The organism is Chryseobacterium sp. CY350 (assembly GCF_027945075.1).
Lineage (GTDB): Bacteria > Bacteroidota > Bacteroidia > Flavobacteriales > Weeksellaceae > Chryseobacterium.
In genome coordinates, this window is record NZ_CP116034.1 from 3,171,930 (window position 1) to 3,287,272 (window position 115,343).

The following is a 115,343-nucleotide window of genomic DNA, read 5'->3' on the forward strand; positions in this document are numbered from 1 at the left end:
CCTTTGCAGTTCAGAGAATTTCTTTTGCTGGATAATCGTGTAAATTGAATAAACATACACAAGCAAAATAATGATGAGCGCAAACGTGAGCAGATACCAGAAACGCAGTGAGCTGATCAGGTAAGTGGTTTTATCAGGAAAACGTATGGAAAAATAATAAGTCAGATTTTTATGTTTAGGAAACTGAATCACCTTCTCACTAGGTTCTTCCTGATGGCTGCTCATGTATTTTCCGTAAACCATCTGATCGCTATGGCAATTGTACAAAGCATAAACATAATCTGTATTAATTTGAAATCTCGTAAATTCTGTTTTTAGGTAATGCTCAAGAACTGCGGGATGAAATTCGTTATTGATATTGACAACGTAATAATCATTCGCGACAATCTGTACAGGATTTTCTGTAAAAGAGGTTTTGCCTTCAGACATTTTGTCGACAACCTCCATCAACGCAATATTTACTTTTTGGTTAAACTTTCTATCCTCAAGATTATAAGCCTGTTTGGTCCACAAAAGCTGAGCGATCAATATCCCGATAATTGCGACAAGGCCAAGCGTGATGATGATATTGAGTTTTTTTATTTCCATTTTCAAAAGCAATATTATCTAAAAATATCTATTTTCTCCTGATTATTAACAACTCATTAACAAATGTTTGGTAGCGGTTAACAAATTCTTTACTCAATCATCTTACCTTTGAAGTATCAAAAAGAAAACGATGGTTTCTTTAAAATTTATTAAACATTCAAAATTATATTCATGAAAAATTTGAAAATTACAGCATTATTGGCAGTTATGGCATTTTCACCATTTTATGCTAATGTATTCCCAATCGAAGGAACTTCTCTAGTAAAAGCAGTTGCAGAAGCGATCAAGTGGAAATCAGAATCAATCGACGTTGGAAACATTCCTCAGGGAAAACCAAAAGCAATTAGATTTGAATTTAAAAATACATCTACAAAGCCAATCATTATAGAAAACGTAGCTCCATCATGTGGTTGTACTGCAGCGAAGTATTCTGATAAACCAATTCAACCAGGCAAAATGGGCTTTGTTGAAGCTAGCTACAATGCAGCAAATGCAGGTGCGTTTGTAAAAACTGTAAACGTTACTACAAGTGATAGCAAAACGCCTAAAACTCTTTCTTTCAAAGGAACAGTGGTAGCGTCATAATTTAAGCCTAAAATAAATAAAGAACAGTCAGTATTAATTTATTGGCTGTTTTTTTTGGTTTGAATGATAGAATAGTATTTGTAACATTATATATCATGAAAATTTAGACTTTATCCATTAAATATTTGTTATTTTTAGGAAAAATAAACATATGAATCAATATACTCAGCCCATGTTGCGGGAAGATGCCCTGAAAGATAAAGTTGCCATCGTAACCGGTGGCGGAAGCGGTCTTGGGAAAGCAATGACCAAATATTTTCTTCAGCTAGGTGCGAAAGTAGTAATAACTTCAAGAAATCTGGAGAAATTACAGGGAACAGCCAAAGAACTGGAAGAAGAAACAGGCGGAAAAGTTCTTTGCGTTGCATGTGACGTGAGAAATTGGGATGAAGTTGAAGCGATGAAGGAAGCCGCTTTGAAAGAATTCGGAAGAATTGATATTTTACTGAATAATGCAGCAGGAAATTTCATTTCGCCAACAGAAAGATTGACGCATTCTGCTTTTGATTCTATTTTAGATATCGTTTTAAAGGGAACGAAAAACTGTACACTTTCTATCGGAAAACACTGGATCGATTCTAAAACTCCCGGAACAGTTTTAAATATCGTGACAACCTATGCCTGGACGGGTTCTGCATATGTCGTTCCATCAGCTTGCGCAAAAGCAGGAGTTTTGGCAATGACTAGATCTTTGGCTGTTGAATGGGGAAAATATAATATCCGTTTTAACGCTATTGCGCCGGGACCTTTTCCTACAAAGGGTGCTTGGGATAGATTGCTGCCGGGTGATATGAAAGATCAGTTTGATTTAGCTAAAAAAAATCCGTTGAAAAGAGTAGGAGAACATCAGGAACTGGCAAATCTTGCCGCTTATTTAGTTTCCGATTTTTCATCTTTTGTAAATGGTGAAGTGGTTACTATTGATGGGGGAGAGTGGCTGCAGGGAGCAGGTGAGTTTAATATGCTCGAAGATATTCCGCAGGAAATGTGGGATGCTTTAGAAACGATGATTAAAGCAAAGAAATCAAATTAATTAAATTAATTAAAATTTGAGTCCCGATTTGTAACAATTTCGGGATTTTTTTTACCTATCAAAAAACAACAAAATATTTTTTTCAATGAATCTAAAATTTTCGGCCATTATTTCCAGCGTTGCAGTAATGCTTTTTGCAAATTCTGTTAAAGCACAGGAATCTCCAAAATATGATTACGTAGAGGCTTTTAAACCATTTTTTTATTCGCAAACCGGTACAGAGACAAGATCAGCAAGCGGTCAGCCGGGACACGCATACTGGCAAAACTCGGCAGATTATAATCTGAATGTAAGTCTGAACGATGTGAAAAATGAAATCACAGGCACAGCCGAAATTACCTATACCAACAACAGTCCCGATAAAATGAATTTTCTATGGTTGCAGCTGGATCAGAATTTGTTTCAGAAAGATTCTCGTGGTAATGCTTTGGTGCCACTTTCGGGAAGCAGAAACGGCGCAAAAGGAGAAACTTTTGATGGCGGATACAAAATTAAATCTGTACAATACGAAGGTAAAGATGTAAAATATACCGTCACAGACACCAGAATGCAGATTGATCTTCCACAGGAATTAAAAGCGAAAGGCGGAGTTGCAAAAATTAAAATTGAATATTCTTTTCTTTCTCCACAATACGGTTCAGACAGAATGGGAGTTCAGGATACCAAGAACGGAAAGGTTTTTACGATTGCACAATGGTATCCTAGAATGTGTGTTTACGACGATGTTTTGGGATGGAACACAATGCCTTACTTAGGTGCGTCTGAATTTTATCTTGAATATGGAAATATTACAGCAAATATTACCGTTCCTGCCAATCATTACGTTGTGGCCTCGGGAGAACTTTTAAATGAAAAAGAAGTCTATTCAAAAGAAGAAAATAACAGATGGTCACAGGCAAGAAATTCAGACAAAACAGTTATGATCAGACAAGAATCTGAGATCAAAAAAAATAATGCTTCAGGAACAAAAACATGGAAATTTAAAATCAATCAAACAAGAGATTTTGCCTGGGCATCTTCTTCTGCATTTATTTTAGATGCAGCAAAAATCAACCTTCCTAGCGGTAAAAAATCTCTAGCAATCTCTGCTTATCCGGCTGAAAGTGCAGGAAGCGGTGCTTGGGGAAGATCTACAGAATATACAAAAGCCGCCATCGAGCATTATTCGGGAAAATGGTACGAATATACTTATCCGGCAGCGACCAATGTGGCCGGAAACGAAGGCGGAATGGAATATCCGGGAATCGTTTTCTGTCATATGGATTCTAAAGGTGAATCTCTTTGGGGCGTTACCGATCATGAATTCGGACACAACTGGTTTCCAATGATTGTGGGTTCCAACGAAAGGCTTTTTGCGTGGATGGATGAAGGATTTAATACTTTCATCAATGATTTGTCTACACAAGCTTTCAACAAGGGCGAATACTACAATAAACAAAATGTTGCTCAGGCAGGAAGTTATATATTGAATAACAATTTTGAGCCAATAATGGTGGGACCAGATAATATGAAGGAAAACAGCATCGGACTCTTAGCTTATTATAAACCGGGAATGGGAATGCAGATTCTGAGAGAATCTATTCTGGGATCGGAAAAATTTGACAAGGCTTTCAGAACGTACGTTGAGCGTTGGGCATTCAAACATCCTACCCCATGGGATTTTTTCCATACGATGGAAAATGTTTCAGGAGAAGAGCTCAATTGGTTCTGGAGAGGCTGGTTTATCAACAAATGGAAAATTGATCAGGCTGTAAAAAGTGTAAAATACATCAATGGAGATGTCACAAAAGGCGCGCAAATCACAATTGAAAATTTAGGACAATTGCCGATGCCGGCAACCGTTCAGATTAAATTTAAAGATAATACCGAACAAATTGTAAAACTGCCTGTAGAAATCTGGAAAAGAAATACAGAATGGACTTTCAAATTAGATTCTACAAAAGAAGTCGCTGAGGTAAAACTAGATCCCAAATCTGAAATTCCTGATGTCAATTCTGTAAATAATTCATGGTCTTCCGCAGATGCAAAACCAATGGAGAAGATCAAAATAAAAGATTTTACAGGAACTTACAGAAATAAAGAAATTAATTTAAAATTTACTTTTATAGAAAAGAATAATCAACTGTATAGCCAAGGTGAAGGTCAGCCAGAATTTGCGTTAGAATATATTGGTGACAGAACTTTCACTTACGATCAGCCTAAGCTTTCAATTACTTTTAGTCAGGATAAAAAAACAATGACTTTCAAGCAAGGCGAAAGAGAATTTAAATTTATAAAAGAATAAATAAGTTCTTTCCAGCATTTTTAAAGTTAATCATTAAATTATAAAAGCAGATTTTCCGTCTTGGAAAGTCTGCTTTTTATTTAGGGTGATTTCACCTTTTGTTTTCAGTTTATTTCCTGTAAAGTTTTCATAATTAGAGATATAGATTTGTAATAGAAATTTTTATTAACCTAAAAAACAATCAAATGGAAACATTAAAATCGGTGTTGGAATCTAACCACACCAAAAAAACAAAAAGTGAACTGATCGATCTTTTATCAGGAGTAGAAAAAGTGCTTACTCCAAGTGTTTATGATAAAATTTCCGGAGTGGAAATGGCTGAACTCAAAAATCTTTCGCTTAAAGATCTTCTTTCAATTGTTGAACAGTTTAAAAACAGTTACGACGAAAAATGGGAAAAATCTCTTCTCAATGCATCATCAGAAGTTCTTAAAATGATCTCTCTGAAAATGGCAGCAGATGAAGAAATTTTTAAAACATCAGACGCAGCAAATGCAGATTTCGCAGCAGAATTGGGAAGTATAGATTTTGCAACCATCATCGGCGGACCTTTGGATGCGTGTGTAAAAGCCCAGTCGAACGCTTCAATTGCAACAGTAAGTTTTATCAACGAAGTTGGTTTCGAACTTTCTGATCCTAATGATCCTGCAAGTGCGAAAAAACTGAGAATGGCAGATTTTAAATACAAAAAAAATGCGCCAAATCCCGATTACATCAGTAAAACCGAAACTCCGGATGAAGAGCCGATGATTCCTACAGACGTAGAACTTTCTGTTCCTTTTATTGCTTTGCTGAATGTTCCAAGCTTTAGAATTGAATCTTGTGAAGTTGATTTTAATGTTAAATTAAATTCTACTTACACCAAAAATGTAAGTAACGAATTTGGTTTAAAAGTTGGCGCTTCCGGAGGATGGGGTCCTGTAAAATTGAGTGTCGATGTTTCTTACAAACGATCTTCAAGCACCGGAATCAAAGTTGAAAAAGAATATTCTTTGGGAGTAAAAGTAAGAGCAACCAACGACGAAATGCCTGCGGGCTTAGAAAAAGTTTTAGGAATTTTGGCTCAGTAATTTCTAAATTTTACGATCATGATTAAATTATCAGATTACCTGGATTATCTCAACAACGAGATAATTCAGGCTCGTAAAAAAGCTGACGAAAATGCTGTTGCGATTGCAAAAGAATATGCAAAACATCCTTATCTGAAATTTTTTACAGCACCGAGATATGCTATGCCAAGCGTAAAAATGGATATTCCTCTGAAAATTACCGATATAGATTCTGATTCTAAATATAATTTTAAACTTAATGAAGATCAGCTGATTGGAGAATTGAATGATAGAATTCGTTTGGTTAACAGAGAAAAAAAACTCAATATTTCTGAGATTACAAAGAAGCAGATTCAGAATGATGATTTTAAAAATTTGTTTAAAAAATTGGAATCTAATGATCAGAAATTTGGGAAAATTCCCTCAACTGAAGTCATCAAAATTGATCTGAAAACAAAAATACAAACTTTAAATACGGGAATTTTCAGACCACAAGACGGAAGTACAGACGAAGAAGTGAACGAGTTGAAAGATATTTTCTCAAACGTTTTGCTGAATAAATACACGCTCGTCAATTCTAAGCTCAACAACATTTACATTGATCCAAACACAAACTCTGCAGAAGATAAAGACAAACTTTTTATCAATCTGCAGGTCACAATGGAAGCCGAAGGAATCAAAGTGCTTTCCTACAAAGATAAAGACGGAAACGAGGTCGAACAAATCACTTTTGAGTGATGCAGGAACTTATACATCATAGCACACAGACTCTGGAGTTTCATTTGGATAAACTCAATGAAGTTCAGGAGTTTTATCTGTCTAAATCTTTTGATTTTGATGCTCATTTTGATGCTTTTCTTCATAATCTTTTAGATTATTTTAAAGCTAAAGGAAACACAACATATGAATCTGAAGTTTTAAAAATAATGAGCATGATTTCTACCGTCAAACGTGGTTTTAATCCTGTGAAAATGGAAAAAGTGAACGTGGGGAAAAGAGATCTTATTTACGGATTTTCTTTTAACGGAATTGAAAGTATTCATGGGTTTTTAACTGACTTACTTTCAAAAGAACAAAGAAAACTGGATGAATCGGAAGAATTGCTTTCCGGGTTGATGATTTCAATGTATCAGAACGGAATTTTAGATGATGCGAAAATAAATGAACTTAATTCAATCGCAAAAATTGAATTATTCTGGAATCAGTTACTTCCGCAGAACACGACAATTGCGGGGATCAATAAAAAACTGAGACTTACTCTTTTGTCAGAAGATATTTATCTGATTCTTGAAAAAATATTAGCTAAACTTTCATAAAACTAAATAGCCATGGAAAAAGGAAGATACATCGTCCTGCTTAGGAATCAGGAGAAAAAATCACTCAAAAAAGTAGAAAATGAACTTCAGGTGAGCATCACATCCTCAGAATTTCTTTCCAAAGAAAATAGATCTTTTGAGGTGATAAATAATGATAGCGGAGTTTTATATAAAAACCTTGGAGTGGTCGTTGTAGAAAATATGGATGAAGATCAGCTTAAAAAAGCAGTGAAAGATGATTCAAATCCCATTATTTATTTTGAAAAAGAACGTGAGTTTTTTCCAGCCGATGAAATGAAAATTATTAATGAATTGAAAAAACAATCTGCGGAAATTTCAGATAAAATTAGCGAGCTAGAGCAATATCTCAATAATAAGCCGATTCCTCAGAAGAATTTTGTTGAAATGGAATGGGGATTAAAAGCCGTAGGAATTGAAAAATCCTTGTACACCGGAAAAGGAATTGATGTCTGCATTCTCGACACAGGATTAGATTTGTCACATCCGGATTTTGCATCAAGAGAAATTGAAGGGAAATCTTTCATCGAAGGCGAAGATTGGGACAAAGATCCGAATGGTCACGGAACGCATTGTGCAGGTATTTCAGCAGGAAATTTAAGATCAGATACAGGAAAACGGTATGGAATTGCCAAAGACTGCAATCTGAAAATCGCAAAAGTGCTTTCCAACAAAGGATCAGGAACCACAAGCAGCGTTGTAGATGCAATCGACTGGGCAATTTCTAAAAAATTCAAAGTGTTATCGCTTTCACTTGCCGCACCCGTTCAGTTCAATGAAAAACCTTCCGTGCTTTTTGAAACTGTAGGAATGAGAGCATTAGAAAATAATTGTCTCATCATCGCAGCGGCAGGAAATGACAGCAGCAGACCTTCTATTCCGAAACCTGTTTCTGCACCTGCAAATTCTGTTTCAATCTTGGCAGTTGCAGCGATTGACGGGCAAATGAGAGTGGCGAAATTTTCAAACGGAGGATTAAATCCATCAACCGGAGGCAGTATTAATGTTTGTGCTCCCGGAGTTGATATTATGAGCAGCTATCCTAAAAGCATAAAAAACAAAAACTATTATTTTGGTTTGAGCGGAACCAGTATGGCGACTCCACACGTTTCCGGACTTGCAGCTTTATATATGGAGCAGTTTCCCGATAAGACCGCAAAAGAAATCTGGGAAATGATTGAGACGAATGCAAAACCTATTGAAGGTTTGAAATACAGAGATATAGGAAGTGGCTTAATTCAAATAATTTAAAAATGAAAATCTACCTGGCTGTTCTGAAAAAAGATATTGATTTAGAAGAATTTAAACGAAATCTTAAAGAGAAAAAAATTAAATTTCTTGATCATTATAAAAGTGTAGCAATTGTAAAACTGCAAAGCGAAAAGAAAATTTCAGAACAAGATTTTGAAAAATTTTGCGAAAGCATTGAAGAAGAAAAAGATAATTTAACAATATAATCATCACAATAAAGCTTTTCTGTAACAGAGAAGTTTTATTTTTGTTTTTTAATTTTAAATGAAATAAAATGAATTTCAGATTTTCAATCGTATTGCTGATGTTTTTCGCCTTAGGTTTTTCTCAGGATCTTAAAGTGATGAGTTTTAACATCAGACTGAATGTTGATTCGGATAAAGAAAATGCCTGGCCAAAGAGAAGACAGGATGTTGCAGATTTGTTGATGTATTACCACCCGGATTTTTTTGGTGTTCAGGAAGCGCTTCCCGAGCAGATGAAAGATATTAAAATGGGTTTAAAGAATTACGATTACGTTGGGGTCGGAAGAGATGACGGAAAAGAAAAAGGTGAATTTTCAGCGATATTTTATGATACTAGAAAACTTCAGATTGTAAAATCGGGAACTTTCTGGCTTTCTGAAACTCCTGAAAAACCATCAAAAGGTTGGGATGCAGCGTTGAACAGAATTTGCACCTATGCGATTTTTAAAGATAAAGATTTAAATAAAGAATTTCTGGCCATGAATATTCATTTTGACCATATCGGAAATTTGGCAAGAGTAAAATCGTCAGAACTCATTTTGAAAAAAGCAAAAGAGCTGAATCCGAAAAATTTACCCTTTGTTTTGACGGGAGATTTTAATTTAACCGAAAATACAGAACCTGTGAAAATTCTTTCTCAAAATCTTGAAGATACTTTTTACAACGCTGAAAAGAAACATTATGGTCCGGTGGGAACGTTCACTGCATTTAACGTCAATGAAGTTCCAAAAGACAGAATCGATTTTATTTTTACGAAAGGTTTTAAAATAAAATCTCACAGACACATCAATGACAGACGAGAAAATCTGCTTTATCCATCAGACCACTTTCCCGTTTTGGTTGATTTGCAGTTTTAAAAAAATTTAATTTAAAAATATAATGTAAGCTTTGTTCGATCGAATGAAGCTTATTTTTTTACAAAATTTATCTTTCAGGAAAATTGATTTCAAAGCCAATGCCTCTTACTGACAGAATTTTTATGGTAGGGTCATTGTTCAGGTATTTTCTGAGTTTGCTGATGAAAACATCGAGACTTCTTCCGGTAAAATAATCGTTAGTTTCCCATAATTTATCGAGAATGTCATCACGCTTAATCATCTGATTGTTATGTTGTAAAAGATAAATTAATAGATCTTTTTCACGGATGGTTAAACGGATATTTCCCGTAGGATGAATGAGTAGCAGCTTGTCTGAATCTAAAATATATTCTCCGATTTTCTGCTGAGGATCGGGAGAATGAAATGCAGTTCTTTTCAGAATATTTTTAATTCTTAAAATCAGTTCTTCAGGATCACAAGGCTTTGCCAAATAATCATCTGCACCAATTTTCAGACCTTTCAGACGGTCGATTTTTTGATTTTTAGCGGTTAGAAAAAGGAGTGGAAACTGTGGTTTCTGTTTTAAAATGATTTTTGCCAACGAAAAGCCATCCATTTTGGGCATCATAATGTCTAAAATCCCAATGTGATATTGGAAATCTGAAGATAATACAGTCACAACATCTTCTGGATTCTGAAACCAGACAACTTCAAAATCTTCTAATTCCAAATATTGTTTTAGAATCATCCCAAAGTCTGAATCATCTTCTACCAAAAGAATTTTAGTGTTCATAAGGCAATTTGATTTTAAATTGTGTTCCGACTTTTATTTCGCTTTTTACATCTATTTTTCCTTGATATTTTGAAACGATTTTCTGCACAAAATAAAGTCCTAATCCCAAACCTTTTGTGTTGTAAATGTTGTTGGATTGTATTCTGTAAAATTTTTCGAAAATACTTTTCAGTTCATTTTTTGCAATTCCTTCACCGTTATCAGAAATGTTTATTTCTAAATGTTTTTCTTGCTCAGTGATATGGATTTCGATTTCAGAAGCTCCATATTTTATACTGTTTTCGCAGAGGTTTTTGATAATGGTTTCCATTAAATTTTTATCAAAAGGCAGCTCTTTTTTAATGTCATTTTGAAATTTAAATTTATTCTCAGGATACGTAAAGGCTAAATCCTGAATAAAGAAATCCCAATCTTCTGGTTGTATAAAAATTGTTTCCGCTGTATTTTCATCTTTGTGAAGTTGAAGCAGTAGATTTTCCAGACGGATAATTTGTCGGTCAATTAAAGGTAATGTTTCTGTATTTAGATTCTTTTTCAGAGTTTTTGAGGCGATTTTTAAAGTAGCAATCGGGGTTTTGAACTCATGCGAAATGTTATCAACGATGGTGTGTAGAACTTCAATCTGTTTTTGTTGTTTGATGAGGTTTTTAATCGTGAAAATATATAAAATCAGGACACTTGCAAGCAAAGCGATACAACATAAAATTAACAGAGTCAATTCTCTAAAAACAACTGTTTTTATATTTAAAATTTCATATCCTGTTGTGCTTTTTACGGAGAAACTGTCATTTCTGGTCAGTGTTTTATTATCGGTATCTGTCGACTTTGAAGTGGTTTCCCAGGTTCCGGTATTTAAAATTCCGGCTTTCTTTACCTTTTTTTCAGTTTCATAGATAATGATGGGCTTCGTGATGAGATTTGTTCTGGTAGGATTAAAAATAATCGACGAATATTCAATTTTTACCGCAACTTCATACCCTTCATCTTTAAAGTGATCATCTACATATTGGCTGAATTCTTTTTCGGTAGCGATTCTGTTTTTATCGAAAAGATTCAGAAATTCATCGTGGGTAATTTCTTTGTTTTTAAATTTAATTAAAATTGCTTGCACTGCATCATCGTGAACTTTTCTCATTGCGCCTTTGTCTTCTAAGCGATCGGTGTAATCTGTCAGTCTTTTATGTACAGTCCGGTAGATTTCACGCTCTTTTACCTGATAAGTTTTGTACATAAAATACCCTTGAATCCCCAAAAGAAGCAGGAATAAAGTAGCAAACAGAGCGATAAGATTTTTGCTTTTTGAAATCATTAAAACAAAGATATAGCATTCATCTTTTCCCCAATAGACATTAACCCTTCGTTAACCTTCCATTAACCTAAATTCTCTTGAGCATTGCAGACTTTTGTACGAGAAGAAAAAAGAGTTTTCTGACTGTTAAAATCTAAATAAAACCTTATGTATAAATTCCTCATTTTATTATTCTTTCCAGCTCTTTTGTTTTCGCAAAAAAGTAAAATCGAAGGCACGATTACCAACATTCATAAAGAAAAATTGCCATTGGTTTCTGTAGAAGTGTACAATTCTCAAAATATTTTATTGAAAACAGTAACCACCAATGAAAACGGAAATTTTGTATTGGAAGGCATCACCGAAAACAATGTGAAACTGATCATCAAAGATTTGGAATATGCTCAGTTAGAAAAAAATCTGAACCTGAACGAACAAAAAGAAAGTTTACAGATTATCCTCAAAAAAGATATTCAGGAAATTCAGGAAGTGGTGATGACCAAACAGAAACCTTTGGTGAAAAGAAAAATAGACCGTTTAGAGTTTAACGTAGAAAACAGCAATATTTCGTCACTTAATGCTTGGGAGATTCTTAAAAAAACTCCCGGAGTTACATCGGGAAATGATGTGTTGGCAATCAAAGGAAGTCAGAGTATCGTTGTAACCATTAATGATAAAAGAGTCATGCTCACGGGCGACGAACTGAAAAATTTATTGGAAAATACTCAGGGTGATGAAGTGAAGTCTGTAGAAGTTATCACCAATCCGCCCGCAAAATATGAAGCTTCGGGAAGTGCAGTTCTCAACATCGTCATGAAAAAAAATAAAATTGAAGGATATCGTGGTGTTTTGAGCTCAAAATATATTCAAAGTCAATATGCAAAGGGCGTGGCTGGAATTTCTCAGTATTATAAAAAGAATAAACTTTCGGTGATGGGAAGTTATTATTTCGGAAGCGGAACCTATTATCGTGAAGGTACAGATTATGTAAATTATGCTGAAGATCAGACCCGATGGATCAGTATAATGAACAGGAAAGATAAGAACGAGAGCCAGAATACTGTCAATTTTAATCTGGAATATGAAATTGACGGTTTGACGAATGTGAGTTTAAATTATTCAGGATTTTTTAGTCCCAAATCGTTTGGAACTTACAACGTGCCGACTTTAATTTATAATAAACAAAATGAAGTGGAATCCAATTACACAACCATTAATGATCATCATTCCAGAAGTATTAATAATTCAGTAAGCTTTCAGGCAGACAGAAAATTAAATGCAAAAAGCAAGTTGACCTGGACTAATTATTTTGCTGGAAACAATGCACAGAAATATCAGGATGTCTTAACCTATCTTGATTTTATAAATCAATCTCCCACAGAAAATAATTTTGTAACCAATAATAAAAGTGATGTCAAACTTTACTCCACACAGGCAGATTATCAGTGGAAGAATGAAAAGTGGGAAGTTGAATCTGGCGGAAAATACAGCTTTGTGAAAACCAACAGCCGACTCGATTTTTCAGATAACGAAAAATTACAGTACAGATCCGATAAAAGCAATGTTTTCGATTACAAAGAACACAATTTTGCACTCTATACTTCATTGGCATACAATCCAGGAAAATGGAACTTCAAAGCAGGATTACGGGCAGAAAAAACTGACTTGGAAGGATTGGTTTCAGAGCCGTTTGAAGTGAATAAAAACAATTACTGGAAATTATTTCCTACACTGTATGCACAATACACGACGACAAATAGTCATCAGTTCGGATTGTCTTACGGAAAACGCATCAGCAGACCTTCTTATTCATGGCTCAATCCTGCTAAATCTTATTACAATTTGTTCTCTTATTTTCAGGGTGATCCGAAATTGAAAGCCACCATCATTCATAACCTCAATTTTACCTACACGTGGAAAGAATGGAATCTAGATTTCTATTACAGAAAAGAGATTTTCCCATCAATGGAAATCTCGTATCAGGAGCCAAGTACCAATAATTTGATTTATAATTTTACCAATATCGAGAAAGGACAGGCGTTTGGTTTAAGTGTATATAAAAATTTTCAAATCAAACCTTGGTGGAGTCTGAGTTTATCTGAAAACCTTGAACACAACGAAAATTATTTTATCGGAATTGATGACGTTTTGTATAAAAACAAAGTGTGGAACTGGGTTTCTGATATTTCCACAAGTTTTACTTTAGACAAAAACAGCGACTGGAAATTAGAATTGGGTCATCGTTACAACTCGCCATCTATTCAGGGTACATTTAGAATTTCTAGTTCGTCTACTGCCTATTTGGTTATGAATAAAAAGTTTTTCGACAAAAAGCTTGAGGCGAGTCTTGTTTTCAATGATATCTTCAGAACATCAGGTGAAAAGGTGAGCACCAAATATGCGAATCAGGATAACTATTTTATCGACTATCGGGATACACAAAGTGTTTCTGTTTCTGTGAAATTTAATTTTGGAAATCAATCCGTGAAAAATGCTAAGGCGATTAAAAAAGCCGATGAACAGGCAAGAATGTAAATTTTCACTAATTCAATCTGTGCATTTGAGAACTATTTGATTTATTTAAATTGCCTGTTTAAACTTCAAAAGTTTTTATTACATTTTCCCTATTTTTGACATTCATTATTTAAAAAATTAACATGAATAGATTTCTTTTGGGATTGGTCACTATGGCTTTATCTGTACATATTTCCGCCCAGGAATTGTACATGCCGAGAAATATTAAAAAAGCTTACGAAAACGGAACTCGTGATATTTCCGGAGCGCCCGGAAAAAACTACTGGCAGAACAAAGGAATTTATGATGTTGAGGTAAAAGTAGATGCTAAAACGAAGATTGTTTCGGGAAAAGAAACGATTATTTACAGCAACAATAGTCCGAATGATTTAGATGAATTGGCGATACGATTTGTCAATAATCTTCATAAACCAGAATCTCCAAGGTCAGGTACTGTTTCTAAAGATTTTTTGTCATCAGGTTTAAGAATTAGATCTTTCATTGTTGATGATTTAAAATATAACATTAACAGCGAAAGTTGGGGAACGGTAGAAAAAGTAAAATTAAATAAGGTTTTAAAATCGAAATCAAAAGCTGAGGTGAAAATCGAGTGGGAATATCCTCTGTCTGTACAAAGTGGAAGAGAAGGGCAGATCGATCCCGAAACTTTTTACGTAGCTTATTCTTTCCCAAGAATTTCTGTATATGATGATTATAATGGTTGGGATATGCTTCCGCACTCTGACCGACAGGAGTTTTATAATGATTTTAATGACTATTCTTTCGCAATTTCTGCTCCGAAAAATTATGTGGTTTGGTCGACAGGTGAATTTCTGAATCCTGAAGAAGTTTTGCAGACGGAATATTTGAATAGATTTAAATCTTCTTTAAAAAGTGATAAAGTCATTCATATTGCTAACGAAGCAGAAATGAAATCCGGCAAAGTCACCAAAAATAATCAGTGGAATATCTGGAAATTTAAAGCCAACAACATTACAGATTTCTGTTTTGCTTTGAGCAATCATTACGTTTGGGACGGTTCAAGTATTCAGCTTAAGACTAAACGATCAAGTGTTCAAGCCGCTTACAAATCCGGAGCAAAAGATTTTGAACATTATGTAGAATGGATGCGCTACAATCTCGATTGGTTTTCAAAAAACTGGCCGGGAGTGGAATATCCTTTTCCGACAATGACGGCAATTCAGGGTTACGCCGATATGGAATATCCGATGATGATCAATGATACAAGTATTCCCGATGATTTGCAGGATGCAAGATTGACAGCAGATCACGAAATAGCGCACACTTATTTTCCTTTTTACATGGGAATCAACGAAACGCGATATGCTTTTATGGATGAAGGCTGGGCAACAACTTTGGAATATTTAATCGGAATTGATGAAAACGGTGAAGAAGCTGCCAAAAAATTCTATCAGAATTTCAGAGTTAAAAGATGGATCAATGATCCTTCTACCGAGCAGGATCAGCCAATCATTACAATGAGTACGCAGGTAAGCGGAGCAGGGTACGGCAATAATTCTTACGTGAAATCATCTCTGTCTTATTTAGCTTTAAAAGATTATCTGGGTGATGATTTGTTTAAAAAAGCTTTACATCATTATATGGATAACTGGAATGGCAAACATCCTATTCCATGGGATTATTTTTATTCGATGAATACAGGATCCGGAAAAAATCTCAATTGGTTTTTTAATAATTGGTTCTACACCAATAATTATATTGATTTAAAAATCACAAACGCAAGTCAGCAAAAAGATAAATTGATGCTGAATGTTGATAATGTGGGAGGCTTTGCAGTTCCTTTTGATGTAGTTATGACTTATGAAGATCAATCAGTTGAAAAAACTCATTTTACTCCGAAAATCTGGGAAAATGATCAGAAAAAAGCGGTGATTTCTGTTTCAATAAAAAAGAAAGTGAAATCTGTTCTTTTAGATGGTGGACTATTTATGGATTACACTCCAGATGATAATTTTAAAAATTTATAACAGAAAAATTCTTGTACAGAGGCGGAATTTCTATAATTAATGATAGATTTGCAGCGATTAATTAATTACTGATTAATAATAAAAATTCTTAATGAAAAAACAGATTATTGCATTATTTTGCATAGCAGCAATTGGTGTTTCGTGTGATAAGAAAGGCGACACACAGGGAGATAGCAAATATACAGATGACCAGAAAGCTTCTTACTATATAGGTCTTAGTATTGCACAAAATATGAAACAGGAAGGTTTCAAAGTAGATGCAGATCTTTTGGCTCAGGCTATCAAAGAAGAAATGGAAGGGAAAAAGAAGCTGATGCCTGCTGAAGAGATGAATACTTTTATGCAAGAATTCATGCAGAAACAGAATGAGAAAAAACAAGCTGCTGCAGGAATACAGGCAAACGAAAATAAGAAAAAAGGTCAGGATTTTTTGGCAAAGAATAAAAGTAATCCTAAAGTGAAAACTACAGCATCTGGTTTGCAATATGAAATTTTGCAGGAAGGTAATGGTGCAGCCAAACCAAAAGCCTCAGATGTCGTACAGGTAAAATATACCGGAAAGTTGCTTGACGGAACTGTTTTTGACTCTACCGATAAAAATGGTGGGCAGCCAATGGATATCAATCTTGGTGCTGTGATCAAAGGCTGGACTGAAGGGATTCAGCTTATGAGCAAAGGGGCAAAATACAGATTTTATATTCCTTCAGATCTTGCGTATGGAGACAACGGCGCTGGTGCCGCAATTCCGGCAGGCTCTACGATTATTTTTGATGTAGAACTTGTTAATATTAAGTAAGTTAATTAAACTTCAACAATATAAAAAAGGAAGCCGCAAAGCTTCCTTTTTTTTATATTTAAATCTTTACAAAATGAAGAGGAAAATAATCCTAAGATTCTGCAAAACCGTTTTTTAAAGCAAATACAGCAAGTCCTACTCTGGTTTTCAGTCCCAGTTTTTCGCAAAGCTGATCTCGGTAACTTTCTACCGTTCTTGGGCTGCAACACATTTTCTCGGCAATTTCTTTGTAACTCAGTTCGGTTACTGTATAAGTAAGAAATTCTTTTTCCCTGTCGGAAATACGAACAGCTTTTTCGGCACCCGGATCACTGTTGATGTTAGAAAAAATGATTTTCGAAGCCCATTCAGGATAGAAAAATCCGTCATCCTTTAATCTGATCAGTGCATTCTCAAGATCTCTGGGATGTGTATTTTTTAAGAGATAGCCTTTAGCTCCGTTTTTTATCATTTTGATGACACTGTTGTCGTCTCCCTGCATACTCAATGCCATCACTTTTATCGCGGGATGATTGTTTTTCAACCATAATACACTTTCAAAGCCATCCATGATCGGCATGCTGATATCCATCAGAATAATATCAGGAATTTCGTGATTGCTGTTGAATTTGTCTATTAAATCTTGTCCGTTTTCTGCTACGTAAATGACCTGGAAATGTTCAAAATTATCAATAATTCCTTCTAGAGCTTTTGCGATAAGAAGATGATCATCAACGATTACTATAGTTTTTTTCATGCCTTATTTTTAAATGAAATATGGAGTTGTGTTCCGGTATTTTTTGCGCTCGTAAAACTGTATTCTCCTCCGATGATCTTTGCGCGGTTTTTCATATTGGTAAGCCCGATGCCGTTACTGAGTGTTTTTGATGTATCGAAACCTATTCCGTCATCTTTTATAGACAGTTCCCAAACATTTTCTTCTGAAGCATTTAGTTTAATGAAAATGTTTTTGCACTGAGAATGCTTGATGCTGTTTTGAATAAATTCCTGAGTAATTCTCAAAAGCACATTTTTGTGAACAAAATCCAGCTCCAGAGGATCGCCTGTATGTTCAAAGTGTATTTCGCATTTTTTTAATGCATTAATGTTGTTCACTTCTTCTTCAATTAAAGTAGTGATTTCTTTCTGGCTTATATTGTCGTCTGTAAGCGTTTTTGAAAGACTTCGTAAATCCTGCAGCGACTGATTAATGATTTGCGAAACCTGATCTATTCTTTCATTTACTTCCGGAACCTTATTTTCATAAAGTAACTGTTGAGTATAAAGGCTTACCAGCGTGAGTTTTTGGCCGATGTTATCATGAAGCTCACGCCCAATCTGCTGCATTGTAGCCTGCTGAATTTCTAACTGAGTGGTAAGAAGTTCTCTCTGATGAATTTCATTTTTAATTTGAATTTCAATTAAATATTCAGATTTTTTTTGTTTGTATTTTCGAATATAGATGATCACGGCCGCCACGAACATGAAAAAAAATATATTGAATAAAAAAATAGTTAAGAATAATTCTGTTTTCCCCATATAAATGAACTTGCAAATAGTAAATACATAATGATAGCAGAAATCCTGAAATAATTAATATAAAGATCCCAAATTTCTTTATGCCCGTAATACAATTGAAGATAAAACGTCCACAACGGAAGCGTTCCTATATAGAACAAAGTTACACCAAGATTAATATAAAACATTCGGTTTTTGGTGAAATTGAGAATATTATCAGAGTTAATCTGCTTGTAATATTCCATCGTTACCAAGATCATCAACAGTAAACTTCCAAAGGTGTAATTGAATGAAAAAATATATTTGTTCTTCAAAAAATAAAGTTCATTCGGTATAAATGATAATATAAATATCGCCATAAAACCGAAAAATAATTTTTTGCTTTTAAGTGATTGATAGCCATAAAGCCAGTAAAAAAAGATAAATTCTAATGGAATTACAAAATAATTAAAAAATAAGTGCTTTGGAATACGTGTGTAAGGTATAAACATTCCGAGTACTTCGCAGCAGAAAATAATAACAAGATACATCGCAAAAAACCTGTACAGGCTATTCTTGACTTTTAAATAAAATATAATTGCTGTGAGTGCTGCAAGTCCTTCAGAACAGGTCATCGCAATTTCTAGAAAACGTGTGAAATCCATATGCAATTTAATAAGACTCAACAGTACCGTTCCCCGGATGAACCAATATTCCGTGGTTTTGTGCTAAAGCGTTTCTTCCCAATCCGGCAGTTATTGCTAATGCAGTTTGTGTATGTGATCCGGAATCTGATTCAAAAGGGTTAAAATCATAATTGAGCATTTCTCCACCTTCAGATTCTTCTTTTTTTGTAGGAACCATCACCAGTGTGTGTCTCATTGCATAATCAGCAGGAACAGGATCTGTGGGAGATTCGGGATATGCAGCATAATACAAACGGATTCCCAGATCCTTATCTGGGCAGGTGGGATCATTGAGGCGAGCCTGGAGCTCAATCTGTTCGATAAATTTCTTCACGGTTTCAAGGTCAAACCAGATTGAGTGAGCGTCATCAATTCCGAGATTTTCATTGATATAATTTAGCTGATTGTTGCGATAATTATCCACCAATTCCTGAATAATATCAGTAGACATTCTCCACGGATTGGCAAATCGGTTTGCCTGTCCGTTTTCGTTGTTCGGGTCGGTTTTCATGGTTAGTTTCTGTTTAATTAGTTTTTACAAATTACCGAAAAAAAATTGTATTACAATCCGTGTTTTTACGATATAAACAACGTGCTTTTTACGGATTATTTTAAAAAAATAGCCCCAAATTTAATTTGAGGCTATTCCTATTAAAATAATATATATGAAAAAAAACTACTTATATTTCGGCAGGTCTGAAAACCAAACCTGTTTCTTCAAAATAATCCAGCGTAATTCTGTCGCCGTCATTTACGGTTCCTGCGAGGATTTCTTTTGATAATTTATTTAAAACTTCCTGCTGAATGACTCTTTTCAAAGGTCTTGCTCCGAAAACCGGATCGTAACCTTTGTTGGTCAGATAATTCAAAGCATCCTGCGTCGCGGTCATAATGATATTTCTTTTCAGCAACAGATCATTAAAACCTCTCAACTGGTACTGAACGATTTTTCCGATTTCTTTTTTTCTTAAAGGCTGGAACAAAACCGTTTCATCAATCCTGTTTAGGAATTCCGGACGTAAGGTTTGTTTTAATAAATCAAAAACTTCAATTTTAGTTTTAGCAACAATTTCATCCTGATTTTCATCGGTAATATTCTCAAAATTCTCCTGAATTAAATGCGAACCTAAATTCGAAGTCATAATGATAATTGAGTTTTTGAAATTCACCACACGACCTTTATTATCCGTCAAACGACCATCATCCAAAACCTGTAGCAACGTGTTGAAAACATCTGGATGCGCTTTTTCAATTTCATCCAAAAGCACCACTGAATAAGGTCTTCTTCTCACTGCTTCCGTCAATTGTCCACCTTCATCATACCCAACATATCCGGGAGGCGCACCAACCAATCTTGAAACAGAATGACGTTCTTGGTACTCACTCATATCAATTCTCGTCATATTGTTTTCATCATCGAATAAAAACTCCGCCAATGCTTTTGCAAGCTCAGTTTTTCCGACACCGGTTGTTCCTAAAAATAAGAAACTTCCAATTGGTTTTTTTTCATCGCTTAACCCTGCACGATTTCTTCTAATTGCATCTGCAACCGCTTCAATCGCCTCTTCCTGACCCACCACTCTGTGATGAAGTTCGGTTTCTAAGTGCAGTAATTTTTCTCTTTCAGATTGGAGCAATTTTGTAACAGGAATTCCCGTCCATTTTCCGATTACCTCGGAGATGTTATCTGCGGTTACTTCTTCTTTAATCAACTCATTTTGATGGTTTTGCATCTCCAGTTCGAGTTTCTGCAGAGCATCTTCTTTTTCTTTGATTTTACCATACTGAATTTCAGCAACTTTGGCGTAATCTCCGGCTCTTGAAGCTCTTTCGGCTTCGAGTTTCAAAGATTCAATATCTTTTTTAATGGACGTTAAATCCTCAGATTTTTGTTTTTCTTTCAGCCATTTAGCGTTAATTTCATTTCTTTGTTCAGAAATTTTTGAAATGTCTTCCTTTAAATGGTCGATTTTGGTCTGGTTGCCTTCTCTTGAAATGGCTGCCAACTCAATTTCCATCTGCATGAGTTTTCTGTCGAGAACATCCAGCTCTTCTGGTTTCGAATTGATTTCCATTCTCAGTTTAGCCGAAGCTTCGTCAATCAAATCAATCGCTTTATCTGGCAAGAATCGATCCGAAATATATCGTTGAGACATTTCTACCGCAGCAATAATCGCTTCGTCTTTGATTCTTACTTTGTGATGTGCTTCGTATTTATCCTTTATTCCACGAAGAATTGAGATTGCAGATTCAGTATCCGGTTCTTCCACCATCACTTTTTGGAAACGTCTTTCTAAAGCTTTATCTTTTTCGAAATATTTTTGATATTCATTTAAGGTTGTCGCACCGATGGCTCTCAGTTCTCCTCTTGCCAAAGCAGGTTTTAGAATATTTGCGGCATCCATTGCGCCTTCGCCTCCTCCGGCTCCCACCAAAGTGTGGATTTCGTCGATGAAAAGAATAATTTGTCCATCTGATTTTGTCACTTCATTAATGACTGATTTCAAACGCTCTTCAAACTCACCTTTGTATTTTGCTCCGGCAATTAAAGCACCCATATCTAAAGAATACAACGTTTTATCCTGTAGATTTTCAGGAATATCGCCGCTGATAATTCTGTGCGCAATTCCTTCTGCGATCGCAGTTTTACCAACTCCCGGTTCACCAATCAGAATCGGATTGTTTTTGGTTCTTCTCGAAAGAATCTGTAAAACTCTTCTGATTTCTTCATCACGACCAATTACGGGATCAAGTTTTCCTTCTGCTGCTAATTCATTGAAATTTTTAGCGTATTTTTTTAAAGATTGATAGGTTTCTTCGGAGCTTGCAGAATTTGCAGTACTTCCTTTTCTTAATTCTTTAATTCCGCCTTCCAGAAGACTTTTGGTCACACCCATATCTTTCAAAGTTTTCGAAACTTCAGAATTGGTTTCTAAAAGTGAAAGCCATAAATGTTCGATGGTCACAAATTCATCACCCATTTTTTTAGCAATGTTCGGAGCATCAAGCAAAACTTTGTTTGCAGATTGGGAAAGATAAATATTGCCTCCCTGAACTTTCGGAAGTCGCTCTAAATTTTCACGGTTGCGTTCTCTTACTAAATTTGCATCTGCTTCAGCTTTTTTTAGTAAAAAAGGCGATATATTTTCATCTGTCTGAAAAATTCCTTCCAGAAGATGTTGAGGTTCTATTTGCTGATTGCCAAATTCCATTGCCACTTGCTGAGCGGCCTGGATGGCTTCCTGCGATTTCACAGTATATTGGTTTAAGTTCATATTGTGTATATTTTGATTCTAATTTTGTAATTGTTGTTGTAAGATTTTAAACATCAGATTTCAGACCATAAGAGTCAAAAAGTGCTAATTTTTAAAAGTAGATGTTCTAATTTCTGATGTCCTCAATCTTATCTAATCATTTAATTCTGTTAGTTGATCACAAAAAGTATTCTATTATTAAATTTATAAATTTTTAGGACAAATTTTCCGAATGTTGTATTTCTGATCTTTTAATTACAGCCAAATTTTCCGATAAGTGGGATTTATTTAAATTTATTAGATACATTATGACCTGCTAATAATTGTCAATCACTCGGAGTGAGATTTAAATCAGAATAATTACTTTTGCACTCACATCATGGAGCTTAAAGACAAACAAAAAAAAATATTAGACGTAGCCGTAGAACTTTTTAAAGAAAAAGGTTACATGGGTAGTTCGGTAAGAGATTTGGCAACAAAGCTCAACATAAAAGCAGCTTCTTTATATGCGCACATCCGTTCGAAAGAAGAAATTCTTGAATGGATCTGTTTCGGAATTGCCCAGGAATTCTTCGCCCAATTGCAGGATATTAAAAATACAGATCTTCCGCCGAAAGAGAAATTAAATTTATTTATAGATAAACATTTATCTGTTGTTTTGGAAAACCGTGATGTTACTCATATTTATTCAAACGAGTGGAAACATTTGGACGGCCGACTTCCAGAATTTATCGACATGAGGAAAAACTATCAGTTGGAGGTTGAGAAACTGCTGATCGAGATTTATGATGCGGAAAACTGGGAATTGAAATCACCGACCTTTACCACAAGATTTATTCTTCATACACTAAACAATTCTTATTTCTGGTTCAAAAGAAATATTGAATCTTCTGTTGATATCAAAGAAGAAATCAGGGATAAGATTCTTTTCGGACTTTTGGGAAATCAGAAAAGCCAATCCATATCCTAATCTCCATATTATTTAGAATTAGTTAAAATCTGACAAAAGTCAGGGTAAATTTTGTCAGATGGAAAATTCTTTTTACTTTTACCTAACAAATGTTAGTTAGTGTATGGATTTTGCAGTTGAATATCTAAAACTTGATCAATTAAGATCGCTTCAGTCTGAAAGGCTGAAGGATTTGGTGGTGTATCTCGAAGAAAAATCAGATTTTTATAAAAGAAAATTTGATGAATCAGGCATTTCAAATCATGAGATCAGGACAATTGAAGATATTTCAAAACTGCCAATTACTTACAAACAGGATTTAAGAGATAATTATCCGTTCGGATTATTTACGGTTCCGAAAAATGAACTGCAGAGAATTCACTGTTCAAGTGGGACGACGGGAAAACCAACGGTTGTTGGCTATACAAAGGAAGATGTTGATTTATTCAGTGAAGTAGTTGCAAGATCACTAAGCGCAGCCGGAGCAAAACCCGGAATGCAACTACACAACGCTTACGGCTACGGAATTTTTACCGGCGGACTTGGACTTCATTACGGAGCAGAAAAACTAGGGATGAGTGTTCTTCCGATTTCGGGAGGAATGACAACGAGGCAGGTTGATTTAATTATTGATTTTAAACCTGAAGTAATTTGTTGTTCACCGTCTTATGCTTTAACAATCGCTGATGAATTTGCGAAAAGAGGAATCTCGGCAGACGAAATCAGTTTAAAATATGCCGTTTTAGGTTCAGAACCTTGGACGGAATTGATAAGACATCATATTGAAGAAAGACTCGGTGTTCATGCAACCAATATTTATGGTTTAAGTGAAATAATCGGTCCCGGAGTATCGATGGAAGATTTTGAGGAAAAAGGAGGCTCTTACATTTGGGAAGATCATTTTTATCCTGAAATTTTAGATCCGATTACTAAAGAACCGCTTCCTTATGGTGAAGAAGGAGTTTTGGTGATTACGACTTTAACGAAAAAAGCAATGCCGCTTTTACGTTACTGGACAAATGATATTACAAGTCTCTACTACGACGAAAATGCCAAAAGAAACATGGTCAAAATGAAACCAATTTTGGGCAGAGCCGATGATATGCTGATTGTGAGAGGAGTGAATGTTTATCCAAGTCAGATTGAGGAAGCTTTTTCTCATGTGAAAGGCGTAGTTCCGAATTATTATCTGACACCAATCGAGAAAGAACAAATGTGTATTGGATTAGATATTGATCTTGAAATTGATGATGAATTGGTAGCCGAAGAAAATTTAAATATAAATTCAGATGAATATCTTATTTTCGCAGGAAATTTTGGGAAAAGCATCGAAAACGAAATAAAAAAGAGAGTGGGAATCACCACAAAAGTGAAAATTCACGCTCAGGACAGCTTACCAAAATGCGAAGGTGGAAAAATTAACAGAATATTAAAGACAAAATGAATTCATTTTATAAATTAAAAACCGTAAAAGTTCAGAAAGATACCAATGATGCAGTGAATGTAGCATTGGAAATCCCCTGTGAGCTGAAAGATAAATTCAGATTCAAACAGGGACAGTATCTGAATTTTAAACTGATGGTTAACGGCAATGAGGAGCGCCGTTCTTATTCTATCTGCAACGCGCCTAGCGAAAAAAGCAACACGCTTGAAGTTTTGGTAAAGCTTTTGGAAGGCGGAAGAGTTTCCGGTTATTTTAATGAGCATCTGCACATGGATGAGGTTTTGGAAGTGATGCCTCCGATGGGAGGATTCAATACTTCTTATCATCCGACCAATACAAAGACCTACGTTGGATTGGCTGCAGGAAGTGGAATAAGCCCTATTCTTTCTAATCTTAAAGAAAGTCTTTATCAGGAACCGAATTCAAACGCTTATCTTTTCTACAGCAACAGAAGCATGAATCATGTGATGAAGAAGGCTGAAATTGATCAGCTGGTAGAGCAGTTCAACGGAAGGCTGAAAGTGGTTTATCTGGTAAGCCGTGAAAAACACGCTGACCCGATTTTTGAAGGAAGAATTTCTCCGGAAAAATTAAATCATTTATTTGAAAGATATTCAGACATCGACGTTAAGGAAGCTACTTATTTTATTTGTGGGCCTTCGGATATGATCAAAGGGATTTCTGATTATTTGAAAAAAGAGAAGAAAGTTCCTGCGATTCAGGTTTTGTTTGAGTATTTCTCAGCTCCGGATGAAGAAGATTCTGCGGAAATGAGCGATGAATTCAAGGCAATTGCCAATATTGAAAGTATGGTAACGGTGATTATCGATGATGATGAATATTCGTTCCATTTGAATTCAAAAAAAGAGAGTATCTTAGATAAAGCATTGAAAGACAATCTTCCAGTGCCTTTTGCCTGCAAAGGAGGAGTTTGCTGTACGTGTAAAGCGGAAGTTCTCGAAGGAGAAGTCTTTATGGAGAAAAATTTCGCGCTTACCGAAGACGAAGTAGCAAGAGGTTTTGTTCTGACTTGCCAGTGTCATCCGACAACGAATGTGGTGATGCTAAATTATGATGTTTAAATTGTATTAACGATTTAATGTAAAACGTATTCATGGATACATCAATACTTTTTACATTTTATAAAAAGACAAATTATGGACTTAGAAAAATTCGTACAATACGTACACGACGAAAATAAAGTAGAACCAAAAGATGTAATGCCCGATGATTACAGAAAATTATTGGTTCGCCAGATTTCACAGCACGCACATTCTGAGATTGTCGGAATGTTGCCGGAAGCAAACTGGATCTCAAGAGCACCTTCTTTGAGAAGAAAAATGGCTCTTTTAGCTAAAGTTCAGGACGAAGCAGGTCATGGTTTATACCTTTATTCTGCAACCGAAACTTTAGGAAACGGAACCATCAGAGCAGACAGAGACGCGACTTATGAAGATATGTTGGAAGGAAAAGCGAAATACTCAAGTATTTTCAATTATCCAACTTTGAGTTGGGCGGATATCGGTGCCATCGGTTGGTTGGTTGATGGAGCTGCGATCATGAATCAGGTCATGTTGATGGGGAATTCTTATGGTCCTTATTCAAGAGCTATGGTGAAAATTTGTAAAGAAGAATCTTTCCACCAAAGACAGGGTTACGAGATTTTGATGGCACTTTGTCGTGGAACAAAACAACAGAAAGAAATGGCTCAGGCTTCACTAAACCGTTTCTGGTGGCCAGCTTTAATGATGTTTGGTCCTAATGACGACAGCTCACCAAATTCAAAAATCTCTATGAATTACAGAGTGAAAAGAGAAAGCAACGACAGTCTTCGTCAGCGATTTATCGACGTTACGGTTTCTCAAGCTGAATTTTTAGGTTTAACTGTTCCTGATAAAGACCTGAAATGGAATGAAGAAAGACAACATTACGATTTCGGGGAACTTCCTTGGGGTGAATTCATGGAAATCTTAAAAGGAAACGGACCTTGTAACAAGAAAAGATTGCAGACAAAAGTAAAAGCACAGCAGGAAAACCTTTGGGTAAAAGAGGCGGCGAAGGCTTTTGCAGAAAAACAACAAAAAGAAGTTATATAATTTGAAAATGTGCTAATTTGAGAATTTGAAAATGAACTTAGCGGTTTTATTTATAATCAAATTTTCAATTACGACACTTAATCAATTTTCAAATGAACGAATTTTCAAATTTTCAAATTAATTATGGCAAATTTAGATATGTGGGAAGTGTTTATTCAGACTAAACCGGGATTATCTCACAAACACGTTGGAATTGTACAGGCACCAACAGCAGAAATGGCTTTGCAGAACGCAAGAGACGTTTATACAAGAAGAAAAGAAGGAACTTCTGTTTGGGTTGTTCCAAGTAAATATATTGTGACTTCAGAAGGAATTGATAAAGAGGCATTCTTTGATCCGGCTGATGATAAATTGTACCGTCACCCGACGTTCTACGACATTCCAAACGATGTAAAAAATATGTAAAACAGCGATTGGCTGTTAGCTGCTGGCAATTGGCCAAAAGTTAGACGCCAAAAGCCAAAAGCTAAAATAATGAATCCATTATATAATTATTTATTAAAACTAGCAGATGACAGTTTCATTATGGGACAGCGTTTGTCTGCGTGGTGCGGTGAAGGTCCTTACTTAGAGGAAGATATTGCATTGACAAATATTGCTTTGGATGAGCTTGGTCAGGCCAACAACTTTTACGTTTACGCTTCGAGAGTTGCTGATAACGGAAAAAGTGAAGATGATTTGGCTTTCCTGAGATACGAGCATGAATATTTAAATGCCCACTGGACAGAACTTCCCAATGAAGATTATGCTCAGACCATTTTGAAAGTATATGTTTTCGCAGTGTATCAGAAATTGATGTACGAGGCATTATCAAATTCAGCAGATGAAGAACTTTCTGCTCTTGCTCAAAAATCTTTGAAAGAAGTGAGATACCATTACACTCACGCTGCTTCCTGGATGAAAATTTTCGGACAGGGAACAGAAGAAAGCAAATTGCGTCTGGAAAGAGCAGTTGAAAATATCTGGGAATACACCAAAGGTTTATTTGCAAAAATAGAAGGCGAAGATGATTTGATAGCTTTAAATATCGCTCCGAATACAGATGCTTTTTATGAAGATTTTGTATCAATTACAACAAAAGATTTTGCGGATTTCGGTTTGGAATATCCTACAAATCCTTTCATGCAGCCAAAATCAAGAACAGGTTATCATACAGAATATTTCGGATTTATGCTTTGTGAATTGCAGTATATGCAGAGAGCTTATCCGGGTTGTACTTGGTAGAGATAGAAACCTGTTAGGTTTAGAAATTATGTAGCATTTTTTATTTGTATGAAGAAATTTATATTCTTTTCATTATTTAGTTTAATGATTATCTCTTGTCAGAAAAAGGAGATAAAAGCTAAAGTGATTAATAATAGCGGAGATATTGACGAAATGTTTCAATTGAAAAAATATAAAAATCAGAAGAAGAAAAAAATCAATGATTCCATAACTCATATTACTGCTCAACAAGACTATTTTATATTGAGTGGAGATTTTGACACAAAGAACAATGCCAAAATGGGAATCTGGAGTTTAACGAACAAAACTAATTCCAAAGAAATACAAATTGACTATATAGTTTTGGGTAAGAATAAAGTTTTTGAAAATCAAATTACCTTTAAAGAACATGGAAAAATAGACTCTTCTAACAGTAAATTTTATTTGGTGGAAAATAAAACTCTACAGGGATTATTGTACAAGTTTTATTCTCCTAAAATGGAAAATGAAATTTCGAAGGAAGCTGAAGTTGTTTATACAATTTACAGAAATAGAAAAGAAATCAAAACTGATTCTATTGTTTATAAAAATGTAAAGGAAGGGAAATATCGTGCAGGTATCAAATACGATTTTAAAAAAGGAGATCATGTTGCAGGGTATTTTAGTGAAATTGTTAGTGCAAAAGATACAAAAATTAAGGATAGTCTAATATTGGGCAACAATTCAATATATTTTATAGAAAAGTTTGAATAATTTATTAAACATATTAAGTCAAGTTCCCGATCCGGAAATTCCGGTAATCAATATCGTGGAATTGGGTATTGTAAGAGAGGCAAAAGTGACGAGCGAGAATTCTTGTGAAGTGACAATTACGCCGACTTATTCTGCCTGTCCCGCTATGTTTACCATTGAGGAAGACATCATAAAAATCATGAAAGAAAACGGTTGGAATGCAAAAGTAGTCACCAAAATGTTTCCGATCTGGACAACAGATTGGATAACGGATGAAGCGAGGGAAAAACTCCGTGTTTACGGAATTTCACCTCCCGAAAAAGGAGCCGACGAACATCACATCGGAAAACCAAAAAAATGTCCTCGTTGCGGTTCGATGCATTCAAAGCAGATCAGTAGATTCGGGTCTACTTTGTGTAAGGCTTCTTACCAATGTTTAGACTGTTTAGAGCCATTTGATTATTTTAAATGCCACTAAATTAATGTAACAATTTAGCAATGTAAGAATGTAACAATTTTGAATGCAGTAAATATTGTTATACCAGTAAACTGATACAATGCTACATTTTTATGCGTAAATTTACATTAATCATAAAAATTAAAACTATGTATACACAACTCGATATTGAATCGCATTTTGGCGGAAAATTAAAAATCGCTTACCTCAATCAACCTGATACGATGAATGCTTTAACCAAGCCATCTCTGTCAGACTTGAAAGATTTTATTAAAGAATGCAGCGATGATCCTACCTTAAGATGTGTGGCGATTTCAGGAAGAGGAAGAGCTTTTTGTTCTGGTCAGAACTTAGATGATGCTTTTGTTCAGGGTAACGACCATCACGACGATGACATTATCAGGAGAATTGTAACCGATTATTACAATCCTTTGGTGCTTGAAATTACCCGTTGCAAAAAACCTGTGGTTGCTTTGGTAAACGGTCCTGCAGTTGGAGCTGGTGCAATGTTGGCGTTGATTTGTGACTTTGTTTTAGCGAATGACAAAGCTTATTTTGCTCAGGCATTCTCCAATATCGGATTGATTCCTGATACTGGTGGAACTTATTTCTTGCCTAAATTATTGGGAAGACAATTAGCGAATTATTTAGCATTTACAGGCAAAAAATTATCGGCTGAAGAATCAAAATCTTACGGTCTGGTTGCTGAAGTGTTTAGTGAAGATGAATTTAATTCAAAATCAATGGAAATTTTAGAAAAAGTTTCAAATATGCCGACAGTTGGTTTAAAATTAACAAAAAAAGCCTTCGCCGCTTCTTATGGTAATTCATTGAAAGAACAGTTAGAGTTGGAAGGCAATTTACAGCAGGAAGCCGCTGACACAGAAGATTTTAAAGAAGGTGTGCAAGCCTTTTTACAAAAAAGAAAACCTGAATATAAAGGAAAATAAAATTATAGAAATTAGAAGCTAGAGGTTAGAAATTAGTAATACAGAGAGTCTAACTTCTAATTTCTAACTTCTAATATCTGAATAAATGAAGAATATAGGAATTATCGGTGCCGGAACTATGGGAATTGGCATCGCACAAGTAGCCGCAACCAACGGATGTAAAGTTTGGGTCTATGACGCCAATGCAAAACAAGTAGAAACGGCAACCGTAGGTTTGGAAAAAACATTGACCAGATTGGTTGATAAGCAGAAAATTTCTTCAGAAAAAATGGTTGAAATTTTATCTAATATTTCCATTGCTACAGAACTGAAGGACTTCGAAGATTGCGAATTAATCATTGAAGCGATCATCGAAAATAAAGAAATCAAGACCAAAGTTTTCACAGAATTGGAAAATCATGTTTCTGAAAGCTGTGTTATCGCTTCCAATACATCATCCATTTCAATGACTTCTCTTGGTGCAGAATTACAAAAACCGGAGCGTTTCATCGGAATTCACTTTTTCAATCCGGCTCCTTTGATGCCTTTAGTGGAAATTATTCCATCTTTAATTACAGAAAAATTTTTAGCCGAAAAAATGTACAACCTCATGAAAGATTGGGGTAAAGTTCCTGTGATTGCTAAAGATATTCCTGGATTTATTGTTAACAGAATTGCTCGTCCTTATTACGGTGAAGGATTGAGAATTGTTGAAGAAAACATTGCCACTATAGAACAGGTTGATGAAGCGATGAAAACAATCGGAAACTTCAAAATGGGACCTTTTGAATTAATGGATTTAATTGGTGTTGATGTGAATTTTTCGGTAACTAAAACTGTTTACAACGAATATTTCTACGATCCGAAATACAAACCATCTCTTCTTCAGCAAAGAATGTCTGAAGCTAAACTTCATGGCAGAAAAACAGGAAAAGGGTTTTACAATTATGCTGAAGGCACTTTAAAACCAGAACCTGTAAAAGATGATGCTCTTTATCAGCAAATATTTTTAAGAATTATTTCAATGTTGATCAACGAAGCGGTTGAAGCAAAAAGACTAGGTGTTGCCAACGACGAAGATATCGAATTAGCAATGCAGAAAGGTGTAAATTATCCAAAAGGATTATTGGCTTGGGGAAAAGAAATAGGATATGATAAAATCTCTGAAATCCTACAAAATCTTTACGAAGAATATCAGGAGGAGAGATACAGGCAAAGTCCATTATTACGTAAATTAAAAAATTTATGAATCCAAGACAGGTTGCAGAATATATGTTCGATCAGGATTATTTTTCCCAATGGATGAATATCAAAATGATCGAAGTCAAAGAAAATTATTGTTTACTGGAGATGCCCATCAAAAAGGAAATGATCAATGGGTTGAAAACGGTTCACGGAGGCGTTACGTTTGCTTTTGCAGATTCTGCATTGGCGTTTTCGTCCAACAATTCCGGAGATGCGGCAGTTGCATTAAACTGTATCATTAATTTCACCAAAGCCGGTAAAGAAGGTGACACTTTCAGAGCAGTAAGCGTTTTAGTAAATGACACCAGAAAAACTGCTGTTTTCGATATTAAAATTACCAATCAAAACAACGACTTGATTGCAAAATTCGTCGGAACAGTCTATAAAATCGGAAAGAAAGTAACAGAATTATAAATAAGCAGTAAGCTTCAGGCAATAGGCAATAAGCTTTTTTCAAAGCTGGCAAAGCCTACTGCTTAAAGCCTAAAGCCTAAAGCAAATAAAAATGAACAACGTATACATCATAGATTACATCAGAACTCCCATTTCAAAATTAGGCGGAGGTTTATCAGAAGTTCGTGCTGATGATTTGGCAGCAATCGTTTTAAAAGAAATCGTTGCAAGAAACCCTGAAGTTCCAGTTGAAGAAATTGAAGACGTTATTTTCGGATGCGCAAATCAGGCAGGTGAAGACAACAGAAACGTTGCAAGAATGGGACTTTTATTGGCTGGACTTCCTTACAAAATCGGAGGTGAAACCGTAAACCGATTGTGCGCTTCAGGAATGTCGGCGGTAGCTAATGCTTTCCGTTCGATTGCTTCAGGAGAAGGTGAAATTTACATTGCCGGTGGAGTAGAGCACATGACACGTTCACCTTATGTAATGTCAAAACCAAGCACAGCTTTCGGGAGAGACAGCCAGATGTTTGATACGACTTTCGGATGGAGATTTGTAAATCCCAAAATGAAAGAAATGTACGGCGTTGATGCGATGGGAGACACTGCTGAAAATTTAGCGGAAATGCATAACATTAGCCGTGAAGATCAGGATAAATTTGCACTTTGGTCTCAGCAAAAAGCTACAAAAGCTCAGGAAAGCGGAAGATTGGCCGAAGAAATCGTAGAAGTTGAAATTCCACAAAGAAAAGGCGAACCGAAAGTTTTCGATAAAGACGAATTCATCAAGCCAACTTCTTCAATGGAAGGATTGGGGAAATTGCGTCCGGCTTTCAAAAAAGAAGGTGGAACAGTTACCGCAGGAAACGCTTCAGGAATGAACGACGGCGCAGCAGCTCTTATTTTAGCAAGTGAAGAAGCGATTAAAAAATATGGTTTAAAACCTAAAGCAAAGATTTTAGGATCTTCCGTTGCCGGTGTTGAACCAAGAATTATGGGAATCGGGCCGGTTGAAGCAACTCAGAAACTATTAAAAAGATTAAATCTGTCATTAGAAGATATGGATGTAATCGAACTGAACGAAGCTTTTGCCGCTCAATCTTTAGCAGTAACAAGAAGTTTAGGATTACAAGATGACGATTCAAGATTGAATCCCAACGGAGGAGCTATCGCAATCGGTCATCCACTTGGAGTTTCAGGAGCAAGAATCATCGGTTCAGCAGCTATAGAACTTCAAAAACAGAATAAAAAATATGCGTTGTGTACGCTTTGTATCGGTGTAGGACAAGGTTATGCAATGGTAATTGAAAAAGTGTAACTTTTTTAAAAATGTAACAGTATAACAATGAACCAATATAACAGTCTACCGATTTAACAATATTTGTGCGCTTTGTCATGCTGAGCCTGTCGAAGCATCTAATTGGTACATTGGCAAATTGATACATTGTTAAATTAAATTTTGAATTAAAAATTTATGAATATCTTCTCATATCACGGAATTCGTCCTATCATAAAAACTTCTGCTTATGTTCACCCACAAGCGGTGATTATTGGAAATGTGGAAATTGGCGAAGAAGTTTATATCGGACCAAACGCAGTTATTCGTGGCGACTGGGGTAAAATCATCATCAAAGACGGTGCAAATGTTCAGGAAAACTGTACGCTTCACGTTTTTCCTGGCATTGAAACCATTTTGGAAGAATCTGCGCACATCGGTCACGGTGCGATTATTCATTCCGGACATATCGGTAGAAACTGTTTGGTTGGAATGAATGCTGTTGTAATGGACAAAGCCGTAATCGGTGATGAATGCATCATCGGAGCACTGGCTTTTGTTCCTGCGAATTTCAGATGTGATGCAAGAAAATTAATTGTTGGAAGTCCTGCAAAAATCATTCGTGATGTTTCTGATGAAATGATCAAATGGAAAACGGAAGGAACAAAACTTTATCAGGAATTAGCGAGAGAAGGGAAAGATGCGATTTTACCTTGCGAGCCGTTTACAGAATATGTTCAGCAAATTCCAACGAAGGTTGTGGATTACAGTATTTGGGATGATGTGAAATAATTCTACTTAAATTTAATATGATTAAAAAGATATTCATTTTCGCCACCATTTTATTTACATATCAGTTCATGGTTTTTGCCCAAAATGGAAATGTAAAACCTTTGAATATTGGGGAGATAAGAACATTCAAATCTAAAATTTTAAATGAAGACAGAACGTTGAATATTTATCTTCCGCAGAATTTCGACAAAATAAAATCTTACCCGGTGATCTATCTTTTGGATGGAAGCTTGAATGAAGATTTTATTCACGTTACAGGATTGGTTCAATTCTTTAATCAAATGTATTCAATGCCGGAAACAATCGTTGTTGGAATTGCCAATGTTGACAGAAAAAAAGACTTTACTTTTCATACAGATTTAAAAGATTTACAGAAGGATTATCCAACAACCGGACATTCAGATAAATTCATCAGTTTTCTTGAAAAAGAATTAAAACCGTATATCGAAAGTCAGTTTAAAACGACCGATACGTATATCTTTGGTCAATCTCTTGGTGGACTTTTAGCAACAGAAATTTTGTTGAAGAAGCCTGAAATGTTTGATAATTATTTTATCATCAGCCCGAGTTTATGGTGGGACGATGAAAGTCTTTTAAAAAAGGCAAATCAGTTGTTATCTAAATCATCTGATACGAAGAAATTTGTTTACATTTCTGTCGGAAAAGATGAACATAAAGTGATGGTTAAAGATGCAGAAGATTTTTATGAAATTCTTAAAAAATCAAATAAGAAAAACTGGACGGTAGAATATAAAATGATGGATTTAGACAATCACGCAACGATTCTCCACCGAAGTTTGTATGAGGGTTTGGTTAAATTGTTCCCATATCAGGAACCGAAATAAGAGATTCACTCAAAATAATATTTGTAATATGAAAGTTAGTTTCTGCATATTTTTTTTAATGGGTTTGCTTTTGAGCAGCTGTAAATCTACATCTGTTTTTAAGGATATTTCCTTCACAAAAAACCATGTGGGAAACGAAATTAAATTGAATATTTTTACCCCAAAAAAGACTGATAAAAACTATCCTGTTCTAATGTTTGTACACGGTGGAAACTGGAATACAGGAAATAAAAAAACTTATAATCTGATGGGTAAAAACTTTGCCCGAAAAAACATCATTGCGGTTATTCCGGATTATACTTTGAGTCCGAATGCTGATGTTGATCAGATGACAAAAGAAGTAGCAGCAGCAATAAAATTTACCAAAGAAAATGTTCAGAAATATCATGGAAATCCGCAAAAGATTTTTGTATCGGGACATTCCGCTGGCGGTCAGTTAGCGGCTTCTGCAGTGATGAATCCAAAATTTCAGATTTCTGAAAATACAGTATCTGGGATTATTTTAATTGATGCTGCAGGAATTGACATGAAGAATTATTTAGAACAAAATCCTCCGACATCAGAAAGCAATTATGATGTGACGTGGAGTCAAGATCCACAAAAATGGAAAGAGGCTTCTCCGATTTATTTTATTAACGAAAAGACACCACCTTTTTTAATTTATGTGGGTGAAAAAACCTATCCATCGATTAAAGTCGCCAATGAAAATTTTTTGGAAGCGCTTCATCCTTTTCAACCCATAGTAAAACCGATATTTTTAAATAAAAAGCATGTTCCAATGGTGGTACAATATTTTTTTCCCTGGAGTAAAAGATTTGATGAAACTTTGGAATTTATTAAGAATGTAAAATAACATTTTTTAATTGGAGATGAGTAATTACCTAAAGAAGTATTGGATTTTAATTTTAATTGTAATAATTGGAATCAATTTTTTGGGATTTTATTTTGTCAAAGAATCAATTGAGATTTCAGATGCTTTAGAACATGCAGAGTCAGCTGAAATAATAGAAAATCTTAAAAGAAAAGATTTTTTCTACACATCATTTATCAGAATCGTATTGATTTTAGATGGTCTGTTGATTCTTTTTTTACCATATCTAATTATTAAAAGTATTAAAAAATTTAATTTAAGTAAAAAGTAAAAAACAATATGCAAAAACTAAAAAACTATATTCACGGCGAATGGATTGAAGGTACTGGAAACGGAATTCCTTTGTATAATGCTGTAACAGGAGAGCAGGTTGCCGTTTCGGATACGGAAGGTTTGAATTTCGAGCAGGCTCTTGACTACGGAAGAACAGTCGGTTATAAAAATCTTTCATCCATGACGTTTTACGATCGTGGTGAAATGTTGAAAAAAGTTGCGTTGTATCTTTTAGAAAGAAAGAAAAAATATTACGAATTATCCTATAAAACCGGAGCCACCCACACCGATTCCTGGGTAGATATTGAAGGTGGTTTTGGTACATTCTTTACCTATTCGGGATTAGCAAAAAGAATGCTTCCGAATACTCCGTTTTGGGTAGATGGTGACACTCAGAAAATTTCTGCAAACGGAACTTTTTTAGGAACTCATATTTTAACGCCAAGTGAGGGCGTTTCTGTACAAATTAATGCTTATAATTTTCCGGTTTGGGGAATGCTTGAAAAACTTTCGACTTCTTTGTTGGCGGGAGTTCCAAGTATTGTAAAGCCTTCGCCTTACGGTTCTTATTTAACGAATGCCGTTTTTCAGGATATGATTGAAAGTGGCGTTCTTCCGGAAGGTGCGCTTCAATTGGTTTGTGGCGAACCGGGAAATATTCTGGATTACGTTCAGGATGGAGATTCTGTTCTCTTCACAGGTTCTGCAACGACTGGGAAAAAATTAAAATCTTTACCTTCAGTTTCAGGAAATTCTGTTCGTTTCAATATGGAAGCAGATTCTTTGAATTGTTCGATACTTGGCTTGGATGCAAAACCGGGAACTCCTGAATTTGATTTGTTCATCAAAGAAGTCCGCAATGAAATGACCACTAAAGCCGGACAAAAATGTACGGCGATCAGAAGAATTTTGGTTCCGGAAAACTTAATTGGCGATGTTCAAAATGCTTTATCTAAAGCTTTAGACCAGACAAAAATTGGAAGTCCGCTAAGCAGAGAAACAAGAATGGGTTCTTTGGTCGGAAGACAGCAATATGACGAAGTTTTAAGAAAAGTAGATATTCTGAAAACAGAAAATGAACTGATTTACGACGGCAAACATGAATTGGTAGATGCTGATTACGAAAATGGTGCATTTATGTCTCCGAAATTATTCTTAAATGATTCTCCTTTCACTAAAAATATCTCTCATGACGTTGAAGCTTTCGGTCCGGTTTCTACTTTGATGCCTTACAAAGATGCGGATGAAGCGGCTGCTTTGGCAAAAAGAGGAAAAGGAAGCCTTGTCGGCTCAATTATTTCTCACGACGAGAAATTTGTAGCTGAAACTTCGTGGAAGATGGCTTCTCAGCACGGGAGAATTTTCGTATTAAACAGACATAATGCCAAAGAAAGCACAGGTCACGGTTCGCCACTTCCGACTTTGATGCACGGTGGCCCCGGAAGAGCAGGAGGCGGTGAGGAAATGGGCGGACTGAATGGTCTTCATTTCTTCCTGCAGAAAACAGCAATTCAGGGTTCGCCGGATATTTTGACGGCAATTACAAAAGTTTATCAGCAAGGCGCTGAGAAAAAATATTCAGACAAACATCCTTTCCAGAAATATTTCGAAGAAGTTGAGGTCGGAGATTCTCTAGAAACAGCAGGTAGAACGGTAACTGATGCCGATATCGTGAATTTCTCTAATGTTTCATGGGATCACTTTTACGCACACACAGACGCAACAAGTTTGACGGGAACAATCTTTGATAAAACTGTTGCTCACGGATATTTTATCCTTTCTGCAGCTGCCGGATTATTCGTATCAGGAAAAAAAGGACCAGTTATCGCCAATTACGGTTTAGAAAACTGTTCGTTTTTCAAGCCTGTTTACGCAGGAGATACAATTACGGTTTATTTGACTGCAAAAGAAAAGATCAACAGAGGAGTAAAAGGAAGAAATATTCCTTCAGGAGTTGTAAAATGGTTGGTTGAGGTGATTAACCAGAGAGACGAGGTAGTTTGTGTGGCAACGATTCTTACGTTGGTTGCAAAACAGTCTTCTTTTATTGATTTTAAAGTTCAGAATATTCAGAAAAAGTTAAATGGCTTAACTGAAAATACAAAACCTGTTTTCGGAAATTTCACTCCGCAGTTAATGGTTGAGCATTTGGAAGAAGTTTTAAGAAACGGTTTAGGAAATTTAAAACCTGAAGATTTTGATGACATTCCAGCTGACAAACTCGAAAAACTTCAGGATTGGCTGTATACAGACAAGAAAATCCGTCCTGGAGCACAGTATCCTTTATTGAAAGAAGGTGAAGTTCCTCAGAATAAAAATAAAAATCTGGAGGCGGCTAAAAATCAGTTAGTTGAAACTTTAAAGGAGTTTATTGTTTATTATAAAGAAAATCCTTTTAAGGAACATTACCACCCTAGATTCGGACATTTGAATAAAGAGATGATGGAACTTTTCCAGAGAAAACATTTTACGCATCATTTTGAGCAGTTTGGATTGATTTAAATTCAAAATAAATCATCAATTATACATCCCTTTTAGCTTTTGCTGAAAGGGATTTTTTATAATATTAAACATGAAATTTTTAAGTTACCATTTCCAGTTTATTTGTGAATATCAAGCTTTTTTCAGATGAAAATTTTAAAAAGATGTGTTCCGGATATTCAAATTATAAACCACTAGAAAAATAATTTAATAAATATCTGTATTATTTTGAACTGAGATTCTGTCTTTCATAATTAAATTATGGTATTTATTTTTAAAATAATTCACACATCTTTAAACAATTTGGTGTGATTTAATCAAATAAATTATTGATATTTGAGGAAGTTTTAGAGGACTTATTTTTAACAATAAAATATTATGGAAACAGAATTTTTCAAGGATTTCGACTTTAAGGGTTTTTGGAGTGAGTGCAGCTATTCTGCCAGAGATTATATTGGTGCTTTTCCGGATGAGGAGATGATTGTTTCTGTAGAAAAGGAACTTGGCTATAAACTACCGGGTTCTTACATTCAGATGATGAAATTGCAGAATGGAGGTCTGGCAAATAAGTCTGTATTTCCGACTTCTGAGGCTAATTCATGGGCAGATGATCATGTGGCAATCAACGGAATAATGGGTATCGGAAGGGAAAGAATATATTCTCTCTGCGGAGAACAAGGCAGTCAGTTTATGATTGACGAGTGGGGCTATCCGGCGATTGGAATTTATTTTGCAGACTGTCCTTCTGCGGGACACGATATGGTTCTTCTTGATTACTCGAACTGCGGCAGAGAAGGCGAGCCGGAGGTTGTGCATATTGATCAGGAAAACGATTTTAAAAAAACTTTTCTTGCAAAAGATTTTGAAACTTTTATCAGAGGTCTGAGAGAAGAGGAAGAATTTGATGTAGAATAATATGCATCACCATAATTTTGCGGATAAAGTTGTTGAGTTTAATACCAACCTGCATTATTCAGGAACTTTGCCCTCTGATTTCGAAGTCTTAAATCCCTACCTGAATAATCCAGAAACGCTCTCGGTAATGCAGCAGTTTTATCGGAAATATTACAGCGATTACGATCAGCGGAAATTTATCATCGGTATCAATCCGAGTCGTCACGGAGCTGGAATTACAGGTGTCCCGTTTACCGATACGAAAAGGCTGGAAAACGTTTGCGGCATCAAAATGATGTCTGCACGTACTCACGAAATTTCATCTGTTTTTATTTACGATATGATCGCTGCTTATGGCGGTGCTGAGAAATTTTATAAAGAATTTTACATCAACTCTCCATTTCCTTTAGCAATTGTCAGGAAGTCGAAAGGCAGCTGGATCAATGCCAATTATTATGATGATAAGGCGCTTTTTAGCGATGTGAAAAATTTCATGATCAATTCTTTACAAAAACATATCAGTTTGGGTCTAGATATTTCTGAAGTTTTTGTTCTCGGTAAAAAGAATGCAGATTTTATGTCTAAATTAAATTCGGAGGCAAAATTGTTTGCGAAAATGACGGTTTTGGAACATCCTAGATATATTCAGCAATACAAATCAAAGGAAAAAGATCTTTATATCGACAAGTATATTTTAGCTTTAAAAAAAATGAATTATTTAAATGATGATAGGTAATTTTAATTGACGTATTTGTTTTAGAAAAAAATCTTCAGGAGTAATTTGGGTCGATAAAAAATAAAAACCTTCGAGTGATTTCAAAGGTTTAATCATTCATGTAATAGAATCATCATCTGAAAACTATATCATCAAGTTTTCATGGGCGATAGTTTTTGGCAGATTTATAATTTCTTATCGATTTTTTTCTGCCTTACATGATTAGATAGTCCTCTCATCACTTAGTTTTTACCTAATCATGTCACAAAGAAACAAATTCTTTTGTGATAATTTTTCAGTAGAAATACCAATTTTAGAGATTCAGTAATTATACGCAATCTTGCAGTTTTATAATTTAAAAGGAAGATCGTAGATTCCGTTTACCACAGCATAAATCACCATTCCGACCGTATTTTTTGCGCCGATTTTATCTAAAATTCTCTGTCGGTGACTTTCAATTGTTCTGGGACTCAACGATAATTTTTCTGCGATTTCGTTATTTGTAAGTTCTTTGCAGATCAGTCGCACCACTTCTTTTTCTCTTTCAGAAAGCTCATCATTTTCATTAAATAAACCTTTGTTTTTTTGCGAGTCATTAAGGTACGATAAAAGTAATCTGTGGTCTTCAGCGGTGAAATACACTCCGTTTTTATGAACCCGCGTAATCGCTTCGATAAAGGTTTTTTTATCTGAATTTTTCGGCAAAAATGCAGAAACCCCAAGCTTTACCATGTAGCCCAGAACACTGCTTTTGTAGTGAGAAGAAAGAATGATGATCTTGAGTTCCGGATATGTTTCTCGAAGAATCTCTACAAGCTCAAAACCGTCCATCGGGTGCATTTGGATGTCGACCAGACAAATGTGCGGAAACTCTTGTGGCGAGATGCTTCTAAGGCTGTCGAGAAAATCATCACCATTATTTGATGTGATGGTAACGGAAATGCTCTGTTCCGTAGAAAGAAGCATTTTTACTCCTTCCACGATCAGCTGTTCGTCGTCTATTATGGCGATATTGGTGATCATATAGTTGCTTTTTGCTGAATTTTAATGATAAGCTGTGTCCTTTTTCCGATTATATTTTTCCATTTGTACACTGCGTCCAGAGATTGCAGTCGGGATTCGATATTTTTAATGCCCATTCCTCTTTTCGTTTCATCATATATAAAGCTGTTTCCGTTATCCATAATGATTATTGCAAGACTGTCTCTATTATCTTTTATGTAAATTGTAATCTCGGTTGCTGATGAATGTTTAATCACATTTGTTGTAAATTCCTGAATAATCCTGTAGATCTGAACCTCAGTAAATATATCTTTTTTATGATATTCTGAATTGACGTTCAAATTGATTTTTATTTTTTGAGAAAGGTTTGTGATCAATTCTTCAATGTATAAAATGAGCCCGAGCTTTTCGAGATTTACAGGATAGAGAGAATGCGAAATGCTTCTCGCAGCGTCAATTAATTCCGAGATTTGCTTAGATATTACTTTTTCCGTCGCTTCTTTATTGTTGATGTCAATATTATGAATCCACAGGGAGAGAATATTGAGACGGTTACCAATGTCATCGTGCACCAGGATTGCCATTCTTTTTCGCTCATCTTCCTGAATCAGGGTTCCTTCCATCGCAAGGTTTTTCTGATGAAGAATTTCCAGATCGTGCTGCCTGTTTTTTTCACTGATGATTCTCTCTGTGAAAAGCTTGTAAGCCAGCAATATAAAAACCATGATAATTATTAGAGCAATAATTAACACGATAAAAATGATGATATTTAGGTTTACTTCTTTAATCGTAGAAATGTATAAATAAATGATGAATAGAGAACGCAGGTCAATATATTGTTGATTCCCCACACCAGATAAGCGTGTGAGATGAGCATATTACCGAGCTTATTGTGAAGAATAAAGATGAAAGCCGAAACTGCATAATACAGAAATATAAAAGCATCAGCCAAAAGAAAGCGATTATCTGATTCTGTTTTTCTAATTTCATGAAGCAAAGCAAGCCCCGCAAACCCGAATATAATGATATTGGAGATCACTTTTACGTAGTCATGATTGAGATCATTTAAGAAAAGCTGAGCAACAAGATACACCAGACCTAAAACAGGTATTAAATAAAGCCATATTTTCTGGAAATTGAGTTTTTTAAGATATAAAAACGTGAGAATAAAAAACACTCCGCCAATGTAGAAAGGGTAAATGTGATCAGTAGCCGTAGCATGCAAAAAATCTACTGAAACTGTCACCGCGCCTTCTATGAGAAATGTGTAAATAAGATAGTACGTATACCATCTCTCAGTATCGCGTAATTTTTTAAATTTTACGATACCACAAATCATCGCTACAAACAGAAAAAAGTAGCTGAGATATATTGTTGTGAAGAAAAAAAGTTCCATAAAATGCTAGCTGATAATTGATAATCAGGATAATAAATAATTTGCAATATTTTTAAAATTAATAATTTGTGATATGACTATAAAAATATGCAAATGTTTTCCATTAAACAAAATAGTAATCATTGATTTTTGATAAATTATTATCATTTTATTAAAATTTAAGCTAAGATATTTACGAATAAAATATTATTATGATTTTAGTCATATCCTACAAGTGTTTTCATTAATTGATCAGATTAAATTACTTTTGTAATCAATAATTCCAAACTATAAACTTAGATTATGACTGACTTTGTAACATCAGAAATTAAAAGCAATATCGCCGAGATCACTTTCGGAACTCAAAAAAGTAATGCCCTTCCTGGTAGCATCCTCGAAAAGCTGGCTCAAACAATTTTGGAAGAAGGAGCAAAAACCGAAGTAAAAGCAATTCTTGTGAAAAGTGAAGGGCAAAAAGCCTTTTGTGCAGGCGCAAGTTTCGATGAGTTGCTGGCGATCGAAGAGCTGGAAGCTTCTACAAAGTTTTTCGGTGGTTTTGCTAAAGTTTTGAACGCGATGAGAAACTGCGGTAAAATTGTAGTCGTAAGAGTACAGGGAAAAACTACAGGAGGAGGAGTAGGATTAGCCTGTGGAGCAGATTATTGTTTTGCAACAAAAGATTCTGCGTTGGCACTTACAGAGGTAAACCTGGGAATTGGGCCATTCGTGATCGGGCCATATGTGGAAAGAAAAATAGGTAAATCTCAGTTTTCGGCAATGGCAATTGATGCAGATTTCAGATCCGCAGAATGGGCAGAACAGCATAATATTTACCATTCCGTATCTGAAAACATTGCTGAGATGGATTCTAAACTAGAAAAATTTTTAAATACATTAGCAGCGAGAAGCGAAGATGCTTTATCTCTAATCAAGAAAGTTTCATGGGAAGGCACCGAGCATTTTAACGAATTGATGCCTGCGAGAATTCACATGAGCGCGAGTCTTATTCTTGAAGATTCTGCCAAAAAAAATATCGAAGCAATCAAAGAAAGATTGAGAGAAAAATAAGAAAGGGAAAAAACACCTCGTAAAAAGGGTGTTTTCCCTCTAAAATCTTGCTTTCAGTCAAAGTAGTTTTGTATCAAATAATTTATAAAACTCTTTATTATGAAAGCAAGATTTTTTTTATGTCTTATGACAGCCGCAGCTTTGGTGTTTAGCTGCAAAAGTGACGATGAGGAAATTGTACCTCATCCGGAAGCGTTTACCTACAGTGCCGTAACAGGTATGAGTACCGGAAATTCTTCTGTTGCCGGAACTGCAGCACCGGCGGGATACAGCTGGAGCGAAGTGAAAGCGCCGCAAAGTACATGGGGACTCAACGGAACAATGGGAGACCGCATGCTGACTGATGATTTTCAGGTGCCTTCCGGTGAAAAATGGAATGTGCAGAATTTGTACTTCTATTCTTACCAAACGGGTTTTTCCGGAACTACATTTCCGGTGAGCGAATTTTACTTTGAAATTTACTCGTCTGATCCTTCGGTCGCAGGAGCCGTAAAAATATACGGTGATACAACAACCAACCGATATATCTCTTCTGAAGAGACCAAGTGGTACAGAATTCTACAGGGACAAACGGATAATACCAGCAGAAAAATTTATAAAATGAAGATAAATTCGCCGGATCTAAATCTAGCTTCAGGAAACTATTGGATAAAATGGGGATCGAAAACATCTTCAGGAAGTCATTTTTACCCTCAGTTTCCTCATGATGCATCCAAGGTAAACAACGCACAACAGTTTGTAGTTGCAAGTTCTACATGGGTAAATTTAGATGATGGCGGGCAGCGCGTAAGTTTTCCCTTTGAGATCTCAGGAACCAAACTTCCCAATTAAACAAACCTAAACCAAATCACAAAGCCGTTCTGAAATTCAGAATGGTTTTTTTTTGCAAATCAAAAATTTAAAGCAGATTTCATTTTTATTTAAATACAAATTCGACAAATTGCTGGTGGTTTTATGTTTTAAACTTGGTTTGAAATTTTATATTTAATATCTTGTTTACTTAAAAATCTAGAAGTATACCATCATTTATTCGAGGCTGAAAATTCTTAAAGTTTTGAATATGATGTTTATTTAAACTGTTACCATGGGATCTTACGAAATATTTATTTTGCTGATTTGTCTTTCAGCGGCATTTGCATTCATCAATCAGAAATTTCTAAAACTTCCTTTTGTGATTGGGTTGTTTTTTCTTTCTACGATATTGTCTTTAGTGGTTCTTTCTTCTCAATTGTGGATCGATATTGATGTTCAGAAGATTGAAAGTTTTCTTGAAAATTCTAAAATTGACAAGTTGATCATAGATGTCTTTCTGGGATTTTTGCTTTTTGCGGGTGCCTTGCATACCAATTGGGGCGATCTCAGGACTCAGATAAAATCGATCACAAGTTTTGCATTGGGTGGAGTAATTATGTCAACGGGTATTATTGCCTGTCTGTTTTATTTTGTTGCGGGTTTCTTAGGAATCGAAATAGATTTCGTGTATTGTCTTTTGTTCGGAGCACTGATTTCTCCCACAGATCCTATCGCAGTACTCGGAATTTTGAAGAAAGCAGGTGTTCCTAAAAAGACAGAATCTGTAATCGTAGGAGAGAGTTTATTCAATGACGGTGTGGGTGTTGTTCTTTTTATTGCCTTGCTGGATACTTTGCGCGTAGGCAGTTTCAGCTTTGGTGATTTTGGTATACTGTTTATTCAGGAAGCTGTGGGCGGAGTGATCTTGGGATTGGTTTATGGCTATATTCTTCATTTACTTTTGAAAGCAGTAGATCATTATGAAACAGAAATCTTAATTACTTTAGCATTTGTAATGGGAGGATATTATCTCGCCAACTACTTTCACATTTCTGGTGCGCTTTCTATGGTTGTGATGGGACTGATGGTTGGTAATTTCCGTACCAGTGTTTCTATGAGCGATACGACACAGGAATATGTGAATAAATTCTGGGAACTGGTAGATGTAGTTCTCAATGCTTTATTATTTATCGTTATTGCTTTTGTGTTGATAGAAGTTGATTTTAAAACCGAATATGTAATTCTTGGCTTGCTGTCGGTGATCATTGTACTTTTCACGCGGTCATTTTTGGTATATCTGCCTTTAAGTATCTTCCCTAAATTTTCAATCTCAATAAGAACGATGCACGAATAATATCATGGGGCGGCTTGCGGGGCGGACTTTCTTTAGCTTTAGTTTTATCTCTACCGGTTAGTCCCGTAAAAGATGTTTTGCTCGTGGCTACTTATTTCACCGTTCTTTTCAGCATTCTGAATCAGGGTTTGACGATTGGAAAAGTTGCACAATGGGGCAAAAAGACTAAATCGTAAGATTTCGAAAAAAAAACTTTGATTTGTAAAAATAAATTATAACTTTGTAATTCAAAGTTCTTTTTATGGATTCAAAAAACTATCACGAAGACTTATCACATATCCGTTCAATGATGGAGCGGTCTTCACGTTTTATTTCGCTAAGCGGTTTGTCGGGTGTTGTTGCTGGTTTGGCTGCGATTCTCGGAGCAGTTTACGTTTACTTTGTTTTTCAGAGAGAAGGAATTGATTATTTTGACGGCGACAGAAATATATTCGGAAAAAAGTTGGTGCGCGAACTAGTCCTTACCGGATCTGTAATTTTAGCAATAGCATTACTGAGTGGTTATTTTTTTACAGCCAGTAAAAGTAAAAAGAAAGGCCTGAAAATTTGGGATGCAACAACCAAAAGACTTTTAGTCACGTTTGCGGTTCCGTTAGTAACAGGTGGGTTCTTTTGTCTTATCCTTTTATATCAACATCTATTCGTGTTGGTAGCTCCCTCAACTTTGATTTTTTACGGATTAGCCTTAGTAAGCGCAGAAAGATATACTTTAACAGATATTAAATATTTAGGATATTGTCAGATTGTTTTAGGGTTGCTTTCCCTTTTGTTTTTGGGATGGGGACTGGTTGCCTGGACAATCGGTTTTGGGATTTTGCATATTGTTTATGGGTTGATAATGCATATTAAATATAAGTAGTAATAATTAAAAACTGATTAACTGTATAACAAATCAACTGTAATGATTAACATTTCAAAACTCAACAAAGAATTCGAAAGCCGTGTAAGATTGGGCATCATGTCTGTTCTTATGGTCAACGATTGGGTTGATTTTTCTGAAATGAAAAACCTTTTGGATATTACAGACGGAAACATGGCAAGTCACAGCAATGCCTTAGAAAAAGCCAATTATATAGAAGTGAAAAAAGAATTTGTCGGGAAAAAACCGAAAACTTCATATCGGGTTACGCAATCGGGTAGGATCGCTTTTACAGAACATCTGGACGCATTAGAAAAATTAATCGGAAGATAAAAACTATATTTTTTTGGATATTAACTTTGAAACGCAAAGTACTTTAATAAATTAAATTTAAAATTATGATGACACAAAAACAAAAAACAACGTTTATTTATGCTACGCCTGCTGTAGTTCTCAGTATTCTCTTTATTATAGACGGTATTTCGAAAGATTTTTATTGGTCTTCCCGTGATTTCGGCATTGCCGCGTTTCTCTTATTCGGGACAGCTATTCTTATTGATGTAATCAGAAGAATCGTCAAAGGTACAATGTACAAAATCCTGGCATTTTCAGTAATAATGCTCTTGCTGATCCTTGTTTGGGCAGAATTGGCAGTTGGTATATTCGGAACTTCTATCGCTGGAAACTAACATAATTTTTTATAAATCATGACCAGAAAGCATTTCCTCAAAAGACTTTTTCAGCTTTCAGTAATAGGATCTTTTCCGTTATTGTACTCATGGCAAATTGAGCCATTTTGGGTAGAATTCGTACAACGGAAACTTCCTGTCAAAAATCTGCCTAAAGATTTAGAAGGAAAAATTCTGATGCAGATTTCAGATCTTCATGTCGGCGATCGCTTCGACTGGAAATTTTTAATTGAATCATTCGGAAAAGCTCAGCAATACCATCCGGATTTTGTGGTTTACACCGGAGATTTTGTGAATGACGGAACTCCCGATGATCACGAAAGTTTAAGAAAAGTGATGCAAAAAGCAGTCTACGGTAAGTTGGGCACTTTTGGGATTCTTGGAAATCACGACTACGGAAAAAACTGGAAAGATTTGGGCTCTTCAGAAACGATCTGCGAAATTCTCGAAAATTGCGGCGTGTCGATGCTCAAAAATGAACAGGAAGAATCGCATGGTTTAAATATCATCGGCTTCGATGATCTTTGGTCGCCCAATTTTGATCCTCTGAAAATTATGAAAGATTACGATTCTTCAAAAGCCAATATTGTGCTTTGTCATAATCCCGACGTTTGCGATAAAGATGTCTGGAACGGCTATCAAGGCTGGATTCTCAGTGGACATACGCATGGCGGACAATGCAGAATTCCCGGAGTGATTACACCAATTCTTCCGGTGGAGAACAGAAAATATATTTCGGGAGAGATTGATCTCGAAGATGGAAGAATGCTTTACATCAACCGCGCCATCGGTCATTCTTTTCAGGTGAGATTTATGGTGCGCCCGGAAATTACAATTTTCACTTTAACACAAGCTTAATTATTAAATGATGAATGAAAAAGAAATTATAAATACAGGAAAAACCTTTTTTTGGCTCTCGTTTTTTCTCGGAAACGTCTGTCTTTTTGGATATTTATTAAGTAAAAACGATCAATTTGCATTCGGTGGTTTTCTTGTCTTGATTTTTGGAACATTAATTAATTTTTTGATCGTCTTAGGTTTACTGATTTATGGTTCTATGTATAAATCTAAACTTAAAATTTTGTATCAGAGCATCCTTAATTATGAGTATCAATATACCTTTTGCTATTCTTTATTATTTTATTGGAGCTTCTCTTCTAAACTTTTAAAATTCACTAAAATAACTCAGTTATGAAAAAAATACGTGTTCAATTTCTCCTTTTTGTTTACGACAAAACTCAAAAACTTTACAGAAAATACTTTAAAAAGAAGAAAAGACAGTGGCAGTTTAATGAAAAACAGTTGCTGGAATTTCAAGAAGATTCTTTAGGAAGAAAACTGGGTGAATTTTACAAACGCCACGGTTTTACAATGATTCCCAAAATGGAAAATCATGACGTACATCATCTAATTACTGGTTGCGGAACCAACTTTGAAGACGAAATCGCAATGCAGTTTCTCCTTCTCGGAAACGGAAAAATAAACGCTCACCTGCTCGCAGCGGTAGGTTTAGGAATTGTAATTCTGCCGGAATATTTCAAAATGTATATCAATGCCTACAAAAAAGGTCAAAAAATGCGGACATTCCATCATATCAATTTCGAAGAACTTCTCTGGCAGAATTTCGATCATGTAAAAGATTTCATCAGACAAAAAGAAACGCCGGTGATTTTTTAATGTCAACCTTATACTGAACCTTAACCTCAACTTTAAAACTCATGAAAACACATCACTATATATTTCTTACAACCGCTTTGTTCGTTATTTTATTTTATAACGAAAATGTGGGTCTCAATCTCGGTATCTTAGGAATTGCGTATTCTTTTCTTACGCTTTCTAAAACACCTGAAAGAAACAGAACTAAAATTTTTCTTACTCTTTTGGTGACGAGTGTACTTTCCAGTATTGCTTTTGCGTGGTACGGAGATTTTCCTTCCTTTTTAGCGGTTGTAATTTCACTGTTGCTCCTTTCTTACCGTTCACGAAACAGGAGAATGAAAGTCCTTTTACTGATTCCTGTTTTTGTCGTCAATTGCTTTACGTTTATCTGCAGGTTTTTCAGTTTTGATTCGTGGCTTCCGAAAACAAATACTTCCGGACTTTGGCAAAAAACTTTAGCATTTATATTGATTCCTTTCATTTTGATCTCTATTTTCTTCGGAATTTATTCAGCCGGAAGTGATCATTTTGCAAGTGTTTTTAGTGATTATGAATTGGATATTAATTTCTGGCAATTGCTGTGCATCACCATCTTAGGCTTTTTCATTGCTTTTAATTTCTGGAATTATTCTGTAGAAAAACTTATTTACAAACAGAATCATATTCTCAGAAATCAGTTTAATGAACAGGATAAAATTCAGAAATCTACCTATTCTTTTTTAGATTTAAATTCTGAAAGAATGAGTGGCGTTGTTTCTTTCTTTTGTTTAAATATTTTGCTGATATTTTTCATTTTTACTTTTAATTATGAACAGTTTTACGAAAAGGTAAAAACGCCGAACCAACTTTCAGAAGAAACGCATGAACGTGTTGTTGCCGTCATCATGTCAATTGTAATGGCTATTTTGGTAATTATGTTTTATTTTAAATCAAATTTCAACTTCGATCCGAAAGCTGGTTTAATGAAAATTTTAGTAAAAATCTGGATCGTTCTCAATGCGATTTTAGTTATTTCTGCCATGCTAAAAAATACCGAATATATTGTCAGTTATGGTTTTACATACAAACGTTTGGGTGTTTATGCATTTTTATTTTTGTCTTTAGTTGGCCTCGCAATGACTTTCATCAAAATACAAATGAAAAAGAGAAATGCCTTTCTTTTTAACGCGATGATCTGGTATTTTTATGGAACAATTTTAGCATGCAGTTATATCAATTGGGGCGGAATCATCACTGCACAGAATATGAAAAGAAGTGATTTTAATGTTGATTATCACACTACTTTTATAAGTTATAATGAAAAAGATCTGCTCAAATTTGCTAAAGAGAAAAGAAACCTACAGTTGAAAAAAGAGATTTTAGAAAGAATAAGAATTGAAAAATCCGAAACTTTTTTATCCAAAATTATTTACTACGAGACTGTTCGGGACTAATTTGAATCGCAATAATTAAATTGATATTAATGTGATTTTTAATTTTTAAAATATTTGAAATTATGAAAAAAGTACTGTTGTTACTGATGCCGTTAATGATTTTATCATGTAAAAAAGAATCATCTGTTGCTGAAAATACAAATCAGGATTCTGTTGTAGCAATCGAAAAAGTGGTTCAGGATTCTGCATTTGATTCCGTTGATCAATCTCAAAAAGATTCTGTCATCAATAATGCTGCGATTACCAAAGAAGTTTTGCGTACGGGTGTTGCTAGAGAAGAAAAAGACAGGGTGATCGTGAGATTAGCTGATGGCGAGCGACTTCCTTTTACAATTGGCGAAGAATTTACCGATAAACATGATAAGCTGATTCTTAAGATTTCTAATTACAATAAACCGAAAATTACTGCAAAAATAGCCACCAAGCAACAGGATTTTAATATCAGATTCAATCAGATTCAACTTCCTGATGGTAAAATGGATGGGCCGTTCATGAGAGAAATTACATATGACGTACCGAAACCGGGCGAAATATGGCTGATCATTGGTAAGAACAATATGGCAGATGGAAAAACTACAGGTAGCTTTTCTGTAACAGTAGAATAATTTTGGTATAGTTTGTGCAAATTAAACTTCTAAATTTTAATTTAATTATTATGAAAAATATATTTTCAGCAGCGATTTTGGCTTCTGCGGCTTTAGTAAGTTGCGGTACCGTACAATCGGTTATTCAGAATACGTTCCCATATACAGCAAATGTTTTGGTTTCTACCGGAGTTCCGGCGAATAAAGAAGTTTCGTCTACCGCTACAGCAACCAACGTCCAAACTTGGTTTGGGGGAAATAATAATGCACAGATTAAAGATGTAAGAATTTCTGATGCTAAAATTTCAGTTGTTTCGCCTGCAGGAGGAAATTTGAGTGCTTTGAAATCTGTGAAAGTTTATATTTCGTCCAAAGGAACAAGCGAAAGACTGGTAGCTTCAAGACCTGATATTTCGTCAAATTCTTCAAGTTTAAATTTAGATTTAAACAGTGATAACGGATATTTAGATGAAGTTGTAAAAAGTACAGGAGTAACAGTAAGAACAGTTTATGAACTGAAAAATCAAACGACTTCTGATATGAATCTAAAAGTTGCTTTAAATTTCAGCAGTGTACCTGTAAGATAGAATACAGTTTTAAGTTAAATAAAAATGCTTTCTCAATATTTGCGAGAAAGCATTTTTTTATTTAATCAACATTATTTTATCTTATAAATAGAAAGTTCAGCTGAAGCATCAGTTAAAACTCCTCCAGCTAAACCTCCGGTAACAACGCCAAACCGTACTCTGTCTCCGGCAGTAAATTGATAAATATGGCTGATCTGGCCTTCTGTTAATGCTAAGTTGGCAAGGGTAAGTCCACCCACTAAAGGAAGTCCGGGTAAAGCTAATATACTGATGCCTCCAAAATATCTGTAGTCTATAGTCGTTGCAGTTGTGATAGCTGCGCCTGCGGCAGTTTTTGTGATAATGAGACCTGGTCGGTTTGCTGCTAATGTTTCCAGTCTCAACCCTTGACCTGTTCTATAACTGTAATTTACCTGATAAATACCACTTGTAGGCACTGTATAATATGAATCTGACGCGGTGGTAGTAATTTGGGTTGAGGTAATATCTACGTTAGCGTTGGGCAAAGATTCTGCTGTTGGTAATGCTATGGTCTGCACTGAACTTCCTAGTAAATTGATTCCTATATTTAAAAGAGAAAGACTACCTCGTACTCTTGTAGCATAAGCTCCATCACCTGTCGTTGACTGATTTATTGCGCCTTCAGGAAGTATATTCCATGTGCCAGTTCCTGTTCCATTGTTAGCGGTAGCATCGTAAACGAAAAGCCCTTTTGTAATTACACCAGTAGTTTTTGGTCCGGTGATTGTTGCAGGCGATGTGACGTAAACTATTGCACCATTTTGTGCCGGTCCGTAAGCTGGCTCTTTCAATCTGAGTGAATCGCCAGAAATTCTGGGAGGGATAATTCCGTCAGGAAAGGCTAGTTCAGTTCTTTTTTGAACGTGTAATGTCGATTTTGGGTTATTTGTGTTGATACCCACTTGCGCCTTACTGCTATATCCAAAAAGAAAAAGGATAAGCAAAATGTAACATTTTTTCATAGTAGTTAGGTTAGTTTCGGTTCCCTAATTTAACTAATAAAATGCGTATTAAACAACAATAATGTATTATATATGTCAATAATACTGCAATATCGTGATTATGATTAATTAGTCCTAATCGTAACTTTTGGTAACTAATCATATGTATGTGAAATAAATGTCCCTTTTCGAAATGATCAAAATGAGACATAAAAGGAAAAAATCACCAAAAAGTGGTTTGGGTTTAAATTTTTGTAATAGAATCCATAAGAATGGTGACAGGGCCGTCGTTTAATAAGGAAACTTTCATATCAGCCCCGAAAATTCCACTTTCTGTTTTTAATCCGAATTTTTTAATTTCTTCTTTAAAATATTCAAACAAAGGAATCGCTTTCTCGGGTTTTGCAGCCTTTATGAAAGAGGGGCGGTTCCCTTTTTTATAATCTGCAATCAGTGTAAATTGGCTGATACAAAGTATTTCCCCCGAAATATCTTGCACTGAAAGATTGAGTTTGTCGTTTTCGTCACCAAATATTCTGAGATTTAAAATTTTATGAATCAGCCAATCGGCGTCAGGTTGCTCGTCTTGCTCATCAATTCCAATCAAAAGTAAAAGTCCCTTGTTGATCTCTCCCACAACGATGCCGTTAACTTTCACACTTGCCTCAGAAACTCTCTGTATGACTGCTCTCATTTAGTTATAAATATTTAAATTGTTTGTCGCTGCATCATAATTCCAAAAATATGTTTTCGGAGGAACTGATGACACTGCGGTAGGCTGACCGGTGATTAAAATCCAGGTAGCATTATCTTTGGGACAAACAATACTTATATTATCTTTAATTTCTAAAGTTGTATTGCTTTCTGGGCAAAGATGAGGTGCGTTTCTGTCATAAACTTTAAAAGATACGGGGCTATCTTGAACTCTCACAACTATTAAACCCCGTGTTCCGGATTGTTGTTCGTCTATATAAACAGGCTGTCCTACGTAGTTTAAATTGTTATAAGCAGCAAGATTTAGATTGAGGTTCACGCTGATGGGAGAGTTTGGAAAACAGCTTACCGTATCTTCTCGGGTATTGCAAGAGTTTATACTTAAAAAACTGAAAGTCAATAAGATGGAAAATGATATGATTGAGAAAGTTTTTTTCATTTGAATATAAATTTTTATATATTTGTAAAACAATAACGATTAACACGCAAAAACATTGTCCGACAAATGTCGGATTATTTTTTTATACTAAAACAAAATTTTAAAATTATGGCGAGCTATGTAACTAAGGAAGGATTAGAGAAAATGAAAGCCGAGCTTGAGCAATTGGAAAAGATTGAAAGACCGAAGATTACTCAACAGATTGCAGAAGCAAGAGATAAAGGAGATTTGTCTGAAAATGCAGAATATGATGCAGCCAAAGAAGCACAGGGAATGTTGGAAATGAGAATTTCTAAACTGAAAGATATTGTTACGACTTCTAAAGTAATTGATGAAACTCAACTTGATACCTCAAAAGTGTCGATCTTAACGACAGTGAGATTGATGAATAATGATACCAAAAAAGAGCAGATTTTTAAACTGGTTCCGGACAATGAAAGTGATCTGAAATCGGGTAAAATATCTGTAAATACGCCGATTGCAAAAGGTTTATTAGGAAAAGTGATCGGTGAAAAAGCTGAGATCATCCTGCCAAACGGAAATAAACTTTCGTTCGATGTTTTGGAGATCACGCTTGATTAATATTTAAACAGATTAAATTAGACCTTAGAATGAGTTCAATATTTACAAAAATTATCAACGGCGAAATTCCCGCTTATAAAATTGCAGAAAATGACGATTTTGTTGCTTTTTTAGATGCAATGCCTTTGGTGAAAGGTCATACTCTGGTTGTTCCGAAAAAGGAAATCGATCTTATCTTTGATTTGGATAGCGAAGGATACAAAAATCTTTGGGGATTTACTCAGGATGTGGCAAAAAAAATAAAAAGTGCGGTTCCTTGCGTCAGAGTGGGAATTGCAGTTGTAGGACTTGAGGTTCCTCATGCACACATTCACCTGATACCATTAAATAAGGTAGAAGATATGAACTTTAAAAACGAACGACTCAATTTATCTGTAGAAGAGTATACAGAAATTCAAAATTCAATAATTAATTCTTAACAAAACAAGAAAGTCGTAAAAGAGAAATTTTTTACGATTTTCTGTAATATATTCAAACTAAAATGAATGCAAACCAATGTTCTTTCTGTGGCAAGAAAAGAAGTGAAGTGCAAATGCTGGTTTCCGGGCAAAACGGATTTATATGCGAAAACTGTATTGAGCAAGCTCATTCAATCGTAAAAGACAGCGCGTCTCCTGCAGGATATTCTCCCGCAGAAAGTATCGACGACTTAAAAAAACCAAAACAGATAAAAGAATTTCTTGATCTGTATGTAATAGGACAAGATCAGGCTAAAAAGCAACTTTCTATCGCGGTATATAATCATTACAAAAGGTTGTTGCACGCAAAGGAAGAAAACCGCGAAGTAGAGCTGGAAAAATCTAACATCATCATGATCGGTGAAACCGGTACAGGAAAAACTTTACTGGCAAAAACGATCGCTAAAGAGTTGAATGTTCCTTTCTGTATTGTAGATGCTACTATTTTGACAGAAGCAGGTTATGTAGGTGAAGATGTGGAGAGTATATTGTCTAGACTGCTTATGGTGGCAGATTATGATGTCGAAAAAGCAGAAAAAGGAATCGTTTTTATTGATGAGATTGATAAAATTGCTAGAAAATCTGATAACCCAAGTATTACAAGAGATGTTTCCGGAGAAGGTGTGCAACAAGGTTTGCTGAAGCTTTTGGAAGGAAGTATCGTGAATGTTCCGCCTCAGGGAGGAAGAAAACATCCTGACCAGAAGTATATTCAGGTGAATACACAAAACATTTTGTTTATTGCCGGTGGAGCTTTTGATGGTATCAAAGAGATCATTGAAAGAAGAATGAATAAGCAGGCGATTGGTTTCAGCTCTGAAAAAATTAATAAAGTAGGAGAAGATGACTATGTGTTAACAAATATTAATGCAATCGATCTTCGTACGTTTGGATTGATTCCTGAGCTTCTCGGAAGGTTTCCTATTATCACCTATTTGGAGAAACTAACCAAAGAAACGATGGTAAGAATTATGACAGAACCAAAGAATTCGATCACCAACCAATTTGTTGAACTTTTCAAAATGGATGGGACAAAACTCGTGTTTACAGAAAGTGCTGTAGAGAAGATTGTAGATGAAACTATGGAGAAAGGATTGGGCGCCAGAGGTCTTCGAGGAACTACAGAGAAAGTTCTGGAAGACTATATGTTCTCAATCGGAGAAGATGAGGAAATCATACTAAAAGAAGAGAATATTTTGATAGCTAAGTAAATTTAGTATTTTTTTTGAAAAAAAGTCATATCTTTGCAGGTGAAGATTGTATTAACACAAAAAAAATATTATACAATGAAAAAAAATTTATTTATCATAGGACTGTTATCCCTAACGGTCTCTATTAATGCACAAACTATTTTACTACATTTAGATGCCACAGCTAAAATGTATGTTAGTAAAGGCACCCTCGTCTATAATGGTGGAGGACTTCAGACAAAAGGATCTGGAGCAAACCTTCCTAATATAGAAAATCATGGCAATTTTATGATTGTAAGCAATACGTCGTCAGATGTATTTAGAAACTTAGACGATTCTGGTGCTGAAAATGTCGCCGGAATTTCTGGTACTTTTGTTAATAAACTTAATGAAGAAACTGCTTATGCTTCTGTTAATCCCGACTGGGATCCTGGTACGCCAGGAGTAGCTCCCATCCCTGTATATACTTATGGTCAGCTCTTTATTGACGGTATTTCACAAGGGAATATCAGAGGTGTTGTCAATCAGGAGTTTAGACAGCCCTCACACGGCTCTTATCAACAAATGGGATTTCCTTTTTATGATAAAACAATTTCTACTTTAAGTGGAGCTGCCGGATTAGGCAAAACATTTAGTAATACTAGATATTCAGGTAACGAGATTCTTTATTGGAACAATACTAGTGTTGTTTCAGCTAATTTACCAAATGGTTTAAATACCAAACTAGGTGTTGATTTAAGTCCATTCTCATATTTTATTGTGGGAGGTAGTGGTTTAAATGTCAGTACCCAAACTAGAACATTGGTAGGAAGGCCTGTTGCTACAACCGCTGCATCTTTACCAGTTACTCTCGGTGGAGCTGGAGCCAATCTTAATTTTGGAACAAATGGTTTTGGGCTTAATCAGTATAACGAATACTATAACACCTATCTGCAAGATTCATTTGACACTTCAGCTGGCGTTTGGTTAGGTAATTTTGGTAAAAATATTTACCAATTTGGAAATCCATATATGACAAATTTGGATCTATCGCAGATAGCTACAGCAGAAGCAAATGGCGACGGCAACAATTTGAGCAATATATATGGAATTAGGCTTGAAGTACAAGGAGTTCAGTATAATTCATCAGGAGGTGGATCTACTACTTTTAAATCTGTTACTTTTGCAAGCGGAGTTCCTACTGGAGATGTTACTTATGCTATGGTTCGACCTATGGGAACATTTGTTGTAAAATTGAAATCTGATTTAGCAGTACCTGAATCTCTTAATTTTGCAACTTTAAGAAGATTTAATTATCATAGAAGATTGGCAGGAACGGCTTATGGAGTTACTGCTGCTAAAAACACACCTTCAGGAACAGTTAAACAATTAGGAGTGATCGGATTAGATGCTAATGGAAATGAAGTTGATAGGACTTACTATGTAGTTTCTCCAAATACTATTTCCGGACATACTTCAAACCCAACGATACAAGTGACTGCTTCCAACTCTTTTGGAACGTATGAAGAAAATGCTGTTAATGGTGGATATGATCCTAATTATTTTTCTTATTGGTTATATATTAACGAAGCAAATGAAACTAACTTCAAGGGTAAAAATATAAAATTAGTAAATTATAATCCTAATATAGTTTCATTCAAATTTGAAATACGAGAAAATGCAGAAGAGATAGCTGCCGGTGCGCATCTTCTTTCTTCAGGAGAAGGTTTCTATTATAAAAAAGGAACTGAAACTTCTGTTTCTCCCGCATTGCAAGGTTCTACAGTTGCAAGTCAGGCAGGAACAAATAGTGGAATTGAATATGATCTATATTACGGTATGCCTACTAATGTAACATTGGGAGCTAATGAGATAAAAAGATCAAGTAGAACATTGGTGGTTTATAATCCGGAAACAAATGGCTATTTTGTAAGATTTGATCCTTCTTGGAAAACGGCAACAGTTGAAGTTTATGATCTTAGCGGTAAGTTAATATTATCTAAAAAAGAAGTTAATGCTTCTAGAGATTATGTACTTGATTTAGCAAAAGATCTAAAAATTGGTTACTTAGTAACTATTGTTTCTGATAAGGGAGAAAAAGTTACTTCAAAAATTGTAAAATAAACACATTATGGAAAAAATTAACAGAATAATAGTACTTTTTTTAGTTCTATTCTCAACTTTTGTAATAGCTCAGACCCCCAGTTGCCCAACTTGTGGAACAGGAGGTACCACTCCAGGTAAACAATCTGTTCCCATAGATATGTATGTCTACATATTAGCGACCGCAGCTATTTTAATGATTGCTTATTTCGCTAAAAAATATAAGACGCAAAAAATATAAAATTTAATTAAAATATTTTAAACTCTCTGATTAATCAGAGAGTTTTTTTATTTTTACATTATGAAAAAAATATTCGTATTATCAGGAATATTGGGCGCTTTTACATTGCAGGCTCAATTTTCAGTTACCATACAATCTACAGGAGATTTTAAAGACTCTGAAGCTATATTGTACACTCTTAATGGTTCAAAAGATATTATTGTAACGAAGGAACAAAGCAAAAATAATTCCTGGACATTTAAGTATCCCAAGAGCTATTCCGGAATGATGAAGGTATATTTTCCAAATACTAATAATACGGTAAGCTTTATATCCGAGAATAAAAATGTAAATTTCAAAGTTGAAACTCAAAATAATAAGATCAAGAATGTAATCTATTTGGATGAAGCTAACGAACTGATGAATAGCAATCAGGAATATGCTCAGAAGAAAGAGCTTATTCTTCCTGCTCTGACTCAAATCAAGGAATATTACAAGGATAACACAGATTTCGGAAAGGCTCTAATTTCCGAGATGAGTAAACTGTCCGGTACAAATACGGTCGATCAGGCGAAGCATCCTTTTGTATACTATTACAATACAAACTATGCTAAATTTTTATCAGCAGATGGAACAAAGAAGGTGAGCCAGGACGAAATTGTTGACTTTTTTGACAAATCTAATGATATGCTGGAGTCTTCATCATTAATAAGACCTATTTTGGTTGCCTATCTCAATAACGGCGGCAATACCAATGTTAATGCGTCTGTTGATAAACTTTTAGATAGATTGAAGGTCGAAACACCGCGTGGTCAAACAGTTTTATCAGAATTAATTGATATTTTTGATGTCTATGAAATGACTGATTCTAAAAATAAGTATTTAACTCTGGCAAAAAACCTTAAGTGTACAATCACAGATCGCCTGGCTACGACATTGAAGGCTAATGCAAACGTTGAAATTGGCGCAACTTTTCCGAACCATAAGTTTACCGCTGCTGTGAATACAACGGCAAAATCTATTGCTGATGTAAAGGCAGATAAAAAAGTAATTGTATTCTGGTCTTCTACGTGCTCTCATTGTGAATCTGAACTTCCGCAGCTTCTGGCAAAATATAATGAACTGAAGTCTAAAAATATTCAGGTCATAGGGCTTTCATTAGACTCTGATAAAGATGCATATTCAAAAAAAATAATAGCTTTCCCATGGATCAATGATTCAGAATTAAAGGGTTGGAACAGTTCTTATTCGGATACATACAACATCCACGCGACCCCGAGCTATTTTATTTTGGATGATAACAATAAGATTATCAGTAAACCAGATCATGTAGGTGATGTTTTAACAGATTTAAATATAAAATAATTTTGGAGGATGTCAAATATTTTATATATTTGCACCACCAAAACGGCGAGGTAGCTCAGTTGGTTAGAGCGCAGGATTCATAACCCTGAGGTCACGGGTTCAATTCCCGTCTTCGCTACAAAAACCCTATTTTTTATAGGGTTTTTTCTTTTTAGATAGATTTCTAATTTATAACACGTATTTACGTACACTATCTTTTAAATTCTTTTTAGAGATGCACAATTGACATTTCTCCTCTTATCCATCCTAATGCAATATTTATCAACTGATAGAATTTGTAAGACTTCTCTTTTTCAAAATTATGTTACACAATAAGCATCGTTAGATAACTTTTGCTATTAAGATATGGCTCAAAACTTTATTAGTACTGATGATTCTACCTCAAGATTTTTAAAAAAAAAATTTTGTGAATGCTATAGTCCAAAATATCTTATTTTTCTTTGTAAAAAATAAATTCAATAATATGCTGGATTATCTAGTAGTTCTTAAAGAATAAAAACGATCGTTAGGTAAATCAGTAATGATATGTACAGGATAATATAAAAGAGTAAATCTTCTCTCAGAGATTAATGTAATTCGTTAAAATCTCAAATCATAAAGTTTTCTTAAATTATAGAAAAATAGCAATGCTTCATTTTGAAATTAGAAATATTGTTGTATTTTTACAAAGCCTTGAATGAGGGAACAAGTCAAGGTAATAAATTTTTTTTCATCATTTGTGTTTTTAGAATCGTATCGCATGATACGATTCTTTTTTTTCTATTTTTCGTAATGCACAAGCAAATCGATAAAATATGAGTATGTAACTGAACCTTCCTGTTGATTACTTTTCAAGAATACGTTGTTAGTAAAGCCAAAAAAATCATTGAGCAATCCCTGGTGTTTAAAATTGAAATCCTTTTCAAAATTTCTGTCTCTTTTCATGCCGTCAGAATAATTCTTAATCATATCTTCTACAAACTTTTCATCTTCATAGACAATAGAGTTCAAAAGACTTTTTAAAGTAAAATATTCAGTGCTGTATCGCAACTCATTGTTCGATGAATTGACCCCGATCAAATATCCCACGAAATTAGCTTCCTGTTCGCGTGCAAAACCTAACTGATGAGAACTTTCATGCGCCAAAGTAAATGGCAAGTATGACGAAGGTAAATCTGAATTATATTGAGCTTCGGCACTGAATGGATTGTAGTATCCTAAAATACCTGTAAAACTCATTACATTTTTGAACATACTTGGTTTAAATGAGCTGATCTTATTTCCTTTTTTAGCAGAAATGAAATTCGGTAGCCAAGTTTGTTGATGTAGGATTTCTTTCTGAATTATTTTAAGCTCTGATATTACAAAAACACCATTTTCATCTTCTTTCACGAGCAATCTGGTTTGCTTACATTTTTCTAAATATTTTATAGCTAAATTTTTTCTTTTTTCTAAAGTGATTTTAGTATCAGGAAGTTTTGAAATAATCGGTTTTTGAAAGTAAAGCATTCCCCAAAAAATCTGGTAAGTAAAATAAAAGATATTCAGGAAAATTAATATTTTAAGAAGTGATTCATTTCTACTCTTTTTTTTAAAACATTTAATTATAAAATAGGAAAGAAAAATTCCGAAAAAAATATATAAAATGTCTCCAACTGAAAAAGGAATCCAGGAAAATAAAAGCTCATGTATTTCTTTCTGAATCTCGAAGAAGCTTTCGAAAACAGAAATCATGAAATTCAACTTTGAAAATATAAAGAACAAAAGAATTTGGACAACTAAAATAGCTGCCCAAAATCTCTTTTTATGATATGTTTTTAATTGATTAATGTGCACCCTCAGATTCTAAAACGTCAACATTAATTCCCTGATTACTCAAAGCTTTTCTTGCCATATAAGCAAAGACAGTTATATAAGCAAAACACAATACCGGAATAATATACGAACTGTGAATTCCGATAATATCTGATAATTTTCCTTGTAATGGTGGAATAATTCCTCCTCCTAAGATCATCATAACCAAAAATGCAGATCCCTGAGCGGTATATTTTCCTAAACCTGTAATCGCCAAAGTAAAAATTGACGGCCACATTATACTACAAGCCAAACCTCCGGAAAGGAATGCGTAGATAGCGATGTTTCCTGTAGTAAGTAGTCCGATAACCATTGCAGTTACTCCAAATAACCCAAAGATGATCAAAGTTAAAGCTGGTTTATTTTTACTAATCAAAAACAAAATCACCTGAATAACGATACAAATTGCATAATAAAATAGATGCGACATATCTTTTTGAGCAATCATGTTAATTCCGATGATAACAAAAAATGCTACAAAAGGAACAATGATTGTTGCGATCATCTGCTGTTGTTTATTTAAATTGAAAACGCTGATGGCACCCGTCCATCTGCCAATCATTAAACTTCCCCAATACATTGAAATATACGGGGCAAGATCTGACGATTGATGACCTCCAAATTCCGGCAAGCTTAAGAGTTCTCCTAAATTACTTCCAATGGCAACCTCGACTCCCACGTAAGCTAAGATGGCAAGCATTCCCAAAACAAGTTGCGGATATTTCATCGCTCCCCATCCTTCAGGATTTTTCTTAGAGCTTGTATTTGCATAGACAAGACATAGAATTACAGCGAGCAAAGCTCCTCCTAAGTAGTACATTCTTTCTTTCTCTAAAGGATGTTTTACTTCCTGTAACTCTACTTTTTTACTGTCAATATTTTTTTGAATAGATTCTATTGTAGCAACATCAGTTTCAGTTTTTTTACTGTTGTCTAACACTGTGATTTCACTATTGATAACCTCGATTTTCTTCGCAGCATCAGAATTGTAACTTGCAAACACAGGTACAAAACAAAGAATAACCAAAATGGTCATAGCAATAAGGTTTTTTCTTGCTTTTCCTGCTTTTTCCATGGGTTCTGTTAAGATGCCGTCTGGTAGTTTCTTAGAAAAAAAGAATATTGCGGCAGCTATTAAGAATAATGCACCTACCGCAGTGTACAGTAGAATTACTTTATCTAAAGCTAAATGTTTAATCTGATCATCATCGACTGTAGCCGTTGTTCCGAAAAGTGCAAGCCCTACGATAATAGGACCGATGGAAGTACCAAAAGAATTGACACCACCTGCAAGATTTTGTCTGCTGGTTCCTGTTTTTGGATCACCTAATAGAACAGCAAAAGGGTTCGCGGCAGTCTGTTGAATAGAAAAACCTAAGGCTACTACAAATAAACCAATCAGCATTCCGTAATAAACATTACTTTTTACCGCAATGATCATGATGGCGGCACCAATAGCCGAAAGCAGAAGTCCGTAGACAATGCTGCGCTTATATCCCCATTTTCCTATAATATCAATACCTTTAATAGTACTTGAAATGAAGAGAAATAAGGCCCCGAGAAAATAAGCGGTATAAAATGCAAAATCGATCAGCTGCGACTGAAACTGGTCGAGAGAAAAATAGTTTTTGCAAAACGGAATAAAAATGCTGTTTCCTGCTGCAATAAACCCCCAAAAAAAGAACACCAGAATAAGGGTGTATAGTGCAGGGTAATTAGTTGGTTGATTTGTGTTAGACATATTTGTTTTTAAAAATTCTTAACAACAAATATAATTTTTTTCTTTGATTAACTGAGTTCTGTTAATGTTTTTTTTATTGTCTCAAAAGAGGATGATTTCAGATCTTTTGGGGAAACTGTGGGTTCGAGGATATCATTGAAGTAAACTTTCACTTTTCCGGGGTATCCTTTGGAGTTGTCAAAAGGAAACATTTCTTTTAAACCTATAAAAGTGAAAACTGCAATCGGCGAATGATGTTTTGACGAAAGAGTAAATGCACCGTCTTTAAAAGGATCAAGAACTACAGATGTATCATCAGGAACGCCACCTTCGGGAAAGATAACGATGCTGTTTCCTTCTTCCATTTTTTCTGCACATCTTCGGTAAACATCTGCCCGGCTTCGTGGGCTACTTCGATCTACCATTACACATATTCTTTTATATATGGTTCCGAAAATCGGAATTTTCACCAACTCAATTTTACCGACGTAGCAAAGCGGATGGTTGGGGAACAAAATACAAGGAAGCATAATATCCATAATAGATGTATGGTTTGATATGACAACGTACTGTGTGTTTTTATCGATTTTCTTATCGGTAAGATTGATGAGTTCGTATCTCATACCCATGCCGTAGAAAACTCCGTAGCACCAGATTCTTATAAAAATGTAAGCGTATTTATAAGTTTTTTTGTTTAATGAAAATAAATAAACAGGTAAACCCAATAATATTGTCAGCAGAAATGCCAAAACAACCAACCAAAATCTCCAGAGGTAATTTAAAATCTTTATCACAAATCAACCGTTAAATATTACTTTTTTCTTTACTGAATAGTTAAGAATGGAAACCAGAAGAATTGCCGCAATTTTACTGATCATTTCCGGGCTCAAGGTATAAAAAATTAAATCAATATTATCTTTAAATATAAAGCTGTAAAAGATCTGGAAGAAAAAAAGACTCAATAATGTAGAAACAAATGAAACACCCATGAAATAAATAAACTCTCTTTTTTTTGAGTGTTTTCCTCTTTCGAATACAAACCAGATGCTCAGGAAATAATTAGATAAAATTCCGCAGCTTGTAGAGAAAATATTACTTAAAGGATAGTGAATACCGTGAAAGTTCTGCTCCTTTGAAAATATCTGCGGCAGATGGGTGCTGAAAATTTTAAAACTTCCAATTTCTACAATGGCACTGAGCCCGCCGGCAATGATAAAAAACAAGACTTGTTTGTGCCGAAGCAATAGTTCTCTCATGTATTTTAGTAATGTGCAAATTTATAACTATATGTTAAACAGTGAAAAAAGTTGTTAAATTTTTTTTTCGTTTCAAAATAATTTCTAAATTTAATTTTCAGAAGAAACAAAATCAACCTGATACTAAATTCATTTTCAACTCATTTCTGTTGATGGCTTTTCTATCTTGTAGCAAGTGATTGAGACTGTTGGCTCAAACTTTACACATTAAAAAAATCAAACATTTGTATGAAATCTCAAAACAAATACAGGAAATTTCAGCTTCAGCAACAAAATATTGAAGCTTTAGAAAAAGAAAATACTCGATTTAAAAGAGTGTTCTCAGAGTACGAAAATATGTCAGAAGAACTGTGGAATTTAGAAAATAAGGAAGGAGAAGCCATTCCCGACGACTTTATCAATGCGATGGTGATGCAGACATCTTATCTCGAGGAAGAGATAGAAGACTGGCTCATACAGTTTAACCAAAATAAATCTGAAATTAAAAGCTGAGCTAAATCATTAAGAGGGTTTCCATGTCTGTTTTTAAGGGCTGTTTAAAGATTAATTCATAATTTAGCACTCTTAAAATAAGAATTTATGATTGCTATTGTTGATAGTGGTTCTACAAAAACAGACTGGGTAATTTTAGATGAATTTAAAAATGTTTTTCTAAAAGCAGAAACCATTGGCTTCAATCCCAATTTTATCAGCAGAGAACTTATTGTTCCAGAAATTGAAAAAAATACAAGCTTAGCGTCTGTAAAAAACTCTATCACCAAGATTTACTTCTATGGTTCAGGTTGCGGTGTGAAACAAAACTGCGATATCATAGAACAGGAAGTAGGAAAAGTGTTTTTTAATGCTAAAATTACGATTAGAGAAGATTTGGCAGCAGCAGCATTTGCAGCTTACAGCGGAAAACCGGCGATCGTCTGCATCATGGGTACAGGTTCCAATTCATGTTATTTCGACGGAGAAAATTTGAAAATAAAACTGCCATCACTAGGTATTCTTATCGGTGATGAAGGAAGTGGAAGTGCTATTGGTAAACAATTGGTACGAAGATTTTTTATGCAGAAACTTCCACAGGATCTTCATGATGAATTTGAAAATACCTATCATCTCACAATTGAGGAGGCGTTGAAAAATATGTATCATAACCCAAGACCCAATGCTTTTCTTGCAGATTTTAATAAATTTGTTGTCGAAAGAAAAGATCATCCTTATTTTGTTCAAATGGTTTCCGAAGAGATGAAGAATTTCTTCGAATACCAAGTTATTCCTTATGAAGAATCAAAAGAATCTGAGATCAATTTTATCGGATCAATTGCTTATTATTACGAAAATATTCTACGTTCTGTAGCTTCAGAACTTCACTTGAATGTGGGACATGTTGTACAAAAACCTATCGAAAGTTTAGTCAACTACCATATTAAATATATACTATAAAAAAGAAAAAATTCTATGTCGAATAAAACTCAACGCGACGAAAAAAATTTCAGTCAGGCCGCGCTAGATTACCATAAAGCAGAACCAAAGGGAAAAATAGAAGTTATCCCATCAAAACCTCACTCTTCACAGAGAGATTTGTCTTTGGCATATTCTCCGGGAGTTGCCGTGCCTTGCATGGAAATTCACCATCATCCGGAAACAGTTTATGATTACACAGGAAAAGGAAATTTGGTGGCAGTGATCTCAAACGGAACAGCAGTTTTAGGTTTGGGTGACATTGGTGCTGAAGCTTCGAAACCTGTAATGGAAGGGAAAGGTCTTCTGTTTAAAATTTTCGCAGACATTAATGTTTTTGATATTGAAATTGATGAGAAAGATCCTGATAAATTTATACAAATTGTAAAAGGTATTGCTCCGACTTTTGGCGGAATCAACCTTGAAGACATTAAAGCTCCTGAAGCTTTTTATATCGAACAAAAATTAAAAGAAGAGCTAGATATTCCTTTGATGCACGACGACCAACACGGAACAGCTATCATTTCTGCAGCAGCATTAATTAATTCTCTTCAGATCGCAAACAAAAAGATCGAAGAAGTGAAAATGGTAGTCAATGGAGCAGGAGCAGCAGCTGTTGCCTGTACCAATCTTTATATTTCTTTAGGTCTAAAAAGAGAAAACGTTTTGATGTGTGATAGCAAAGGCGTTATCAATCATAAGAGAGAAAATTTAACACCGGAAAAAATAGATTTTGTTGCCCAAACAGATCTGGACACTTTGGAAGATGCCGTAAAAGGTTCTGATGTTTTCATTGGCTTGTCTAAAGGAAACGTGATGACTCCTGAAATGTTAAGCAGCATGAGTGAAAACCCGATCGTTTTTGCATTAGCAAATCCGGATCCTGAGATCGCATATGACCTTGCACTTTCTACAAGAAAAGATGTGATTATGGCGACAGGAAGAAGTGATTATCCTAATCAGGTAAATAACGTTCTCGGTTTTCCTTACATTTTCCGTGGTGCTTTGGATGTTCAGGCAAAAGGAATTAATGAAGAAATGAAATTGGCTGCCGTTCATGCGATTGCTGATTTGGCGAAAGAACCAGTTCCGGAAGCTGTAATTTTAGCTTATAATGTTCAGAATTTACAGTTTGGAAGAGAATATTTTATTCCTAAACCATTTGATAATCGATTAATTACCAAAGTTTCCAGTGCTGTTGCAAAAGCTGCAATTGACAGCGGAATTGCGAGAAAAACCATCACAGATTTCGAGGAATATGAAAATCAGCTTCTTGACCGTATGGGACGAGATGAAAAGCTGGTGAGAATGATGCAGAATCGCGCCAAAGCCAATCCTAAAAGAATTACTTTGGGAAATGCCGAAGAATACAACGTTTTGAAGGCTGCACAGATTCTTTATGAAGAAGGAATTGCGTATCCGAGTCTTTTGGGAGATAAAAAATACATCAAAGAACAGATGGAGCGTTTCGGAATTACACTTGATATTCCGATTATTGATCCCAGTGATGACGACCAGAAAGAGAACAGAAAAAAATATAGAGAAACACTTTGGAAACTTCGTCAGCGAAAAGGGATGAACGAATACAAAGCAAAAAGATACGTTCGCCAGAGAGATTATTTTGGTCCGTTGATGCTGAAACACGGCGATACTGACGGATTAATCGTAGGTTTTTCTAAAAATTATACTTCAGTTTTGCGTCCTGTTCTGGAAATAATTGAAAGAGAAAAGGGAGTTGACAAAGTAGCAGCAATGATGATGATATTGTCGGAAAAGAAACCTATTTTCTTCGCAGACACATCTATTAACCAAAATCCTACTGCTGAAGATTTGGTGAACATTGCTAAAATGGCAGAGCATACTGTGAAATCTTTCGCTATCGAACCAAGAATTGCGATGTTAGGCTTTGAAAATTTTGCAGCGATTTCAGATACTTCAAAAAAGGTGGCAAAAGCGGTCAAAATCCTTCACGAAAAATTCCCGAAAATGATTGTGGATGGAGAAATTCAGCCTGATTTTGCAATGAATGCAGATCATTTAAGCGATTATCCTTTTTCCAAATTAGGAACTACTCCTGCAAACACGTTTATTTTCCCAAATCTTGAAAGTGCAAATCTTTCTTATAAAATTATCAGAGGAATGAAGGTTGCACAGGTAATCGGACCAATTTTGATGGGACTGAAACAGCCTGTTCATGTTTTACAGATGCGTTCGAGTGTTGATGAGATCGTGAATTTGGCAACTGTTGCAGTTTTAGATGCACAGAGAAGAGAAGTAAAAAAATAAGTTATAAATTTTCCACATAACAAAAAACTCCAAATCAATTTTGGAGTTTTTTGTTTTTATGCCTAATCGTTGTCTTTTCAAATACAAAAAAAGTTAAATATCATTCTTGTGTTAAATGAATTTATTACTTAGTTTAAATTACTATATTTGGAAGTTATAAAATTTAATAATGATATTTTCTTTACAAGGAATTGTTCAGGAGCTTACACCAACTTATGTGGTAATCAATGTCAATGGCGTTGGTTATTATGTTGGCATCAGTTTAATGACTTCACAAACCCTGACTTTGAATCAGGAAACAATGCTTTTTATTCAGCAAATCATCCGTGAAGATGCTAATCTTCTTTTCGGTTTTAATACGCGCTCTGAAAAAGAAATGTTTAATCTTTTAATAAGCGTTAACGGTGTCGGAGCGGTATCAGCATTGATTTTACTCTCAACCTTGAGCCTCCCGGAGATTGCTACAGCTATACTTTCCAAAAACAGTGCCGTAATACAGAAAGCAAAAGGCTTGGGTACAAAAACTGCTGAGAGAATCATCGTCGATTTGAAAGATAAAGTGCAGAAATTCGGCAGTGCAGAAGAAAATATTTCTACGTTGGCTAATAATAAAATAAAAGATGAATCGTTATCTGCATTAGAAGTTTTAGGAATTTCTAAACGGATGAGCGAGAAGATTGCCGATCGAATTATAAAGCAAGATCCCGGCATTTCTGTTGAAGAATTGGTAAAACAAATTTTAAAAAACATTTAACTTTTGGTGAAAAATAATAAGTTTCTCAAGATATATTCGTTCCTGTCATTTTTATTCTTGTCGATCAATATATTTGCGCAGGATGATCCGCAGCAGGGGTTTTCGATAAAAAAAGATTACAAGGTAACTGACCCGACTTACTACGAGGCGTACTACGATATCAAAACCGGCATGTACTATGTGTATCCTAAAATTGGGAATACAGTTGTGGGGCAGCCAACAGCGATGTCGCCAGAAGATTATAAAGAATTTATGCTTGCCCAGCAGGCGAGAGAATATTATAAAGATAAATCTGAACGCTACAATCTTTTGTTCAGAAGAGATACTTCAGAAGCTCAGCGAAAGGGTTTGATACCTTCACTTACGATCAATAACAGACTTTTTGAGAGCATTTTCGGGAGCAATAAAATAGAAATAATTCCTTCAGGATACGCTTCCTTCGATTTTGCAGGTCTATATCAAAAAATCGACAATCCTCTAATACTTCCTCAAAACAGAACAAGTTTTACATTTGATATCGATCAAAGAATTCAATTAGGTTTAATTGGAAAAGTGGGTGAAAACCTTCAGTTAAAAGCCAATTACGATACACAAAGCGGTTTTGCGTTTGAAAACAGAATGAATCTTGTCTGGCAGTCTAAAGGAACCTGGAAAGATCTTCAGACAAAAGGTTTGGGCGATGTGAATAAACCAAATGCCGGTGGTGAAGACAAAATTATAAAACGTGTAGAATTTGGTAATGTAAATATGCCACTTTCAACAAGTCTAATTCGTGGTTCGGAATCACTTTTCGGGGTGAAAACTGAGTTTCAGTTAGGCAAAACCTACGGAACAGTTGTTCTTTCGCAACAGCAAGGTGAGGCTAGAAATATTGTTGTGCAAGGTGGCGGTGTGGTGAATACATTTAAGCTGAACGCCATTGATTACGAAGACAATCAGCATTATTTTGTGGGACAGTATTTCCGTGATAAGTATGACGCTGCTTTGTTAAATTATCCTCAGATCAACTCCAGAATCAACATCAGCAGAATGGAGGTTTGGGTTTTGGATCAGGGAAATTCTAATCTTGCTTACCAGAAAAGTATTGTTGGTATCAGAGACTTGGGAGAAGGAGCTTCAGGTTTGCCAGATAATGCGCAAAACGGTTTGTATCAGGCGGTTTCTAATGCAATTGGAACTCCAAGAGAACAGGGGAAAAATTATTTACCGAATTTCCAGGGACAGTCATTTCCGGGAAGTACTTTGCCATACGAAAATGGCGAACATTTTATTCTGAATACTAAAGTAAGAAGGTTAAATTCAAACGAATTTAGCTTCCATCCGCAGTTAGGTTATATTTCATTAAATCAAAGACTGAATGATAATCAGCTTTTAGCTGTTTCTTACTCGTACACAGTCAACGGAACCAATCAGGTGTATAAAGTCGGAGAATTTTCTGAAGAAAGTCCGGTTTTGGTAACCAAAGTTTTAAAGCCGAACACAACTGTAAGTACAACATCACCAATGTGGAATTTGATGATGAAGAACATTTATGCTTTAGATGCAGGTCAGGTAGATCAGGACGGTTTTATTTTAAACATTTATTATAGAGATGCACAGACGGGAGGTAAGGTAAATTATCTTCCAAACACAAGTGTTCAGGATACCAATTTATTAAAACTATTGAATTGGGACAGGCTCAATGTAAACGGCGATTTACAGAATAACGGCGGAGTTCTGGGTGACGGAATCTTTGATTTTGTAAACGGAATAACGATAAGACCGGAATTAGGAAAACTGATTTATACCAAAGTAGAACCTTTCGGAAGTTACATGGCCAGTCTCGTAGGAAACAATCCTCAATATGTGTTTTCAGATTTGTATTCTCAGCAAAAACAGTTCGCTACATCAAGCAACCTTGCGCAGCGATATACAATGGAAGGCCGTTATAAAGGAGCTCAGGGACAAGGGATTTCTTTAGGAGCAGTGAATGTTCCTCAAGGTTCTGTAAAAGTTGCTGCAAACGGAGTACAATTGACGGAAGGTGTAGATTACACGGTCGATTATTTGCTTGGAAGTGTGACGATTATCAATGAGAATGTAAAACAGTCTGGCCAGGCGATTAATATTTCATTAGAAAACCAGCTTACATTTAATACTCAGAGAAAGAGATTTTTGGGTTTAAATTTAGAAAGAAGAGTTAGCGATAACTTTATTTTCGGTGGAACGGTTGTTAATTATTCTGAATCTCCGCTTACTCAAAAAGTAAACTACGGGCAGGAAGCCGTGAATAATACAATGGCCGGAGTGAATATGATGTACAATAATCAGCTTCCATTTCTTACAAGACTTACAGATAAAATTCCGGGAATCAATACCGAAGCACCATCCAGCTTAAACTTTAAAATGGAAGGAGCATATCTAATTCCGGGTATTAATAAAGGAACAAATGATCAGTCTTATATTGACGATTTTGAACAGACCACTTCAAAAATTTCATTAAAAGAGCCAGCAGCATGGAGTTTAGCTTCAAAACCTGAAAAAAACCAGAGTCAGCCAATTTTCAGCGGCGCTGGTGTGAATGATAATCTTACAAATGGGTACGGAAGAGGCTTGGTTTCTTGGTACAATATCGACCCTAGATTCTGGAACGTCGGAGGTAGAGCACCGGAAGGAATTACGGCTCAGTCAGTTTCCAATCACGCATCAAGAAGAGTACAGTTTTCGGAGATCTTCAACAACAGAGATTTCGTGGCGGGCGAGCAGACTTTTACCAATACTTTTGATATTTCATATTATCCTTTAGAGAAAGGTCCGTATAATGTTAATCCCAATACAGAAAGTCCGCTTCAAAGATGGGCGGGAATTATGCGACCGATTCAGGTATCCAATTTTATCAATTCAAATATTGAATATGTGGAATTTTGGATGATGGATCCTTATGCAGATGGTAATGAGGTAGGTACAGAACCAAAATTACGCTTGCAGTTAGGAAACGTGAGTGAAGATGTCTTAAAAGATGGTTTGATGCAGTATGAAAACGGATTGCCAACACCTGGGCAAGCTTCTTCAACTTCAAATTCGAATTGGGGTATACAGCCAAAACAACCACCTATTTTGTATGCGTTTTCAACGGAGGGAACAGATCGTACAATTCAGGATTCTGGGTATGATGGTTTGACCTCAGAACAGGAAGCTTTAAAATTCGGAAATACTTTTGTGAACCCTGTTCTTAATATTTCTGATCCTGCGGTTGACGATTTTGTATTTTATATGTCGGCAAGATTCACAGGAAGTCAGGCGGCTTCAATTGTTCAGAGATACAAATATTTCAGAGGGCCGGAAGGAAACTCTCAGAGTAATTCTCTGGAAGTTGCTTCACAAACTCCGGATGCAGAAGATATTAATAAAGATTATAATTTAGATCAAAATGAAAACTACAATGAATATGTAGTAAATTTAGATAAGACAAGCTTAGAAACAGGAACCGACAATTATATAGTCGACAGGAAGATCGTTACTGCTACTTTTCAAAACGGACAGACTGATGAGGTAAAATGGTACTTATTCAGAATACCTGTTTCTGATTTTAATAATCCTACAAGACCTAATCTTGGCGGAGATAAAAATGCGGCAATCCTTAACAACGTAAGATTTGCGAGATTACTAATGACAGGATTTGAGCAAACTTCTACATTGAGATTTGGTACGATGGATCTGGTAAGATCAGACTGGAGAAGATATCCTAAAAATATTGCAAAATACGGTGTAGGGAATCCTCTTGTAACTCCTGATCCTGCAACAGATGAAGGTACGATCATTGACGGGAATATTGATAATTTTGAAGTAGGGAGTGTAAACATTGAAGAAAATGCACTGAATCAGCCACCTTATGTACTTCCTCCGGGAATCGACAGACAGGTTCTGAGCGGAAATGCTGGGGCACAGAGACAAAATGAAGCGTCATTATATTTAAAGGCTGACGAGCTGGAGGCTAATGAAGCAAAAGGTGTATTTAAAAATACAACTCTGGATATGAGAAGATATAAAAAACTGAGACTTTTTGTACATGCTCAGGATCCTAATAATTCAGATTCGAACATAGGAAGAATCGATGAAAAAACAAAATTCTTCATTCGTTTCGGAAGTGATGCTACAGACAATTATTATGAATATGAATCATCATTAAAACTTACTCCTAAAACTGCGACGGCACCAATGGATATCTGGCCATTTGAAAATGAAGTTGATCTGGAGATTCAGAATTTTGTGGATGCTAAAATCAGAAGAGATAAAAATTCTCCGACTAATATCGTTGAAAGATCAGAAGATCCTGAGTTTGGTGGTGGAGATACTTTCAAGAAAATATATATCAAAGGTCGTCCAAGTTTAGGTAACGTAACGACTATTATGGTAGGTGTAAGAAATGCAGGAGCAAGAGTAGGCGCCAATATAGACAGAATTCTTTGGGTGAACGAAATCCGTCTTTCAGAAATTGAAAATGATGGAGGTTACGCAGGAAATGCCAGCTTAAATTTTAACCTGGGAGATTTTGCGGTGGTCAACACGAGCGCATCGTACACATCTGTTGGCTTTGGAAATATTGATTCTAAACCAGCTGAAAGAAACCAGGCGACACAATCTGCATTTAGTATCAATACTCAAGTGAATGTAGATAAATTTTTACCTGAAAAAACAGGGGTGAAAATTCCTGTGAACTATTCTTATTCGCAGACAATTGAAGATCCGAAATACAATCCTTTGGATACCGATGTAGAATTCAGCAAAGCTGCAAATAAAGAAGAACTGAAAAAAGTAGCAAGAACATACACTCAGCAGAGAAGTCTTGGTGTGGTAAATATGCATAAAGAAAGAGTGAAAGAAAATAGCAAGCCGCGTTTCTATGATGTAGAAAACCTTTCGCTTACCGCAGTTTACAATGATGATTTTTACAGAGATATTTATCGTAAGAGAGATTACAGACAATATTTCAGAGGTTTCTTAGATTATAATTTCACGTTCAAGCCTTGGGTGATCAAACCATTCAATAAAATGATCAGCGATACGGCTAAATCAACCAAATATCTGAAGTGGGTAAAAGAATTTAATTTTAATCCGATTCCTACAAGGTTGTCATTCAGAACAGAATTAGACAGAAATTATAACGAGCTTGAATTTAGAAATATCGATGCAATTCTAAGCGGGAATTTAGGTGATGACTTTGCAGCGCTCAAAAACAGAAACTTCTATTTTGGCTGGCAATATGGCTTAGGATTTAATTTTACTAAATCATTAAAACTTGAGATCAACTCGTTAACAAGAACTTTGAACGATAACGTAGATGTCAACACCATGGATAATTCTTCAATTTTTGGAAATATGTTCAGAGCGGGAAGACCGGTTTTGTATAATCACAGAGTACAGCTGAATTATAAACTGCCATTCCAGTTGCTTCCTTATTTAGATTTCATTGATGCAGAATTGCAGTACGGCTTCACTTATAACTGGAATGCGAGATCTACAGCGTTGAGCCAATTTATAAATCCGGAAACCAATAGAGTGCAAAGTTTGGGATCAATTGGTCAGAATACGAATATTATCCAAGCAACGGCTTCTGCAGATATTCCGAAGTTCTTTGGGCAATTCGGATATTTCAAGAGAATGGCAACTACACTTCAAAAACGTAAACAGGAGATGGATTCTCTGAACAATGCCTACACTCAGGCTTGGGATAAAAAGCGATATAAATTTAAAAGTTATAAATTCAAAAATAAACTGTCGATTTTACAGAATGCTGCATTTGTACTGACATCATTTAAGCAATTAGATGTTAATTATTCTGAGAACAACGGTACAGTTCTCCCGGGATTATTAGCTACGCCAAATGGTTACGGTTATGGTCAGACTTTAGGCGGCCCTACGTTAGGATTTCTTCTGGGATCTCAGGCAGACATCAGACGTACCGTGATAGAAAATGGCTGGGTAAGTGATTCAGATTACATGAACGATCCTTATGTCAAGATGTCGACTCGGGAACTTCGTGCCAATCTTCAGATGATGCCGGTGAATGATTTTAGAATTGATTTTAATGTTTTGCAGACTTATAACAGAAACTTTTCGCAGACAGGTTTCAATTTCAGAGACGATTCCGGGTTCTCAAATCCGAATCTTACTTTTGCAAGTGATATGATCAGTTACTCAAACTCGGTAGTTCTTGTAAATACTGCTTTCCAAAGCGGACAGGCGGTTTATGAATCAATCAGAGCAAATGCGAGAATCATTTCCCAACAACTGGGCGGTAACGTAGAAAATGACGGATTCACAGACGGAAACAGCATTTCAAATGCGTATGTTTTAATTCCTGCATTCCGTGCAGCAGTAGAAGGCAAAGGTGCAAAATCTCTTGGAAATCCGAAAAAAGCAGGTTTACCGCTTCCAAACTGGCGAATCATTTATTCAGGTCTAAAAAATATACCGATCATCAGCGGTCAGTTCAGCAAGTTTGATATTTTACACAGCTATAATGCAACATACACAGCAACAGGAATTCAATCAAGCATAGATTATTTTAACAGCAGTGAAGGAGCGAGGGACGTGAATGACGATTATATCAACCCGTACACATTCTCTCAGGTAGGCTATGTAGAAGCATTTTCACCTCTTATCGGAATTGATGTTACGATGAGAAATAATCTGCAGTTTGGTCTCCAGTACAACAGGATGAGAACATTATTGCTGGGATTGGTGAATCATACTCTTACTGAAGACTCAAATACAGAATACGTTGTGAGATTAGGGTACATCGTTAGAAACTTCAGATTAGGTAATATGACCAATGCGAGAGGCGGTAGAGCAAAAGGCAGTGATCTTAATATAAGAGGAGATTTCTCATTAAGAGACAGCCGTACAAGTATTATGAATATCTTGTTAAATGATTCTCAGATTACGGGCGGTCAGAAATTAATGAATATCAAATTGTCTGCAGATTACAACGTTTCAGAAAATTTAAATCTGAGAGTATTTTATGAGCAGATGACTTCAAAATATAAAATTTCAACAGCATTCCCACTGTCAACCATAAGGGCAGGGTTATCGGCAACCTTCACTTTTGGTGAATCAGGAGGATTTTAAAAAGATTATAGTACAATCCCTTTCTTCATTGAAAGGGATTTTTTTATTTTAAATCTTTATTTTAAATTCGGCTTACTTTTATCTTGATTAAATGAAAAAGTCACGGTTCAAAAATCGATAGTAGACAATATTTCTATCAGGAAGTATATTGAGTTTTCGGTTAAAATTTATCTTAATCAAATAATCATTTATTTTCTTTGAGCATATCTCTATTTTGAATAAATTTGTCAATATTAAATAAAAAATTAAAATGAACACACCATCAGAATTAAAGTACACTAAAGATCACGAGTGGGTAAAGATCGAAGGTAACATTGCTACGATTGGGATTACAGACTTTGCACAGGGAGAGTTGGGAGATATCGTTTACGTAGATGTAGATACTGTAGATGACGACATCAATGGAGGAGACGTTTTCGGAAGTGTAGAAGCTGTAAAAACAGTTTCAGATCTTTTCTTACCAATTTCTGGGAAAGTGATAGAATTCAACGCTGCATTAGAAGATCAGCCAGAATTGCTAAACACAGAACCTTACGGAAACGGATGGATCATCAAATTAGAGATTGCTGAAGGTGCAGATCAGTCAGAATTGCTTACTGCAGAAGAATATCAGGCAATCCTTGGATAAGATTTCAAACATATTTATGAAGATACTGCCCATTTATTGGGCATTTCTTACTTATATGCTCCTCCGTCCGGGCGTAGAAAACCATGAATATTTTTTCATGTTCGATGGTATAGACAAAGTTTTGCACCTCGGCATATTTGCGATGCTTGGTTTTGCCTTCATGGCGGCTTTCCCCAGAATCAGATTTTCTTTCTTTTTTCAGATTATCCTCATTTATGCATTCCTGACAGAAATTCTGCAGGAAGAAATGCATTTCGGCAGATCAATGGAAACACTTGACATTGTAGCCGACACCATCGGTTGTTTAATAGGATACTATATATATAAGGTATTAGTCAAAAGATTTTTCTGAGATATTACAACTTCTAGCTTGTTTCCGATTTTTTCAGGAGCTTTCTCCCGCTCTCCACTATATCTTTTCCGGGAAGCCCTACGCTTCGCTTCGTCCATCCCGAAAAAGGATGCCGTTTTGATCGGGGCTAGGGGATAGATCTTCGGATGAGCGTTTTTTTCAATTACTAAATAATCAGCCCTTCAGAAAACCAACTTTATATAATGAAGCCATTCTTTTCATCAAAAAACAGTGCTGAACATATCATCACGTCAAAACCCACCGGAGGAATTAGAAATTTTTCTATCAGATCTTCAAAGGGTTAAGTTCGGATATGAATTAAAAATGAACATTATGTTAAATATATTTGGAAGTATGGGGATAAACGTACTACTTTTGCCCCACTGAAAAACGAGAGTAGATCGGTAGCGCAGAAGCGCCTTTAGGTAGGAAGGAACAAAAAAACTCCGGTATAAATGATTTTAAATGACATAAAAATTTATTCAGATAAATTTTGTGGAATTAGAAAAAGTTTTTATCTTTGCAGTCCCGATACGGGGAGCGCAGGAGTAGAGAGGTTGAGGGTTAAGAGAAGGGTTTAGGGTTACTTAAAAAACTTTAAAATTTCTTCAAAAAACATTTGGCTAATTAGAAATAAAGTTTTACTTTTGCACACGCAAATACGGCAACGCCCAACGACAGAAAAGGGCAGCTGAGAAAGCGTAAGAGAAGAGATCATTGAAAAATAGATATAACAACCAAGTAAGGAAAAACTAAAGCGTCAAAACTTTGAGTGAGTCAGACAAACATACAATGGAGAGTTTGATCCTGGCTCAGGATGAACGCTAGCGGGAGGCCTAACACATGCAAGCCGAGCGGTAGAGATTCTTCGGAATCTTGAGAGCGGCGCACGGGTGCGGAACACGTGTGCAACCTACCTTTATCTGGGGGATAGCCTTTCGAAAGGAAGATTAATACCCCATAATATATTGAATGGCATCATTTAATATTGAAAACTCCGGTGGATAGAGATGGGCACGCGCAAGATTAGATAGTTGGTGAGGTAACGGCTCACCAAGTCAATGATCTTTAGGGGGCCTGAGAGGGTGATCCCCCACACTGGTACTGAGACACGGACCAGACTCCTACGGGAGGCAGCAGTGAGGAATATTGGACAATGGGTGAGAGCCTGATCCAGCCATCCCGCGTGAAGGACGACGGCCCTATGGGTTGTAAACTTCTTTTGTATAGGGATAAACCTATCTACGTGTAGATAGCTGAAGGTACTATACGAATAAGCACCGGCTAACTCCGTGCCAGCAGCCGCGGTAATACGGAGGGTGCAAGCGTTATCCGGATTTATTGGGTTTAAAGGGTCCGTAGGCGGGCTCGTAAGTCAGTGGTGAAATCTCATAGCTTAACTATGAAACTGCCATTGATACTGCGGGTCTTGAGTAAAGTAGAAGTGGCTGGAATAAGTAGTGTAGCGGTGAAATGCATAGATATTACTTAGAACACCAATTGCGAAGGCAGGTCACTATGTTTTAACTGACGCTGATGGACGAAAGCGTGGGGAGCGAACAGGATTAGATACCCTGGTAGTCCACGCCGTAAACGATGCTAACTCGTTTTTGGGCTTTCGGGTTCAGAGACTAAGCGAAAGTGATAAGTTAGCCACCTGGGGAGTACGTTCGCAAGAATGAAACTCAAAGGAATTGACGGGGGCCCGCACAAGCGGTGGATTATGTGGTTTAATTCGATGATACGCGAGGAACCTTACCAAGGCTTAAATGGGAATTGATCGGTTTAGAAATAGACCTTCCTTCGGGCAATTTTCAAGGTGCTGCATGGTTGTCGTCAGCTCGTGCCGTGAGGTGTTAGGTTAAGTCCTGCAACGAGCGCAACCCCTGTCACTAGTTGCCATCATTCAGTTGGGGACTCTAGTGAGACTGCCTACGCAAGTAGAGAGGAAGGTGGGGATGACGTCAAATCATCACGGCCCTTACGCCTTGGGCCACACACGTAATACAATGGCCGGTACAGAGGGCAGCTACTATGCGAATAGATGCGAATCTCGAAAGCCGGTCTCAGTTCGGATTGGAGTCTGCAACTCGACTCTATGAAGCTGGAATCGCTAGTAATCGCGCATCAGCCATGGCGCGGTGAATACGTTCCCGGGCCTTGTACACACCGCCCGTCAAGCCATGGAAGTCTGGGGTACCTGAAGTCGGTGACCGTAACAGGAGCTGCCTAGGGTAAAACAGGTAACTAGGGCTAAGTCGTAACAAGGTAGCCGTACCGGAAGGTGCGGCTGGAACATCTCATTTTAGAGCGTCTTTCGACGTTAAACAAATAAAGGTACTTTAATGTACCATGTACTTACTTAAAAGAAAACGTTTTAGTTTTTTACTCGGTTGCTTATATTATAAAAATACAAACCCACTAGAAATTAGTATCAGAGGGAGAGATTTAGAAAATAGAGGTTAGAAAATTAGAAGTTAGAGATTAGTCTAACATCTGGTGTCTAAAATCTAACATCTAAACAAAGTCTCGTAGCTCAGCTGGTTAGAGCGCTACACTGATAATGTAGAGGTCGGCAGTTCGAGCCTGCCCGAGACTACTAATTGAAGCGGATGGCAAATGGCTTATAGCTGATGGCAAGAAAGCTGGAAGCAAGAAGCAAATCGCCAGAAGCACCTAGAGGGGAATTAGCTCAGCTGGCTAGAGCGCCTGCCTTGCACGCAGGAGGTCAAGGGTTCGACTCCCTTATTCTCCACCATTACTGAGAAGTAATAAAAAAGTTACAGAGATGTAACGAGCACAGAAGTTATTTAAAGAATAAACAAAGGATTTTAGCCGATAGGGGCTAGAGCGACCCGATTCATCGGGAAGGTCAAGGGTTCGACTCCCTTATTCTCCACAGTTTTGTAAGTTTGATTTAAAAGTAAGATGGATAGAGCCAAAACAAATATCCATTTATCAGACGAGCAGAAAGACATTAAGATCATTGACATTAACGGTAAAAATATCACAAAGAAAAAACCGAGCACTTGCGAGTGCTTGAGAAATAAATAGGAAAGAAATCGTTAAGGGCGTATGGCGGATGCCTAGGCTTTCAGAGGCGAAGAAGGACGCGGTAAGCTGCGAAAAGCTCGGGGGATCGGCACACACGAATTGATCCCGAGATGTCCGAATGGGGCAACCCGTCTGGTTGAAGACCAGTCACTCCGCAAGGAGAGCAAACCAGGAGAACTGAAACATCTAAGTACCCTGAGGAAAAGAAATCGAAGAGATTCCGTAAGTAGTGGCGAGCGAACGCGGATTAGCCCAAAAGTCTTTATATATTTAAAAGAATGTTCTGGAAAGAACAGCCATAGAGGGTGATAGCCCCGTATTTGAAAGGTATATTTAGATGATAAATGAGTAGGGCGGGACACGTGAAATCCTGTCTGAATATGGGGGGACCATCCTCCAAGGCTAAATACTCCTGAAAGACCGATAGTGAACAAGTACTGTGAAGGAAAGGTGAAAAGCACTTCGAATAGAAGGGTGAAATAGAACCTGAAACCGTACGCCTACAAGCGGTCGGAGCCCACAAGTTGGGTGACGGCGTGCCTTTTGCATAATGAGCCTACGAGTTAATGTTACTAGCGAGGTTAAGGACTTCAGGTCCGGAGCCGGAGCGAAAGCGAGTCTGAATAGGGCGCATAGTTAGTAGTATTAGACGCGAAACCTTGTGATCTACCCATGGGCAGGTTGAAGCTTTGGTAACACAAAGTGGAGGACCGAACCGGTTGACGTTGAAAAGTCTTCGGATGACCTGTGGGTAGGGGTGAAAGGCCAATCAAACTGGGAGATAGCTCGTACTCCCCGAAATGCATTTAGGTGCAGCGTCGTGTATAAGTTTATTAGAGGTAGAGCTACTGATTGGATGCGGGGGAGTCAAATCCTACCAATTCCTGACAAACTCCGAATGCTAATAAATGTTCCACGGCAGTGAGGGCGCGGGTGCTAAGGTCCGTGTCCGAGAGGGAAAGAACCCAGACCAACAGCTAAGGTCCCCAAATCTCTATTAAGTTGAAGCAACGCGGTTGGACTGCATTGACAGCTAGGATGTTGGCTTGGAAGCAGCCATTCATTTAAAGAGTGCGTAACAGCTCACTAGTCGAGCGGTCCGGCATGGATAATAATCGGGCATAAATAGAGTACCGAAGCTATGGATTTACAACTTAGGGTTGTATCTGGTAGGGGAGCATTCTGTTTGCACAGAAGCAGTGGCGCGAGCCATTGTGGAGCGTACAGAAAAGAAAATGTAGGCATAAGTAACGATAAAGCGGGCGAGAAACCCGCTCACCGAAAGACTAAGGTTTCCTCAGCCATGCTAATCAGCTGAGGGTTAGTCGGGACCTAACGCGAACCCGAAAGGGGTAGTGGATGGACAATGGGTTAATATTCCCATACTTGCTCACACTAAAAAGGGGACGGAGTGCCGTACTTACTGGAGACTGACGGAATAGTCAAGACCTAGCCTTCGGGCGAAGTTGCTGTAAGGAAAGTGCTTCCAAGAAAAGCCGAAGTGAAGCAACCCGTACCAAAACCGACACAGGTAGTCGAGGAGAGAATCCTAAGGTGCTAGAGTGAATCATGGTTAAGGAACTAGGCAAAATAGTCTCGTAACTTCGGAAGAAGAGACGCCAGCAGCAATGCTGGCCGCAGTGAAGAGGCCCAGGCGACTGTTTATCAAAAACACAGGACTCTGCTAAATCGAAAGATGCTGTATAGGGTCTGACACCTGCCCGGTGCTGGAAGGTTAAGGAAGGGCGTTAGCAGCAATGCGAAGCGTTTGACTGAAGCCCCAGTAAACGGCGGCCGTAACTATAACGGTCCTAAGGTAGCGAAATTCCTTGTCGGGTAAGTTCCGACCTGCACGAATGGTGTAACGATCTGGGCACTGTCTCAACCATGAGCTCTGTGAAATTGTAGTCTCGGTGAAGATGCCGAGTACCCGCAATGGGACGAAAAGACCCTGTGAACCTTTACTATAACTTCGTATTGACTTTGAGTAAGTAATGTGTAGGATAGGTGGGAGACTTTGAAGCAGGCACGCTAGTGTTTGTGGAGTCAACGTTGAAATACCACCCTTTACTTACTTGGAGCCTAACTTCTTTTAGAAGGACACTGCGTGGTGGGTAGTTTGACTGGGGTGGTCGCCTCCAAAAGAGTAACGGAGGCTTTCAAAGGTACCCTCAGCACGCTTGGTAACCGTGCGTAGAGTGTAATGGCATAAGGGTGCTTGACTGTGAGACCTACAAGTCGATCAGGTGCGAAAGCAGGACATAGTGATCCGGTGGTTCCGTATGGAAGGGCCATCGCTCATAGGATAAAAGGTACTCCGGGGATAACAGGCTAGTCTCCCCCAAGAGCTCACATCGACGGGGAGGTTCGGCACCTCGATGTCGGCTCGTCACATCCTGGGGCTGGAGAAGGTCCCAAGGGTTGGGCTGTTCGCCCATTAAAGTGGCACGCGAGCTGGGTTCAGAACGTCGTGAGACAGTTCGGTCTCTATCTATTGCGGGCGTTAGATGTTTGAGAGGGCTTGATTCTAGTACGAGAGGACCGAATTGAACAAACCTCTGGTGTATCAGTTGTTCCGCCAGGAGCACCGCTGAGTAGCTACGTTTGGAAGAGATAAGCACTGAAAGCATATAAGTGCGAAACTCGCCTCAAGATGAGACATCTTTTAAGGGTCGTTGGAGATGACGACGTTGATAGGCTACAGGTGTAAAGTTGGTAACAGCATAGCCGAGTAGTACTAATTACCCGTAGATTTATAGCCTATTACAGGAATAAATATAATCATCAATGAGTAATCATTTAAAAAATTATAAACCTATCTCAAATCGCTTGCAAGTGCAAGAAAGGTTTTTTCTTTGTGACTGTTTTTATCGATTAAAAAGCCATAAGCTTAAGGCCTAAAGCCTAATGCTTACAGCTATATACAACCTTTAGGGTGGTTTTAGCGGTGGGGCTCACCTGTTCCCATTCCGAACACAGAAGTTAAGCCCACCAGCGCCGATGGTACTGCGAAAGCGGGAGAGTAGGTCGCCGCCAGTCTTTTTTTAAAGCTCCTTTATCAACCGATAAAGGAGCTTTTTTTTATATATACTCTATTGAAGTCAAACATGTTTGTAATAACAGCGATTAATTTCATTCTGAATCCAGCAATTATTAGTTCCAGGCAAAACATCATAGAACTCTGGTTCGGGATAACGCTTTATTGCGGTTAGCATTTACATCCGAATCAATTATTCTAAGTGTGAATCGTTGGCTAAAATTAGAATACATCAAATATTACTGTTTTTTGAGAAGACAGCTATTTAAACTTCAAGTCTAATACGAATTTAAGCATCGAGTCATCATTACAACTATCTAATGATTAGATATAAACTTCCTGATTGTTGTAGCAAAACCAGGGAAATTTATAGCACATAATTTATGTAAAAGATGTAATAATTATCTTAAAGTAATAATACAAAAATATTGATGCACAAAACTAAAGTTTTTAACATGAATTTTTTGCCGTAAAAAAAACAGAGTGATTTTATTTTTCTGATCTTCCCTTAGATCCGGAACTATTTTAAATTGCCTTCATATTATTACAAAAACCTCTAAAAATAATATTTATTTTACTAAAATCAAGTCGATTTTAAAGCTCACAACTTAGTATAACACTGTACTATAATATTTCTCTGCTTTTATTAGTTGTTTAGAATTAAATTTGCAGGTGTTTGTTAGTTGCTGATATCCCTAAATTTATTTACACAAAGCATAACATATAATTAGCTGAAAAATTCTTTTAAAGTCATGTTTTTAATTTAATAAATTTGAAAAAAAAATACGTTTGCTTAGCTAGTAATTTGAAATCTTATTCCATAGTGCTGATAATTATCGTATCGCCTTACATACTGTCATAATGATTTTTATTGAATACTCATTATACTATTTATTCGTATATTATTTGAATAAGTAGCTCATTGAGAAGTATAGCATCAATTCACAAACCGAATAAAAGTGAGTAAAGAATAAATTTCTATAGCATTTAAGAATTAATAGTCTAAAACTCTTGTAGATATTTATCTATAATGAAAAATTTGTCATACTTAAACTATATTGTCAATAATTCATTAATATTTATTTATTAATAAATAAAAATTTGTTGTTTTCCTTTATGTGGAAGTTTGGTGTTGTACTAATTGTTTATTGGTTGGTGAGATTAATTGTAAACATTTGATTAATTGGTGTTTGTGTAAGATGTTAAAAAGAAAAACACTTGCAGGATTCAAAAATAGTTCTACATTTGTTGTATAAATGTTTTACAGAAAATTAATTTTCTAAAAAAATATTTAATAACATTTGAATATATTCCATGTTGGTTTGATGTAAAATTTGCAAAATGATGAAAAACACAAATCCGGATATATTCCATATTGGTAATATTATAAATTAAACCTTAAATATATTTATTATGTCATTTAAAACCATTTTGGAGTACGCAGGAAAAAAGCGTAACGTACTATCTGTAGAATACGCAATGCTACAGGAAACCGATAAAACAGGAAGACCTTCTTCTGTTACTCGTGGCGGTAAAATCTTTATTACAGTAGAAGGCACCGGCGAGACCGATCTTTTCGAATGGATGACCAATTCTTTTGAGAGAAAAGACGGTAGCGTGAGATTTGTAAAGAGAGACAGCGATGCTACGCTGAAGGAGCTCAAATTCAAGGAAGCATATATTGTAAAATACAACGAAAACTTTGATGCCTCAGGAGACAATCCCTTAACAGAGACGTTTGTTCTTTCGGCACAGGAAATCGAGTTAGGTAACGCAAAACACACTAATGATTGGGTATAAATTTTTCCCACAAATCTTTTTAATTTTCAAAAAAAATATCTCTTATTGAATAAGTAGGGATTGAATTATAATTATTGATTATTCGATTTGTCAATTCATAAGTATCGTTGTTTTGAAGATTTTAAAAAAAACAATTCTATTTTATAACAACTAAATTTTAAAATTATGTCATTTCAGACTATATTAAAAGTATCAGGTAAAAACTACAACGTATTAAGCGTAAACTACGGTCTGTTTCAGGAAACAGATGCTACAGGAAGACCCTCTACCATTACAAGAGGTGGAAAAATAGAAGTAACCGTGGAGAGTACTGGAGAGACCGATCTTTTCGAATGGATGACCAATTCTTTCGAAAGAAAAGAAGGAAGCTTTGTATTTTATAAAAGAGACAGTCAGTCTACATTAAAAGAACTGAAATTCACTGAAGCTTACCTTGTTAAGCATAAAGAAAAGTTCGATTCTACTGGAGAAAATCCTTTGACCGAGACTTTCACTATTTCTGCCAGAAAAATAGAAATGGGAAGCGGTGCATACGAAAATGAGTGGGTGTAAATTACATACAGTTCAGAAAATGGGTAATTTAAGTATTACCCATTTTTGGCTTTAAGTATAAAATTTAAATAGTACTATGTCATGAGTGGCAAAACTGTTTCAATAAATTTTTTACTTATCATTTATAATTAATCATTTATAAATTAAAAATATGTCATTTTTATCAAAACTAGAATTAGACGGTAACACCTATAATATTTTGGAGTGCAAATACAACTTCATTCAACCAGTTGACGGCACCGGAAAGCCGAAAGGAATGCCTACAGGAGGCGACATCATCATCAAAATCGAAAGCACGGGAAATCCTGAACTTTTAGGATGGATGTTGGATCATAATCAGATGAAAAATGGGAAAATCGTTTTTTATCGTAGAGATGCAATGAGCAAACTACAGGAACTGAGCTTTGAAAAAGCCTTTTGTGTAGAATTTTCTGAATGTTTTAATGGACTCGATAGTCAGCCACTGCAGATAGAAATGCGTCTGATCGCCAAGAAATTCAACATCAATGGAGCTACACATGAAAAACAGTGGCTGGAATAATGATCAGCAATCATAATAGATCATTCATTTTATACACATCCATCAATCTAAATTTAATCATAAACTAATGGAAAACCAAGATTTCTCGACGATATTCGGTACGTCTCGCAGATTTGAAGACTGGCTTCATGATACAACGAATCCTTTGGTGTATTGCCTTCTGACTTTAGACGGGAAAGATTTTATCCGAAAAAACAGCTATACGGTAGAGCTGAGCCAAAAAACTAATGACCATGACCGATTTACGATCGTGGTTCCGGATGATGCCTTAGATACTTTCAAAGGCTATGTGATGGAAAATTCTAAAAATCTGCTCGGAAAAGAGATAGGAATTACGTATTGGCGCTTTGGTAAAAGTCAGCATTACTTTAGGGGAATTATCGGAAATGTCCGTAATAAAAAAGATGAAGGTGGTGGTTACGGCGAGCTTTACATTACCGGTTTTGCGCCAAGCATTTTACTGGAAAGCGGAAAAGACTGTCAGAGTTTTGAAGACAAAACCCTCGAGCAGATCGTAAAACAGGTAACTGAAGGCTATCCGCAGGAAGCTAAAGTAGAAATAGCCTCCGGTACGCTGAGTGAATTCAACAAAAAAGCCCTTCCTTACACGGTTCAATATAAGGAATCAGATTATCAGTTCATCAAAAGACTGGCGATCCGTCACGGAGAATATTTTTATTACAACGGCGAGAAACTCATCTTCGGAAATACTGTGCAGCCAATTCTGAAACTCAGCGAAAATATAGATTTGATTGATGTTGAGTTTGAAATGCGGATTCAGGCTCAGGATTTTACCTTCACGGGTTACGACACCGAAAGCGGAGCAAGAATAGAAAAAGACAGCAGCAATGCAAGAAGCCAGTACAAAGAAAATCTGTTTCAGGTAATTGCAACAAATGCCTCAAAAAATGTTTTTAAAAAGAAGCCAAAAATGCACTTCAACCATACGGGAATCCAGAACTGGTCTGAAGGTCAGTTGGCAGAAGCGGTACGACTGGAACGTGAAAAGCGTGAGAATCTGATGCAGGTAAAAGGCAGAAGTAAAACTCCCGAACTGAAGATTGGCGGACGCGCAAAACTTTCCGATATCAATGGCAAGGCAATGGAAACCTACCGCATCCTGGAAATAAAACACATCTACGAACCGGGCGATTATTACAATGAATTTGTCGGAATCCCGGATATATTCAGTGCCGTGCCTTATCTCGACACCGAAGCAGTACCAAAAGGTGAAGAGCAACCCGCAAGAGTGGTGGACAATAACGATCCGATGGGAATGGGAAGAGTCCGCGTGCAGTTCCCGTGGCAGGAAGATAAAGGACAAAAAACGCCTTGGATTAGGTTGATACAACCACATTCGGGTGCTGGCAAAGGTTTTCATTTTATCCCGGAGATTGGGGAAGAAGTTTTGGTGGGGCATGAGAGCGGAAGCGCAGAGAAACCGTTTGTGATGGGGATGCATTATAATGGTGGCGAGACGAGTGGTTATGGAACTTCTGACAACAGCATAAAAGTAATACACACGAGAAGTGGACATATTTTAAAATTTACAGAAGATGAAAGTATTATCCTAACTGACAAAAGTGGTAATGAAATGATTTTTGATACTGTTGGAAGTAATATTACAGTTACTGCTCCTGAAAAGATGACGTTCAATTGCAAGAATCTTAATATCAATGTTGGACAGAATATGACTACAAATGTTGGACGAAATCAAAATAATATAGTAGGAATGAATCAGGTAGAAAGTATTGGCATGATGAAGAATTTATCCGTAGGAGCAAACTTTATGACAAATATTGTGGGAAGTTTAATGGAATTTGTAAAAGGAAATAGAGAAACCAAGGCAAAAGAACTAAAAGAAAATTCTAAAAGAAGAGAGATTATTTCTGAAGAAAACAATAACATCCATTCTCAAAAGAATTTCAACAATAATAGTGGAAACAACTCAAAAATGCACTGATTATGTCTATTGTACGGATTACAAAAGGTGAATATATCACAGAGATAGAAAAAGGCTGGACGGTTTATACTGATGAATTTGAAGCTTATGCAGGACAGTTTAGCCATTTTACAGCAGCAGACGGAATTAGTTTTGGAGATCCTGAAAAAGACGAAGACAAAGAAACCAAATACTTTAAAGATGCTTGGTGGTCATTAGATCTGGAAGGCAAGCAAAGAATAATGGAAGGTAATGTAGGGCAAAAAGTGTACTTCCATATCGAGACGCAAAATATTCCGGACAAAGATCCCAAAACAGGATTTGATTCTGAAATCAGTATTCAGTTATATGACTATGATGAAGACAAATTTCATGATCCTATAAGTGTTATTGCATCCAATAAGGCTCGTATTGTTTCTGTGAAAGTTGAAAAAAACAAAGCCGTTTTGGATCTTCTGCTTTCTCCGGGATTAGAGATAGTGGAAGAAATAGAAAAAGATGATGATGTAAGATTATTCTTCAATTGCACCTATCATGAAGATATCGAGATCCCTCTGCCAAAAGAAAAACCAGACTATCTTTTGGTGAAAACCTGCGATAAAAAAGTAATACAGAGCTATGAAAGTATTGGCTATGGCAGATGCGAATTTTATCAGTATAGGTACAATGACTTTATGCGTAGGCATGAGAAATGCGGGCATGTACCACCTGACTATTACTATGGCCCAATGATAAAGATAAATGAAGATACAGAGAAATTCTATGATTATTATGCCCTTAATGATGAAATGAAAAACCCTGTGGGGATGACCGTCGCAAGAATAAAAACAGAAGACAGGCTGGGTGTAGCCGGAAAACCTTTGGTAGGATACAGCTATGGTTTTAAATATTGTGTAAGATTTACACATGTGCTGAATCCAAAGTTATCTGACCAAGGAAAAAATTGGTTAACAAAAGCAAGATTCGATTTGCAAAAATTAATGGAAATTGGTTTAATTAAATATCAATATGAGGCTATCTATGACAAAATCATAGAAAGTATGGAAAGTACGTTTAACAAAAATTTTGAACCGACTACAGAAGAAGTTAATGCAGCGGGAAATGGCGGTAAGGAAAAAGCAAAAGAATCAAAAAAAGAAAAATACTATAAAAATATAGAACTCTTCAATCAGCGTTTTCAGGAATTTGCTTTTGCTACGCATCCCGATGCTTATAATCCAAAAGCAATGTCTGAGTTACCACTAAAAGATTTAGCATTGATATCTTTGTCACCGGATTTCAAAGAATGGATTGGTGAGGGCGCTTATGGCACCTGGATGCAGGCAGCCATTGTAGCCGGTAATATGGATTATGGAGAACTGCTTGTAACCAATATGGAACATTACAGCCAACCGGAAAATTCGGGTTGGATGGATGCTTGGGAAGTAGCCAAAGAAGCCGGGGGGAAAATAAAAGATGAAGTGGTAGATATGATGCTGTTGGACGACATAGAAAAATTCATACGAGAAAACCGCATCACACATGAGTAATCTACGATACAAAATAAGCAGGCTCTTAATAGGCGCATTATGCATTATAAAATCCCTATCCGCCTGCTCACAACAACCAAAAGATGATAATATGAAATGGACAGCAAAATATGATTTTATAGATTTATATAAGGTAAAAGTGAATGGAGGATCTTTTAATCCCGGTAGTGCAATTCGCTTAGCCAAAATAGAGATTCCCTATGAGAATACAATTATACTAGGAGGATCAAAAGATGAAAATTCTTTCGACCCCAAAAAAACAGGAGATATTGCAGTCTTATTTGCCAGCAAGGACAGAGGGAAAAATTATCAGGAAATAATAATAGGAGAAAAAGACATGGAGTACATGGAGTCCAAAGGCGATTATACCCTGATAAAAGCATATACAATGGATAGTGTAGCTGTCAAACACTATAAAATACTATTATTGAATAATAAGACTTTTGAGCTACAAAAAGTAGATGAATATATAAGACCAGCAAATCTTTCTGACTATTATTATAGTGATTTTGATGGGAAATATATTGTGCTCGAAAACTACGGTACGTTTACGATCGTTAACCTTCTCAATCGAAAAGAAGAATATAAAATACCTACCAATAAAATTGGAGATTATTTTTTTTACACAGGCAATGGCAGAATAGTTTACAAAAAAGACAATGAAATCCGAGAGTACAATGCAATCACACAAGAGGACAAACTACTCAATAAGCTTAAAAATAAGTATGATTATTTTTTCTATATAGATAATCAATTGACTTTACAAAATAAAATATTTGATGATGGCGATAAATTTCAATATGATATTTATGACATCAACGAAAATCCTTTGTATACAAAAACACCAGAAAACAAATATTTTTACCGTTACAAAAACTTTGTCTGTGATTACCGTAAACTAGGCGCAAAACCCGAGATCCGCTATTCTTATGACTATGGTAAAACCTGGAAGTCGCACCACGTGCAGGGTTTTACGATTCTTTCAAGTCTTGTCGGCTTTTACAAAGATCAGTTTTTGGTTACGGAAGGTATTTTTTGGCATTTCGATTCCCCAAAAAGTGGCGGACGTGTAATGGTTGGCGAATTTGTAAAATGATCAGAATACTGAAAATATCAATGCTGACTCTGTTGTTGTCATTTTTTGCCTGCTCACAACAACCAAAAGATGATAATATGAAATGGATAGCAAAATATGATTTTTTCGATTTATATAAGGTAAAAGTTAATGATAATACCTTCAACCCTGGAAGTGCAATTACTATTAGAAACATAATTATACCCTATGAAAATACAATAATCATGGGAGCAGAAAAAGATGAACATTCATTTGATTCTTCTAAAAAAAGTAGCATAGCTGTATTGTTTGTTTCTAATGACAAGGGGAAAAGTTACCAAGAAATAAAAACAGGAGAAAAAGATTTAGAGTATATGGAATCTAAAAGCGACCATACTTTAATAAAAGCTTACACGATGGATAGTTTGGCAGTAAAGCACTTTAAGATACTTTTACTCAACAACAAAACTTTTGAACTGAAAAAGGTAGATGAATATGCCGAACCCGAAGATTTCTCAAACTATTACTATAGTGATTTTGATGGAAAATATATTGTGCTTGAAAATTTTGGAAAATATATAATAATAAACCTATTAGACAAAAATGAATATTATAGTATTCCAGTTGATGAAATAGGAAAGTCATATTTCTATATAGGCAATGGGAAAATTGTTTATAAAAAAAATCAGGAAATAATCGAATATGATGTAAAATCAAGACAATCTAAGATTCTATCTGTTTTGAAAAACAAGTATGAGTATTTTAGATATATTGATGAAAATCTCCTGTTAAAAAAAATAGAACTTGAAGACGGAGACAAATATAAGTACGGAATTTATGATATTTATGAAAATAAATTGTATGAAGAAACCAATGAAAATAAATATTTCTATCGCTATAAAAACTTGTCTGTGATTATCGAAAACTAGGAGCAAAACCTGAGATTCGTTATTCATATGACTATGGCAAAAGTTGGAAAGTGCATCATGTAACAGATTTTACCATTCTTCAAAATATTTTTGGATTTTATAAGGATGAATTTTTGGTAACAGAAGGCATCTTCTGGCATTTTGATTCTCCGGAAAGTGGCGGACGTGTAATGGTAGGCGAATTTGTAAAATAAAATACGTTTGTAATTTTCCCTAAAAACCGGAATATTTAAAAATATAGTTTTTAAATTTGGAAGACAATGAAAAACAGTAAATTTTCAGAAGTCCAGATTATTAAGATTTTAGCTGAACAAAATCAAGGTAAAAAAGTAAATGAAATTTGCAGGGAACACAGCATTAGCCAGCCGACATTTAATAAATGGAAAAGCAAATATGGCGGTTTGGATGTTCAGCCACTCTCCAAAATGAAAGAGCTGGAAAAGGAACTTTCGCAATACAAAAAAATCGTAGCGGAACTTACACTGTAAAATGTGGTGATGAAGGACGTAATTGCAAAAAAACTTAACACCTTCCGAGAAGCGGGAACTGGTTGTTTATTCCGCAACAGAATATGGAATAAGCACTCGGAATGCGTGTAGAGTTTTTACCATAAACAGTTCGGTATTTTATTACAAAAAGAAGAAAAACAATGAGATGATAAAATCCGGGAGGAGCTGGTTTTACTTGCAGACCAGCATCAGACGTGGGGATTATGGACAATGCACCACCGTTTGGGAAATTTGGGTTTCGGGTGGAATCACAAGCGGGTTTACAGGATTTACAAATCGATGAAACTGAATCTAAGAAGCAAACGAAAGAAACGGCTTCCGGCAGTGGTGAAAGAGCCCTTACTTCGACCTATTTATCCAAATGTAACGTGGAGTATGGATTTTATGCACGGTACTTTGGAGAATGGTAAAAGCGTTAGAAGTCTTAATATTATTGATGATTTTAACAGAGAAATTTTGAATATTACCATCGATACCAGTTTGCAGTCAGCAAGAGTAGTTTCACAACTGGAACAACTAATCGACTGGCGTAGGAAACCAGAAAAGATAAGGGTTGACAACGGTCCGGAGTTTATTGCTGAAAAACTAAAAGACTGGTGCAATAAAAATGAGATCACACTTCATTATATTCAGCCTGGAAAACCTACGCAAAATTCTCTGGTAGAAAGATTCAATAGGACTTTTCGGACAGAATTTTTAGATGTTTATCTTTTTGAGAACATCAGGTCAGGCAGATGAGACATCATTCAGAAATTTGGATGTGGATGTATAATAATGAGCGACCTCACAAATCATTGCAATACCTCACGCCAAGGGGTTTTTTGTTGAAATATGGAAAACTTGCCCAAGCTAAGGCCAACGAGTTTCCCACATTCCAACAAAATTTTAACAATGAAAACAGTAAATTATTAACCAAAAAATCTACTTCTGAGTGTGCCTAAAATGGGTAAGATTACAGTAGAAATCACAATATGAAGCAACGGAAAAAAAACATATGACTCTCAAAGATTTAAAATAAAATGGTAGCATTTTTTTGAATAATGATTGAATTTTTTTATTAATTATGCTAACAATAATATAGAGCGTGCTTATTTATAGATATAATTTATAATATATAGTTTAAGACACAGGAGAAGTCATTTTATTATCTTCAAGCAGGTCAAAATGAAACTTAATGTTGGCAATGTTTTTCCAGGTTACATATTTAAATATAAAGAATCCTATCAGCATACCTACGGTATTTAAAAATACGTCATCAACATCTGCTACACCTCTTCCTGAAAAATATTGTAACGATTCAATAATACTGATTGCAATAAGAAAAAATACAGTTAGTGGTATAAATCTATTAAATTTTTTGATGCATAAACCTAACCAGCCGAACGGACTGAAGAGAAAAATGTTACCGAAAATGTTTATAATAAATGATTGATTATCAGTGTTGTGATCGTTGAAAAAATGTTGAATTGTAATAAATGGTTGATGCTGGATATAAGCAATTTCTGACGGCTCTCTTCCAGAAGCATAGAACATCATGTACAATAAAACGACGGCATATAAGGCAATAAATACTGCAAAATATCTTTTCATAGGTTTCCATTTAGGATTAGTAATAAAAAAGAGGTTGAAGTGCTTATTAGTTTTTGATATATTAGAATAACAAAAATCTGACCCTAGTAGTATGTCATTTTGAAACTTTATAATTCCTTAGCAGTATTTAACATAATATAAAAGCCTCACTTAGCAAATGAGGCTTTAGAAATGTAATAAAAAGTCAGAATCAAACCTGTATAACGCCTAAATTAAATTTTTCAGTAATCGGAGAGTGATCTGCGGCTTCAATTCCCAAAGATATCCACTTTCTGGTATCTATAGGGTTTATAATAGCATCCGTCCATAATCTTGAAGCAGCGTAAGTTGCTTCTGTTTGTTTTTGATATTTCTTAGAAATAGAATCCAAAATTTCCTTATGAGCTTCTTCTGTAATCTCTTTGCCTTGCTTTTTTAAGGTAGATTCCTGAATTTGGGCCAAGACTTTCGCAGCTTGTGAACCACCCATTACTGCAAGATCTGCCCATGGCCAGGCAACTATTAATCTTGGGTCATATGCTTTTCCGCACATTGCATAATTTCCGGCTCCGTAAGAATTCCCCGTAATGATTGTGAATTTTGGAACTACAGAATTGGCAACTGCATTCACCATTTTAGCGCCGTCTTTTATGATTCCGCCATGTTCGGATTTTGAACCAACCATAAATCCTGTTACATCCTGTAAAAATACCAACGGAATTTTTCTTTGGTTACAGTTGGCAATAAATCTCGTTGCCTTGTCAGCAGAATCAGAGTAAATTACTCCTCCAAACTGCATCTCGCCTTTACCGCTTTTTACCAGTTTTCTTTGGTTAGCGACGATTCCTACAGACCAGCCGTCAATTCGTGCAGTAGCACAGATGATACTTTTACCATAGTCGGCTTTGTATTCTTCAAACTCAGAATTGTCGACCAGGCATTTTATAATTTCTAAAGTATCATATTGATCTGCACGGGAAACCGGCATAATTCCGAAAATATTATCTATTTTTTCTTTGGGAGGAAAACTTTCAATTCTGTCGAAACCTGCTTTTTCATAGCTTCCGATAGATTTCATGATGTTTTTTATTCTGTTTAAAGCATCCTGATCATCTTTCGCTTTATAATCTGTTACTCCCGAAATTGAACAGTGAGTTGTTGCACCACCCAAAGTCTCGTTGTCAATACTTTCACCGATTGCTGCTTTTACCAAATAACTTCCGGCAAGGAAAATAGATCCCGTTTTATCAACAATCATCGCTTCGTCACTCATAATAGGAAGATAAGCACCTCCAGCAACACAACTTCCCATCACAGCAGAAATCTGAATGATTCCCATAGCGCTCATTTTTGCATTATTTCTGAAAATTCTTCCGAAATGTTCTTTGTCAGGGAAAATCTCGTCCTGCATCGGGAGATAAACTCCGGCAGAATCGACAAGATAAATAATTGGAAGTTTGTTTTCCATCGCTATTTCCTGAGCTCGTAGATTTTTCTTTCCGGTGATCGGAAACCATGCGCCGGCTTTCACCGAAGCATCATTTGCCACCACAATACATTGTTTTCCTGAAACATAACCCATTACTACAACGACACCACCACTCGGGCAGCCGCCATGTTCTTCATACATTTCGTAGCCTGCAAAAGCACCGATTTCAATGGAATCAGAATTTTTATCAAGAAGATAGTCAATTCTTTCTCTTGCTGTCATTTTACCTTCGTCGCGAAGCTTTTGAAGTCTTTTTTCTCCTCCACCTTTTTTTATTTCAGAAAGCAAACGATTTATTTCAGCTAATTTTAATTTGTTTTGATCTTCTCTTTTGTTAAATTCGATGTCCATGAAATTCCAATTTTTAAGTGACCAAGATACTACTTTTATAAAAAATAAAATATTACTCTTTTTTATGATTCAACGCATTGAAAATCATAAATTTATGAAATATTTAACATAGATATGTTTTTTTATGTTTGTTTTTTTTATAATTTTACAATAGAGGAAAGGAGCTGATTACTCCGTTATAAATCCTTTGTTCCTAGTTTATTTTTTTAATAGTTTATTATTTGAAGGCCCTGAAAGTTGAACAGACTTTCAGGGTTTTTTTTGTGGAAACTTTAAATTTAGCTAACAGCTATTTTTTTGAATTATATGAATCTCAAGGATAGGTTCTTTGGAATGATGAGCTTATTTATTTTTTTTGAGGTTGATTTAACAAAACAATTTTTTGAATTATAAAAAGCGGCTAAATAAAATTTAATAATCTATACGTCTTTTAAAGCTGTATAGAAGTAATTAATTTTAGATTATTATTAAAACCTATTCGTAGCTTTGCATTTCATATATTTTATTTTATAAGCATGCAAAAATTAGCTCTTTTCAGATTGCACTTGATTGTTTTTTTGTGGGGATTTACTGCAATTTTGGGAAAACTGATAACTGCCAATGCGCAGATTCTGGTATTTTACAGAATGTTGTTCGCTGCCATATTTTTATTTGTATTTATAAGAATTTTTAAAAAAGAGAGCATCAAAGTCTCCAAAAAACTTTTTTTACAGCTTGCGGCCATAGGTTTTTTCATGGCTTTGCACTGGCTGTGTTTTTTTTATTCCATTAAAGTTTCTAATGTTTCGATTGCGTTGAGTTGTCTTTCATTGTCAACATTATTTGCAGCGATTTTAGAGCCTTTGGTTTTTAAAAGAAAAGTTGATATTTCAGAAGTGTTGATGGGAGTGGTAATTGTTGCCTGTATTCTCCTTATATTTAAAACCGAATTTCAATATAAAGAAGGCATTTTCTTTGGAATTTTATGCGCAATTTTTGGGACAATATTTTCTGTTTTCAACGGAAAGCTGTTTGGGAAAACAAGTCCGGGGAATATTATTTTTTACGAAATCTTTAGTGGTTGGCTTATTTTGGCTATATTTTATTTATTATCGGGTCAAATTTTTTCGATGAATGAAATAAATTACCGAGATTTGTCGTTAATATGCTTGTTGGCAAGTGTTTTTACAGCTTTTCCGATGCTAGAGTCGGTGAAGCTGATGAAGTATATTTCGCCTTTCACATTAATTTTAACAGTAAATTTAGAACCAGTCTACGGAATTATACTAGCTTTTTTTATCTTTGGGGAATCAGAACACATGAGTCCAGTATTTTATGTGGCGTCGCTGGTTATGATTTTGGCAATTGTAGCCAATGCATTGATAAAAACCAGAAAACAAAAAAAAATTAACTAAGCATCAATTTGCATGATGAAAAAATATCTTTTACTATTATTTTCCCTACTATTTGGGTTTTCGCAATCTCAGATTATCAGAAAATATTCCAATGAATTTTTAAATATCGGCGCAGGAGCCCGAGGTCTGGCAATGGGTGGAGCAGTGATCTCTAATCAGGACGATGTTTACTCGCCAATGTGGAATCCCGCAGGTCTGAACGGAATTACAAGAGACTGGCAGGGAGCTGCCATGCACGCAGAATATTTTGAATCTATTGCTAAGTATGATTATCTCGCTTATGCCAAAGTTTTGGAAGAAGGTGTTTTCGGAATATCAATTGTGCGTTTGGGAGTAGATAATATTTTGAATACTACTCAGTTAATCGATACAGAAGGGAATATTGATTATGATAAAATCACGAAGTTTTCTCAGTCAGATTATGCAGGAATTATTTCTTACGCATTCCATCCGGGTGGAAATCCTAAATTGGATGTAGGTGTCAATGCAAAAATTGTCTACCGAAATGTAGGGAAATTTGCAAGCGGTTACGGGTTTGGTTTTGATGTCGGAGCAATTTATAAATCAGATAACGGCTGGAAATTTGGAGGTATGCTTCGCGATGCTACAACGACTGTCAACTTCTGGAGTATTAATCAGGATGAGCTGACAACGGTTGTAAATGGTGAAGAGTTTAACCCTGCACCTACTGATAAAATGGAATTGACGATGCCGAAATTAAACGCAGGAGCAAGTAAATTATTCGAAATTAACAGCAGCTTATACATTCTTCCGGAGGCAGGTATTAATGTGGATTTTGCCAAAACGGCAGCGCTTCTTTCGACAGATTTTGCAAGTATTACTCCGTATGCAGGAGCTGAATTGGGCTATCAGAAAATGATTTTTGTGAGAGTAGGGGTCAACCGTTTTCAGTCTATTACGGATATTGAAGATCTGAGCAGAAAAGTTTCTTTTCAGCCGAGTGCTGGTTTGGGAATCAGATATAGAGGTTTAACGCTTGATTATGCCATCAGCAATTCAGGCATTGGCGGTTCAAATTTCTTCTCAAACTTTTTCTCTCTGAAACTGGATATGGGAGAATTTAGAAATGATTAATAAATTCAGTTGATTTTAAAATTAAATTACAATGAAGAAGCTTTCAACAATTATAGCGGTAGTGTGTTTTACTTTTTCTTATGCACAAAAGGTTTCCGATTACAAATATGTAGCACTTCCGGAAAAATTCACAGGTTTTAAGAATGATCAATATAAAATGGATGTTTTGCTGGCAAAGTCACTGAAGCAAAAACAATATATAGTTTTTTCAGGAAACAGAAGTCAATGGTCGTCAGAAGGAAATTCAAATCCTTGCGGTGTTTTAAATGCAGATGTGATCAATGACAGTGGTTTTTTGAGAAACAAGGTCATCTTAGAATTCAAAGACTGTAATGGGAAAGTAGTTTCAAATTACAAAGGAAGCTCTTCCATCAAAGATTTTGAAGAAGGCTTTCAGGATGCTTTGAAGCAGGCTTTAGTTGCGGTTGCCGTTTCAAGCCCAAAAGAAATTCAGATACAGGCTTCTGTGCAGCAAACGCAAAATGCTGAACCTGTAAAAGAGGTTACAATTGAAAAAGTGGAAAGTTCTACTTCGCAAAATGGTAAATATACTAACGGTAAAGTAAATTTACAAAAGGTTCAGATTGATGACAGTCAGTTTATTTTAGTTGAAGAGAACGGATCTGTTCCTTTTGCAACTTTTAAATCAACCAGTAAGAAAGATACTTTTAAAGTTAAATTAAAATCAGGAGAATCTACACTTGGTTACTATGAGAATGGTGATATTGTCATTGAAATGCCAAAAGGAGATGATTACACAAAGGAAGTCTTCAAATTAAAATAAAGAAAAGCCTTATCTGCAATCAGATAAGGCTTCCTTAAAATAAACCATAAAAAACTAAAACTATGGTAATAGAACAGTATCTATTACATGTATAACACCATTAGACTGATTTACATCAGCGATTGTTACTTTTGCTTTGTTACCTTTTGCATCGGTTACATACAAATCTTTTCCTTTCGTCCAGAAAGTTAATTCTTCTCCCTGTACTGTTTTCATCATTGCTTTTCCGTTTCCTGCTTTTACAGCTGCCCAAACTTGTTTCGAACTGTATTTCCCTGGTAGAACGTGGTATGTAAGAATGCTTGTAAGCATTTCTTTGTTCTCAGGTTTTACAAGATTCTCAACAGTTCCCGCAGGTAATTTTGCAAAAGCTGCATCTGTAGGAGCGAATACTGTGAAAGGTCCAGCGCTTTGTAAAGTTTCTACAAGACCTGCAGCTTTTACTGCTGCAACCAAAGTTTTGTGGTCTTTAGAATTTACCGCATTCTCTACAATATTTTTTGAAGGATACATTGGCGCTCCACCAACCATTACCGTTTTTTCTTTCATTTTTTGGGCTGTTGCATTTCCGCTTAATGCGAAAGATAATGCTGCCATTCCTAGTACTGCGAATTTTGATCTAGCGTTCATTTTCAGATTTTTTTTAATTAATATTACTTGAGTTTATGTGTTATTGTGTTCTTGCTTTCATCTACGACAGTTGTTTGCTTTTAGTTTTCAAAAAATCAAAAATTTATTTTATATAATTGATATTCAGTGTATTAAAATTTATTTTTTTGATTTTGGTTAGGTACAAATTCCAGTGATTCAGAATTCATACAGAATCTTTTGCCGGTAGGTTTTGGTCCGTCATCAAAAATATGTCCCAAGTGAGAATCACATCTTCCACAAAGTACTTCGGTACGCTCCATGTTATGCGAATTGTCTTTTTTGTATTTTACACCATCTTTTCGCAAAGGCTCGTAAAAAGATGGCCATCCGCACGTCGTTGCAAATTTGGAAGTTGAGAGAAACAAAGCATTTCCACAAACTGCGCAATAGTAAGTTCCCTTCACATCAAATTCATAATATTTACCTGTAAAAGCCATTTCGGTAGCGCCTTCGCGGGCAACCTGATACAGTTCGGGTTTAAGAATTTTTCTCCATTCTGCGTTGCTTACCTTCAATCGCGTTGTAGAAGTCTTGGAGTAGTAAGGATTTTTTGACTTAAAATTTTCTGATTGTGCTGACAGATTTCCCATCATTAAAATTAAAAACAGAGTCGCAAATATTCCTTTTATTGGATTTTTCATTTTAAATTAAATTTTAATAATTAACTGTTTATATATACGAGATAAAATTTTTTAAAGATTTTTTTTGTTGTTCATATTATTTCGTTAAATTTGGTAGGTAAAATAAACAATATTAAAACAACCTATTCGGAAGACGAACTTATTGCTTCGCTCAGAGAAAAGAGCGAATCAGGTTTTCACCACTTATATGACCATTATTCTGGTGCATTATATGGGGTGATTCTTCGAATTGTGCAGTCAAAAGAATATACGGAAGAGATTATTCAGGATGTATTTATGAAAATCTGGAACTCTATCCATCAGTATGACACTGCTAAAGGTCGTTTTTACACGTGGATGATCAACATCGCCAGAAACACAGCAATCGATTATCTAAAATCCAAAAGCTTTCAGAACGAGCTAAAAAACCAATCACTTCCTGATTTCGTATATAACAATGCGGAACTTTCAACGACTAATAATTCAGATTTTATTGGTTTCAGCAATGTGCTGGAAACTTTAGATTCTGATAAGCAGGAGCTTATAAATCTTGCCTATTATCAGGGGTTCACGCAGAGTGAAATATCAGAAAAGCTGAATATGCCTTTGGGTACTGTAAAAACGAAAATGCGTAATGCATTGATGAAATTAAAAGATTTATTAAAAGATTATCAATAAGTTGAATAGTAAAGAATACATATCATCCGGAATTCTAGAATCTTACATTCTAGGTCATGCTTCTCCCGAGGAAGCAGGTATTCTGGAGTGTGTAATGAAGAATAATGCTGAAGTAAAAGAAGCTTTTGAGGAAGCACAAAAAACTTTTGAGATGCTTGCCACAGTGCAGGCAGTGACCCCACCAGAAGATTTAAAATCTAAAATCTGGGCAAAAATTCAGCAGGAGCAGCCTGTTGAAGAACAAAAACCTGTAATTCCACTTCAGAATAATATTCAGAAAATAGATTTGGAAGAGAATAATCGGGTAGTAAAAAGCGACAAAACAAGTGGCTGGAGAAATTTTGCAATAGCTGCATCACTTTTATTTTTACTAAGTACAGGAGTTAATCTTTATTTGATGAACAGCCAGTCGGAGATTGATAAACAACTTGTAAAAATGGAAAGTGACAAAAAAATGAATCAGGTCGCTATGCAGAATATGCAACAGAAACTTGACGTTTTTGCCAATCCCGATATGAAAAAAGTGGTTTTAGCGGGCGTAGAAAAACATCCCGAAGCTAAAGCAACTGTTTTGTGGGACAGCGCTTCTAAAGATATTTATCTTTCTGCAAATTCTCTGCCTAAAGCACCTGAAGGTATGCAGTATCAACTGTGGGCGATCGCCGATGGCAAACCTGTAAGTGCAGGAATGTATACTGAAGATGTTGACAGCAGAATTGCTATTTCAAATATTACCAATGCGCAGGCATTTGCGATTACACTCGAGAAAAAAGGAGGTAGCGAAGTTCCTACGATGGAAAATATGTATGTAATGGGTGGCGTATAATAACGATTCAAATTCAAAATATAAAAAGTCAGCTCTGAAAATTGAGCTGATTTTTGTTTTTATATTTATACGTTATTAAAAAAATCAAAAACTATTTTACCTTTACTTTTTCCTAAAATTTCTTCCAAAGTTTCCAGACTTGCTTCTTTTATTCTTTTTACTGATTTCAATTTTGATAAAAGCATTCCGACTGTCTTTTCACCGACTCCCGGAATTTCGTCGAGTTCGGATTTAATGGTGGAATTTGTTCGCCTTGTTCTGTGATGTTTTACTCCAAAACGGTGTGCCTCATCACGTACACGCTGAAGAATTTTTAATGTTTCAGATTTTTTATCAAGATATAAAGGAATAGGATCTTCCGGAAAGAAAATTTCTTCCAGTCTTTTCGCGATACCGACAATGGTAATTTTTCCGTAAAGTCCAAGTAATTTTAAACTTTTTATTGCAGATGAAAGCTGTCCTTTTCCACCGTCAATTAAGATCAGTTGTGGTAACGGCTCTCCTTCATCGAGTATTCTTTTGTACCGACGATAGATCACTTCCTCCATCGTTTTAAAATCATCAGGACCTGTGACGGTTTTTGGATGAAAGATTCTGTAATCTGCCTTACTTGGTTTTCCGTCTTTAAAGACAACACAGGCCGAAACGGGATTGGTTCCCTGAATATTCGAGTTGTCAAAACCTTCAATGTGACGAGGCTCCACGGGCATTCTCAAAAGTTTCTGCATTTCTGCCATGATTCTGTTTGAGTGTCTTTCCGGATCTACGATTTGTACCTGTTTCAGCTTTTCAATTCTGTATTCTTTTGCGTTTTTTTCAGAAAGTTCTACAATACGTTTCTTGTCGCCCATCTTGGGAACAATCAACTTTACATTGGGTATTTCTAAAGTTAGATGAAAAGGAATAAGTACTTCTTTTGAATCAGATTCAAACTTCTGACGAATTTCAATTAATGCTTCCTCAAGAATATCTTCATCACTTTCTTCAATGATTTTTTTGATCTCTGTGGTAAAACTCTGAATGATATTTCCGTTTCTGATTTTAAAATAATTGACGTAAGCGGCAGTCTCGTCACTTGTCATTCCGAAGACATCTACATCATCAATATTTGGGTTGACAACAGTGTGTTTAACCTGATAATCTTCCAAAATATCCAATCTTTCTTTTACGATCTGCGCATTTTCATACTGAAGATTTTCAGCATATTTCATCATTTGATTGACAAGATATTGCTTTGCCGTTTGAAAATCTCCCTTGATGATCCCGCGTATGGCATCAATTTTCTCATCATACTCTTCCTTGCTTTCAAGGCCTTCACATGGCCCCTGGCAATTTTTAATATGAAATTCCAGACAGACTTTGTACTTGCCATCATCAATTTTAGAAGGAGCCAGATTGAGATTGCAGGTTCTGAGTTTATAAATATGTTTGATCGTATCTAAAAGAATTTTTGCCGGACGTACTTTTGCATAAGGTCCGTAATATTCTGATCCGTCTTTGATCTTTGTTCTGGTAAGAAAGATACGTGGAAAATCTTCATTTTTTATGCAAATCCAGGGATACGTTTTGTCATCCTTAAGCATTACATTGTAAAACGGCTGATGTTCTTTGATCAGATTATTTTCCAATAAAAGCGCATCATATTCGCTGTTGACGATAGTAGTCTCCAGGCGGTAAATCTTGCCGACCATGGTTTTTATTCTTGAGCCTAAAAGATTTTTATTAAAATAAGAAAGAACTCTTTTTTTTAGATGTTTAGCCTTTCCAACATACAGCAGATTTCCGTTTTTATCGTAATAACGATAAACTCCAGGTTCTGATGGCAAAGTTTTTAGCTGTAATTCTAAAGAAGGATTCATAGAACAAAATTAAGCAAATTTCAGCCCATAAAAAAGCTGGACGATTTTCAAAATTTTCATTTTTGATGATACTTTTTAAACTTAAAACTGAGTTGCGCATGTATTTTAGGCAAAATCATTTTTTTTAAAGAAAGTTTAGACCAAAACCTAAATGTAGTCATTTCTGGAAATCCAATATCAGAAAAACAAAAAGCTGCAGAATTTTCCGCAGCTTTGAAATATTTTAAAATTAAATTTTATCCGTTGCTCATTTCTGTATATTCATTCACCAAAAAGCTGAAAAATCCCCATTCTACAGATTTTTTAGGATATTTTTTCATGAATTCTGCATTGTCACCAAATAAGAAATCATAGTTGTCTTCAAAATCATCTTTGTGAAGCCACATTACTTTATCACCTTTTTTCACGTAAAATGATTTTGCAAGTCCGCCACCAAGTTGCATCCCAAATCCTACAGTCATACCCGAAGTTTCCTTTGCTCTGGGGTCATGATAAACAGAAATAATTTCGCTGAATTCAGGATTGATAAGTTGCATTAAAAACTCTTTATCATCTTTTTTGTTTTTCAAAGAAACGGTTTGATTTACAAATTGAATTTGACCATCAGTTGTATTTTTGCTCAGTTTTTTGGTGCTTAAGCTTCTTACGTTAGTTACATGTTTTCCAACTTTCAAAATTTTCGCCAATTTCGTAGGATAAATGTACATTTCGCTTACGTTATCTGCATTGAAAACCATTTGTTTTTTTGTTGCGCTGTCTTTAATAGAGATTCCATAGATCTGTCCTTTTTTAGTTTCTATATCGTTGCAAAAACCCTTGTTTACGGTTCCGTCTTTCAGAATGATCGTTGAAATTTTCTTTGTGGATGGCCCGGGAAATCCTTCATTAAAAAGATACTGTTCCATTTTTTTGATTTGATCTTTGGAATATTTTACCTTTTCCTGAGCAAATGAGAATGCACTCGTTAACGAAAGTGCCAATAATAAAGCTTTTAGTTTCATAAGTTTAGTTTATTTAATGCGTAAAAATAAACAATAAAATCTTTGATCTGAGAAATATTTTAAAGTGCAGATTCGCATTTCCAGTTCTGATCAAAATGTGTATTTTTAGACAAATTTTTTGAAATGATATACGGAGTAGATGTTTTGAGTTTCCATGATGTTCTGGAAATCTGCAAAAATCCAAATAAAGCTGAATTAAATACAACAGCAAAACAGCAAATTCTAAAATCTCAGGATAATGTAAAGAAAATTGTAGAGTCAGATCGTTGTGTTTATGGTATCAACACAGGATTCGGGCCACTTTGTGATACAAAAATTTCGGCTGACGAAACGGCGCAGCTTCAATATAATTTAATTATTTCTCACGCAGTCGGAGTAGGCAAACCAATTGATAAAGAATTTTCAAAAATCATGATGATTTCTAAGGTTCACGCTTTATCAAAAGGTTTTTCGGGAGTTTCTCTGGAAGTGATTGAAAGATTCATTCTGATGCTCGAAAAAGACATCATTCCTGTTGTTCCAGAACAAGGTTCTGTCGGTGCGTCCGGAGATTTGGCACCTTTGTCACATTTGGTTTTACCACTTTTAGGTTTGGGTCAGGTTTGGGTAGGAAACGAAATCTTTGAAACTGCTGAAATTTTAGAAAAACATAACCTTGAACCTTTGGTTTTAGGACCAAAAGAAGGTTTAGGATTAATCAACGGAACTCAGTTTATTCTTGCTCATGCGATTAAAGGTTTAGAAAAATTCGAATATCTTCTTAATCTAGCAGACATGACGGCTGCAATGAGCATTGAAGCGTACAGAGGTTCTGCAAGTCCGTTTAAGAAGGAACTCCATGATATCAGACCTTTTGAAGGGAGTAAAAAAGTAGCGGCAAGAATGTTGAAATTTTTAAAGAATTCCGACAATCTTAAATCTCACGAGTATTGCGACAGAGTGCAGGATCCTTATTCTATGAGATGTGTTCCGCAGGTGCATGGTGCAAGTAGAAATGCTTTTGAACATTTAAAATTGATGGCAGAAACAGAACTGAATTCTGTAACAGACAACCCAATTGTTTTAAGTGCGGAAGAATCAATTTCAGGAGGAAATTTCCATGGACAGTTGATGGCGATGCCTTTAGATTATGCAACTTTGGCAGTAGCCGAGCTTGGGAATATTTCAGACAGACGAAGTTATTTACTATTAGAAGGAAAATACGGCTTACCTAGATTGCTGACGGAAAGTTCAGGACTAAATTCCGGATTTATGATTCCTCAATATACCTCTGCAGCTTTGGTTACAGAGAATAAAACGCTTTGTTTCCCGGCTTCTGCAGATTCTATCCCTACAAGTTTGGGACAGGAAGATCACGTTTCGATGGGAAGTATTTCGGGAAGAAAGTTCAATCAGGTTCTTGGGAATTTAGTGAATATTTTGGCGGTGGAATTAATGTTTGCTGCACAGGGTTTAGAATTCAGAAGACCAGCGAAATGTTCTAAAATTATTGAAGAAAACTTTGCCATTCTTCGTACAAAAGTTGCTAAGCTGGAAGATGACAGATTGATTGGCAAAGATATGTTGGCAATTGCTGAGTTGATTAATGAGCGAAAGTTTGTGGTTAATTAATAATCAAATCACCATTTTTTTATTGAAAAGATTTTTAAATAACTGAATTTTTATATCCTTCAATAGAGATCTCGATATTGAGAAAACAAATACAAATAGCTTCCATATCTGGAGGCTGTTTTTTGTTCAAATAAAAAAGTAGTATGCTGAAGATATTAATTTTAATTTATTAAGGGTCTGTAATTCAATTGAAAATGTTAATTTGGTTTTACCCATAAAAAAATATATTCTTATGAAAAAATGTGTATTCTTCTTACTTGCAGCATTCGCTCTAAATTCTTGTACGAATGATGATCTGCAAAATTCATCAGTAGAAAGCGAAATTGTACAGGCCGATCCGCTTACTGCGAGACAAATCAACGACAAAATCAACGAAACCATCAAGACAAAAGGAAAATTCTCATGGAACGAATCTTCATCACATTTTCTGTGGAGCGGAATTGTTCAGGGAAATAAAATTGCCTCTATCGGTTTTGGAAATTCAAAAGATGACTTCGACAGAAGTAAATCTGCTGATTCTGAAAGTTTGCAGAACGAAATCCTAGAAGTTATTCAACAATACGAAGGCAAAAAAGATCGTGTTTTATTGGCTTCCGACGAATATCTTAACCAAATAGATGTTTATATTGAGAAGCAGGAGACGGTGATTGCGCTGCGAAAATTAAAATCAATCCGTTATTTGGAACCTGCGGATTATCACTATTTTGAAAATGAAAATAAAGTAAATGGTGTGGCAAAATCAAGCGGAAGTTCATCGGGTTGTGGATTTGAATCTACAGCATTAAGCGCATCAGATTACACAACAGTAACTCCAAATGCAAAAGCTTCTTGGTCTTTCTATAAACATAATATTACCAATGCATGGAGTTACAGCACTGGAGCCGGAATTACGATTGGTCTTATTGATTCCGGAGTTTCGGCGAATCAAAGTTTGCTGGGCAGCAGTTTTAATAATGGTTTATCTTCGGGAAGATCAATCAGTAAAAACGGTGTTTATGTTGATTCTGTTTGGCCGTGGAGTTCAGGTTTTGACGGTTCTGATGATAAATGCGGTCACGGAACAAGCATGGCCTCGGCGATGGCTGCACCGAGAAATAATCAGGGACAGCCAGTTGGTGTTGCGTATAATGCTAATTTAGTGACTTACAGAGCGGCTTCTAATGTTGTTTTAGATGGCTATCATGAGCAGGAAGGGGTGAAGTTGGCGTTTACTGCCTTGGGAAATAATACTTCTGTAAAAATCATTTCAATGTCGATGGGACATATTTTCTCTGTCGGGAAAATTGAAGACGGAGTAAAATACGCTTATTCTAAAGGTAAACTAATCTTTTGCGCAGGCGGAACTTCTACAAGCTTCACCACTTTTGTAGGAGTGATTTTCCCAGCCTGGATGCCTGAAACACAAGCAATCACTGGTGTAAAAGAAAATACTTCTAATCAGAAATGTGATGTTTGTCATTCTGGTTCTGAAATTGATTTTACTTATCAGATGGAACGAGCTTCTGGAAATAATATTCCGGTGGTAAGTTATTACAATGCACAGACAGATTATGTAGGTGGTTCTTCCGTTGCAACAGCTTCTACAGCTGGAATTGCAGCATTGGTATGGTCAAAAAATCCTTCATGGACGAGAGAACAGGTTTTAACTAAAATGAGACAGTCTTCAACATATTATCCTACTCCAAATTCAGATTTCGGTTACGGAAATATCAACGTTTTACAAGCTGTACAGTAAATGTGAGTTTAAATTTTTCAGATCAAATAAAGCTTTCAAATCGGAAGCTTTATTTTTTTTAGGTTCAGTCTCCCAATTTATAATCCAACGGCAGCAGTTTCTCAACTTTATCTTTTGCAAATTCTCCCTGATTGGTCAACTGACCCGGATTTGAAGTGTTTCCATCAGAATAAATTTCAAAAGTGTCACTCTCGGGATGTAGAAAAGAGGTTTGAATAATAGGAATTGTGCCTTTCACAAACTGATTTTTTTTCAGTTCGTAAAAGAATTTCTTGAAATTAATCTGCATCATGTGATCGTAATCCAAAAACAATTTTCCATCTGTCTTTTTAGTATAATCAGATTCCGGAATCTGAGTTTTGGTGACAGCGATTTTGTAAGGTGGCTCATTGCGTTTTCTGTTTCCGATATCTAAAATGTCTTCAGGAACATTCAGCGTTTTTTTTGATTTTAATGTTTTTGCAAAATCTTTCAGTCGCTGCAATTCTTCCTCTGTTGGATATTTTGAATTGGGAAATTTCGTGATTTGATTGACAATAAAACCCTCGTCAGCCACTTTATTTTCAAAAACGCTCCTGAAAAAATGAACCTGACTTCCGTCGTAAGCATTCATTCGGTTGAGCTTAACTTTATTGGTGCTTTTTGTTTCTTTAAAAAAGCTAGTTCCCATAAATCGGGTCGTATTGTTTTCAAGATCTGCTACAAATTCCACCAGGTTATAATCGATCGTGTAGCCCAGGTTTTTATTTTCAATAATCAAAGTTTGTGGTGCTCTAACCTTAAGAATTTTGTTTTCTTTATCAAATGAAAATTTCAGAGAACGCTGATTTTTGATGCGCACATTTTCTCTGTCGTTTCCGAGGAAAGAATCAAGAAAAAAATAAATATAATTCTTGTAAGCCGCTTCTGTATAAGGAATAATTGTTACTTCTTCAATCTCTTTAGCTTTAATTAAAACAACTTTCAGTTTTTTGTTTAAAACCTCAGAAACAGAGATTGTAAATGTTTCATAATCATCTTTCTGAAAAACCAGGCTGTTGTTATTTGCTGAAGGAAGATTTAATGTAAAAGTTCCGTCTGCTGCCGATACCGTTCCTGTTTTTGTTCCGTCGAGATAAATATTTACGCTCGAGATGGGTTTCTCAATGTCATTCACCACCGTTCCTTTAATTGTTTGAGCAATTGTGATATAAAACGGTAAAAAAATAATTAAAAGTAATATCGTTTTTTTCATGGTAAACAATATTACTAAATTTATAGTGATAAAAAAAAGACTGTTACAAAAATTTTATATTAACCAATTTTCACACTCGTCATGCTAAGACTTCCGGCAATTAATTCATCATTAAACAAAACCAAATCTTCAGATTTATCTTTTAAAGCTAAACTGTAAACCAGCGGTAAATAATGATCAGGAGTGGGAACAGAATACTGCAGCGAAATACCTTGCTTATGATAATCAATAATATGCTGAAAATTGCCATCTAAAAGCCAATTGTTGGTTTTCTCTCTCGCTTCGATCGCCCAGTCCCAGCCGACTCCAACGGTATTGATGTTTCGCCAGTCGATCAATCTTAAATTATGGATAATATTTCCGCTTCCGATGATCAGGATTCCTTTTTCACGAAGTTTATTTAGTCTTTTAGCCAAATCAAAATGATATTGCGGCGGTTTTGTGTAATCGATACTTAATTGAATCACAGGAATGTCTGCTTCAGGATACATGTGCTTAATAACCGACCATGCGCCGTGATCTAAACCCCAATTGTGATTTTCTTCTACCAAAGTAGGTTTTAAAAGTTCGGCAGTTTCTTTAGCCAATTCAGGATTTCCGGGAGCAGGATAATTTACATCAAATAAAGCCTGCGGAAAACCTCCGAAATCATGAATGGTTTTAGGCATATCCATCGCGGTAATTTTAGTTCCATTTGTGAACCAATGCGCAGAAATACACAAAATAGCATTTGGTTTGGAAATTTCTTTTGCGACATTTCTAAATCCCTGTACAAACTGATTTTCTTCAATAGCATTCATCGGCGATCCATGTCCTAAGAAAAGAACAGGCATTTTCTGTGTATTTTTAAAATTGTCGCTGATGTTTTGTAGATCGTTGAGATTCATAATATTTGTTTTAAAATAAAAGATCCGATGATTATAGTAAACCATCGGATCTTCAGAAAACTATATTTAATTTACTATGCTTGCTTTACAAACTGCAGTTCACCTGCAATCTTTACTTCGTCGCTTACCATTACACCTCCTGCTTCCAGAGCTGCGTTCCAGTTTAGGCCAAAGTCTTTTCTATTGATTTTTCCTTCAAAAGAAAAACCTGCTTTTGTATTTCCCCAAGGATCTACATTGATACCACCAAAGTCTACATCTAAAGTTACCGGCTTTGTAATACCGTTTACCGTAAGATTTCCTGTGATAGAATCGTTCAGAGCATCAGATTCGAAAGTGATTGTAGGATTTGCTTCTGCATTGAAGAATTCAGCAGATTTCAAGTGAGTATCTCTGTCTGCATTGTGCGTAGAGATAGAAGAAACCTGAATTGTTGCTGTAGTTTTTGCATTTTTAAATGTATCATCATCAGCATCGATTTCAGCAGTAAAATTGGTGAAATTTCCTTTGATATTAGAAATCATCATGTGTTTTACTTTAAAAGTAATTTCACTGTGCGTTGGGTCTAAATTCCATTTTGTAGCCATTGTATTTATTTTTTAGTTGTTATTGTATGATGCAAATGTATAACAAGAACGATGCTCGATTCATTGATTTAGGATAAGAAATGAGTTTTAATTAAAGTTCTTTTGTTTTATTTATTAATTAAATTTTTCAAGAGTTTCTTGCTTGATACTTAGCTTAACGTTTTTTTCAGTTCCCTAATCGAAGTCGAAGGGAGTTTTAAAAAATAATGCAGCTTAGACCACCCCGTCAAAAATTCTTTGAATTTTCGCCACCTCTCAAGAGGAGGGGAATTCTAAGTTACAAACTTTTGTTTGTGAGATTTTCGGTTTTAAGAGTCAGTTAAATTTACTCAATTCAAATAAATTCATCTTTTATTTAACAATTTTTAACGGTTGAATTTTATTTCTTACTTTTGACAGATTCAATTTTAGATACAATGAAATTATATAAATTTTCTTTATTGATGGTGGTTTTGGGCGGATCTGCTTTTGCACAAACTCAAAAATTTACCATGGCAGAAGCCGTAAACGGACTTAGAAGTAATCTTGCAGTAAAGAATATCTCGCAGTTTTCTTGGTCAGAAGACGGCAAATCTTACATTCAGGCTGTGAGAGCAGGATATTTGATGACCGATTTGAAAACGAACAAGCAAGATACGTTGGTATCTCTGACGCAGCTCAACAAAAATTTCGCAGACAGTAAACTAAAAGGAATTCCTCCGATTAAATTCACCAATAACTCAAGTGGTTATTTCAGTGCCAATAATCAAATGTATTGGGTAGAGAAATCGGGAAACGACTGGAAAGTAAAACGTTCGTCTGCGATGGATGAAAATGTTTCAAACATGAAGATGTTTGCAGATAACCAGACTTTTGCGTACACAGTAAAGAACAATTTATTCATCAGTAAAAATGGTAAAGCTATTGCCGTGACCAATGATTCTGATGAAAATATTCTCAACGGAGCTTCCAATGTTCACAGAAATGAATTTGGAATTGATAGTGGAATTTTCCCGGCTCCGAATTCTGAAAGTGTAGCTTTTTATAGGATGGATCAGAAAATGGTTGCAGATTACCCGATCATCGACTGGTCTGTAACTCCGGCGGTAAACACCAACATCAAATATCCGATGGCAGGAAAAACTTCACACGAAGTAACGTTGGGTGTTTACAATATTAAAAGTGAATCAACGACTTTTCTAAAAGTTGAAGGTGAAAAAGACCAGTATTTGACGGCAGTTACCTGGAGTCCGGATTCTAAATATATTTTTGTGGGAGTCTTAAACAGAGGTCAGAATCATTTAAAAATGAATCAGTATGATGCTGCTACAGGAAATTTAGTGAAAACTTTATTCGAAGAAACCGACAGTAAATATGTTGAGCCACAACATCCTTTGTTGTTTTTCCCAAATTCAAATACCGATTTTATCTGGCAAAGTCAGAGAACTGGCTACAACCATTTATTTCATTACAGTCTGGAAAAAGGTCTGATTGCTCAGATCACGAAAGGAGATTGGTTGGTGACGGATATTCTCGGATTTAATGAAAAGAAAAAAGAAATTTACTACGTTTCTACTCAGGAAAGTCCGACAGAAAGACATTTGTACAGAATAAATTGGGCAACATTCAAAACTCAAAAATTGGATAATGCGGAAGGAATGCATTCCGGAGTTTTAAGTAAAGATGGAAATTATCTGTATGATATGTACACGAATTCAAACACGCCGAGAATTGCCAATATTATCAATACCAACTCGCTGAAATCAACAAATCTTCTGACTGCAGAAAATCCGCTGAAAAATTATCAGCGACCGGAAATTAAAAATATCAATTTAAAAGCAGACGACGGAACTTTATTATACGGAAAGATCATTCTTCCGACCAATTTTGACCCGAATAAAAAATATCCTGCAATTGTTTACTTATACAATGGTCCGCATTTGCAATTGGTGACCAATTCTTTCCCGGCTTCAGGAAATCTTTGGTATGAATATATGGCGCAAAACGGATACATCATTTTCACAATGGATGGAAGAGGTTCTTCAAACCGTGGAATGAAATTTGAACAGGCTGTTTTCAGAAATTTAGGGACGACTGAAATGAATGACCAATTGAAAGGTGTTGACTATTTAAAATCTCTTCCTTATGTAGATTCTGAAAAACTGGGAATTCACGGATGGAGTTTTGGAGGATTTATGACGACAAGTTTTATGCTTCGTCATCCTGAAACCTTTAAAGTGGGAGTTGCTGGCGGACCTGTTATCGACTGGAGTATGTACGAAATCATGTACGGCGAAAGATATATGGATACTCCACAGGAGAATCCTCAGGGATATGCAACGTCAAATCTTTTGGATAAAGTTCAGAATCTGAAAGGAAAACTGCTAATGATTCACGGAGCGCAGGATGATGTGGTGGTTTGGCAACATTCAATGAAATTTATCAAATCTGCTGTTGACAACGGAGTACAGTTAGATTACTTCGTTTATCCGGGACATCCGCACAATGTTATCGGAAAAGACAGAGTACATCTGATGCAGAAAGTGACTGATTATTTTGATCAGAACTTAAAGAAATAATTTTTAATGGAAAAAATGAAATAATAATATTAAATTCAGTCAATTAGGCTGAATTTTTTTTTTGTCTTTAAATTTTAGATACAGTACAAAGGATAGCTTACGAACAAAACCATTCTTATCAAAGGTCAATGTTTTTCCTAGTCAATAAATGTAATTTTGTTAATCTAAAAATCTAAAATCTAAAAATCTAAAATCTAAAATCTAAAATCTAAAATCTAAAATCTAAAATCTAAAATTAACAATATGGAACTAGGAATAGGAATGTTCGGTGATTTGGCATTAGACCAGAAAACCGGAAAATATAAAGAAGCAGGAATAAAAATCCGTGAAATAATAGAGCAGGTAAAACTAATGGATGAGGTGGGAATTGATGTTTTCGCGATGGGAGAACATCACCGTCCCGATTATGCGGTTTCTTCCCCTGAAATGGTTTTGGCAGCTGCTGCAAGTATCACAAAAAATATAAAATTGGCGAGTGGAGTAATCGTCTTGAGTTCTTCTGAGCCTGTGAAAGTCTATGAAGATTTTGCTACATTAGATTTGATTTCCGATGGTAGAGCAGAGATTTTCGTGGGAAGAGGAAGTTTCATCGAATCTTTTCCTTTATATGGATATTCTCTGAATGATTACGAAGAACTTTTTGATGAAAAATTAGAATTATTATTAAAAATAAATTCTGAAGAAAACGTGTCGTGGTCAGGAAAACTTCGTGCTCCGATGCAGAATCAGACCGTTTATCCAAGAGCAAAAAACAATGGTAAACTTCCGATCTGGAGAGCGGTTGGCGGAACTCCACAATCAGTTTTAAGTGCCGCAAAATTGGGAATGCCATTGGTTGTTGCCATCATTGGCGGAATGCCAATTCAGTTTAAAAGTTTGGTTGATTTCTACAAACAGGAATATCTTAAAGCAGGTCATGATGAGTCTGAAATGCAGATTGCCATTCATTCACATACTTTTGTGAGTGATGAAAAAGAAGTCGTAGATGGATATTTCCATAATTATAAATCTCAAATGGATAGAATCGGCAAGTCTCGAGGATGGGCTCCGTACACAAAAATGCAGTACGAAGGCGGAAGAGCAAAAGAGGGAGCATTATTCATCGGAAATGCAGATGAAGTTGCAGATAAAATCAATTATATGAAAGAGATTTTTGGGATTACAAGATTCATCGGTCACATGGATGTCGGAGATCCGAACCACGATATTATGATGAAATCAATAGAATTAATGGGTGAAAAAGTGGCCCAAAATGTGAAATAAAAGTCAGAAAGCTCCATTAAATATGGAGCTTTTTTCGTTTAATATTCTAGATTCAATTACTGAGATTATTTTTATACTCGTTCAACAACGCCACAAATTTTGCTGGAGACATCCCGTAAGTATCTGGAAATGCTCCTGTTTTCGATTTTACTTTAGCATCGATCACATTTTCATCAAGCTCAAAGGTTACCGTTTTCATGATAACAATATTTCTGATGCCGAAACTTTTTATCGCTCGCCATGGTATAAAAGTGGTTTTGAATAAGGTTTTCATCTCAATGCCTTTTTCACTGAGTTTTAAATAGGTGGCATTGGGAATAAAATTGATTACATAAACAATAAAACACAACCCGAAAAAGATAATATTTAAGACAGCAATCCAGATATTTTTATCTAAAAGACTAATTCCTAAAATCACAAAACCTAAACTGATCAACATCAGAAAAATATTTTTAATTTTTCCCGGATAAAACGTGACTGGTAATTTGTGCATGATAATTTTTAAAATTTAAATGTAAATAAAAAGCTTTATAATTAAGATATTTCGATCAAACTTCCCCGTTCTTCATCCTTCCTAATATTCAGCGAAACAGGAATTTTCTCTTTCAGTTCTTCAACGTGCGAAATGATTCCTACAATTCGATTTTCTTTCTGAAGGCTCATCAACGTTTCAAAAACAACATTCACAGATTCCAGATCCTGAGTTCCGAAACCTTCGTCAATGAAAAAGAAATTTTTCTCAGACTGAGCATTCGCCTGAACACTTTCCGCCAAAGCCAAAGCAAGACTCAGCGAAACCTGAAAGGCCTGTCCGCCCGACAATGTTTTTACGCTTCGGCTTCGTCCTTCGTTGAGGTAATCTACAATTTCAAAATCGTTGTTTTCGTTAAGTTGCAAACTCAGTTGATTCCTCGTCATTCTGTGAAAACGCACATTGGCATGATCGCACAATTGTCGAAGGTAAATAGATGAAACATACTGCACAAAACCGGCTCCTTTAAAGAGATTGGTCATCACTTTCAGGTTTTCTGCACGCTTTTGAAGTTTTGATAGTTCTATTAAAAGATTTTCTTTTTTCTTAAATTCTTTCTCCAGTCTTTCGATTTCCGATGTTAATTTTACAACCGAATCATTCACTGTTTTTAATTCGTTTTCAATGGTTTTGAACTGATTTTCAACGGCTGAAAAATGTTCTTCATCAAATGAAAAATCTTTAAGTTTTGTTTTAAGTTCAGAAATTCCGTTTTTCAAAGTTTCAAAATCTATTCTGAATTTTTGAATTTTATTTCTAGCTTGTTGAACATCAATTTCCCGTGATAAAATCGTTTGAACCTCAACCAAATTACTGAAATTTTGTTCGGATAAAAACTGTTTTATAACATTTTCGTTGTCAGAAAATTCTTTTTCAAGTTCCAGAATTCTTTTTTCAAGTTGTAAAACGATTGTTTTTTGCTCGGCAAGTTTTGGGGAAAGTTCTTTTTCTTTTTTAATTAAAATCTGATAATTCTGCTCGGTTTCAAGATTCGACTTAGCGAGTTTCTCATAGCTTTCTTCAACTTCAGCAACGGTTTTTTCCTGATGATTTTCCCATTCCAGAATTCGCAGATTCGATTCATTGGTCTTGATCTGTTCAGCTTTTTTAGCTTCATCCAAGGTGAATTTTTCCAGCGCTTTATGATAGGAAGTAAGAGTTTCGCGCTCTTTTTCTAAATTTTTCTGTTCGGTGGAAATATTCTGACCAATCTGCTCGATCTGTTTTTCTATTTCGAAAGATTGCAGACGTTTCTGTTCAAATTCAGCT

Annotated in this window: 104 protein-coding genes, 3 tRNA genes and 3 rRNA genes (2 of these 110 cut by a window edge); 81 read left to right on the forward strand and 29 right to left on the reverse strand. The window is 35.7% G+C overall.

What is annotated here, in order from left to right; translation table 11 throughout:
* Positions 1 to 588: the 5' portion of a sensor histidine kinase gene (locus PGH12_RS14810; protein ID WP_267599837.1), read on the reverse strand. The gene continues 660 nt to the left of window position 1, outside the view; 588 of the gene's 1,248 nt are visible here — the first part of the coding sequence; its start codon is at positions 586 to 588; the stop codon falls past the left edge of the window.
* Positions 589 to 759: 171 nt separating this feature from the next.
* Here PGH12_RS14810 and PGH12_RS14815 point away from each other — a divergent pair, with 171 nt between their 5' ends.
* From PGH12_RS14815 to PGH12_RS14855, 9 genes are all read left to right on the forward strand, one after another.
* Entirely contained in the window at positions 760 to 1,173 is a 414-nt protein-coding gene (locus PGH12_RS14815; protein WP_267599838.1) for a DUF1573 domain-containing protein, read from the forward strand.
* A 151-nt stretch (positions 1,174 to 1,324) separates the two neighbouring features.
* Positions 1,325 to 2,206 (forward strand): SDR family oxidoreductase, encoded by an 882-nt coding sequence (locus PGH12_RS14820; RefSeq protein WP_267599839.1) that lies wholly within the window; start codon positions 1,325 to 1,327, stop codon positions 2,204 to 2,206.
* A gap of 85 nt (positions 2,207 to 2,291) precedes the next feature.
* Positions 2,292 to 4,490: a M1 family metallopeptidase gene (locus PGH12_RS14825; RefSeq protein WP_267599840.1), complete on the forward strand. Its 2,199-nt coding sequence runs from the start codon at positions 2,292 to 2,294 to the stop codon at positions 4,488 to 4,490.
* 185 nt (positions 4,491 to 4,675) lie between these two features.
* Entirely contained in the window at positions 4,676 to 5,560 is an 885-nt protein-coding gene (locus PGH12_RS14830) for a DUF2589 domain-containing protein (RefSeq protein ID WP_267599841.1), read from the forward strand.
* Between the two features lie 18 nt (positions 5,561 to 5,578).
* Positions 5,579 to 6,277: a hypothetical protein gene (locus PGH12_RS14835; RefSeq protein WP_267599842.1), complete on the forward strand. Its 699-nt coding sequence runs from the start codon at positions 5,579 to 5,581 to the stop codon at positions 6,275 to 6,277.
* Entirely contained in the window at positions 6,277 to 6,855 is a 579-nt protein-coding gene (locus tag PGH12_RS14840) for a hypothetical protein (RefSeq protein ID WP_267599843.1), read from the forward strand. The genes PGH12_RS14835 and PGH12_RS14840 overlap by 1 nt, the downstream gene beginning before the upstream one ends.
* Positions 6,856 to 6,867: 12 nt before the next feature.
* Positions 6,868 to 8,124 (forward strand): S8 family peptidase, encoded by a 1,257-nt coding sequence (locus tag PGH12_RS14845; RefSeq protein WP_267599844.1) that lies wholly within the window; start codon positions 6,868 to 6,870, stop codon positions 8,122 to 8,124.
* Between the two features lie 2 nt (positions 8,125 to 8,126).
* Positions 8,127 to 8,330, forward strand: coding sequence for a hypothetical protein (locus tag PGH12_RS14850; RefSeq protein ID WP_267599845.1), 204 nt, complete (start codon positions 8,127 to 8,129; stop codon positions 8,328 to 8,330).
* A 68-nt stretch (positions 8,331 to 8,398) separates the two neighbouring features.
* Complete coding sequence (locus tag PGH12_RS14855) at positions 8,399 to 9,226, forward strand: endonuclease/exonuclease/phosphatase family protein (protein WP_267599846.1); 828 nt, start codon at positions 8,399 to 8,401, stop codon at positions 9,224 to 9,226.
* A 67-nt stretch (positions 9,227 to 9,293) separates the two neighbouring features.
* On the opposite strand, the gene PGH12_RS14860 is transcribed toward PGH12_RS14855, so the two are convergent.
* Both PGH12_RS14860 and PGH12_RS14865 read right to left on the reverse strand, forming a co-directional pair.
* Positions 9,294 to 9,980: a response regulator transcription factor gene (locus tag PGH12_RS14860; RefSeq protein WP_267599847.1), complete on the reverse strand. Its 687-nt coding sequence runs from the start codon at positions 9,978 to 9,980 to the stop codon at positions 9,294 to 9,296.
* Complete coding sequence (locus PGH12_RS14865; RefSeq protein WP_267599848.1) at positions 9,970 to 11,211, reverse strand: sensor histidine kinase; 1,242 nt, start codon at positions 11,209 to 11,211, stop codon at positions 9,970 to 9,972. Before PGH12_RS14865 ends, PGH12_RS14860 begins: the two co-directional genes overlap by 11 nt.
* Before the next feature lie 225 nt (positions 11,212 to 11,436).
* On the opposite strand from PGH12_RS14865, the gene PGH12_RS14870 reads away from it, so the two are divergent.
* The 3 genes from PGH12_RS14870 to bamJ all read left to right on the forward strand — a co-directional run bounded on the left by PGH12_RS14870 (position 11,437) and on the right by bamJ (position 16,587).
* Positions 11,437 to 13,803, forward strand: a complete 2,367-nt coding sequence (locus tag PGH12_RS14870) for an outer membrane beta-barrel family protein (protein ID WP_267599849.1) — start codon at positions 11,437 to 11,439, stop codon at positions 13,801 to 13,803.
* 122 nt (positions 13,804 to 13,925) lie between these two features.
* Positions 13,926 to 15,791, forward strand: a complete 1,866-nt coding sequence (locus PGH12_RS14875) for a M1 family metallopeptidase (RefSeq protein ID WP_267599850.1) — start codon at positions 13,926 to 13,928, stop codon at positions 15,789 to 15,791.
* A gap of 91 nt (positions 15,792 to 15,882) precedes the next feature.
* Positions 15,883 to 16,587, forward strand: a complete 705-nt coding sequence (bamJ, locus tag PGH12_RS14880; RefSeq protein ID WP_267599851.1) for a BamJ family beta-barrel-assembly machinery protein — start codon at positions 15,883 to 15,885, stop codon at positions 16,585 to 16,587.
* A gap of 91 nt (positions 16,588 to 16,678) precedes the next feature.
* Here the strand turns inward: bamJ and PGH12_RS14885 are convergent, their stop codons facing one another.
* From PGH12_RS14885 to clpB, 5 genes are all read right to left on the reverse strand, one after another.
* Positions 16,679 to 17,323: a response regulator transcription factor gene (locus PGH12_RS14885; protein WP_267599852.1), complete on the reverse strand. Its 645-nt coding sequence runs from the start codon at positions 17,321 to 17,323 to the stop codon at positions 16,679 to 16,681.
* Positions 17,320 to 18,105 (reverse strand): sensor histidine kinase, encoded by a 786-nt coding sequence (locus PGH12_RS14890; protein WP_267599853.1) that lies wholly within the window; start codon positions 18,103 to 18,105, stop codon positions 17,320 to 17,322. Before PGH12_RS14890 ends, PGH12_RS14885 begins: the two co-directional genes overlap by 4 nt.
* Complete coding sequence (locus tag PGH12_RS14895) at positions 18,081 to 18,398, reverse strand: hypothetical protein (RefSeq protein ID WP_267599854.1); 318 nt, start codon at positions 18,396 to 18,398, stop codon at positions 18,081 to 18,083. The genes PGH12_RS14890 and PGH12_RS14895 overlap by 25 nt, the downstream gene beginning before the upstream one ends.
* A gap of 337 nt (positions 18,399 to 18,735) precedes the next feature.
* Positions 18,736 to 19,260, reverse strand: coding sequence for a hypothetical protein (locus PGH12_RS14900; RefSeq protein ID WP_267599855.1), 525 nt, complete (start codon positions 19,258 to 19,260; stop codon positions 18,736 to 18,738).
* Positions 19,261 to 19,429: 169 nt separating this feature from the next.
* Positions 19,430 to 22,024 carry an ATP-dependent chaperone ClpB gene (gene clpB, locus PGH12_RS14905; RefSeq protein WP_267599856.1) on the reverse strand — a complete coding sequence of 865 codons (2,595 nt, stop codon included), beginning with the start codon at positions 22,022 to 22,024 and terminating at the stop codon, positions 19,430 to 19,432.
* A 358-nt stretch (positions 22,025 to 22,382) separates the two neighbouring features.
* On the opposite strand from clpB, the gene PGH12_RS14910 reads away from it, so the two are divergent.
* The 18 genes from PGH12_RS14910 (at position 22,383) to PGH12_RS14995 (ending at position 39,622) form a co-directional block, all read left to right on the forward strand.
* Positions 22,383 to 22,973: a TetR/AcrR family transcriptional regulator gene (locus PGH12_RS14910; protein WP_267599857.1), complete on the forward strand. Its 591-nt coding sequence runs from the start codon at positions 22,383 to 22,385 to the stop codon at positions 22,971 to 22,973.
* A 103-nt stretch (positions 22,974 to 23,076) separates the two neighbouring features.
* Positions 23,077 to 24,396, forward strand: a complete 1,320-nt coding sequence (locus PGH12_RS14915; protein ID WP_267599858.1) for a phenylacetate--CoA ligase family protein — start codon at positions 23,077 to 23,079, stop codon at positions 24,394 to 24,396.
* The gene (locus PGH12_RS14920; RefSeq protein WP_267599859.1) at positions 24,393 to 25,478 is read left to right on the forward strand and encodes a 2Fe-2S iron-sulfur cluster-binding protein; all 1,086 of its coding nucleotides are present in this window, start codon (positions 24,393 to 24,395) and stop codon (positions 25,476 to 25,478) included. The genes PGH12_RS14915 and PGH12_RS14920 overlap by 4 nt, the downstream gene beginning before the upstream one ends.
* Before the next feature lie 75 nt (positions 25,479 to 25,553).
* Positions 25,554 to 26,492, forward strand: a complete 939-nt coding sequence (gene paaA / locus PGH12_RS14925; protein ID WP_267599860.1) for a 1,2-phenylacetyl-CoA epoxidase subunit PaaA — start codon at positions 25,554 to 25,556, stop codon at positions 26,490 to 26,492.
* Positions 26,493 to 26,615: 123 nt separating this feature from the next.
* Positions 26,616 to 26,897, forward strand: a complete 282-nt coding sequence (paaB, locus tag PGH12_RS14930) for a 1,2-phenylacetyl-CoA epoxidase subunit PaaB (RefSeq protein WP_034679196.1) — start codon at positions 26,616 to 26,618, stop codon at positions 26,895 to 26,897.
* A gap of 66 nt (positions 26,898 to 26,963) precedes the next feature.
* Positions 26,964 to 27,716, forward strand: a complete 753-nt coding sequence (paaC, locus tag PGH12_RS14935) for a 1,2-phenylacetyl-CoA epoxidase subunit PaaC (RefSeq protein WP_476385122.1) — start codon at positions 26,964 to 26,966, stop codon at positions 27,714 to 27,716.
* 162 nt (positions 27,717 to 27,878) lie between these two features.
* The gene (locus PGH12_RS14940) at positions 27,879 to 28,448 is read left to right on the forward strand and encodes a hypothetical protein (RefSeq protein WP_267599861.1); all 570 of its coding nucleotides are present in this window, start codon (positions 27,879 to 27,881) and stop codon (positions 28,446 to 28,448) included.
* Positions 28,441 to 28,905: a 1,2-phenylacetyl-CoA epoxidase subunit PaaD gene (gene paaD, locus PGH12_RS14945; RefSeq protein WP_267599862.1), complete on the forward strand. Its 465-nt coding sequence runs from the start codon at positions 28,441 to 28,443 to the stop codon at positions 28,903 to 28,905. The genes PGH12_RS14940 and paaD overlap by 8 nt, the downstream gene beginning before the upstream one ends.
* Before the next feature lie 128 nt (positions 28,906 to 29,033).
* Positions 29,034 to 29,834 (forward strand): enoyl-CoA hydratase/isomerase family protein, encoded by an 801-nt coding sequence (locus PGH12_RS14950; RefSeq protein ID WP_267599863.1) that lies wholly within the window; start codon positions 29,034 to 29,036, stop codon positions 29,832 to 29,834.
* A gap of 85 nt (positions 29,835 to 29,919) precedes the next feature.
* Positions 29,920 to 31,062, forward strand: coding sequence for a 3-hydroxyacyl-CoA dehydrogenase NAD-binding domain-containing protein (locus tag PGH12_RS14955; protein WP_267599864.1), 1,143 nt, complete (start codon positions 29,920 to 29,922; stop codon positions 31,060 to 31,062).
* Positions 31,059 to 31,472 carry a PaaI family thioesterase gene (locus tag PGH12_RS14960; RefSeq protein ID WP_267599865.1) on the forward strand — a complete coding sequence of 138 codons (414 nt, stop codon included), beginning with the start codon at positions 31,059 to 31,061 and terminating at the stop codon, positions 31,470 to 31,472. The genes PGH12_RS14955 and PGH12_RS14960 overlap by 4 nt, the downstream gene beginning before the upstream one ends.
* A 91-nt stretch (positions 31,473 to 31,563) precedes the next feature.
* Positions 31,564 to 32,772, forward strand: coding sequence for a 3-oxoadipyl-CoA thiolase (gene pcaF, locus PGH12_RS14965; protein WP_267599866.1), 1,209 nt, complete (start codon positions 31,564 to 31,566; stop codon positions 32,770 to 32,772).
* Positions 32,773 to 32,928: 156 nt separating this feature from the next.
* Complete coding sequence (locus PGH12_RS14970) at positions 32,929 to 33,522, forward strand: acyltransferase (RefSeq protein WP_267599867.1); 594 nt, start codon at positions 32,929 to 32,931, stop codon at positions 33,520 to 33,522.
* Positions 33,523 to 33,539: 17 nt separating this feature from the next.
* Positions 33,540 to 34,367 (forward strand): alpha/beta hydrolase, encoded by an 828-nt coding sequence (locus tag PGH12_RS14975; protein ID WP_267599868.1) that lies wholly within the window; start codon positions 33,540 to 33,542, stop codon positions 34,365 to 34,367.
* A gap of 127 nt (positions 34,368 to 34,494) precedes the next feature.
* Positions 34,495 to 35,220, forward strand: coding sequence for an alpha/beta hydrolase (locus tag PGH12_RS14980; RefSeq protein ID WP_324290990.1), 726 nt, complete (start codon positions 34,495 to 34,497; stop codon positions 35,218 to 35,220).
* A 297-nt stretch (positions 35,221 to 35,517) separates the two neighbouring features.
* Complete coding sequence (gene paaZ / locus PGH12_RS14985) at positions 35,518 to 38,013, forward strand: phenylacetic acid degradation bifunctional protein PaaZ (RefSeq protein WP_267599870.1); 2,496 nt, start codon at positions 35,518 to 35,520, stop codon at positions 38,011 to 38,013.
* A gap of 357 nt (positions 38,014 to 38,370) precedes the next feature.
* A complete protein-coding gene (locus PGH12_RS14990; RefSeq protein WP_267599871.1) occupies positions 38,371 to 38,907 on the forward strand; it encodes an SMI1/KNR4 family protein in 537 nt (178 codons plus the stop codon).
* A 1-nt stretch (position 38,908) separates the two neighbouring features.
* Positions 38,909 to 39,622, forward strand: coding sequence for an SMUG2 DNA glycosylase family protein (locus PGH12_RS14995; RefSeq protein ID WP_267599872.1), 714 nt, complete (start codon positions 38,909 to 38,911; stop codon positions 39,620 to 39,622).
* A gap of 327 nt (positions 39,623 to 39,949) precedes the next feature.
* On the opposite strand, the gene PGH12_RS15000 is transcribed toward PGH12_RS14995, so the two are convergent.
* Genes PGH12_RS15000 through PGH12_RS15010 form a run of 3 tightly spaced genes read right to left on the reverse strand, consistent with a single transcriptional unit; the run spans position 39,950 to position 41,999 of the window.
* Positions 39,950 to 40,624, reverse strand: a complete 675-nt coding sequence (locus PGH12_RS15000; protein WP_267599873.1) for a response regulator transcription factor — start codon at positions 40,622 to 40,624, stop codon at positions 39,950 to 39,952.
* Positions 40,621 to 41,328: a sensor histidine kinase gene (locus PGH12_RS15005; protein ID WP_267599874.1), complete on the reverse strand. Its 708-nt coding sequence runs from the start codon at positions 41,326 to 41,328 to the stop codon at positions 40,621 to 40,623. Before PGH12_RS15005 ends, PGH12_RS15000 begins: the two co-directional genes overlap by 4 nt.
* 50 nt (positions 41,329 to 41,378) lie before the next feature.
* Positions 41,379 to 41,999: a hypothetical protein gene (locus tag PGH12_RS15010; protein ID WP_267599875.1), complete on the reverse strand. Its 621-nt coding sequence runs from the start codon at positions 41,997 to 41,999 to the stop codon at positions 41,379 to 41,381.
* A 282-nt stretch (positions 42,000 to 42,281) separates the two neighbouring features.
* On the opposite strand from PGH12_RS15010, the gene PGH12_RS15015 reads away from it, so the two are divergent.
* The 12 genes from PGH12_RS15015 (at position 42,282) to PGH12_RS15070 (ending at position 51,003) form a co-directional block, all read left to right on the forward strand.
* Positions 42,282 to 43,046, forward strand: a complete 765-nt coding sequence (locus PGH12_RS15015; protein WP_267599876.1) for an enoyl-CoA hydratase/isomerase family protein — start codon at positions 42,282 to 42,284, stop codon at positions 43,044 to 43,046.
* A 99-nt stretch (positions 43,047 to 43,145) separates the two neighbouring features.
* A complete protein-coding gene (locus tag PGH12_RS15020; protein WP_267599877.1) occupies positions 43,146 to 43,877 on the forward strand; it encodes a hypothetical protein in 732 nt (243 codons plus the stop codon).
* A 253-nt stretch (positions 43,878 to 44,130) separates the two neighbouring features.
* Entirely contained in the window at positions 44,131 to 45,192 is a 1,062-nt protein-coding gene (locus tag PGH12_RS15025) for a cation:proton antiporter (protein ID WP_267599878.1), read from the forward strand.
* A 14-nt stretch (positions 45,193 to 45,206) separates the two neighbouring features.
* The gene (locus PGH12_RS15030; RefSeq protein WP_267599879.1) at positions 45,207 to 45,368 is read left to right on the forward strand and encodes a hypothetical protein; all 162 of its coding nucleotides are present in this window, start codon (positions 45,207 to 45,209) and stop codon (positions 45,366 to 45,368) included.
* Positions 45,369 to 45,433: 65 nt separating this feature from the next.
* Positions 45,434 to 46,051, forward strand: a complete 618-nt coding sequence (locus PGH12_RS15035) for a hypothetical protein (protein ID WP_267599880.1) — start codon at positions 45,434 to 45,436, stop codon at positions 46,049 to 46,051.
* Positions 46,052 to 46,093: 42 nt separating this feature from the next.
* On the forward strand, positions 46,094 to 46,384 hold the full coding sequence (locus PGH12_RS15040; protein WP_267599881.1) for a winged helix-turn-helix domain-containing protein: 291 nt from the start codon (positions 46,094 to 46,096) through the stop codon (positions 46,382 to 46,384).
* A gap of 65 nt (positions 46,385 to 46,449) precedes the next feature.
* On the forward strand, positions 46,450 to 46,740 hold the full coding sequence (locus PGH12_RS15045) for a hypothetical protein (protein WP_267599882.1): 291 nt from the start codon (positions 46,450 to 46,452) through the stop codon (positions 46,738 to 46,740).
* Positions 46,741 to 46,758: 18 nt separating this feature from the next.
* On the forward strand, positions 46,759 to 47,598 hold the full coding sequence (locus PGH12_RS15050; protein WP_267599883.1) for a metallophosphoesterase: 840 nt from the start codon (positions 46,759 to 46,761) through the stop codon (positions 47,596 to 47,598).
* A gap of 333 nt (positions 47,599 to 47,931) precedes the next feature.
* Positions 47,932 to 48,417, forward strand: a complete 486-nt coding sequence (locus PGH12_RS15055) for a Coq4 family protein (RefSeq protein ID WP_267599884.1) — start codon at positions 47,932 to 47,934, stop codon at positions 48,415 to 48,417.
* A gap of 41 nt (positions 48,418 to 48,458) precedes the next feature.
* Positions 48,459 to 49,832 carry a DUF4153 domain-containing protein gene (locus PGH12_RS15060; protein ID WP_267599885.1) on the forward strand — a complete coding sequence of 458 codons (1,374 nt, stop codon included), beginning with the start codon at positions 48,459 to 48,461 and terminating at the stop codon, positions 49,830 to 49,832.
* A gap of 62 nt (positions 49,833 to 49,894) precedes the next feature.
* Positions 49,895 to 50,437, forward strand: coding sequence for a hypothetical protein (locus PGH12_RS15065; RefSeq protein ID WP_267599886.1), 543 nt, complete (start codon positions 49,895 to 49,897; stop codon positions 50,435 to 50,437).
* Between the two features lie 50 nt (positions 50,438 to 50,487).
* Positions 50,488 to 51,003: a hypothetical protein gene (locus PGH12_RS15070; RefSeq protein WP_267599887.1), complete on the forward strand. Its 516-nt coding sequence runs from the start codon at positions 50,488 to 50,490 to the stop codon at positions 51,001 to 51,003.
* Between the two features lie 71 nt (positions 51,004 to 51,074).
* On the opposite strand, the gene PGH12_RS15075 is transcribed toward PGH12_RS15070, so the two are convergent.
* The 3 genes from PGH12_RS15075 to PGH12_RS15085 all read right to left on the reverse strand — a co-directional run bounded on the left by PGH12_RS15075 (position 51,075) and on the right by PGH12_RS15085 (position 53,118).
* Positions 51,075 to 51,986: a hypothetical protein gene (locus PGH12_RS15075; protein WP_267599888.1), complete on the reverse strand. Its 912-nt coding sequence runs from the start codon at positions 51,984 to 51,986 to the stop codon at positions 51,075 to 51,077.
* A gap of 223 nt (positions 51,987 to 52,209) precedes the next feature.
* Positions 52,210 to 52,659 (reverse strand): D-aminoacyl-tRNA deacylase, encoded by a 450-nt coding sequence (dtd, locus tag PGH12_RS15080; protein WP_267599889.1) that lies wholly within the window; start codon positions 52,657 to 52,659, stop codon positions 52,210 to 52,212.
* A complete protein-coding gene (locus PGH12_RS15085; RefSeq protein ID WP_267599890.1) occupies positions 52,660 to 53,118 on the reverse strand; it encodes a hypothetical protein in 459 nt (152 codons plus the stop codon).
* Positions 53,119 to 53,226: 108 nt separating this feature from the next.
* Here PGH12_RS15085 and greA point away from each other — a divergent pair, with 108 nt between their 5' ends.
* The 7 genes from greA (at position 53,227) to PGH12_RS15120 (ending at position 59,133) form a co-directional block, all read left to right on the forward strand.
* Positions 53,227 to 53,700, forward strand: a complete 474-nt coding sequence (greA, locus tag PGH12_RS15090) for a transcription elongation factor GreA (protein WP_267599891.1) — start codon at positions 53,227 to 53,229, stop codon at positions 53,698 to 53,700.
* A 29-nt stretch (positions 53,701 to 53,729) separates the two neighbouring features.
* Positions 53,730 to 54,119, forward strand: a complete 390-nt coding sequence (locus PGH12_RS15095) for an HIT family protein (RefSeq protein WP_267599892.1) — start codon at positions 53,730 to 53,732, stop codon at positions 54,117 to 54,119.
* Positions 54,120 to 54,181: 62 nt separating this feature from the next.
* Entirely contained in the window at positions 54,182 to 55,369 is a 1,188-nt protein-coding gene (clpX, locus tag PGH12_RS15100; protein WP_267599893.1) for an ATP-dependent Clp protease ATP-binding subunit ClpX, read from the forward strand.
* A gap of 168 nt (positions 55,370 to 55,537) precedes the next feature.
* Positions 55,538 to 57,451 carry a T9SS type A sorting domain-containing protein gene (locus PGH12_RS15105; protein WP_267599894.1) on the forward strand — a complete coding sequence of 638 codons (1,914 nt, stop codon included), beginning with the start codon at positions 55,538 to 55,540 and terminating at the stop codon, positions 57,449 to 57,451.
* A gap of 7 nt (positions 57,452 to 57,458) precedes the next feature.
* Entirely contained in the window at positions 57,459 to 57,671 is a 213-nt protein-coding gene (locus PGH12_RS15110; RefSeq protein WP_267599895.1) for an Fjoh_0651 family PID-CTERM protein, read from the forward strand.
* Between the two features lie 60 nt (positions 57,672 to 57,731).
* Positions 57,732 to 59,015 carry a TlpA family protein disulfide reductase gene (locus tag PGH12_RS15115; RefSeq protein WP_267599896.1) on the forward strand — a complete coding sequence of 428 codons (1,284 nt, stop codon included), beginning with the start codon at positions 57,732 to 57,734 and terminating at the stop codon, positions 59,013 to 59,015.
* 44 nt (positions 59,016 to 59,059) lie between these two features.
* Positions 59,060 to 59,133: transfer RNA gene (locus tag PGH12_RS15120), tRNA-Met, on the forward strand.
* A gap of 641 nt (positions 59,134 to 59,774) precedes the next feature.
* Here PGH12_RS15120 and PGH12_RS15125 read toward each other — a convergent pair.
* The 4 genes from PGH12_RS15125 to PGH12_RS15140 all read right to left on the reverse strand — a co-directional run bounded on the left by PGH12_RS15125 (position 59,775) and on the right by PGH12_RS15140 (position 63,824).
* The gene (locus tag PGH12_RS15125) at positions 59,775 to 60,728 is read right to left on the reverse strand and encodes a DUF3810 domain-containing protein (protein ID WP_267599897.1); all 954 of its coding nucleotides are present in this window, start codon (positions 60,726 to 60,728) and stop codon (positions 59,775 to 59,777) included.
* A gap of 91 nt (positions 60,729 to 60,819) precedes the next feature.
* Complete coding sequence (locus tag PGH12_RS15130; RefSeq protein WP_267599898.1) at positions 60,820 to 62,589, reverse strand: MFS transporter; 1,770 nt, start codon at positions 62,587 to 62,589, stop codon at positions 60,820 to 60,822.
* A gap of 47 nt (positions 62,590 to 62,636) precedes the next feature.
* Positions 62,637 to 63,362: a lysophospholipid acyltransferase family protein gene (locus PGH12_RS15135; RefSeq protein ID WP_267599899.1), complete on the reverse strand. Its 726-nt coding sequence runs from the start codon at positions 63,360 to 63,362 to the stop codon at positions 62,637 to 62,639.
* Positions 63,363 to 63,365: 3 nt separating this feature from the next.
* Positions 63,366 to 63,824, reverse strand: coding sequence for a GtrA family protein (locus tag PGH12_RS15140; protein WP_267599900.1), 459 nt, complete (start codon positions 63,822 to 63,824; stop codon positions 63,366 to 63,368).
* Positions 63,825 to 64,052: 228 nt separating this feature from the next.
* On the opposite strand from PGH12_RS15140, the gene PGH12_RS15145 reads away from it, so the two are divergent.
* The 23 genes from PGH12_RS15145 (at position 64,053) to PGH12_RS19160 (ending at position 92,291) form a co-directional block, all read left to right on the forward strand.
* A complete protein-coding gene (locus PGH12_RS15145) occupies positions 64,053 to 64,316 on the forward strand; it encodes a hypothetical protein (protein WP_267599901.1) in 264 nt (87 codons plus the stop codon).
* Between the two features lie 87 nt (positions 64,317 to 64,403).
* A complete protein-coding gene (locus PGH12_RS15150; RefSeq protein WP_267599902.1) occupies positions 64,404 to 65,255 on the forward strand; it encodes a BadF/BadG/BcrA/BcrD ATPase family protein in 852 nt (283 codons plus the stop codon).
* A 15-nt stretch (positions 65,256 to 65,270) separates the two neighbouring features.
* Positions 65,271 to 67,559, forward strand: a complete 2,289-nt coding sequence (locus PGH12_RS15155; RefSeq protein WP_267599903.1) for an NADP-dependent malic enzyme — start codon at positions 65,271 to 65,273, stop codon at positions 67,557 to 67,559.
* A 169-nt stretch (positions 67,560 to 67,728) separates the two neighbouring features.
* Positions 67,729 to 68,313: a Holliday junction branch migration protein RuvA gene (ruvA, locus tag PGH12_RS15160; protein WP_267599904.1), complete on the forward strand. Its 585-nt coding sequence runs from the start codon at positions 67,729 to 67,731 to the stop codon at positions 68,311 to 68,313.
* A 6-nt stretch (positions 68,314 to 68,319) separates the two neighbouring features.
* Positions 68,320 to 75,423, forward strand: a complete 7,104-nt coding sequence (sov, locus tag PGH12_RS15165) for a T9SS outer membrane translocon Sov/SprA (protein ID WP_420710341.1) — start codon at positions 68,320 to 68,322, stop codon at positions 75,421 to 75,423.
* A 250-nt stretch (positions 75,424 to 75,673) separates the two neighbouring features.
* A complete protein-coding gene (gene gcvH / locus PGH12_RS15170; RefSeq protein ID WP_267599905.1) occupies positions 75,674 to 76,051 on the forward strand; it encodes a glycine cleavage system protein GcvH in 378 nt (125 codons plus the stop codon).
* A gap of 16 nt (positions 76,052 to 76,067) precedes the next feature.
* Positions 76,068 to 76,403, forward strand: coding sequence for a VanZ family protein (locus PGH12_RS15175; RefSeq protein WP_267599906.1), 336 nt, complete (start codon positions 76,068 to 76,070; stop codon positions 76,401 to 76,403).
* Positions 76,404 to 77,192: 789 nt separating this feature from the next.
* Positions 77,193 to 78,709 (forward strand): 16S ribosomal RNA (locus PGH12_RS15180).
* 219 nt (positions 78,710 to 78,928) lie between these two features.
* Positions 78,929 to 79,002, forward strand: a tRNA-Ile gene (locus PGH12_RS15185).
* Between the two features lie 82 nt (positions 79,003 to 79,084).
* A tRNA-Ala gene (locus tag PGH12_RS15190) sits at positions 79,085 to 79,161 on the forward strand.
* A 297-nt stretch (positions 79,162 to 79,458) separates the two neighbouring features.
* Positions 79,459 to 82,218 (forward strand): 23S ribosomal RNA (locus PGH12_RS15195).
* A 170-nt stretch (positions 82,219 to 82,388) separates the two neighbouring features.
* A 5S ribosomal RNA gene (gene rrf / locus PGH12_RS15200) occupies positions 82,389 to 82,496 on the forward strand.
* Together the 16S, 23S and 5S rRNA genes with 2 tRNA genes alongside form the textbook arrangement of a ribosomal RNA operon.
* A 1,411-nt stretch (positions 82,497 to 83,907) precedes the next feature.
* On the forward strand, positions 83,908 to 84,294 hold the full coding sequence (tssD, locus tag PGH12_RS15205; protein WP_267598299.1) for a type VI secretion system tube protein TssD: 387 nt from the start codon (positions 83,908 to 83,910) through the stop codon (positions 84,292 to 84,294).
* A gap of 165 nt (positions 84,295 to 84,459) precedes the next feature.
* Entirely contained in the window at positions 84,460 to 84,846 is a 387-nt protein-coding gene (gene tssD, locus PGH12_RS15210) for a type VI secretion system tube protein TssD (RefSeq protein WP_267598300.1), read from the forward strand.
* Between the two features lie 151 nt (positions 84,847 to 84,997).
* A complete protein-coding gene (tssD, locus tag PGH12_RS15215) occupies positions 84,998 to 85,387 on the forward strand; it encodes a type VI secretion system tube protein TssD (RefSeq protein ID WP_267598301.1) in 390 nt (129 codons plus the stop codon).
* Between the two features lie 67 nt (positions 85,388 to 85,454).
* Positions 85,455 to 87,350 carry a type VI secretion system Vgr family protein gene (locus PGH12_RS15220; protein ID WP_267598302.1) on the forward strand — a complete coding sequence of 632 codons (1,896 nt, stop codon included), beginning with the start codon at positions 85,455 to 85,457 and terminating at the stop codon, positions 87,348 to 87,350.
* A gap of 2 nt (positions 87,351 to 87,352) precedes the next feature.
* Positions 87,353 to 88,858, forward strand: coding sequence for a hypothetical protein (locus PGH12_RS15225; RefSeq protein ID WP_267598303.1), 1,506 nt, complete (start codon positions 87,353 to 87,355; stop codon positions 88,856 to 88,858).
* A gap of 91 nt (positions 88,859 to 88,949) precedes the next feature.
* On the forward strand, positions 88,950 to 89,954 hold the full coding sequence (locus PGH12_RS15230) for a hypothetical protein (RefSeq protein WP_267598304.1): 1,005 nt from the start codon (positions 88,950 to 88,952) through the stop codon (positions 89,952 to 89,954).
* Between the two features lie 77 nt (positions 89,955 to 90,031).
* Positions 90,032 to 90,841 (forward strand): hypothetical protein, encoded by an 810-nt coding sequence (locus PGH12_RS15235; RefSeq protein WP_267598305.1) that lies wholly within the window; start codon positions 90,032 to 90,034, stop codon positions 90,839 to 90,841.
* 50 nt (positions 90,842 to 90,891) lie between these two features.
* Positions 90,892 to 91,035, forward strand: a complete 144-nt coding sequence (locus tag PGH12_RS15240) for a hypothetical protein (RefSeq protein ID WP_267598306.1) — start codon at positions 90,892 to 90,894, stop codon at positions 91,033 to 91,035.
* 66 nt (positions 91,036 to 91,101) lie between these two features.
* A complete protein-coding gene (locus PGH12_RS15245; protein ID WP_267598307.1) occupies positions 91,102 to 91,329 on the forward strand; it encodes a transposase in 228 nt (75 codons plus the stop codon).
* Positions 91,330 to 91,515: 186 nt separating this feature from the next.
* The gene (locus PGH12_RS15250) at positions 91,516 to 92,088 is read left to right on the forward strand and encodes a DDE-type integrase/transposase/recombinase (RefSeq protein ID WP_442867871.1); all 573 of its coding nucleotides are present in this window, start codon (positions 91,516 to 91,518) and stop codon (positions 92,086 to 92,088) included.
* Positions 92,089 to 92,114: 26 nt separating this feature from the next.
* Entirely contained in the window at positions 92,115 to 92,291 is a 177-nt protein-coding gene (locus PGH12_RS19160; protein ID WP_420710304.1) for a hypothetical protein, read from the forward strand.
* 178 nt (positions 92,292 to 92,469) lie between these two features.
* On the opposite strand, the gene PGH12_RS15255 is transcribed toward PGH12_RS19160, so the two are convergent.
* Positions 92,470 to 92,940, reverse strand: a complete 471-nt coding sequence (locus tag PGH12_RS15255) for a VanZ family protein (protein ID WP_267598310.1) — start codon at positions 92,938 to 92,940, stop codon at positions 92,470 to 92,472.
* Positions 92,941 to 93,130: 190 nt separating this feature from the next.
* The gene (locus tag PGH12_RS15260) at positions 93,131 to 94,759 is read right to left on the reverse strand and encodes an acyl-CoA carboxylase subunit beta (protein WP_267598311.1); all 1,629 of its coding nucleotides are present in this window, start codon (positions 94,757 to 94,759) and stop codon (positions 93,131 to 93,133) included.
* A 515-nt stretch (positions 94,760 to 95,274) separates the two neighbouring features.
* On the opposite strand from PGH12_RS15260, the gene PGH12_RS15265 reads away from it, so the two are divergent.
* From PGH12_RS15265 to PGH12_RS15275, 3 genes are read left to right on the forward strand one after another with little or no spacing between them, the layout of a single operon-like run.
* The gene (locus tag PGH12_RS15265; RefSeq protein WP_267598312.1) at positions 95,275 to 96,153 is read left to right on the forward strand and encodes a DMT family transporter; all 879 of its coding nucleotides are present in this window, start codon (positions 95,275 to 95,277) and stop codon (positions 96,151 to 96,153) included.
* A 15-nt stretch (positions 96,154 to 96,168) separates the two neighbouring features.
* Complete coding sequence (locus tag PGH12_RS15270; RefSeq protein WP_267598313.1) at positions 96,169 to 97,248, forward strand: putative type IX sorting system protein PorV2; 1,080 nt, start codon at positions 96,169 to 96,171, stop codon at positions 97,246 to 97,248.
* A 31-nt stretch (positions 97,249 to 97,279) separates the two neighbouring features.
* Positions 97,280 to 98,032, forward strand: coding sequence for a hypothetical protein (locus tag PGH12_RS15275; protein ID WP_267598314.1), 753 nt, complete (start codon positions 97,280 to 97,282; stop codon positions 98,030 to 98,032).
* Between the two features lie 60 nt (positions 98,033 to 98,092).
* Here PGH12_RS15275 and PGH12_RS15280 read toward each other — a convergent pair whose 3' ends face one another.
* Positions 98,093 to 98,662 carry a fasciclin domain-containing protein gene (locus tag PGH12_RS15280; protein ID WP_267598315.1) on the reverse strand — a complete coding sequence of 190 codons (570 nt, stop codon included), beginning with the start codon at positions 98,660 to 98,662 and terminating at the stop codon, positions 98,093 to 98,095.
* Positions 98,663 to 98,793: 131 nt separating this feature from the next.
* Complete coding sequence (msrB, locus tag PGH12_RS15285; RefSeq protein ID WP_267598808.1) at positions 98,794 to 99,276, reverse strand: peptide-methionine (R)-S-oxide reductase MsrB; 483 nt, start codon at positions 99,274 to 99,276, stop codon at positions 98,794 to 98,796.
* Positions 99,277 to 99,414: 138 nt separating this feature from the next.
* On the opposite strand from msrB, the gene PGH12_RS15290 reads away from it, so the two are divergent.
* Positions 99,415 to 99,981 (forward strand): RNA polymerase sigma factor, encoded by a 567-nt coding sequence (locus PGH12_RS15290; RefSeq protein ID WP_267598316.1) that lies wholly within the window; start codon positions 99,415 to 99,417, stop codon positions 99,979 to 99,981.
* Between the two features lies 1 nt (position 99,982).
* Positions 99,983 to 100,807, forward strand: coding sequence for an anti-sigma factor (locus PGH12_RS15295; RefSeq protein ID WP_267598317.1), 825 nt, complete (start codon positions 99,983 to 99,985; stop codon positions 100,805 to 100,807).
* A 65-nt stretch (positions 100,808 to 100,872) separates the two neighbouring features.
* On the opposite strand, the gene uvrC is transcribed toward PGH12_RS15295, so the two are convergent.
* Entirely contained in the window at positions 100,873 to 102,666 is a 1,794-nt protein-coding gene (gene uvrC, locus PGH12_RS15300) for an excinuclease ABC subunit UvrC (RefSeq protein ID WP_267598318.1), read from the reverse strand.
* Between the two features lie 236 nt (positions 102,667 to 102,902).
* Positions 102,903 to 103,667 carry a hypothetical protein gene (locus PGH12_RS15305; RefSeq protein ID WP_267598319.1) on the reverse strand — a complete coding sequence of 255 codons (765 nt, stop codon included), beginning with the start codon at positions 103,665 to 103,667 and terminating at the stop codon, positions 102,903 to 102,905.
* Positions 103,668 to 103,790: 123 nt separating this feature from the next.
* On the opposite strand from PGH12_RS15305, the gene hutH reads away from it, so the two are divergent.
* Positions 103,791 to 105,278, forward strand: a complete 1,488-nt coding sequence (hutH, locus tag PGH12_RS15310; protein WP_267598320.1) for a histidine ammonia-lyase — start codon at positions 103,791 to 103,793, stop codon at positions 105,276 to 105,278.
* Positions 105,279 to 105,510: 232 nt separating this feature from the next.
* Complete coding sequence (locus tag PGH12_RS15315) at positions 105,511 to 107,013, forward strand: S8 family peptidase (protein ID WP_267598321.1); 1,503 nt, start codon at positions 105,511 to 105,513, stop codon at positions 107,011 to 107,013.
* A 64-nt stretch (positions 107,014 to 107,077) separates the two neighbouring features.
* On the opposite strand, the gene PGH12_RS15320 is transcribed toward PGH12_RS15315, so the two are convergent.
* The 3 genes from PGH12_RS15320 to PGH12_RS15330 all read right to left on the reverse strand — a co-directional run bounded on the left by PGH12_RS15320 (position 107,078) and on the right by PGH12_RS15330 (position 109,721).
* Positions 107,078 to 108,247 carry a carboxypeptidase-like regulatory domain-containing protein gene (locus PGH12_RS15320; protein ID WP_267598322.1) on the reverse strand — a complete coding sequence of 390 codons (1,170 nt, stop codon included), beginning with the start codon at positions 108,245 to 108,247 and terminating at the stop codon, positions 107,078 to 107,080.
* A gap of 59 nt (positions 108,248 to 108,306) precedes the next feature.
* Positions 108,307 to 109,134, reverse strand: a complete 828-nt coding sequence (gene ygiD / locus PGH12_RS15325; RefSeq protein ID WP_267598323.1) for a 4,5-DOPA-extradiol-dioxygenase — start codon at positions 109,132 to 109,134, stop codon at positions 108,307 to 108,309.
* 74 nt (positions 109,135 to 109,208) lie between these two features.
* On the reverse strand, positions 109,209 to 109,721 hold the full coding sequence (locus PGH12_RS15330) for a YceI family protein (RefSeq protein ID WP_267598324.1): 513 nt from the start codon (positions 109,719 to 109,721) through the stop codon (positions 109,209 to 109,211).
* 416 nt (positions 109,722 to 110,137) lie between these two features.
* On the opposite strand from PGH12_RS15330, the gene PGH12_RS15335 reads away from it, so the two are divergent.
* The gene (locus PGH12_RS15335) at positions 110,138 to 112,279 is read left to right on the forward strand and encodes a S9 family peptidase (RefSeq protein ID WP_267598325.1); all 2,142 of its coding nucleotides are present in this window, start codon (positions 110,138 to 110,140) and stop codon (positions 112,277 to 112,279) included.
* 243 nt (positions 112,280 to 112,522) lie between these two features.
* Complete coding sequence (locus PGH12_RS15340; RefSeq protein WP_267598326.1) at positions 112,523 to 113,542, forward strand: LLM class flavin-dependent oxidoreductase; 1,020 nt, start codon at positions 112,523 to 112,525, stop codon at positions 113,540 to 113,542.
* 52 nt (positions 113,543 to 113,594) lie between these two features.
* Here PGH12_RS15340 and PGH12_RS15345 read toward each other — a convergent pair whose 3' ends face one another.
* Both PGH12_RS15345 and PGH12_RS15350 read right to left on the reverse strand, forming a co-directional pair.
* Complete coding sequence (locus PGH12_RS15345) at positions 113,595 to 114,035, reverse strand: STM3941 family protein (RefSeq protein WP_267598327.1); 441 nt, start codon at positions 114,033 to 114,035, stop codon at positions 113,595 to 113,597.
* Positions 114,036 to 114,076: 41 nt separating this feature from the next.
* Positions 114,077 to 115,343, reverse strand: the final stretch of a protein-coding gene (locus PGH12_RS15350; RefSeq protein WP_267598328.1) for an AAA family ATPase. Its footprint extends 1,772 nt past the window's final position; 1,267 of the gene's 3,039 nt are visible here — the last part of the coding sequence; the start codon falls outside the window, past its right edge; it ends in the stop codon at positions 114,077 to 114,079.

Coding starts and splice junctions, on each gene's coding strand:
- PGH12_RS14815 (WP_267599838.1), top strand. CDS start 760: ATGAAAAATTTGAAAATTACAGCATTATTGGCAGTTATGGCATTTTCA.
- PGH12_RS14820 (WP_267599839.1), top strand. CDS start 1,325: ATGAATCAATATACTCAGCCCATGTTGCGGGAAGATGCCCTGAAAGAT.
- PGH12_RS14825 (WP_267599840.1), top strand. CDS start 2,292: ATGAATCTAAAATTTTCGGCCATTATTTCCAGCGTTGCAGTAATGCTT.
- PGH12_RS14830 (WP_267599841.1), top strand. CDS start 4,676: ATGGAAACATTAAAATCGGTGTTGGAATCTAACCACACCAAAAAAACA.
- PGH12_RS14835 (WP_267599842.1), top strand. CDS start 5,579: ATGATTAAATTATCAGATTACCTGGATTATCTCAACAACGAGATAATT.
- PGH12_RS14840 (WP_267599843.1), top strand. CDS start 6,277: ATGCAGGAACTTATACATCATAGCACACAGACTCTGGAGTTTCATTTG.
- PGH12_RS14845 (WP_267599844.1), top strand. CDS start 6,868: ATGGAAAAAGGAAGATACATCGTCCTGCTTAGGAATCAGGAGAAAAAA.
- PGH12_RS14850 (WP_267599845.1), top strand. CDS start 8,127: ATGAAAATCTACCTGGCTGTTCTGAAAAAAGATATTGATTTAGAAGAA.
- PGH12_RS14855 (WP_267599846.1), top strand. CDS start 8,399: ATGAATTTCAGATTTTCAATCGTATTGCTGATGTTTTTCGCCTTAGGT.
- PGH12_RS14860 (WP_267599847.1), bottom strand. CDS start 9,980: ATGAACACTAAAATTCTTTTGGTAGAAGATGATTCAGACTTTGGGATG.
- PGH12_RS14865 (WP_267599848.1), bottom strand. CDS start 11,211: ATGTACAAAACTTATCAGGTAAAAGAGCGTGAAATCTACCGGACTGTA.
- PGH12_RS14870 (WP_267599849.1), top strand. CDS start 11,437: ATGTATAAATTCCTCATTTTATTATTCTTTCCAGCTCTTTTGTTTTCG.
- PGH12_RS14875 (WP_267599850.1), top strand. CDS start 13,926: ATGAATAGATTTCTTTTGGGATTGGTCACTATGGCTTTATCTGTACAT.
- bamJ (WP_267599851.1), top strand. CDS start 15,883: ATGAAAAAACAGATTATTGCATTATTTTGCATAGCAGCAATTGGTGTT.
- PGH12_RS14885 (WP_267599852.1), bottom strand. CDS start 17,323: ATGAAAAAAACTATAGTAATCGTTGATGATCATCTTCTTATCGCAAAA.
- PGH12_RS14890 (WP_267599853.1), bottom strand. CDS start 18,105: ATGGGGAAAACAGAATTATTCTTAACTATTTTTTTATTCAATATATTT.
- PGH12_RS14900 (WP_267599855.1), bottom strand. CDS start 19,260: ATGAAAACCGACCCGAACAACGAAAACGGACAGGCAAACCGATTTGCC.
- clpB (WP_267599856.1), bottom strand. CDS start 22,024: ATGAACTTAAACCAATATACTGTGAAATCGCAGGAAGCCATCCAGGCC.
- PGH12_RS14910 (WP_267599857.1), top strand. CDS start 22,383: ATGGAGCTTAAAGACAAACAAAAAAAAATATTAGACGTAGCCGTAGAA.
- PGH12_RS14915 (WP_267599858.1), top strand. CDS start 23,077: ATGGATTTTGCAGTTGAATATCTAAAACTTGATCAATTAAGATCGCTT.
- PGH12_RS14920 (WP_267599859.1), top strand. CDS start 24,393: ATGAATTCATTTTATAAATTAAAAACCGTAAAAGTTCAGAAAGATACC.
- paaA (WP_267599860.1), top strand. CDS start 25,554: ATGGACTTAGAAAAATTCGTACAATACGTACACGACGAAAATAAAGTA.
- paaB (WP_034679196.1), top strand. CDS start 26,616: ATGGCAAATTTAGATATGTGGGAAGTGTTTATTCAGACTAAACCGGGA.
- PGH12_RS14950 (WP_267599863.1), top strand. CDS start 29,034: ATGTATACACAACTCGATATTGAATCGCATTTTGGCGGAAAATTAAAA.
- PGH12_RS14955 (WP_267599864.1), top strand. CDS start 29,920: ATGAAGAATATAGGAATTATCGGTGCCGGAACTATGGGAATTGGCATC.
- PGH12_RS14960 (WP_267599865.1), top strand. CDS start 31,059: ATGAATCCAAGACAGGTTGCAGAATATATGTTCGATCAGGATTATTTT.
- pcaF (WP_267599866.1), top strand. CDS start 31,564: ATGAACAACGTATACATCATAGATTACATCAGAACTCCCATTTCAAAA.
- PGH12_RS14970 (WP_267599867.1), top strand. CDS start 32,929: ATGAATATCTTCTCATATCACGGAATTCGTCCTATCATAAAAACTTCT.
- PGH12_RS14975 (WP_267599868.1), top strand. CDS start 33,540: ATGATTAAAAAGATATTCATTTTCGCCACCATTTTATTTACATATCAG.
- paaZ (WP_267599870.1), top strand. CDS start 35,518: ATGCAAAAACTAAAAAACTATATTCACGGCGAATGGATTGAAGGTACT.
- PGH12_RS14990 (WP_267599871.1), top strand. CDS start 38,371: ATGGAAACAGAATTTTTCAAGGATTTCGACTTTAAGGGTTTTTGGAGT.
- PGH12_RS14995 (WP_267599872.1), top strand. CDS start 38,909: ATGCATCACCATAATTTTGCGGATAAAGTTGTTGAGTTTAATACCAAC.
- PGH12_RS15000 (WP_267599873.1), bottom strand. CDS start 40,624: ATGATCACCAATATCGCCATAATAGACGACGAACAGCTGATCGTGGAA.
- PGH12_RS15005 (WP_267599874.1), bottom strand. CDS start 41,328: ATGGTTTTTATATTGCTGGCTTACAAGCTTTTCACAGAGAGAATCATC.
- PGH12_RS15010 (WP_267599875.1), bottom strand. CDS start 41,999: ATGGAACTTTTTTTCTTCACAACAATATATCTCAGCTACTTTTTTCTG.
- PGH12_RS15015 (WP_267599876.1), top strand. CDS start 42,282: ATGACTGACTTTGTAACATCAGAAATTAAAAGCAATATCGCCGAGATC.
- PGH12_RS15020 (WP_267599877.1), top strand. CDS start 43,146: ATGAAAGCAAGATTTTTTTTATGTCTTATGACAGCCGCAGCTTTGGTG.
- PGH12_RS15025 (WP_267599878.1), top strand. CDS start 44,131: ATGGGATCTTACGAAATATTTATTTTGCTGATTTGTCTTTCAGCGGCA.
- PGH12_RS15035 (WP_267599880.1), top strand. CDS start 45,434: ATGGATTCAAAAAACTATCACGAAGACTTATCACATATCCGTTCAATG.
- PGH12_RS15040 (WP_267599881.1), top strand. CDS start 46,094: ATGATTAACATTTCAAAACTCAACAAAGAATTCGAAAGCCGTGTAAGA.
- PGH12_RS15045 (WP_267599882.1), top strand. CDS start 46,450: ATGATGACACAAAAACAAAAAACAACGTTTATTTATGCTACGCCTGCT.
- PGH12_RS15050 (WP_267599883.1), top strand. CDS start 46,759: ATGACCAGAAAGCATTTCCTCAAAAGACTTTTTCAGCTTTCAGTAATA.
- PGH12_RS15055 (WP_267599884.1), top strand. CDS start 47,932: ATGAAAAAAATACGTGTTCAATTTCTCCTTTTTGTTTACGACAAAACT.
- PGH12_RS15060 (WP_267599885.1), top strand. CDS start 48,459: ATGAAAACACATCACTATATATTTCTTACAACCGCTTTGTTCGTTATT.
- PGH12_RS15065 (WP_267599886.1), top strand. CDS start 49,895: ATGAAAAAAGTACTGTTGTTACTGATGCCGTTAATGATTTTATCATGT.
- PGH12_RS15070 (WP_267599887.1), top strand. CDS start 50,488: ATGAAAAATATATTTTCAGCAGCGATTTTGGCTTCTGCGGCTTTAGTA.
- PGH12_RS15075 (WP_267599888.1), bottom strand. CDS start 51,986: ATGAAAAAATGTTACATTTTGCTTATCCTTTTTCTTTTTGGATATAGC.
- dtd (WP_267599889.1), bottom strand. CDS start 52,659: ATGAGAGCAGTCATACAGAGAGTTTCTGAGGCAAGTGTGAAAGTTAAC.
- PGH12_RS15085 (WP_267599890.1), bottom strand. CDS start 53,118: ATGAAAAAAACTTTCTCAATCATATCATTTTCCATCTTATTGACTTTC.
- greA (WP_267599891.1), top strand. CDS start 53,227: ATGGCGAGCTATGTAACTAAGGAAGGATTAGAGAAAATGAAAGCCGAG.
- PGH12_RS15095 (WP_267599892.1), top strand. CDS start 53,730: ATGAGTTCAATATTTACAAAAATTATCAACGGCGAAATTCCCGCTTAT.
- clpX (WP_267599893.1), top strand. CDS start 54,182: ATGAATGCAAACCAATGTTCTTTCTGTGGCAAGAAAAGAAGTGAAGTG.
- PGH12_RS15105 (WP_267599894.1), top strand. CDS start 55,538: ATGTATGTTAGTAAAGGCACCCTCGTCTATAATGGTGGAGGACTTCAG.
- PGH12_RS15110 (WP_267599895.1), top strand. CDS start 57,459: ATGGAAAAAATTAACAGAATAATAGTACTTTTTTTAGTTCTATTCTCA.
- PGH12_RS15115 (WP_267599896.1), top strand. CDS start 57,732: ATGAAAAAAATATTCGTATTATCAGGAATATTGGGCGCTTTTACATTG.
- PGH12_RS15125 (WP_267599897.1), bottom strand. CDS start 60,728: ATGATTTCTGTTTTCGAAAGCTTCTTCGAGATTCAGAAAGAAATACAT.
- PGH12_RS15130 (WP_267599898.1), bottom strand. CDS start 62,589: ATGTCTAACACAAATCAACCAACTAATTACCCTGCACTATACACCCTT.
- PGH12_RS15140 (WP_267599900.1), bottom strand. CDS start 63,824: ATGAGAGAACTATTGCTTCGGCACAAACAAGTCTTGTTTTTTATCATT.
- PGH12_RS15145 (WP_267599901.1), top strand. CDS start 64,053: ATGAAATCTCAAAACAAATACAGGAAATTTCAGCTTCAGCAACAAAAT.
- PGH12_RS15150 (WP_267599902.1), top strand. CDS start 64,404: ATGATTGCTATTGTTGATAGTGGTTCTACAAAAACAGACTGGGTAATT.
- PGH12_RS15155 (WP_267599903.1), top strand. CDS start 65,271: ATGTCGAATAAAACTCAACGCGACGAAAAAAATTTCAGTCAGGCCGCG.
- ruvA (WP_267599904.1), top strand. CDS start 67,729: ATGATATTTTCTTTACAAGGAATTGTTCAGGAGCTTACACCAACTTAT.
- gcvH (WP_267599905.1), top strand. CDS start 75,674: ATGAACACACCATCAGAATTAAAGTACACTAAAGATCACGAGTGGGTA.
- PGH12_RS15175 (WP_267599906.1), top strand. CDS start 76,068: ATGAAGATACTGCCCATTTATTGGGCATTTCTTACTTATATGCTCCTC.
- tssD (WP_267598299.1), top strand. CDS start 83,908: ATGTCATTTAAAACCATTTTGGAGTACGCAGGAAAAAAGCGTAACGTA.
- tssD (WP_267598300.1), top strand. CDS start 84,460: ATGTCATTTCAGACTATATTAAAAGTATCAGGTAAAAACTACAACGTA.
- tssD (WP_267598301.1), top strand. CDS start 84,998: ATGTCATTTTTATCAAAACTAGAATTAGACGGTAACACCTATAATATT.
- PGH12_RS15220 (WP_267598302.1), top strand. CDS start 85,455: ATGGAAAACCAAGATTTCTCGACGATATTCGGTACGTCTCGCAGATTT.
- PGH12_RS15225 (WP_267598303.1), top strand. CDS start 87,353: ATGTCTATTGTACGGATTACAAAAGGTGAATATATCACAGAGATAGAA.
- PGH12_RS15230 (WP_267598304.1), top strand. CDS start 88,950: ATGAAATGGACAGCAAAATATGATTTTATAGATTTATATAAGGTAAAA.
- PGH12_RS15235 (WP_267598305.1), top strand. CDS start 90,032: ATGAAATGGATAGCAAAATATGATTTTTTCGATTTATATAAGGTAAAA.
- PGH12_RS15245 (WP_267598307.1), top strand. CDS start 91,102: ATGAAAAACAGTAAATTTTCAGAAGTCCAGATTATTAAGATTTTAGCT.
- PGH12_RS19160 (WP_420710304.1), top strand. CDS start 92,115: ATGTATAATAATGAGCGACCTCACAAATCATTGCAATACCTCACGCCA.
- PGH12_RS15255 (WP_267598310.1), bottom strand. CDS start 92,940: ATGAAAAGATATTTTGCAGTATTTATTGCCTTATATGCCGTCGTTTTA.
- PGH12_RS15260 (WP_267598311.1), bottom strand. CDS start 94,759: ATGGACATCGAATTTAACAAAAGAGAAGATCAAAACAAATTAAAATTA.
- PGH12_RS15265 (WP_267598312.1), top strand. CDS start 95,275: ATGCAAAAATTAGCTCTTTTCAGATTGCACTTGATTGTTTTTTTGTGG.
- PGH12_RS15270 (WP_267598313.1), top strand. CDS start 96,169: ATGAAAAAATATCTTTTACTATTATTTTCCCTACTATTTGGGTTTTCG.
- PGH12_RS15275 (WP_267598314.1), top strand. CDS start 97,280: ATGAAGAAGCTTTCAACAATTATAGCGGTAGTGTGTTTTACTTTTTCT.
- PGH12_RS15280 (WP_267598315.1), bottom strand. CDS start 98,662: ATGAACGCTAGATCAAAATTCGCAGTACTAGGAATGGCAGCATTATCT.
- msrB (WP_267598808.1), bottom strand. CDS start 99,276: ATGATGGGAAATCTGTCAGCACAATCAGAAAATTTTAAGTCAAAAAAT.
- uvrC (WP_267598318.1), bottom strand. CDS start 102,666: ATGAATCCTTCTTTAGAATTACAGCTAAAAACTTTGCCATCAGAACCT.
- PGH12_RS15305 (WP_267598319.1), bottom strand. CDS start 103,667: ATGAAACTAAAAGCTTTATTATTGGCACTTTCGTTAACGAGTGCATTC.
- hutH (WP_267598320.1), top strand. CDS start 103,791: ATGATATACGGAGTAGATGTTTTGAGTTTCCATGATGTTCTGGAAATC.
- PGH12_RS15315 (WP_267598321.1), top strand. CDS start 105,511: ATGAAAAAATGTGTATTCTTCTTACTTGCAGCATTCGCTCTAAATTCT.
- PGH12_RS15320 (WP_267598322.1), bottom strand. CDS start 108,247: ATGAAAAAAACGATATTACTTTTAATTATTTTTTTACCGTTTTATATC.
- ygiD (WP_267598323.1), bottom strand. CDS start 109,134: ATGAATCTCAACGATCTACAAAACATCAGCGACAATTTTAAAAATACA.
- PGH12_RS15330 (WP_267598324.1), bottom strand. CDS start 109,721: ATGGCTACAAAATGGAATTTAGACCCAACGCACAGTGAAATTACTTTT.
- PGH12_RS15335 (WP_267598325.1), top strand. CDS start 110,138: ATGAAATTATATAAATTTTCTTTATTGATGGTGGTTTTGGGCGGATCT.
- PGH12_RS15340 (WP_267598326.1), top strand. CDS start 112,523: ATGGAACTAGGAATAGGAATGTTCGGTGATTTGGCATTAGACCAGAAA.
- PGH12_RS15345 (WP_267598327.1), bottom strand. CDS start 114,035: ATGCACAAATTACCAGTCACGTTTTATCCGGGAAAAATTAAAAATATT.